This window comes from Pontivivens nitratireducens (genome assembly GCF_011290545.1).
GTDB classification, from domain to species: domain Bacteria; phylum Pseudomonadota; class Alphaproteobacteria; order Rhodobacterales; family Rhodobacteraceae; genus Pontivivens; species Pontivivens nitratireducens.
Genome location: NZ_CP049811.1, coordinates 2136468 through 2250701 on the forward strand (window position 1 = coordinate 2136468; position 114234 = coordinate 2250701).

The 114234-nt window shown below is 62.7% G+C and carries 107 protein-coding genes, 2 tRNA genes and 2 pseudogenes (2 of these 111 running past the window's edge); 52 read left to right on the forward strand and 59 right to left on the reverse strand.

Annotated features, from left to right (window positions below; all coding sequences use genetic code 11):
• The 5 genes in view from lptG to rsmA are tightly spaced (at most 14 nt apart) and all read left to right on the forward strand, a layout consistent with a single transcriptional unit that may run on beyond the window.
• Positions 1 to 69, forward strand: partial view of an LPS export ABC transporter permease LptG gene (gene lptG, locus G8E03_RS10580; protein WP_166191441.1) — the final stretch only. Its footprint begins 1038 nt before the window's first position; the window shows 69 of its 1107 coding nt (coding positions 1039-1107); its start codon lies beyond the left edge, outside the window; it ends in the stop codon at positions 67 to 69.
• Positions 62 to 2188, forward strand: coding sequence for an LPS-assembly protein LptD (locus tag G8E03_RS10585; protein ID WP_166191444.1), 2127 nt, complete (start codon positions 62 to 64; stop codon positions 2186 to 2188). Before lptG ends, G8E03_RS10585 begins: the two co-directional genes overlap by 8 nt.
• A gap of 14 nt (positions 2189 to 2202) precedes the next feature.
• Positions 2203 to 3405 carry a peptidylprolyl isomerase gene (locus tag G8E03_RS10590; protein WP_166191446.1) on the forward strand — a complete coding sequence of 401 codons (1203 nt, stop codon included), beginning with the start codon at positions 2203 to 2205 and terminating at the stop codon, positions 3403 to 3405.
• Positions 3405 to 4355 carry a 4-hydroxythreonine-4-phosphate dehydrogenase PdxA gene (gene pdxA / locus G8E03_RS10595; protein WP_166191449.1) on the forward strand — a complete coding sequence of 317 codons (951 nt, stop codon included), beginning with the start codon at positions 3405 to 3407 and terminating at the stop codon, positions 4353 to 4355. Before G8E03_RS10590 ends, pdxA begins: the two co-directional genes overlap by 1 nt.
• The gene (gene rsmA, locus G8E03_RS10600) at positions 4352 to 5188 is read left to right on the forward strand and encodes a 16S rRNA (adenine(1518)-N(6)/adenine(1519)-N(6))-dimethyltransferase RsmA (RefSeq protein WP_166191452.1); all 837 of its coding nucleotides are present in this window, start codon (positions 4352 to 4354) and stop codon (positions 5186 to 5188) included. The genes pdxA and rsmA overlap by 4 nt, the downstream gene beginning before the upstream one ends.
• Here the strand turns inward: rsmA and G8E03_RS10605 are convergent.
• The 10 genes from G8E03_RS10605 to G8E03_RS10650 form a co-directional block, all read right to left on the reverse strand.
• Positions 5185 to 5751, reverse strand: coding sequence for a DUF4167 domain-containing protein (locus G8E03_RS10605; protein ID WP_166191455.1), 567 nt, complete (start codon positions 5749 to 5751; stop codon positions 5185 to 5187). The genes rsmA and G8E03_RS10605 overlap by 4 nt on opposite strands.
• A gap of 229 nt (positions 5752 to 5980) precedes the next feature.
• Positions 5981 to 6793, reverse strand: coding sequence for a peptide chain release factor N(5)-glutamine methyltransferase (gene prmC / locus G8E03_RS10610; RefSeq protein ID WP_166191458.1), 813 nt, complete (start codon positions 6791 to 6793; stop codon positions 5981 to 5983).
• Entirely contained in the window at positions 6786 to 7847 is a 1062-nt protein-coding gene (prfA, locus tag G8E03_RS10615; RefSeq protein WP_166191461.1) for a peptide chain release factor 1, read from the reverse strand. Before prfA ends, prmC begins: the two co-directional genes overlap by 8 nt.
• Before the next feature lie 38 nt (positions 7848 to 7885).
• Complete coding sequence (locus tag G8E03_RS10620; RefSeq protein WP_166191464.1) at positions 7886 to 8383, reverse strand: DUF1499 domain-containing protein; 498 nt, start codon at positions 8381 to 8383, stop codon at positions 7886 to 7888.
• A gap of 8 nt (positions 8384 to 8391) precedes the next feature.
• A complete protein-coding gene (ispG, locus tag G8E03_RS10625; RefSeq protein ID WP_166191467.1) occupies positions 8392 to 9522 on the reverse strand; it encodes a flavodoxin-dependent (E)-4-hydroxy-3-methylbut-2-enyl-diphosphate synthase in 1131 nt (376 codons plus the stop codon).
• Between the two features lie 76 nt (positions 9523 to 9598).
• Entirely contained in the window at positions 9599 to 10825 is a 1227-nt protein-coding gene (locus G8E03_RS10630; protein ID WP_166191470.1) for a helix-turn-helix domain-containing protein, read from the reverse strand.
• Between the two features lie 258 nt (positions 10826 to 11083).
• Positions 11084 to 11593: a MarR family winged helix-turn-helix transcriptional regulator gene (locus G8E03_RS10635; RefSeq protein WP_166191473.1), complete on the reverse strand. Its 510-nt coding sequence runs from the start codon at positions 11591 to 11593 to the stop codon at positions 11084 to 11086.
• Positions 11594 to 11659: 66 nt separating this feature from the next.
• Entirely contained in the window at positions 11660 to 11920 is a 261-nt protein-coding gene (locus tag G8E03_RS10640; protein WP_166191476.1) for a succinate dehydrogenase assembly factor 2, read from the reverse strand.
• Entirely contained in the window at positions 11917 to 12837 is a 921-nt protein-coding gene (locus G8E03_RS10645) for an ROK family protein (protein ID WP_166191479.1), read from the reverse strand. Before G8E03_RS10645 ends, G8E03_RS10640 begins: the two co-directional genes overlap by 4 nt.
• 87 nt (positions 12838 to 12924) lie before the next feature.
• A complete protein-coding gene (locus G8E03_RS10650) occupies positions 12925 to 13323 on the reverse strand; it encodes a helix-turn-helix domain-containing protein (protein ID WP_166191482.1) in 399 nt (132 codons plus the stop codon).
• Between the two features lie 173 nt (positions 13324 to 13496).
• On the opposite strand from G8E03_RS10650, the gene G8E03_RS10655 reads away from it, so the two are divergent.
• Both G8E03_RS10655 and G8E03_RS10660 read left to right on the forward strand, forming a co-directional pair.
• Positions 13497 to 14699 (forward strand): pyridoxal phosphate-dependent aminotransferase, encoded by a 1203-nt coding sequence (locus G8E03_RS10655; RefSeq protein ID WP_166191485.1) that lies wholly within the window; start codon positions 13497 to 13499, stop codon positions 14697 to 14699.
• Positions 14696 to 15091, forward strand: a complete 396-nt coding sequence (locus G8E03_RS10660) for a hypothetical protein (RefSeq protein ID WP_166191488.1) — start codon at positions 14696 to 14698, stop codon at positions 15089 to 15091. Before G8E03_RS10655 ends, G8E03_RS10660 begins: the two co-directional genes overlap by 4 nt.
• Before the next feature lie 41 nt (positions 15092 to 15132).
• Here the strand turns inward: G8E03_RS10660 and ureG are convergent, their stop codons facing one another.
• The 10 genes from ureG to G8E03_RS10710 form a co-directional block, all read right to left on the reverse strand.
• Positions 15133 to 15744 carry an urease accessory protein UreG gene (gene ureG, locus G8E03_RS10665; protein WP_166191491.1) on the reverse strand — a complete coding sequence of 204 codons (612 nt, stop codon included), beginning with the start codon at positions 15742 to 15744 and terminating at the stop codon, positions 15133 to 15135.
• A 53-nt stretch (positions 15745 to 15797) separates the two neighbouring features.
• Complete coding sequence (locus G8E03_RS10670) at positions 15798 to 16430, reverse strand: urease accessory protein UreF (RefSeq protein WP_166191494.1); 633 nt, start codon at positions 16428 to 16430, stop codon at positions 15798 to 15800.
• Positions 16430 to 16663 (reverse strand): YrhK family protein, encoded by a 234-nt coding sequence (locus tag G8E03_RS10675; RefSeq protein WP_347340496.1) that lies wholly within the window; start codon positions 16661 to 16663, stop codon positions 16430 to 16432. Before G8E03_RS10675 ends, G8E03_RS10670 begins: the two co-directional genes overlap by 1 nt.
• Positions 16664 to 16715: 52 nt before the next feature.
• Complete coding sequence (locus G8E03_RS10680; RefSeq protein WP_166191500.1) at positions 16716 to 17162, reverse strand: urease accessory protein UreE; 447 nt, start codon at positions 17160 to 17162, stop codon at positions 16716 to 16718.
• Entirely contained in the window at positions 17159 to 17677 is a 519-nt protein-coding gene (locus G8E03_RS10685; RefSeq protein ID WP_205793065.1) for a hypothetical protein, read from the reverse strand. The genes G8E03_RS10680 and G8E03_RS10685 overlap by 4 nt, the downstream gene beginning before the upstream one ends.
• A complete protein-coding gene (ureC, locus tag G8E03_RS10690) occupies positions 17674 to 19374 on the reverse strand; it encodes an urease subunit alpha (RefSeq protein WP_166191506.1) in 1701 nt (566 codons plus the stop codon). Before ureC ends, G8E03_RS10685 begins: the two co-directional genes overlap by 4 nt.
• A gap of 170 nt (positions 19375 to 19544) precedes the next feature.
• Positions 19545 to 19850 (reverse strand): urease subunit beta, encoded by a 306-nt coding sequence (locus G8E03_RS10695; RefSeq protein ID WP_166191509.1) that lies wholly within the window; start codon positions 19848 to 19850, stop codon positions 19545 to 19547.
• The gene (locus tag G8E03_RS10700) at positions 19847 to 20002 is read right to left on the reverse strand and encodes a hypothetical protein (RefSeq protein ID WP_166191512.1); all 156 of its coding nucleotides are present in this window, start codon (positions 20000 to 20002) and stop codon (positions 19847 to 19849) included. The genes G8E03_RS10695 and G8E03_RS10700 overlap by 4 nt, the downstream gene beginning before the upstream one ends.
• A 45-nt stretch (positions 20003 to 20047) precedes the next feature.
• On the reverse strand, positions 20048 to 20350 hold the full coding sequence (locus G8E03_RS10705; protein ID WP_166191515.1) for an urease subunit gamma: 303 nt from the start codon (positions 20348 to 20350) through the stop codon (positions 20048 to 20050).
• Positions 20351 to 20357: 7 nt separating this feature from the next.
• Positions 20358 to 21197 (reverse strand): urease accessory protein UreD, encoded by an 840-nt coding sequence (locus G8E03_RS10710; RefSeq protein ID WP_166191518.1) that lies wholly within the window; start codon positions 21195 to 21197, stop codon positions 20358 to 20360.
• 154 nt (positions 21198 to 21351) lie between these two features.
• On the opposite strand from G8E03_RS10710, the gene G8E03_RS10715 reads away from it, so the two are divergent.
• Positions 21352 to 21427: transfer RNA gene (locus G8E03_RS10715), tRNA-Gly, on the forward strand.
• A 53-nt stretch (positions 21428 to 21480) separates the two neighbouring features.
• Here the strand turns inward: G8E03_RS10715 and G8E03_RS10720 are convergent.
• Positions 21481 to 22191: an SDR family NAD(P)-dependent oxidoreductase gene (locus G8E03_RS10720; RefSeq protein WP_166191521.1), complete on the reverse strand. Its 711-nt coding sequence runs from the start codon at positions 22189 to 22191 to the stop codon at positions 21481 to 21483.
• Positions 22192 to 22318: 127 nt separating this feature from the next.
• Here G8E03_RS10720 and G8E03_RS10725 point away from each other — a divergent pair, with 127 nt between their 5' ends.
• Positions 22319 to 23272: a radical SAM protein gene (locus G8E03_RS10725; protein WP_240910332.1), complete on the forward strand. Its 954-nt coding sequence runs from the start codon at positions 22319 to 22321 to the stop codon at positions 23270 to 23272.
• On the forward strand, positions 23227 to 24210 hold the full coding sequence (locus G8E03_RS10730) for a DMT family transporter (protein ID WP_205793067.1): 984 nt from the start codon (positions 23227 to 23229) through the stop codon (positions 24208 to 24210). The genes G8E03_RS10725 and G8E03_RS10730 overlap by 46 nt, the downstream gene beginning before the upstream one ends.
• A gap of 47 nt (positions 24211 to 24257) precedes the next feature.
• Here G8E03_RS10730 and aroB read toward each other — a convergent pair whose 3' ends face one another.
• Together aroB and G8E03_RS10740 are read right to left on the reverse strand one after the other, a co-directional pair.
• On the reverse strand, positions 24258 to 25397 hold the full coding sequence (aroB, locus tag G8E03_RS10735; RefSeq protein ID WP_166191527.1) for a 3-dehydroquinate synthase: 1140 nt from the start codon (positions 25395 to 25397) through the stop codon (positions 24258 to 24260).
• Positions 25394 to 25939, reverse strand: coding sequence for a shikimate kinase (locus G8E03_RS10740; protein WP_166191530.1), 546 nt, complete (start codon positions 25937 to 25939; stop codon positions 25394 to 25396). Before G8E03_RS10740 ends, aroB begins: the two co-directional genes overlap by 4 nt.
• A 145-nt stretch (positions 25940 to 26084) precedes the next feature.
• On the opposite strand from G8E03_RS10740, the gene G8E03_RS10745 reads away from it, so the two are divergent.
• From G8E03_RS10745 to G8E03_RS10765, 5 genes are all read left to right on the forward strand, one after another.
• The gene (locus G8E03_RS10745) at positions 26085 to 26222 is read left to right on the forward strand and encodes a hypothetical protein (RefSeq protein ID WP_166191533.1); all 138 of its coding nucleotides are present in this window, start codon (positions 26085 to 26087) and stop codon (positions 26220 to 26222) included.
• Positions 26219 to 27679 (forward strand): hypothetical protein, encoded by a 1461-nt coding sequence (locus tag G8E03_RS10750; protein WP_166191536.1) that lies wholly within the window; start codon positions 26219 to 26221, stop codon positions 27677 to 27679. The genes G8E03_RS10745 and G8E03_RS10750 overlap by 4 nt, the downstream gene beginning before the upstream one ends.
• Positions 27676 to 28602 (forward strand): site-specific tyrosine recombinase XerD, encoded by a 927-nt coding sequence (locus G8E03_RS10755; RefSeq protein WP_166191539.1) that lies wholly within the window; start codon positions 27676 to 27678, stop codon positions 28600 to 28602. The genes G8E03_RS10750 and G8E03_RS10755 overlap by 4 nt, the downstream gene beginning before the upstream one ends.
• Before the next feature lie 168 nt (positions 28603 to 28770).
• The gene (parE, locus tag G8E03_RS10760) at positions 28771 to 30732 is read left to right on the forward strand and encodes a DNA topoisomerase IV subunit B (RefSeq protein WP_166191542.1); all 1962 of its coding nucleotides are present in this window, start codon (positions 28771 to 28773) and stop codon (positions 30730 to 30732) included.
• A gap of 194 nt (positions 30733 to 30926) precedes the next feature.
• Positions 30927 to 31268 carry a hypothetical protein gene (locus tag G8E03_RS10765; protein WP_166191545.1) on the forward strand — a complete coding sequence of 114 codons (342 nt, stop codon included), beginning with the start codon at positions 30927 to 30929 and terminating at the stop codon, positions 31266 to 31268.
• Positions 31269 to 31270: 2 nt separating this feature from the next.
• Here G8E03_RS10765 and G8E03_RS10770 read toward each other — a convergent pair whose 3' ends face one another.
• Positions 31271 to 33082 (reverse strand): ABC-F family ATP-binding cassette domain-containing protein, encoded by a 1812-nt coding sequence (locus tag G8E03_RS10770; RefSeq protein ID WP_166191548.1) that lies wholly within the window; start codon positions 33080 to 33082, stop codon positions 31271 to 31273.
• 75 nt (positions 33083 to 33157) lie between these two features.
• On the opposite strand from G8E03_RS10770, the gene G8E03_RS10775 reads away from it, so the two are divergent.
• From G8E03_RS10775 to trpE, 3 genes are all read left to right on the forward strand, one after another.
• Positions 33158 to 34342 (forward strand): aminotransferase, encoded by a 1185-nt coding sequence (locus tag G8E03_RS10775; RefSeq protein WP_166194126.1) that lies wholly within the window; start codon positions 33158 to 33160, stop codon positions 34340 to 34342.
• Positions 34343 to 34431: 89 nt separating this feature from the next.
• Entirely contained in the window at positions 34432 to 36291 is a 1860-nt protein-coding gene (locus G8E03_RS10780) for a peptidylprolyl isomerase (RefSeq protein WP_166191551.1), read from the forward strand.
• 3 nt (positions 36292 to 36294) lie between these two features.
• Positions 36295 to 37806, forward strand: coding sequence for an anthranilate synthase component I (gene trpE / locus G8E03_RS10785; RefSeq protein ID WP_166191554.1), 1512 nt, complete (start codon positions 36295 to 36297; stop codon positions 37804 to 37806).
• 75 nt (positions 37807 to 37881) lie between these two features.
• On the opposite strand, the gene G8E03_RS10790 is transcribed toward trpE, so the two are convergent.
• Positions 37882 to 39288 carry a polysaccharide deacteylase family 2 protein gene (locus G8E03_RS10790; protein WP_166191557.1) on the reverse strand — a complete coding sequence of 469 codons (1407 nt, stop codon included), beginning with the start codon at positions 39286 to 39288 and terminating at the stop codon, positions 37882 to 37884.
• A 176-nt stretch (positions 39289 to 39464) separates the two neighbouring features.
• Here G8E03_RS10790 and G8E03_RS10795 point away from each other — a divergent pair, with 176 nt between their 5' ends.
• The 7 genes from G8E03_RS10795 to lexA all read left to right on the forward strand — a co-directional run bounded on the left by G8E03_RS10795 (position 39465) and on the right by lexA (position 45022).
• Positions 39465 to 40061, forward strand: coding sequence for an anthranilate synthase component II (locus G8E03_RS10795; RefSeq protein ID WP_166191560.1), 597 nt, complete (start codon positions 39465 to 39467; stop codon positions 40059 to 40061).
• Positions 40054 to 41067 (forward strand): anthranilate phosphoribosyltransferase, encoded by a 1014-nt coding sequence (trpD, locus tag G8E03_RS10800; RefSeq protein ID WP_166191563.1) that lies wholly within the window; start codon positions 40054 to 40056, stop codon positions 41065 to 41067. Before G8E03_RS10795 ends, trpD begins: the two co-directional genes overlap by 8 nt.
• A gap of 25 nt (positions 41068 to 41092) precedes the next feature.
• Positions 41093 to 41773, forward strand: coding sequence for a uracil-DNA glycosylase (locus G8E03_RS10805; protein WP_166191566.1), 681 nt, complete (start codon positions 41093 to 41095; stop codon positions 41771 to 41773).
• Positions 41770 to 42585 (forward strand): indole-3-glycerol phosphate synthase TrpC, encoded by an 816-nt coding sequence (gene trpC, locus G8E03_RS10810; RefSeq protein WP_166191569.1) that lies wholly within the window; start codon positions 41770 to 41772, stop codon positions 42583 to 42585. Before G8E03_RS10805 ends, trpC begins: the two co-directional genes overlap by 4 nt.
• Complete coding sequence (moaC, locus tag G8E03_RS10815; RefSeq protein ID WP_166191572.1) at positions 42582 to 43049, forward strand: cyclic pyranopterin monophosphate synthase MoaC; 468 nt, start codon at positions 42582 to 42584, stop codon at positions 43047 to 43049. The genes trpC and moaC overlap by 4 nt, the downstream gene beginning before the upstream one ends.
• Positions 43046 to 44215, forward strand: coding sequence for a molybdopterin molybdotransferase MoeA (locus G8E03_RS10820; RefSeq protein WP_166191575.1), 1170 nt, complete (start codon positions 43046 to 43048; stop codon positions 44213 to 44215). Before moaC ends, G8E03_RS10820 begins: the two co-directional genes overlap by 4 nt.
• 120 nt (positions 44216 to 44335) lie before the next feature.
• Positions 44336 to 45022, forward strand: coding sequence for a transcriptional repressor LexA (gene lexA / locus G8E03_RS10825; protein ID WP_166191578.1), 687 nt, complete (start codon positions 44336 to 44338; stop codon positions 45020 to 45022).
• On the opposite strand, the gene G8E03_RS10830 is transcribed toward lexA, so the two are convergent.
• Positions 45016 to 47121, reverse strand: coding sequence for a ComEC/Rec2 family competence protein (locus G8E03_RS10830; protein WP_205793069.1), 2106 nt, complete (start codon positions 47119 to 47121; stop codon positions 45016 to 45018). The genes lexA and G8E03_RS10830 overlap by 7 nt on opposite strands.
• Positions 47122 to 47158: 37 nt before the next feature.
• On the opposite strand from G8E03_RS10830, the gene gltX reads away from it, so the two are divergent.
• Positions 47159 to 48559, forward strand: a complete 1401-nt coding sequence (gene gltX, locus G8E03_RS10835; RefSeq protein ID WP_166191583.1) for a glutamate--tRNA ligase — start codon at positions 47159 to 47161, stop codon at positions 48557 to 48559.
• A 110-nt stretch (positions 48560 to 48669) separates the two neighbouring features.
• Positions 48670 to 49962 (forward strand): citrate synthase, encoded by a 1293-nt coding sequence (gene gltA / locus G8E03_RS10840; RefSeq protein WP_166191586.1) that lies wholly within the window; start codon positions 48670 to 48672, stop codon positions 49960 to 49962.
• 63 nt (positions 49963 to 50025) lie between these two features.
• Here gltA and lpxB read toward each other — a convergent pair whose 3' ends face one another.
• The 12 genes from lpxB to pyrH form a co-directional block, all read right to left on the reverse strand.
• Positions 50026 to 51198 (reverse strand): lipid-A-disaccharide synthase, encoded by a 1173-nt coding sequence (lpxB, locus tag G8E03_RS10845; RefSeq protein ID WP_166191589.1) that lies wholly within the window; start codon positions 51196 to 51198, stop codon positions 50026 to 50028.
• On the reverse strand, positions 51195 to 52016 hold the full coding sequence (locus G8E03_RS10850) for an LpxI family protein (RefSeq protein WP_166191592.1): 822 nt from the start codon (positions 52014 to 52016) through the stop codon (positions 51195 to 51197). Before G8E03_RS10850 ends, lpxB begins: the two co-directional genes overlap by 4 nt.
• On the reverse strand, positions 52013 to 52813 hold the full coding sequence (gene lpxA / locus G8E03_RS10855) for an acyl-ACP--UDP-N-acetylglucosamine O-acyltransferase (RefSeq protein ID WP_166191595.1): 801 nt from the start codon (positions 52811 to 52813) through the stop codon (positions 52013 to 52015). The genes G8E03_RS10850 and lpxA overlap by 4 nt, the downstream gene beginning before the upstream one ends.
• Positions 52813 to 53229, reverse strand: coding sequence for a 3-hydroxyacyl-ACP dehydratase FabZ (fabZ, locus tag G8E03_RS10860; protein WP_430693245.1), 417 nt, complete (start codon positions 53227 to 53229; stop codon positions 52813 to 52815). The genes lpxA and fabZ overlap by 1 nt, the downstream gene beginning before the upstream one ends.
• Positions 53230 to 53322: 93 nt before the next feature.
• Positions 53323 to 53880, reverse strand: coding sequence for an OmpH/Skp family outer membrane protein (locus G8E03_RS10865; RefSeq protein WP_166191601.1), 558 nt, complete (start codon positions 53878 to 53880; stop codon positions 53323 to 53325).
• Positions 53880 to 56228: an outer membrane protein assembly factor BamA gene (bamA, locus tag G8E03_RS10870; protein WP_166191604.1), complete on the reverse strand. Its 2349-nt coding sequence runs from the start codon at positions 56226 to 56228 to the stop codon at positions 53880 to 53882. Before bamA ends, G8E03_RS10865 begins: the two co-directional genes overlap by 1 nt.
• Positions 56229 to 56277: 49 nt before the next feature.
• Entirely contained in the window at positions 56278 to 57612 is a 1335-nt protein-coding gene (rseP, locus tag G8E03_RS10875; RefSeq protein WP_166191607.1) for an RIP metalloprotease RseP, read from the reverse strand.
• Positions 57613 to 57624: 12 nt separating this feature from the next.
• The gene (gene dxr / locus G8E03_RS10880; RefSeq protein WP_166191610.1) at positions 57625 to 58785 is read right to left on the reverse strand and encodes a 1-deoxy-D-xylulose-5-phosphate reductoisomerase; all 1161 of its coding nucleotides are present in this window, start codon (positions 58783 to 58785) and stop codon (positions 57625 to 57627) included.
• Positions 58779 to 59552: a phosphatidate cytidylyltransferase gene (locus tag G8E03_RS10885; protein WP_166191613.1), complete on the reverse strand. Its 774-nt coding sequence runs from the start codon at positions 59550 to 59552 to the stop codon at positions 58779 to 58781. The genes dxr and G8E03_RS10885 overlap by 7 nt, the downstream gene beginning before the upstream one ends.
• 38 nt (positions 59553 to 59590) lie before the next feature.
• A complete protein-coding gene (gene uppS / locus G8E03_RS10890; RefSeq protein WP_166191616.1) occupies positions 59591 to 60316 on the reverse strand; it encodes a polyprenyl diphosphate synthase in 726 nt (241 codons plus the stop codon).
• Positions 60317 to 60380: 64 nt separating this feature from the next.
• Complete coding sequence (frr, locus tag G8E03_RS10895; RefSeq protein ID WP_166191619.1) at positions 60381 to 60944, reverse strand: ribosome recycling factor; 564 nt, start codon at positions 60942 to 60944, stop codon at positions 60381 to 60383.
• A gap of 15 nt (positions 60945 to 60959) precedes the next feature.
• On the reverse strand, positions 60960 to 61688 hold the full coding sequence (pyrH, locus tag G8E03_RS10900) for a UMP kinase (protein ID WP_166191622.1): 729 nt from the start codon (positions 61686 to 61688) through the stop codon (positions 60960 to 60962).
• A 153-nt stretch (positions 61689 to 61841) separates the two neighbouring features.
• On the opposite strand from pyrH, the pseudogene G8E03_RS10905 reads away from it, so the two are divergent.
• Positions 61842 to 63338: pseudogene (locus tag G8E03_RS10905) on the forward strand (Hint domain-containing protein); the annotation flags it as partial.
• 194 nt (positions 63339 to 63532) lie between these two features.
• Here the strand turns inward: G8E03_RS10905 and G8E03_RS17465 are convergent.
• The 3 genes from G8E03_RS17465 to rpsB all read right to left on the reverse strand — a co-directional run bounded on the left by G8E03_RS17465 (position 63533) and on the right by rpsB (position 66472).
• On the reverse strand, positions 63533 to 64195 hold the full coding sequence (locus tag G8E03_RS17465) for a YitT family protein (protein ID WP_240910333.1): 663 nt from the start codon (positions 64193 to 64195) through the stop codon (positions 63533 to 63535).
• Between the two features lie 552 nt (positions 64196 to 64747).
• A complete protein-coding gene (tsf, locus tag G8E03_RS10910) occupies positions 64748 to 65623 on the reverse strand; it encodes a translation elongation factor Ts (protein ID WP_166191627.1) in 876 nt (291 codons plus the stop codon).
• Positions 65624 to 65701: 78 nt separating this feature from the next.
• The gene (gene rpsB, locus G8E03_RS10915) at positions 65702 to 66472 is read right to left on the reverse strand and encodes a 30S ribosomal protein S2 (protein WP_166191630.1); all 771 of its coding nucleotides are present in this window, start codon (positions 66470 to 66472) and stop codon (positions 65702 to 65704) included.
• 936 nt (positions 66473 to 67408) lie between these two features.
• Here rpsB and G8E03_RS10920 point away from each other — a divergent pair.
• From G8E03_RS10920 to miaA, 8 genes and pseudogenes are all read left to right on the forward strand, one after another.
• A pseudogene (locus G8E03_RS10920) lies at positions 67409 to 68749 on the forward strand (IS3 family transposase).
• 100 nt (positions 68750 to 68849) lie between these two features.
• Complete coding sequence (locus tag G8E03_RS10925; RefSeq protein ID WP_166191633.1) at positions 68850 to 70181, forward strand: hypothetical protein; 1332 nt, start codon at positions 68850 to 68852, stop codon at positions 70179 to 70181.
• A gap of 119 nt (positions 70182 to 70300) precedes the next feature.
• The gene (locus G8E03_RS10930) at positions 70301 to 71221 is read left to right on the forward strand and encodes an AEC family transporter (RefSeq protein WP_166191636.1); all 921 of its coding nucleotides are present in this window, start codon (positions 70301 to 70303) and stop codon (positions 71219 to 71221) included.
• A complete protein-coding gene (locus G8E03_RS10935) occupies positions 71218 to 72042 on the forward strand; it encodes a PfkB family carbohydrate kinase (RefSeq protein WP_166191639.1) in 825 nt (274 codons plus the stop codon). Before G8E03_RS10930 ends, G8E03_RS10935 begins: the two co-directional genes overlap by 4 nt.
• Positions 72039 to 72944, forward strand: a complete 906-nt coding sequence (locus tag G8E03_RS10940; RefSeq protein WP_166191642.1) for a pseudouridine-5'-phosphate glycosidase — start codon at positions 72039 to 72041, stop codon at positions 72942 to 72944. The genes G8E03_RS10935 and G8E03_RS10940 overlap by 4 nt, the downstream gene beginning before the upstream one ends.
• 80 nt (positions 72945 to 73024) lie before the next feature.
• Entirely contained in the window at positions 73025 to 73720 is a 696-nt protein-coding gene (gene modB, locus G8E03_RS10945) for a molybdate ABC transporter permease subunit (RefSeq protein WP_185804602.1), read from the forward strand.
• Entirely contained in the window at positions 73717 to 74310 is a 594-nt protein-coding gene (locus tag G8E03_RS10950; RefSeq protein WP_166191645.1) for an ATP-binding cassette domain-containing protein, read from the forward strand. The genes modB and G8E03_RS10950 overlap by 4 nt, the downstream gene beginning before the upstream one ends.
• Positions 74307 to 75224, forward strand: a complete 918-nt coding sequence (miaA, locus tag G8E03_RS10955) for a tRNA (adenosine(37)-N6)-dimethylallyltransferase MiaA (protein WP_166191647.1) — start codon at positions 74307 to 74309, stop codon at positions 75222 to 75224. The genes G8E03_RS10950 and miaA overlap by 4 nt, the downstream gene beginning before the upstream one ends.
• A gap of 4 nt (positions 75225 to 75228) precedes the next feature.
• Here miaA and G8E03_RS10960 read toward each other — a convergent pair whose 3' ends face one another.
• Entirely contained in the window at positions 75229 to 76113 is an 885-nt protein-coding gene (locus G8E03_RS10960) for an MBL fold metallo-hydrolase (RefSeq protein ID WP_166191650.1), read from the reverse strand.
• Positions 76114 to 76163: 50 nt separating this feature from the next.
• Between G8E03_RS10960 and G8E03_RS10965 the strand changes: the two genes are divergently transcribed.
• Positions 76164 to 77501 carry an ATP-binding protein gene (locus G8E03_RS10965; protein ID WP_166191653.1) on the forward strand — a complete coding sequence of 446 codons (1338 nt, stop codon included), beginning with the start codon at positions 76164 to 76166 and terminating at the stop codon, positions 77499 to 77501.
• Positions 77502 to 77504: 3 nt separating this feature from the next.
• Here the strand turns inward: G8E03_RS10965 and G8E03_RS10970 are convergent, their stop codons facing one another.
• The 4 genes from G8E03_RS10970 to G8E03_RS10985 form a co-directional block, all read right to left on the reverse strand.
• Positions 77505 to 78596 carry a sensor histidine kinase gene (locus tag G8E03_RS10970; protein ID WP_166191656.1) on the reverse strand — a complete coding sequence of 364 codons (1092 nt, stop codon included), beginning with the start codon at positions 78594 to 78596 and terminating at the stop codon, positions 77505 to 77507.
• A gap of 231 nt (positions 78597 to 78827) precedes the next feature.
• Positions 78828 to 82457: a vitamin B12-dependent ribonucleotide reductase gene (locus tag G8E03_RS10975; protein ID WP_166191659.1), complete on the reverse strand. Its 3630-nt coding sequence runs from the start codon at positions 82455 to 82457 to the stop codon at positions 78828 to 78830.
• A 531-nt stretch (positions 82458 to 82988) separates the two neighbouring features.
• Positions 82989 to 83978 (reverse strand): aldose epimerase family protein, encoded by a 990-nt coding sequence (locus G8E03_RS10980; RefSeq protein ID WP_166191662.1) that lies wholly within the window; start codon positions 83976 to 83978, stop codon positions 82989 to 82991.
• 32 nt (positions 83979 to 84010) lie between these two features.
• Entirely contained in the window at positions 84011 to 85021 is a 1011-nt protein-coding gene (locus tag G8E03_RS10985; RefSeq protein ID WP_166191665.1) for an Ldh family oxidoreductase, read from the reverse strand.
• 186 nt (positions 85022 to 85207) lie between these two features.
• On the opposite strand from G8E03_RS10985, the gene G8E03_RS10990 reads away from it, so the two are divergent.
• From G8E03_RS10990 to G8E03_RS11000, 3 genes are all read left to right on the forward strand, one after another.
• Positions 85208 to 86359 carry a trans-sulfuration enzyme family protein gene (locus G8E03_RS10990; RefSeq protein WP_166191668.1) on the forward strand — a complete coding sequence of 384 codons (1152 nt, stop codon included), beginning with the start codon at positions 85208 to 85210 and terminating at the stop codon, positions 86357 to 86359.
• Positions 86356 to 87534, forward strand: a complete 1179-nt coding sequence (locus tag G8E03_RS10995; protein WP_347340497.1) for a cytochrome P450 — start codon at positions 86356 to 86358, stop codon at positions 87532 to 87534. The genes G8E03_RS10990 and G8E03_RS10995 overlap by 4 nt, the downstream gene beginning before the upstream one ends.
• Before the next feature lie 69 nt (positions 87535 to 87603).
• Positions 87604 to 89247 carry an ABC transporter substrate-binding protein gene (locus G8E03_RS11000; protein ID WP_166191671.1) on the forward strand — a complete coding sequence of 548 codons (1644 nt, stop codon included), beginning with the start codon at positions 87604 to 87606 and terminating at the stop codon, positions 89245 to 89247.
• 7 nt (positions 89248 to 89254) lie between these two features.
• Here G8E03_RS11000 and G8E03_RS11005 read toward each other — a convergent pair whose 3' ends face one another.
• Together G8E03_RS11005 and G8E03_RS11010 are read right to left on the reverse strand one after the other, a co-directional pair.
• Positions 89255 to 89983: an RlmE family RNA methyltransferase gene (locus tag G8E03_RS11005; protein WP_166191674.1), complete on the reverse strand. Its 729-nt coding sequence runs from the start codon at positions 89981 to 89983 to the stop codon at positions 89255 to 89257.
• Positions 89983 to 91119 (reverse strand): Ppx/GppA phosphatase family protein, encoded by a 1137-nt coding sequence (locus G8E03_RS11010; protein WP_166191677.1) that lies wholly within the window; start codon positions 91117 to 91119, stop codon positions 89983 to 89985. Before G8E03_RS11010 ends, G8E03_RS11005 begins: the two co-directional genes overlap by 1 nt.
• A gap of 131 nt (positions 91120 to 91250) precedes the next feature.
• On the opposite strand from G8E03_RS11010, the gene G8E03_RS11015 reads away from it, so the two are divergent.
• Entirely contained in the window at positions 91251 to 92927 is a 1677-nt protein-coding gene (locus tag G8E03_RS11015; RefSeq protein WP_166191680.1) for a mechanosensitive ion channel family protein, read from the forward strand.
• 57 nt (positions 92928 to 92984) lie between these two features.
• On the opposite strand, the gene metF is transcribed toward G8E03_RS11015, so the two are convergent.
• Positions 92985 to 93860 (reverse strand): methylenetetrahydrofolate reductase [NAD(P)H], encoded by an 876-nt coding sequence (gene metF / locus G8E03_RS11020; protein WP_166194135.1) that lies wholly within the window; start codon positions 93858 to 93860, stop codon positions 92985 to 92987.
• A gap of 203 nt (positions 93861 to 94063) precedes the next feature.
• Here metF and G8E03_RS11025 point away from each other — a divergent pair, with 203 nt between their 5' ends.
• The 3 genes from G8E03_RS11025 to G8E03_RS11035 are packed head-to-tail and all read left to right on the forward strand — an operon-like array spanning position 94064 to position 96281.
• Positions 94064 to 94360: a virulence factor gene (locus tag G8E03_RS11025; protein WP_166194138.1), complete on the forward strand. Its 297-nt coding sequence runs from the start codon at positions 94064 to 94066 to the stop codon at positions 94358 to 94360.
• A gap of 24 nt (positions 94361 to 94384) precedes the next feature.
• Positions 94385 to 95305 carry a methylenetetrahydrofolate reductase gene (locus G8E03_RS11030; protein WP_166191684.1) on the forward strand — a complete coding sequence of 307 codons (921 nt, stop codon included), beginning with the start codon at positions 94385 to 94387 and terminating at the stop codon, positions 95303 to 95305.
• Positions 95306 to 95324: 19 nt separating this feature from the next.
• Positions 95325 to 96281 (forward strand): methyltetrahydrofolate cobalamin methyltransferase, encoded by a 957-nt coding sequence (locus tag G8E03_RS11035; RefSeq protein ID WP_166191687.1) that lies wholly within the window; start codon positions 95325 to 95327, stop codon positions 96279 to 96281.
• A gap of 3 nt (positions 96282 to 96284) precedes the next feature.
• Here the strand turns inward: G8E03_RS11035 and G8E03_RS11040 are convergent, their stop codons facing one another.
• Positions 96285 to 97178 carry a transglutaminase-like domain-containing protein gene (locus G8E03_RS11040; RefSeq protein ID WP_166191690.1) on the reverse strand — a complete coding sequence of 298 codons (894 nt, stop codon included), beginning with the start codon at positions 97176 to 97178 and terminating at the stop codon, positions 96285 to 96287.
• A gap of 151 nt (positions 97179 to 97329) precedes the next feature.
• Positions 97330 to 98703, reverse strand: coding sequence for an NAD-dependent succinate-semialdehyde dehydrogenase (locus tag G8E03_RS11045; protein ID WP_166191693.1), 1374 nt, complete (start codon positions 98701 to 98703; stop codon positions 97330 to 97332).
• 209 nt (positions 98704 to 98912) lie between these two features.
• On the opposite strand from G8E03_RS11045, the gene G8E03_RS11050 reads away from it, so the two are divergent.
• Positions 98913 to 100952: an ASKHA domain-containing protein gene (locus G8E03_RS11050; RefSeq protein ID WP_166191696.1), complete on the forward strand. Its 2040-nt coding sequence runs from the start codon at positions 98913 to 98915 to the stop codon at positions 100950 to 100952.
• A 142-nt stretch (positions 100953 to 101094) separates the two neighbouring features.
• Here G8E03_RS11050 and G8E03_RS11055 read toward each other — a convergent pair whose 3' ends face one another.
• Genes G8E03_RS11055 through G8E03_RS11085 form a run of 7 tightly spaced genes read right to left on the reverse strand, consistent with a single transcriptional unit; the run spans position 101095 to position 107786 of the window.
• Positions 101095 to 102255, reverse strand: a complete 1161-nt coding sequence (locus tag G8E03_RS11055) for an ABC transporter substrate-binding protein (protein ID WP_166191699.1) — start codon at positions 102253 to 102255, stop codon at positions 101095 to 101097.
• Positions 102256 to 102303: 48 nt separating this feature from the next.
• On the reverse strand, positions 102304 to 104106 hold the full coding sequence (locus G8E03_RS11060; RefSeq protein ID WP_166191702.1) for an AMP-dependent synthetase/ligase: 1803 nt from the start codon (positions 104104 to 104106) through the stop codon (positions 102304 to 102306).
• A complete protein-coding gene (locus G8E03_RS11065; RefSeq protein WP_166191705.1) occupies positions 104103 to 104273 on the reverse strand; it encodes a hypothetical protein in 171 nt (56 codons plus the stop codon). Before G8E03_RS11065 ends, G8E03_RS11060 begins: the two co-directional genes overlap by 4 nt.
• The gene (locus G8E03_RS11070; RefSeq protein WP_166191707.1) at positions 104264 to 105049 is read right to left on the reverse strand and encodes an ABC transporter ATP-binding protein; all 786 of its coding nucleotides are present in this window, start codon (positions 105047 to 105049) and stop codon (positions 104264 to 104266) included. Before G8E03_RS11070 ends, G8E03_RS11065 begins: the two co-directional genes overlap by 10 nt.
• Positions 105046 to 105810 carry an ABC transporter ATP-binding protein gene (locus G8E03_RS11075; RefSeq protein ID WP_166191710.1) on the reverse strand — a complete coding sequence of 255 codons (765 nt, stop codon included), beginning with the start codon at positions 105808 to 105810 and terminating at the stop codon, positions 105046 to 105048. The genes G8E03_RS11070 and G8E03_RS11075 overlap by 4 nt, the downstream gene beginning before the upstream one ends.
• Positions 105807 to 106904 (reverse strand): branched-chain amino acid ABC transporter permease, encoded by a 1098-nt coding sequence (locus tag G8E03_RS11080; protein ID WP_166191713.1) that lies wholly within the window; start codon positions 106902 to 106904, stop codon positions 105807 to 105809. The genes G8E03_RS11075 and G8E03_RS11080 overlap by 4 nt, the downstream gene beginning before the upstream one ends.
• Positions 106905 to 106907: 3 nt before the next feature.
• On the reverse strand, positions 106908 to 107786 hold the full coding sequence (locus tag G8E03_RS11085; RefSeq protein ID WP_166191716.1) for a branched-chain amino acid ABC transporter permease: 879 nt from the start codon (positions 107784 to 107786) through the stop codon (positions 106908 to 106910).
• A gap of 334 nt (positions 107787 to 108120) precedes the next feature.
• Here G8E03_RS11085 and edd point away from each other — a divergent pair, with 334 nt between their 5' ends.
• The 3 genes from edd (at position 108121) to G8E03_RS11100 (ending at position 111206) form a co-directional block, all read left to right on the forward strand.
• A complete protein-coding gene (edd, locus tag G8E03_RS11090) occupies positions 108121 to 109944 on the forward strand; it encodes a phosphogluconate dehydratase (RefSeq protein WP_166191719.1) in 1824 nt (607 codons plus the stop codon).
• 64 nt (positions 109945 to 110008) lie between these two features.
• Positions 110009 to 110644 carry a bifunctional 4-hydroxy-2-oxoglutarate aldolase/2-dehydro-3-deoxy-phosphogluconate aldolase gene (eda, locus tag G8E03_RS11095; protein WP_166191724.1) on the forward strand — a complete coding sequence of 212 codons (636 nt, stop codon included), beginning with the start codon at positions 110009 to 110011 and terminating at the stop codon, positions 110642 to 110644.
• Between the two features lie 88 nt (positions 110645 to 110732).
• Entirely contained in the window at positions 110733 to 111206 is a 474-nt protein-coding gene (locus G8E03_RS11100; RefSeq protein WP_166191729.1) for a hypothetical protein, read from the forward strand.
• A gap of 100 nt (positions 111207 to 111306) precedes the next feature.
• Here G8E03_RS11100 and G8E03_RS11105 read toward each other — a convergent pair.
• A tRNA-Ile gene (locus G8E03_RS11105) sits at positions 111307 to 111383 on the reverse strand.
• A gap of 108 nt (positions 111384 to 111491) precedes the next feature.
• Between G8E03_RS11105 and G8E03_RS11110 the strand changes: the two genes are divergently transcribed.
• The 4 genes from G8E03_RS11110 to gap all read left to right on the forward strand — a co-directional run.
• A complete protein-coding gene (locus G8E03_RS11110; RefSeq protein ID WP_166191732.1) occupies positions 111492 to 111917 on the forward strand; it encodes an ABZJ_00895 family protein in 426 nt (141 codons plus the stop codon).
• Between the two features lie 57 nt (positions 111918 to 111974).
• Positions 111975 to 113003 carry a phosphoribosylformylglycinamidine cyclo-ligase gene (gene purM, locus G8E03_RS11115; RefSeq protein WP_166191735.1) on the forward strand — a complete coding sequence of 343 codons (1029 nt, stop codon included), beginning with the start codon at positions 111975 to 111977 and terminating at the stop codon, positions 113001 to 113003.
• A complete protein-coding gene (gene purN / locus G8E03_RS11120) occupies positions 113000 to 113596 on the forward strand; it encodes a phosphoribosylglycinamide formyltransferase (RefSeq protein ID WP_205793071.1) in 597 nt (198 codons plus the stop codon). Before purM ends, purN begins: the two co-directional genes overlap by 4 nt.
• 90 nt (positions 113597 to 113686) lie before the next feature.
• On the forward strand, positions 113687 to 114234 hold the 5' portion of the coding sequence (gene gap / locus G8E03_RS11125) for a type I glyceraldehyde-3-phosphate dehydrogenase (RefSeq protein ID WP_166191738.1). Its footprint extends 448 nt past the window's final position; the window shows 548 of its 996 coding nt (coding positions 1-548); its start codon is at positions 113687 to 113689; the stop codon falls past the right edge of the window.

Genomic DNA, 114234 nt, shown 5'->3' on the forward strand with positions numbered 1-114234 from the left:
GCGTGGGTTCCCCCCATCGCGGCACTGTTGCTCGCGACGAGCCTTCTGCTACACCTTGAGGATGGATAGCCTGCCCCTATTTTTTCGAACTCTTGCGCTCGTCCTAACGATCGCCCTGCCCGCCGCCGCGCCAGCCCTTGCGCAGCAGAACGACCGTGTCGCACTGGTGGCCGATCGGATCAGCATCGACTCCAATACCGGCGCCCTGATCGCGGAGGGTGACGTGACGATCATTCGCGGCGACACCGTGCTGCAAACGGACCGTCTGATCTATGATGAGACTGACGGCGCGGTCAGTGTTCCCGGCACGCTGACGATCCAGCAGGCCGACGGCGCGGTGCTTCATGCAGATTACGCGGACCTGGATGGTGGATTGCAATCCGGCATCATCGCCGGCGCCCGGGCGCTGATCGACAACCAATTGCAGATCGCCGCCACCTCCGCGCAGCAGATCGATGGGCGACTTACCGTGCTCAACCGCGTGGTCGCGTCCAGCTGTACGATTTGTGAGGAAAACCCCGTTCCGATCTGGTCAATCCGGGCAGAGCGGGTCGTGCGCGATGCGGACGCGCTTCAGTTTCACTATGAAAACGCGGTGTTCGAGCTGTTCGGGGTTCCCGTACTCTACTTGCCGTATTTTCGGCATCCCGAACCCTCCGTTGATCGCGCCAGCGGGTTTCTCAGCCCCGAAATCATCAGTTCAGGCAATTTCGGGTTCGCGGTCAAACTGCCCTATTTCTTTGTCATCGACGACAGCCGCGATGCGACCATCACGCCCTTCCTGACATCCGAGGATGGTCTGCTGGTCGAGGCTGAATATCGGCAACGATTCGAGCGTGGCGCGCTGGAGCTTAGTGGTGTGTCCACGCTGGACACGGACACTTCCGGCGATCAGCGCGGCTATCTCAGCGCGCTGGGGTATTACGATCTGGGCAATGACGTCATCGCGCGGATCGATGCCACGGCCCTGTCGGACGATGCCTTCCTCGATGAATTCAACTATTCCGACACGGACTTGGTGACCTCGGAATTGTCACTGGAGAAATTCGAAAGAAGCGCGTTTTGGACCCTTTCGACGATCTATTTCGAAACATTGCGTACTAACCAGACCCAGGACACCGTGCCGTTCATCCTGCCCGCGGTCGAATACCGCCGCTCCTTCGATCTGGGCGGAACGCGGGCGGAGGTGAACGCCGATATCCTGTCCTTCACGCGCGAGGTAGGGCGCGACATGTCTCGCGCCACCGTTGGCGCGGGTCTGGACCGTACGATCGTCACGTCCCCCGGCCTGGTGCTGCGCGGCTTCGCGGACATATCCGGCGATCTGTATTCGGTGCGTAACGATCCGATCAGGGGCGATGTGGACGAGGTGCGCACGCGCTCCACCGCCGGGCTGGAGTTTCGGATGCCCTTCGTGCGCCGCACGCCGGAACTGACCCAGATCATCGAACCGATCCTGCAACTGGTGCACGGGGCCCAAAGCGGCAATATCGGTGATATCCCCAACGAGGACAGCGTGCTGGTGGAATTCGACGAGACCAGCCTGTTCTCCACCAACCGGTTCCCGGGTGAGGATCGTTTCGAAACCGACTTCTACGCAAATCTCGGCCTGCGATATGAAAGCATCACACCCTCGGGCCGCAACATCACTGCCACCGTGGGGCGTGTGTTCCGCTCGGAGCCGCTGGACAGTTTCCCCACTGGCAGCGGGCTTGAGGGCAAGAAATCCGACTACGTTCTGGCGGCGGGTTATGACGTGACCGATCGGCTGTCTATCTCCGCCAGCGCGCTGGCGGACAACGATCTGAGCCTGACCCGGACCGAGCTGGAGGTCGATTATGCCGACGATGATCTGAGTCTGGAGACCACTTATGTCTTTCTCGAAGCGGACACCACCACCCCTGTTGATCGGGCCGAACTGCTGGTCGATGTTGGATATCGCCTCAATGACAATTGGTTTGGAGAGATCGGCTTCCGCCGCGACCTGAGGAACGACGACTTCATTTCCGCCGACGCTGCACTGAGTTGGGGGAACGAATGCGCGACATTCGAGTTTTCCGTCTCGCGCAGTTTCACGACGTCCAATAATGTGGACCCATCGACCGAGTTCGGCCTGACCTTGCGGTTGGCCGGCCTCGGCACGCAGGGCGACGCGGCACAACGCCGCTTGCGGTCCTGCGGTATATGAGTTGGAGATTCAATGTGACCCGATTTTTGAGCTTGCTTATCGCTGTCGTGCTGATCGCGATGCCCCTCAGCGCACAGAACACGCCCTTCGCGCCAGCGATCATCGTGAACGAAGACATGATCACCTACTACGATCTGGCACAACGCCGCGCACTGTATCAGGCCTATGGGTTGAGTGGAGAGGCGCTTGAGGATCGGGTGGTAGAGGATCTGACCCAGGAGGCCCTGATGCGGCAGGAAGCCCGGCGTGCCGGGATTCAGGTCCCGCGTGAGGCTGTGGATAGCGCATTTGCCAGCTACGCCGCCGCGCGCAATTCCAATCCCGATGCCTTCGTCACCGCCTTGCAGCGCAGCGGAATCGATCCGTCCACTGTGATCAACCAGATCGAGGCTCAACTGGGGTGGCAAAACGCCATGCAGGCCCGGTTCCGCAACCGGGCGATCCCCGATCAGGACGATCTGGAGGAAGCGGTGCTGCTCAACGCCACAGGCTCCACGCGGGAGGTTCTGCTGGCCGAGATCGCAATCCCCTTCGCAGAACGGGGCGAGGCCCGCACCCGCGAGCTGATCCTGCAACTTGCGAGCGACCTACAGAACGGTGGCGATTTCGGAGCCGCCGCTCGCCAGTACAGCCGTGCCGCGACCCGCAACAATGGTGGTGAGATCGGCTGGATCGCCGTCACCGACCTGCCCCCCGCCATGCGGGCCGAGGTCGATCTGATCGACGTCGGTGACGTAAGCCGCCCCATCCCGATCACGCGCGGCGTTTCCCTGCTGACCGTGAAGGGAGAGCGTCAGACCGCAGTGCAGGACAATGGCGCGGTGTCCCTGACCTATGGCCGTGCGACCTTCCCCCTGTCGCAGGGTGAGGACGCGGCCCGAAACGCGGCGCTTGCAGCGCGTGAAAATATTGACACCTGTGCCGATATACGCGACGGATCTTTCGGCGCGGGCAGCGGCGTCTTTGGTCCCGCTCCCCTGTCCAGCGTCGAGCCTGCGCTCTTCTCGGTTATCGCGACGGCTCAGACGGGTAGCGTCAGCCAACCCGTGCGCACCGGCGACAGCCTCTCGATCATCGTGCTGTGTTCGCGTCAGGTGAACCTCGACGAGGAAACGCGCCGGCAGGTGGAGGACAGCATCTTCTCCGACCGCATCGGGGCCTATGCCGACGGATACATGCAGGAACTGCTGCGCGATGCCGTGATCGAGATCCGCTGATGCTGGCATTGACGCTGGGCGATCCTGCCGGGATCGGGCCGGAAATTGCCGCCGCGGCACATGCTCGCGGCGGCCACCCTTTCGTGGCGATCGGCAGTGCGACCGTGCTGCGCAACTTCGCTGACGTGGCGGTGGTGGAGACAGTCGCTCAAGCACGTGAGGTCAATGGCCCCATTCCCGTGCTGGACATTCCGACCAGCGTCGAAGTGGTCTTCGGCACCCCCGATCCGCGAAATGCCGCGGGGGTCATCCGCTCCATAGAATTGGGCGCGGATCTCGCTCGGAGCGGTCAGGTTTCCGCCCTCGTCACGGCCCCCATATCCAAGAAGGTCCTGAAGGATGGCGGCGGGTTCGCCTATCCCGGCCATACGGAATTCCTTGCGCATCTATCCGGCACGGCGCGCCCGGTCATGATGCTGGCCGGTCCCGATTTGCGCGTGGTTCCGGTGACGATCCATATCCCACTGGCCGACGTTCCGGCGGCGCTGACGCCTGCCTTGCTGGAGCAAACCATTCGCGTCACCCATGCCGGTTTGATCCGCGATTTTGCCATTCCCTCCCCCCGGATTGCCATCGCGGGCCTGAATCCCCACGCGGGCGAAGGCGGTGTGATGGGCCGGCAGGAGATCGAGGTGATCATGCCGGTTCTGAACCACTTGCGCGCGGAAGGCCTGAACCTGACCGATCCCCTGCCCGCCGACACCATGTTTCATGCCGCCGCCCGTGCGCATTATGACGTGGCCATCTGCATGTATCACGATCAGGCTCTGATCCCGTTGAAAACGTTGAGCTTCGACGACGGCGTGAACGTCACGCTGGGTCTGCCCTTCGTGCGCACGTCACCGGACCATGGCACGGCGTTCGATATCGCGGGAAAGGGTGTCGCGCGACCGGACAGCCTGCTTGCCGCGATCGCCATGGCCACCGATATGGTGGAGCGGCGTCGATGAGCCTTGCCGACCTGCCCCCCCTTCGCGATGTCATCGACACCCACGAGCTGAGGGCCAAAAAGGCGCTGGGTCAGAACTTCCTGCTGGACCTGAATCTGACCGGGAAAATCGCGCGTCAGGCGGGCGATCTGACGCAATGCGACGTGCTGGAAATCGGTCCCGGCCCAGGCGGCCTGACCCGTGCGCTGCTGGTCGAAGGCGCGCGCAAGGTCGTTGCGATCGAACGCGACCCACGATGTTTGCCCGCATTAGCCGAGATTTCTGCCGCTGCCCCCGGTCGCCTGACCGTCTTGCAGGGGGACGCGCTGGCCATCAATCCCGCGCAACATCTGACCGCGCCGATCCGGATCGTTGCCAATCTGCCCTATAATGTCGGCACGGAATTGCTCGTGCGGTGGCTGACACCGCAGGAGTGGCCCCCCTTCTGGCAGAGCCTGACATTGATGTTTCAAAAGGAAGTTGCGGAGCGGATCGTCGCAAAACCGGGCAGCAAGGCCTATGGCAGGCTTGCCATTCTGGCGCAATGGCGCTGCGACGCGCGGATCGCAATGCACTTGCCACCGCAGGCCTTCACGCCCGCGCCCAAGGTTTCCTCCGCTGTTGTGCATCTGACACGGCTGGAGCAGCCCCGTTATCCCGCAGAGGCGCGCGTGCTCAGCGATATCGTCGCCCGCGCGTTCAATCAGCGGCGCAAAATGTTGCGGGCCAGCCTGCGTGGGCTGACGCCTGATCTGGAGGATGTGCTGACATCCGTTGGGATCTCCCCCACCCAGCGGGCGGAGGAAATCGGTCTCGAACAGTTCTGCGCCCTAGCGCGAGCGGTCAGAGGTTAAGCCTCGGCTGCGGTGGTGTCTGGCGTGCTATCGGGCTGCGTCTCATCCCCGCCACCGGATCGGTTCGAGCGGCGCGACCGCGTGCGGCGCGGTTTGGGGGCGTCTTCCTCGGGTGTGTCCACCAGATTGCTATCCTCACCCTTTGTCGGGGCTTCGGGCTCGCTCTCGGGCTGATCCGCCTCACGTTTCTGACGCTCGGCTTGCTCGGCCTCCCGTTGGGCCGCCGCGCGTTCCGCCTGTTCCGCCTCACGCTGCTGGCGTTCGGCCTGTTCGGCCTCTCGCTTGGCGTTCTGGGCGTCGATCTGGCGCTGTGCTTCGGCCATCAATCGGGCGTAGTGTTCGGAATGTTGCAGGAAGTTTTCCGCATTCACCCGATCGCCAGACAATTGCGCGTCGCGCGCCAATGTCTGATATTTCTCGACGATCTGGGCCGGGGTGCCACGCACCTTACCCTCGGGGCCGGAACTGTCGAACACACGGTTCGTCATGTTGCCCACGTTCTTGTTGTTATTGTTGTTGCCACGGTTGTTCTTGCGCGAGCGGTTTTTGTTCGGTTGTCTCATCTTGTCCGATTTCTGCCGCTTGAGGTCTGGCCTGTCGCGGTCTTTCTGATGCTTCCGTCCGGGCGGCTTGCCCGTCTTGCATAAGCGGCTAACGCTGATCGAAGCTACGTACCCAATCTCGCAGGAAAAATACTCACCACGATGGGACACCTCTTATTATCGAACCTTCGCACCGCAATTCAAGGGGCAAAGCTGCCTATTGTACAAATTTTGACCATATTTCCGGTTATCAGGGCCGTACGCGCAAGACCCGGGCCTTTCCATTGAGGTCACGGAACAGATCGACCCGGGCTGGGCTGAACAGTTCAGCCGCGCTTTCCCCCTGATCGAAGCCGATCTCGAACAGGGCCACACCACCCTCCGCCAAATAATCGCGATAGGTCCGGGCCAACGCGCGATAGGCGTCAAGCCCGTCACCGCCCGGTGTCAGCGCGACGTGCGGTTCATGTTCCACGACTTCTGGCGCCAGATCCGCCATCGCGGCGGCGGTGATGTATGGCGGGTTGCAAACGATCAGATCGAACAGCCCCGAGACCTGAGCGAACCAGTCGGATCGGACAGCTTCCCAACGGCCCGGTGCGTGGACCGTCAGGTTCCGGCGCGCGACGTCCAGCGCCGCAGACGATATGTCAGTCGCGGTGCCCGTCGCCTCGGGAAACTCGGCCAGCAAGGTCGCGAGGATCGCACCGCTTCCGGTCCCAAGATCGAGGATGCGACGCGGACGCGCGCCCTGCAATGCCACCTCGATCAGCGTTTCAGTATCCGGACGCGGGTCGAGCACATCAGATGTAACGACGAATTTCCGGCCCCAGAATTCCCGGTAGCCCAGGATATGCGATACCGGCTCACGTGCTTCGCGCCGCGAAATATCCCGGTCGAACTGCTCCGCTACCGTTGTGGAAACCTCGTCGCGCATCATTCCGGCCAGCGACCCGGCGACATGCCGTGACAGCAATCGCCGCGCATCGCCTGCGGGATCGTCGATCCCTGCATGACGCAAACGCTCGACCGCGCTGCGAAGGAGCGTCGCGATGTCAGGCACGTTCGCTCATCGCCGCCAGGCGTTCCGCCTCATCCGCTGCGGTCAAGGCGTCGATGATCTCCGTCAAATCGCCCTGCATGACCTGATCCAGCTTGTAGAGAGTCAGATTGATCCTGTGATCCGTCAAACGCCCCTGCGGGAAGTTGTAGGTGCGAATCCGCTCCGACCGGTCGCCGGACCCGACCTGCCCGCGGCGGTCGGCCGCCCGCTCCGCATCCACAGCCGCGCGTTGCTGATCGTAAAGCCGTGTGCGCAGGACCTGCATCGCCTTGGCGCGGTTGGTATGCTGCGATTTCTCGGACGAGGTGACGACGATCCCCGAAGGGATATGCGTGATACGCACGGCGCTGTCCGTCGTGTTGACGTGCTGCCCGCCGGAGCCGCTGGCCCGCATGGTGTCGATCCGGATATCCTCCGCCCGAATCTCGACATCCACATCCTGCGCCTCCGGCAGAACGGCAACCGTCGCTGCGGAGGTATGTATGCGGCCGCCGCTCTCGGTGCTTGGCACCCGCTGAACCCGATGCACGCCGCTCTCGAACTTCAGGCGCGCAAAGACGTTGGTGCCGGTGATGTTGGCGACGATTTCCTTATACCCGCCCAGCTCCGTCGGGGCCTGTTCGACCACATCGACCTTCCAGCCGTTATCCTCGCAATATCGCTGATACATTCGGAACAGATCGGCGGCGAACAGCGCGGCCTCGTCACCGCCTGTACCCGCACGGATTTCCAGAATTGCAGGGCGGGCGTCGGCGGCATCCTTCGGCAACAATGCACGCTGCACACGGGCCTCGACCTCGGGCAAGGCGGCCTGCAAAGTGCCGAGCTCCTCCTCAGCAAGGGCACGCATTTCCGGATCGTCGCGCATCTCCTGCGCGGCGGCGATATCATCGAGCAAGGCGCGATAGCTGCGCGCCTGCTCCACCACGGGCCGCAATTCGGCATATTCCTGCGCGGTGGCCACCATATCGGCGCCGCTCAACCCGCTGGACATCTTTGCTTCGAGATAGTCGAAACGGCCCAGAATGTCGTCGATCTTGTCAGAAGGTATCATGCCGCGATCTGCCCCCGCCCACGGTCCGGGGTCAAGCCCTACTCCACCTCGAACGAGGACAATGACGACAGCCAACGCTCCACCCGGTTCGCATTCACGCCCAGATCGGAATGGCCGTAGCGAGAGCGGGAGAAGATGGCGACCGTCGATTGCCCGTTTCCAAGGTCGAGGAACAAGACCGAAATGTAGTCGGGAAATCGCATGACCTCCGATTGCTGAACATAGGTCATCCAGCCGGTTTCAGGCGTACCGGCGATCCGTTCCGTCCGGGGCTGGCGCAGCACGAACTCGTCGAACGCTTGCGAGATCAGGGCGGGATTGGCATCGTAGATCGGGGATTCGCGGTCGATACGCTCCTGCGTGACCGGCTCGTAGCCTTCGATCACAGGAACCATGCGATAGGAATTCGGCGTGTCGGGCGTGGGGGCGGTCAGCGGATCGACATGCCACACAGCAGGATCGTGCGACACGTTGCGAATCATGTAGACGCCACCCACCCCGATGACGACAACGCCGACTGCGATCCAGAATATCACCTTGCCGATCACTCCGCGGCCTCGCGCGCGGCGTCGCGTTCGGCCTCGATCTGGACTGCGCGCTTTTCCACCAGTTCAACGATATGGTCGATCATCCCGGCGTTCCCCTGCTTGTGATCCTGCTTGCCCGCCATGTAGACCATACCCGCGCCATTCCCACCGCCGGTAAATCCGACATCGGTCATCAGCGCCTCACCCGGTCCGTTCACGACACAGCCGATGATGCTCAGGCTCATGGGCGTTTTGACATGCTCCAACCGTTGCTCCAGTTCCGCGACGGTGGCGATCACGTCGAAGCCCTGCCGCGCGCAGGAGGGGCAGGAAATGATGTTCACACCCCGATGCCGCAGCCCCAGGGATTTGAGGATCTCGAAACCCGCCTTGATCTCCTCGACCGGATCGGCCGAAAGGCTGACACGGATTGTGTCACCGATCCCGGCCCAGAGCAGATTTCCCATACCGATCGCGGATTTCACGGTGCCCGCGTAATGTGAGCCTGCCTCGGTAATGCCCAGATGCAACGGCGCATCTGTCGCTTCGGCAATGGCCATGTAAGCGGCGGAGGCGAGGAAAACATCGGAAGCCTTCACACTGATCTTGAACTCGTGAAAATCGTTGTCCTGCAACAGCTTGATATGATCCAGCCCGCTCTCGACCATGGCATCCGGGCACGGCTCACCGTATTTTTCCAGCAAGTGCCGTTCCAGACTGCCGGCGTTGACGCCGATGCGCATGGAGCACCCGTGGTCCTTCGCGGCCTTGATCACTTCGCGCACCCGTTCGGGAGAGCCGATATTGCCGGGATTGATCCGCAGACAGGCCGCACCGGCCTCCGCTGCCTCGATGGCGCGTTTGTAATGAAAATGGATGTCCGCGACGATGGGAACCGGGCTTTCCCGAACGATTTCATGCAGGGCGGCCGTGCTGGCCTCATCCGGGCAGGAGACCCGCACGATATCCGCCCCGGCCTCCGCACAGGCCAGAACCTGCGCGATGGTCGCCTTGGCGTCATGGGTCAGCGTGTTGGTCATGGTTTGCACGCTGATCGGCGCATCGCCGCCGACAGGCACGGATCCAACATGGATTTTGCGGCTGACACGCCGGTCGATATTGCGCCATGGGCGGATATGATTTTGCATCTGATGGGCCCTGATCAGCTTTGGTTCGATCTGAACATAAGTATGTCGGGCGCACATGTCACCCGCAGCAGCGGCGCTAGTCGGTGGCGCGGGCCGTACGCTCCGCCGTGCTGATCAACGCACCTTGCAATGCGGCGCTTTGCTCCGCCGTAGGTTCCGCGAGAGACCACACCTGCGGAATGTCCTCGGCCAGCAGGGAAACCTGCTTGGCGACGCGCGGACCATTCCCCAAAGGCCCGAACAGCTGATCCCCGACGGACAGGAAAACCGAGCCGGAGTTGCCGGCACGCAGCTCCGGCGAGTCTACACCCTCGGGCACGACGTAACTCTCACCCGCGGCCAGAATGGTTTCGAACAAGGTCGCGCCGTCCGCCTGACTGACGCGGATCCACGCTGCCTGCGATGCGATCACGGAAACGATCGGCGGCACCGGGGGCATTTCGACTGAGGCCAGCAGTTCCGCAGCACTCGGCGGCAGCGCGTCCATATTCGCGGCCACGACGGTTTCCTGCTCGGGAACGAGGTCGTTGGTGATGCGGTTGGCGAAGCTTCCGACCTGCTCCGGATCGATGGAGGCGATGGGTCCGTCGCGTGGGGCCATTACCGGGACCAGAGGTTCGGGACGGTACAAACGCTCCAACGCCGCATCCCGCTCCACCGTGGAGGTCGCGGCACGTGTTGTGATGTCGCTTTCATCTGGGGTTACGGTCGCTAGGGTCACACCCTCATCCGCTACGACCGGGGTTTGCGAAACGGGAGCCAGTTCGACCCGCTGAACCTCCTGCAGGACCCGCCATCCGCCATAGCCGACCCCACCCAGCAGCCCCGCCATCACGAGCAGCGACAGCGTGCCGCCCAGCAGAGCACGAAAGTCGAAACCGGATTCAGCGACTGGGCCAGACAGCTTGCCACGCGACAGCGGATCGTTCTTCAGATCGACCTTGTGCGAGACAACTCTAGATTGTGCAGTCGCGCCAGCCCGCCCCTGGACATGGCGCCCTTGGATATCGGCATTCACACCGTTGAAGCCGGAATGAAAACAAAACCGCTGATAGATTTCCTCAGGCGCTAGGCCCAGATAGCGGGCATAGCTGCGAACATACCCCGCGACGAATCCGCGATTTGGGAATACCTCCAGATCGCAATTCTCGATCGCCGCGATATAGGCAGCCTTTATCCTCAGCTCTCGCTGTACATCCAGAAGCGACTTTCCCTTCGTCGCGCGTTCACCGCGCAACTGATCGCCCAGAGTTACCTCATAGGAGTCGAAACCTGAAAGAGTGCCGTCCGTGTCCCACGCCACATCTATGCCCAATCTGCCTTGGCCCGCATTGGTATGCAAACCTGTCCCATATCCCAACGCTTTGCGCGCTTTGGTTGTACAAATACGTTAGCAGAATGACACGTTACGCAGAACCGCTTTTATGCAGGAATTGAGGCATGACAAGGATAAAACGCCTCCAAACCTTCGGATTTCACCGCGCGACCGTCTGATATGAGCGATATATCGCCTAAAAGGAGGTTGGCGGGACTCGACGGGCGCTAGGCCAGTCAATGCGACTCAATAAATGTAGCGAATCTGCTCGGTCCAATATGCCTCGACCCCGCGTAAGTCGGAATTGATATCGTCGATCCGGCCCTCAGGCAGGACACCACGGCGTACGATACCCTCCGCATGACGCTCAAACAGGCCGGAGACGAGGTTACGCACTTCGATCCCCCGGTCGGTCAGGCGAACGCGGACGGCACGGCGATCCGCGATACAACGTTCGTGATGCATGTAGCCTGCATCCACCAGCTTCTTGAGGTTGTACGAAACGTTCGACCCCTGATAGTAGCCCCTGCTCTTCAACTCACCTGCGGTTAGCACGTTTGCCCCGACATTGAACAACAGCAGCGCCTGTACTGAGTTGATGTCGATGACCTGCAAACGCTCGAACTCATCCTTGATGACATCCAGCAGCAGCCGATGCAGACGCTCCACCATCGACAGGGTTTCGAGATATGACGCCAGAAAATCGTCGAGATTCCGTTCGTCGGGGTTGGGCAGAGACTCCGCCAGATCGCTCATCACCATTTCTTGACTACCTTATCGTACTGCTCGCACCAAGGTAGCCCGCCATTCGTTACGAAGGTTTTAACGAAACTGGCGTCCCTCCATTATGGTGGAGATCATCTCCACGTGCCGGGGGGGTGTGTCCTCACGCCCCGAAAACCACGAATACAGGTCGTGATCGCTTTCCTCGAGCAGCTCCTCGTAATCGTCGATGCGTGCGACCGGCAGCGCGGCCAGATCGGCGTCGGCATAGGGGCCGAGGATCAGGTCCATTTCCTTGGTTCCGCGACGCCACGATCTGATCCGCAGTCGCTTCAGTCTGTTTTCATGTGTTTCGGTCATAGAAAAGCCTCTCCTCTGGCGATGCGTGCGGCGCCCCGCACACCGGAACTGTCGCCAAAGATCGCGCGGCGCACGACGACGTTCGTATGTGTAGAATAGACGTGCGGGCGCATCAGCTCGGGCAGCTCCTCCGCCAGTCCGGGAAGGTTCGAAACCCCGCCGCCCAGCACGATCACGTCAGGGTCCAGCACGTTGACCACGCCGGCCAGGGCGCGGGCAAGTCTGCGACGGTGACGCAAAAGAGCCGATTCAGCCTGTGCCTCCCCCTCCTGCGCACGGGCGAGGATTTCCTGCACGCGCGGGCCCGTACCGACCGGGATTGCGCAATCGCGCGCATAATCCGCTTCCAGCCCCGGTCCCGACAGCCACTGCTCCACACATCCGCGCCGACCACAGAAACATTCGGGGCCGGGAAATTCCTCGACATCGCCGATGGGCAGCGGCGAATGGCCCCACTCGCCCGCCATGCCGGATGCCCCTTCGATCATGTTTCCGTCGATCACCAGCCCGCCCCCGACGCCGGTTCCCAGAATCGCGCCGAAGACGATCTTCGCTCCGCGCCCGGCTCCGTCGATCGCCTCGGACAGAACAAAGCAGTTCGCATCGTTCGCGACCCGCACGACGCAACCCATCAGCCCTTGCAGGTCGGACGCAAGCTCCTGTCCGATCAGCCATGTGGAATTGCCGTTGAATACCTTGCCATCGGCGCCGACCGCGCCCGGAATGCCGATGCCCACAGGCTCCGCGTGCAGACCCGACAGCTCCTTCACCTCAGCCACGATCCGGGCGATGGCGGTGAGGGAGCCGGCATAGTCGTGCCGCGGCGTGGCAATACGCCTGCGGGACAGTTCCTGCCCGTCGGGCGCGATGGCGATCGCCTCGATCTTCGTCCCGCCGTAATCCACACCGATGGGCATGAGAGTCCCCAATCCTGCTAAAGCGCTTTGAGAGGCTATATCACAAAGCCACTCGACACTGGCAAGCGCCGATCATTGCCCAAGCCATTAGCCCAGGATCGCGCGCAAGCGTTTCTCCACCACGCCGAGCTGGTCTGTCAGCCTGGCCTGCTGACCGCGAATGCGGCGCATTTCAGCCATCAGCGCCAGTGCATCCGCCGTATCGGAATCCTCGTCGGTGATGATCACGGGGCCGTCGCCCTGCCCGCTCAACAACCATTTGATGCTGACCCCTAGAAGCCCGGCGAGCGTGGTGACGCGGTTCGCGCGCGGCTCCGAACGGTCATCCTCCCAATTGGCGATGGTGCTGGCCTTCACGCCCAGCTTTCGGGCCAGTTGCGCCTGCTCCAACCCCAGATTTTCGCGCGCAGCGGCCAGCCGGTCACCGAAGGTTGCCATGTCTTCGTGAAAATAGTTGTCCGTTCCGCCCAACTCTTGATCGTGCATGTCTGTTTCCTCTCGTCCGGTCTTGCCGCAGCTTAGAGCGCCCGAACCATTTGTCGCCCCCAGAATTCAGCTTGGGTTTAAGTGGCTTCGGTTTCGCGGCCGAGGATGCGATCCTTGATCTGGGTGGCGCAATGCGTCAGGTGTTTGACGTATTGAATTCAAAGGAGCAGAGAATGCCATTCCTCGCCGACAGCCTGTCCCGTGTGAAGCCTTCTCCCACGATCGCAGTGACAACCCGCGCGGCCGAGTTGAAGGCTGAGGGTCGTGATGTCATCGGCCTCAGCGCCGGGGAGCCGGACTTCGACACCCCCGAAAACATCCGCGACGCCGCCAAGGCCGCGATAGACGCGGGCAAGACACGCTATACCGCCCCCGACGGCATACCTGAACTGAAACAGGCGATCTGTGACAAGTTTCGCCGGGAAAACGGCCTGAGCTATCAGCCGAACCAGATCAGCGTCGGCGCAGGGGGCAAACAAACGCTCTATAATGCGCTGGTCGCCACGCTGAACGAAGGCGATGAGGTGCTGATTCCCGCGCCCTACTGGGTCAGCTATCCCGACATGGTGCTGCTCGCCGGGGGCAACCCGGTGATCGTCGAAGGCTCCGCCGATCAGGGGTTTCGCGTCACGCCTGAACAGCTAGAGGCCGCGATCACCCCCCGGACGAAGTGGTTCATCTTCAACTCCCCCTCGAACCCGTCGGGCGCGGGGTATAGCCGCGAACAGCTAAAGGCGCTGACCGATGTGCTGCTGCGCCATCCGCATGTCTGGATCATGTCCGATGACATGTACGAACATATCGCCTTTGACGGTTTCGAATTCTGCACGCCCGCCGAGGTGGAACCGAAACTCTATGACCGGACGTTGACCTGCAATGGCGTGTCCAAGGCCTACGCTATGACCGGCTGGCGCATCGGCTATGCAGCCGGCGCTGTCGAATTGATCGCGGCAATGCGCAAGATTCAAAGCCAATCGACCTCGAACCCCTGTTCGATCAGCCAGTGGGCCGCGGTGGAGGCGTTGAACGGCCCGCAGGATTACATCGCGATGAGTCGCGACGCATTCCAACGCCGCCGCGATCTGGTGGTGCGGATGCTGAATGCGTGCGACGGAATCCACTGCCCGACCCCCGATGGGGCCTTCTACGTCTATCCGACCATAGACGGGTGCATCGGCAAGACCGCGCCGTCAGGCAAGGTTCTGGAAACAGACGAGGACTTCGCGACAGAGCTGCTCGACAGCGAGGGCGTGGCTGTGGTCTTCGGTGGGGCGTTCGGCTTGTCGCCCGCCTTTCGCGTCAGCTATGCGGCGGCCGATGATACACTTGTCGAGGCCTGCACTCGTATCGCGCGGTTCTGCGAGGCCCTGAAATGAGCAACTCAGACCTGCATTTTCGCACCCGGGACAACGGCGCGGCGGTCTTCCGCGTTGACACCGAAAACCGGCAGCGGCGGCTCGACCTGCGGCAGCTTGCCGTCATCAACATCCGGTCCGGTGAGATCAAGCCGCACGGCCAGCAGATCCCCAGTGACGCGGAAATTGAGCAGATGAATGCGTGGATCGAAGCGCGCCGCGCCGATCTGCTCTCGCGTGAGCGTGACGACATCGAGCGTCTGATCGACCAGATGAATTTCGCCGCGCAATGGTTCCAGTCCCGCGCGGAACCCGCCGATGTCGAGGCCGTCGCCAACCGCTTGCTGCTGGCGATGCACGATCTGCGCTCCACCCTCGTCAAGAAGCAGATGGACGGCGAGGAGAAGGACTGAGGCATCCCGGCGCACAAAGCTCCGTGAAGAAGGCCCCGGCGCTATAGCCCGCCGGTGGTTTCGATGAACCTGACGATATCCGCCACGCCATCGCCGGATTTCACATTGGTGAAAACGGTCGGGCGGGTGCCGCGCTGGATTTCGGCATCGCGGGCCATCACTTCCAGTGACGCGCCCACATGCGGGGCCAGGTCGATCTTGTTGATGACCAGCAGATCCGCCCGCGTGATGCCCGGCCCGCCCTTGCGTGGGATCTTGTCCCCGGCGCAGACGTCGATGACATAGATCGTGATGTCGGCCAGCTCGGGTGAGAATGTAGCCGACAGGTTGTCGCCGCCGCTTTCGATCAGCACCAGATCGAGGTCGGGAAACTTGCCCACCATCGTGTCGATGGCGTTGAGATTGATCGAACAATCCTCGCGAATGGCGGTGTGCGGACAGCCCCCGGTCTCCACCCCTAGGATGCGTTCCAACGGCAGCGCCTGCGCGCGCATCAGGAATTCGGCGTCCTCACGTGTGTAAATGTCGTTGGTGATCGCCGCGACGGAATAGGTGCCTGCCATCGCCTTGCACAGCTGTTCCATCAACGCGGTCTTGCCGGCTCCGACAGGACCGCCCAATCCCACGCGCAGCGGTCCGTTCTTCGATTTCATGTTATTGCTCCTCGTGAATTATGTGTCTTAATGAATTGTTTTATAATGATTTCTCAGGATCGAAACATCCGCGAATATTGCGTCTCGTGGTGGATCGAGGCCATGTCAGCCCGGATCATCGCGCCCCCGATATCATCCAAATCGGCGGTGCACGCGGCTTCGGCTGTTTCGCGGCAAGGATCGGCGAACGAAGATATCACGCGTTGTCCATCGGTTTGCCCCAGCGGCACGGCGCGAACTGCCGCGCTGACCAGATTGGCGATGAAGGCCTGAAGGTATAGCGTCAGCGTCAGGTCCAGCGCCACACCTTCTCTCGCCGCCGCAAGGCCCAGAGCGACGGGATAGGCGCAGGGTGCATCACCGCCGCCCAGAACCGCTGCATTCACCCGCGCGAAGGCCATGCCCTGGTCCATCGTCTCCGCATAACGTTCGCGCGACGGGGCCAAAGCCGCAGCCAATTCAGCTACCTCATCGGCGCGCTCGGGGTGATTGTAGGCGTTGGCCAGCAGGACCGCGTCGCTCCAGCCGGAGCCATTGCGAAGGACGCCGGACAGCCAGGCCTCAAGCCCTGCCGCATCCAGAATCTCACCATCGTCGATCAGCCGGTCCAGGCCGTGCGACCAAGCGAACGCGCCGGACGGATAGCCGGGGGACAACCATTGATGCAGCAGCTGGACGTCGCGCATCATTCCCTCTCGAACCGCTTGGCCAGATCGTCGACATCACCCATGCTGGCCAGCTTGATCTCACGCATCACCTTGATCGACGGGCTGACGAAAAACATGATGGAGCCGAGCAGGAAGAACCACGTGCCCACGGTTTGCGTCGAATCAGAAAAGAACAGGATCGAGCCGATCACAAAGGATATCGCCGCCAGAAAATCAGCAATCGTGATTGCGATTTCATAGAGCGCATGCATTCGCCTGTGATCAGCCGAGGCGTTACGGCGGTTCTTTTCAAATATCATCTCGTCAATGCTCGTGGCTATGGGTGCGGCCCTGACCGTAGGCGCCGCCTTCAGGGGTAAAGGGTCCGTCGCGGAACGTGACCGTGCAGCCCAGATGTTCGAGCATGTGCCCGATCACTTTGTCCGCGCGCAATACCAGCCGATCGTCGAGGATCTGACACGTCAAATGCCGGTTGCCCACATGCCAGGCCACGCGCGGCAGGTTCGCCGGATCGGCCGGAACCGCCTCCATCAATGGCTCATCGGCGGCGACGATGCGGATTGTCCGTCCATCGTCGAGCACAAGACTGTCACCGGGCCGCATGTCCTGCGCCTCCGCCAGATCGAGCAGGAAGGACAGGCCATTATCCGAACACATCGCCATCCGCCGCCGATACCGGTCGTCATAGGCGAGGGTCAGCGTGTCGGCAGGTGTGTCATGGGAGTGGGTGAGGTGGGTGGCGCGGGTCATTCGTTTTCTCGTTTGGAAGCAGTTATGGTGATAGCGCGTCCGTCGATCTGTAGTTGTTCGACAGCACGGAGTAGCGGTTCGGGATCTAAGATATCGTACTGTCCAGTTTGAACATAGCGACTGTAACTGGGCTCTGCGTGCCAAGCCGCAAGCCAATCAAAAAGGTCTTCGAACTCGTCTTCAGGAAGACCTGACGCAGCCCTTATCTTTATCCAAATGGCTGGCCACGACAAAGTCGACTCCAAAGCTGAAATCAGCTTTCGAAGCTTATGGCCCAAGTTCCGGTGGGCAAGCTCGGTCACTGTTTTTCCATCCGCACGCAAAAGTGCTTTCAAACCCAGCTCCCAAGATTGTCCGAGCAGTAGCCAGGTCGCCTTGGGATGTGGCACTTTCTGAACGACCCAACTTGTCTCAACCAGCAGCGCTCGTGCTGCGCGTGAAAACTCCCCCGAGGCTAATAGCATCGCTGATGCGGGACTACGCTCGCTCGCTTCTGGCTCTTGAAGACGTTTCAAAACATAAAATACCGCTGAGCCATCGGCAGAATCTCGGCGGGTTCGCAGGTCAGCAATTCTCCATCCGCGCGCACCTCGTATGTTTCCGGGTGGACCTCGATATCGGGGCAATAATCGTTCAGGACCATCGCCGCCTTGCCGATGCCGCTGCGGGTGTTTTCGACTGCCACGGTGCCCTTGCGCAGTCCCAGATGGTCCAGCTCCGCCGCCGCGCTGACGAAATGCACCGAGGCTGCCTCCTGCGCGCGCCCCAGCGCGCCGAACATCGGGCGGGAATAGACCGGCTGCGGCGTCGGGATCGAGGCGTTCGGATCGCCCATCTGCGCCATTGCGATGGTGCCGCCGATCAGCACCATTTCGGGCTTCACGCCAAAGAAGGCGGGGGACCACAGCACCAGGTCGGCGCGCTTGCCCTCCTCGACCGAGCCGATTTCGCGACTGATGCCGTGGGCGATCGCGGGGTTGATGGTGTATTTCGCGATATAGCGACGGACACGCATGTTGTCATTCTCGCCCGTCTCCTCAGGCAAGCGACCGCGCTGTTTGCGCATCTTGTCCGCCGTCTGCCATGTGCGGATGGCGACCTCTCCCACCCGGCCCATGGCCTGCGAATCCGATGCGATGATCGAGAACGCGCCCATGTCGTGCAGGATATCCTCCGCCGCGATGGTCTCTCGCCTGATGCGGCTTTCGGCAAAGGCGACGTCCTCGGGAATGCTCTTGTCCAGGTGATGGCAGACCATCAGCATGTCCAGATGTTCCTCCAAAGTGTTTACCGTATAGGGCCGCGTCGGATTGGTGGAGGACGGGATGACGTTCGCATTGCCGCAGACCTTGATGATGTCGGGCGCATGGCCGCCGCCGGCCCCTTCGGTATGGAAGGCATGAATCGTGCGGCCCTTGATGGCGGCGAGGGTATTCTCGACAAAGCCGCTCTCGTTCAGGGTGTCGGTGTGGATCATCACCTGCACATCCATGTCGTCGGCCACGCTCAGACAGGTGTCGATGGCCTGCGGGGTGGTGCCCCAATCCTCGTGCAGCTTCAGGGCGCAGGCCCCGGCCCTGACCATTTCGACCAGCGCATCAGGGCGGGCGGCATTGCCCTTGCCCGCCAGCCCGAAGTTCATCGGCAATCCGTCGAGCGCCTGCAACATCCGCCCGATATGCCACGGGCCGGGGGTGCAGGTGGTGGCAAGCGTCCCGTGTGCGGGCCCCGTGCCGCCGCCCAGCATCGTCGTGATCCCGGAATGCAGCGCATCCTCAACCTGCTGTGGACAGATGAAGTGGATATGGCTGTCGAAACCGCCCGCGGTCAGGATGCGCCCCTCACCGGCGATAATCTCCGTTCCCGGCCCGATGACGATGTCCACGCCGTCCTGCGTGTCGGGATTTCCCGCCTTGCCGATCCGGGAAATACGTCCCTCGCGCAGGCCGACATCGGCCTTGTAGATACCGGTATGATCGACGATCAGCGCATTGGTAATGACCGTGTCGGCAGACCCCTCGGCCCGGGTTGCCTGCGACTGCCCCATGCCATCGCGGATCACCTTACCGCCTCCGAATTTCACTTCCTCACCGTAGGTTGTCAGGTCTTTCTCAACCTCGATGATAAGGTCGGTATCGGCCAGTCGCACCCTGTCGCCAGTGGTGGGACCGTACATGTCGGTATAAGCGGCGCGGGAAATGCGGGTGGGCATGGGAATATCCTCTCAGATAGCCGGACTTGCAACAGTCCCAGCGGCTAGGGGCTGGCGTTGGCGGTACAAGCGCTGAACAGACAGCGTGACACTACGCCGAAGATCGCGGGGCAAGATACCGCCGGCCTGCGCAGCGTGCGGCGAGCTTGCGCAATCGAGAGCCAGTGCCATTACAGCGCCCCCATGACTTTTCCATTGAAACCAAAGACCTTGCGCGCGCCGCCATAGGGCACCAGCGCCACATCGCGCGATTGCCCCGGCTCGAAGCGGACGGCCGTGCCCGCAGCGATGTCCAGCCGCAGGCCCCGCGCCGCGTCCCGGTCGAATTCCAGCGCGGCGTTGGTCTCGGCGAAATGGTAATGGCTGCCGACTTGCACGGGCCTGTCGCCGGTATTGGCGACGGTCAGGTTGACAACGGCGCGCGCCGCGTTCAACTCGATCTCACCAGACGCAGGCAGGATTTCCCCCGGGATCATCGACGGAGCCACGCGAGGCCGGCGGCAATCGCGATGACGGCCAGACCCGCGATCAGCCCCTCCGCCCCGTGCGGATGGGCATGAACGACCGAGCCCCCATGTGCCAAAGCGGCACCGGGCAGGCTCGCGAGTATCAGGACGATGGATTTCATTGCGGTCTCCTTCACTTTCTCAAAATATCCTCGCCGAAGGCGGCGCTACCGGATGGGCTGGTGCACTGTCACCAGCTTGGTGCCGTCAGGGAATGTCGCCTCGACCTGAACGTCATGGATCATCTCGGCGATGCCCTCCATGCACATGTCACGGGTAACGACGCTGGCGCCTGCCTCCATCAGATCCGCGACCGAGCGGCCGTCCCGCGCCCCCTCGACCACGAAATCGGTGATCAGGGCGATGGCCTCAGGGTGGTTGAGCTTCACGCCCCGTTCCAATCGACCGCGCGCGACCATCGCGGCCAGACTGATCAGCAGCTTGTCTTTCTCTCGGGGGGTCAGGTTCATTTCGTCCTCACATATTCCAGACCCTTGGCAGGGGTGCGCCCCGCAGCCAGGTCAAAATCTCGATCAAGGCGGCCTTTAGCGGGCGGTAGTCCGCCGCATGCAGGCGAACGATCAACTGGCCGTTCCACGTGCTTGCCCCGCACGTTACGGTTTGAGGCAGGCGCGTGCGCAGCGGTTCCAACCTGTCGGCGGCATCCGGTGCGCTCAGAATGATCGTGGCGACGGCCCGGATGTCGCGCAAGGTGGCGGGGCCGGACAATACTTCGCGCAGATCACCGCTCAGACGGAAGGCCTCTGCCTGAACCAGTTTGCCATCGCGCCGGATGCGCCAGTGATCGGCGAAATGTGCATGGGTCAGCGTTTCCCCCATCGCGGCACGGCCCAGCACCAGCGCCTCGACCCCCAGAAAGGTCGCGTCGCCTGACAGGTCGATTTCGATCCGCCGGTCAACCGCGCAGCGTTCGAACAGGATCGTTTCCATTGGCAGCCAGTGCAGCGTCGCCCCGGCAGCGGCGGTCAGCACGGTCTCGATTCGTCCGCGACCACCACTGGCGCGATACAGACGCTCCGCCGCCTGCGTCGTTCCGGTGGCCGAAGCGCCCTGCCCGACCGACAATTCCCAGCGGAAGCGGTCGCCGCCCGTGACCCCGCCGCAAGTGTTTACGAAAACCGCCTCCGGCATTGCGCCATGGGTGCGCGGCAACATCACCTTGCCCGATCCCTGCTGACGCAAGGCTGTCAGCCGTCCCTCTGGTCCGAAGCCCACTCGCGCAAGACCGCGCGCCCGCTGGTGCGGCACGATCGGACTGTCGGGCGGACTGTCGGCAAGGTGGCGGAGCTGTTGCATTGCACAATATAAAGCAGGCGCGCGCCGAACTGGCAACGCCTTATGCACCTTTCGCGGCACTGTGCAGAAATCAGGCGGTGAGACGCAGAGGCGCGTCATGTGCAGGAACGCTTGACGCCCGGACGGACGTGTCGTAGCCCATCTGCACTGGAACGCGGGTGTAGCTCAGTTGGTAGAGCATCAGCTTCCCAAGCTGAGGGTCGCCGGTTCGAGCCCGGTCGCCCGCTCCAGTAAACCACCCTTACAACTCCATTCTTGTGGACGCGGTGCCTGCTGGTGCGGATCACAATCTGTGCCACAGCCTCTCCGGCATACGCTCGATGACCCAGGCGACGTATCGCCAACGGCGGGTGACCACGATGCGGCTGCGTCGAGCCTTCATTCCAGACAGGATCTGGCGTACGGCCTTGTCCACCGGTTGCAGCCACGGCACCTTGCCTTGCACGATGGCGGTATCGACATAGCCGGGCTGCACGTCGGTCACGGTGATGTTGCTGCCCTTGCGGACCGCATATTTCCGCAACCCCTCGGCATAGCGAGCCTGATAGGCCTTCGACGCGTTGTAAGCCGGCGCCGCCCGATCCCCCCGGCGCGACGCGATCGAGGAGATGATGACCAGGTGTCCCGCCCCCTGACCCAGAAAGTACCGCATCGCGGCGAGGGCCAGATGCGTGAAACCGATCACATTCACGTCGATCGTCTCCACCTCCGGCAGTGTATCGAGCGCCTTGTTGAACTTGCCGACACCGGAGGACAGGACGATCGTGTCCACACCGCCCATGCGCGTGATCAGATCGGCCAGCCCGGCCTCGGCCGCCTCGGGGTCGGTCACATCCATGCGCTGCACCTCGACCTTGCCGGGATGCGCGCCGGCGAGCGATTCCAGCCGGTCGATCCGGCGGCCTGTAATGCCGACGTGCCAGCCTTCGGCCAGCATCTGACGTGCCATTTCCTCACCAATTCCACTGGTCGCGCCGATTATGATTGCCCGCATCGCCCCTTCGCTCCACATTAAGATGGACCTTCCACATCAAGTTGTGATCCAGACTGTCTGGCAAATGGGCGCTGTTCAAGCTAGGTCATACAAGCCAGATCCGGTGAAACAGGTGAGGAACTGATCTTTGAATACGCATATCGCCGCGCCGCTGGCCCCCACGAAATTTTCCGATCCCGACATTACGGCCAAGGGCGAAACCCGTGCCGAAGTGGCGCTGATGAAGGCGGAGACGTTGTGGTTCAACACCGGGACGCTGTGCAATATCGAGTGTGTGAACTGCTACATCGAAAGCTCCCCCACGAACGACCGTCTGGAATATATCACCGCGGATGAGGTGAGCGCCTATCTGGACCAGATCGTCGAGCGCAAGTGGTCCGTGCACGAGATCGCCTTCACCGGGGGTGAGCCATTCATGAACCCCCAGATAATCGAGATGACGCGCCGCGCGCTCTCCGCCGGGTTCGAGGTTCTGATCCTGACCAACGCCATGCGCCCGATGATGCGCCCCCGCGTTCAGGAGGGGTTGCGCGAACTGCGCGATGCCTATCCCGGCAAGCTGACCATGCGGATCTCGCTCGATCATTTCCGGGCGGAGATGCATGATGAGGAGCGGGGCAAAGGTGCCTATGCCGTGACGCTGGACGGCATGCGCTGGCTGCGTGACGAAGGCTTCGCGATGGCCGTCGCCGGTCGCACCCTGTGGGGCGATAGCGAAGCGGACAGTCGCGCCGGCTATGCCGCTCTGTTCGATGTGGAACGCTTCCCCATCGACGCGACGGATCCCGGTCGGACCGTGCTGTTTCCCGAAATGGACGCGCAGGCTGACGTGCCGGAGATCACGACCTCCTGCTGGCGTATCCTGAACAAATCCCCACACGATGTGATGTGTTCGTCCAGCCGCATGGTGGTCAAGCGCAAGGGCGCGGACAGCCCTGCCGTACTGGCCTGTACGCTGCTGCCCTATTCGCCGGAATTCGAGTTGGGTACGACTTTGGAGGAAGCGGAACGTCCGGTAAAACTGAACCATCCGCATTGTGCGAAGTTCTGCGTGCTGGGCGGGGCCAGCTGCTCGGTTTGACCGTCTCGTATCCCACCAATATCGCGCCGAAGCCGCCGCGCAGGGTCAACGAGACCGTTCTCGCCTGGGCTGCGGTCGCGGTGACGATGATGATCTGGGCCAGCTTCCTGATCGTCACACGGGCGGCGGCGACGGCGCAGCTTGGCCCGGTGGATGTGGGGTTGCTGCGCTTCGTTCCGGCCGCACTGCTGTTCGCCCCGATCTGGCTGCGCCGCTCACCCCTGCCCCCGGGGGCGAGGCCAATCGAGATTGTCACCATCGCCCTGACCGGCGGATTCGCCTTTGTCTTCCTGCTCAGTTGGGGAATGCGCTACGCACCGGTTGCGGACAGCGGCGTCTTCGCGCCGTCGATGCTTCCGTTTCATGTGGCGGTGCTGTCGTTCTTTCTGCTGGGGGAGCGGTTCTCTCGGATGCGGATCGCGGGGTTTGTGATGATCCTCGCGGGCGCATTGGGCATCGGGGGATGGGACATCGTGCACAATGCGGACGCCGGGGCGTGGCCGGGGCATCTGCTGTTCTCGCTCGCTGCGATTTTGTGGGCCTGCTATACCGTCGCGTACAAACGCAGCAACATCAAACCGGTGGATGCGGCGGCGATGATCTGTTTCTGGTCGTCGCTGGCGTTCTTGCTGTTGTTGCTGGTGATGCCCAGCCGCATTCCGGCTACCCCGCCCTCGACCTTGGCGTTGCAGGTGGTGATGCAGGGTGTGCTCAGCGGGTTCGTATCCACGATGACCTATGGCTACGCGCTGTCGCGGATCGCGCCCAGCAAGGTCGCCGCCTGCGCGGCGCTGGTTCCGGTCATGGCGGCGGTTGGCGGTTGGGTGTTTCTGGGGGAACAGCTGGGCCCCGCCAAGGCATTTGGCATCGGGGTCGTGGCCACCGGAGTTCTGCTGGCCTCGGGCGCGGTTCGTGCACGGCAGCGCACCGCCGGATAATATCTGGCGGATTTCTCTCGATCCGGGATGCGTGGGTTGTCTGACAGCTAGACGGCCCGCGCCGCCAGTTCCTCAACCAGCAGGGAGCGCACGACCGCCATATCGACACCATTTGCCACAAAGGCCTCACCTATTGCGCGTGCCAGAATGAAGGTCACCTGACCGTCACGGACCTTCTTGTCCTGTGCCATCAGGTCAATCAGACCGTCCGCGTCCGGCAGATCGCCCGGAATGTCCGACAGGGTGGTCTTCATCCCCATTGTGCGCAGATGCGCGGCCACCCGGCTGGGATCCTCCTGCGCGCACAGGCCCAACCGGGCCGATAACTGGAACGCCAATGCACAGCCGATCGCCACGCCTTCGCCATGCAGCAAGCGGTCGGAATAGCCGGTCGCGGCCTCCAGCGCGTGGCCGAAGGTATGGCCAAGGTTGAGCAAGGCACGCTCGCCCCGCTCCTCCTCATCTCGCGCGACGATCCCGGCCTTCATCTCACACGACCTGCGCACGGCATATGCGCGTGCGGTAACATCGCCCCGCGCCATCGCGGGGGCATTCCGCTCCAACCAGTCAAAGAAACCGGCATCGCCCAGCAGTCCGTATTTCACCACCTCGCCATAGCCGGCGAGGAAATCGCGCGGCGGCAGCGTTCCCAACAAATCCATGTCCGCAATGACCAGACGTGGCTGGTGAAAGGCACCGATCAGGTTCTTGCCCCGCACGGAATTGATGCCGGTCTTGCCGCCAACCGCGCTGTCCACCTGCGCCAGCAGGCTGGTAGGCACCTGAACGAAGCCGACGCCCCGCCGCAGGATCGACGCGGCAAAGCCCGCCAGATCGCCAATCACCCCGCCGCCGAACGCCAGAACCAGATCGTCGCGCTCCACCTTGCGTTCCAGCAGCCATTCGACGGTGCGTTCCAGATTCGCCCAGTTCTTCGTCGTCTCACCCGGGGGCAGGATCAACGCCTCGCTTTCGATCTCCGCGCCAGTCAGCGCGGCTTGCAAGGCGTCGAGATGCAGGGCCGCGACCCGCTCCTCCGTCACGATCGAAATGCGCGGGCGGGGGAGCAGCGCGCCAATCCGCTGCGCCGCGTCGGCCAACAGACCGGGACCAATGACGATATCGTAACTGCGCGCGCCCAGACCCACATTAACAACCTCTGTCGAAGAATTGATAACATTGTTCATTTTTCTTGCTCCTGCTCTATGGCGCGCAGGATGCGGTCCACCATCGTCTCATGATTTGCGCCTGCTGTGGACAGCACGCGCACGTCCGCCTGCTCATAGAGCGGATAGCGTTGCGCGATCAGCCGTTCCAGCACCTGATTTGCGTCCTGCCCGTCCAGCAGGGGCCGTCCAGGCTTGCCAGCGACCCGCGCGTGCAGCGTGTTCAGCTTCGCGTCCAGCCAAACGGACAGTGCATCCTTTTCGATGGCGGCGCGGGTCTGCGCGTTCATCCAGGCACCGCCGCCGGTGGCGATAACCTTGGGCGCGCCGGTCAACAGCCGCGCGATCACCCGCCGCTCACCGTCGCGGAACGCGCCCTCTCCCAGCGTGGCGAAGATCGAAGGGATGTCCTGGCCCGCAGCTTCCTCGATTTCATGGTCGGAATCCACGAAGGGCCTGCCCAACCGCGCGGCCAGTCGCTTGCCCACGCTGGTCTTGCCCGCACCCATCAGACCGATCAACACGATCGAGCGTCCGGGCGCCGGGTCCACGACTTCGTTCATCACGCTGACCCCCTCTACTATACTACCTCGACCGGCCGGGCCTGCTGGACCCTGCCGCGCCATCGCGTTAGCATCTGTCAAAAATGAGGCGTCCGGGCAAGGCACAACGCGAAGTCCGGGCATGTTGCACACAGGCGGGGGCCCCATGGGCAAAGTCATTTTCTACCTTATCGTACTGCTATTGCTGATCGTCGCGGGATTCGCGGTCTATTCCGTGATCGTACCGCCCGCCGCGCCCACTGCGCCGGTGGAACTTCAAATCGACCTGCAAGACGGATCGTGACGATGCGCGTCGGCGCGGTCGCTGCGATCGTCGGATCGCTCATCCTGGCTCTGCCGCTGATGGCGCAGGAAGCCGTGCCTCAGACCGGGGCGGGTGTGGATCAACAGATCCTGCCTGAGATCGACGGCACCGCGCTGGGTCTGCTGCCGTCGCGGGCCACGGGGCTTCCGACGGATCTGTGGTCATCCAGCACCTCGTCGCGTGTGGTGCGCGATATTCGTGCCGTCAAGGGCACCGGAACCCCCAGCGCCCGCGCCTTGTTCGAGCGTCTGCTGCTGGCCGAGGCGATCCCGCCTGAGGGGGACACCGGCGACGTGCTCGCCGCGCGGATCGAAGCGTTGCTCGAACTTGGCAGCCTGGACGCGGCGGAGGCGATGCTGGCCCGCGCGCCCGTAACTGCCAGCGATGCGGAGATCGTGGCCCTGGCGCTGGATGTCGCGGCCCTGACCAACCGGTCCGCGCCGGCCTGCGCACGCCTTGCCGCGCGCCCCGGCCTTTCGCCGGGTCTGGCCCATACCATCTGGTGCAAGGCCCGGCATGGGGAGTGGCCGCTGGCGAAACTGACACTGGATACCGCCGTGGCGCTGGACCAGTTCGATCCCGTAATGGCCGATCACCTGCATTGGTTTCTCGACAGTGAGGCATTTCCCCCCACGACCGAACTGCCGCTGCCCGAGCCGATGACCGCCCTTGCCTTCGCCCTGCGCGAAAGTACGGGACAGGTCCGCGCCCCCGGTCCGCTGCCTTTGGCCTGGATGGATGGTGATCTGACGGGGAACCGAACCTTGCGGGCGCGCATGGCCGCGGCGGAGGCGCTGGCCCGGGGCGGAGTCCTGCCGCCCTCGGTGTTGTTCTCCGCCTACCGGGCGGGTTCTCCGGCAGCTTCGGGGGGCATCTGGGGCCGCGCGCAGGCCGTCCAGGATTTCGACGCGGCGCTGCGCTCGAACAACACTGAAACCGTGCTCACCGCCCTGCATGAGATGGACAGCCTGCTTGCCCCGCTTGGCCTGCGGGCCGCGGCGGCGCGGGAATACGGCTCCGCTCTGGGTGCAATTCCGGTGGGCGAGGCTGACGATCTGGTTGCCCAATACATGCTGCTGGACGGACGCAGCGCGGGTGCGCGCGCGTGGATGCCGGATCCCGCCCCCTATGCCGACCGCGTGGCCTATGCGATTCAGATGACGCCGCCCGCGCCCATGCCGGACGAACCGCCGCGCCACGATCGCGACATCCTCTCCCGCGCGATCTACGATGCGTTTGACACAGCCATCGAGGATCCCATCGCCCCCGGCGCCATCGGCAGTCGGCTGCTCGACGCGCTGCGCATTCTGGACGCGGGCACCATGGTCGAGACGGACGACCTGCGCCGCGCGCTGATTCTGCTGCGCCGGGCCGGGCAGGACCGTTTGGCCCGTGCCATCGCGGTCGAGACGTTGTTCCTCGGGGATCGGGGATGAGCCATACCGGCACAGCCGAAGGTTGGCTTCGCGCCTTTCTCGATACGATCCGGGCGGAGCAGGACGCCGCGACCAATACCCTGTCCGCCTATACCCGCGACATCCGCCTGTTCATGGATTTTCAGAAGGATCGCGCCCCGGTCGAGGAGGCCACCCGCGCCGATATCGAAGCCTTCCTGAGCGCGCTGGACTCCCAGGGCATGGCCACCGCCACCCGTGCCCGCAGGCTCAGCGCGCTGCGGCAGTTCTACCGCTTCGCCTTTGTCGAGGGGTATCGCAGCGATGATCCGGCCGCCCTGATCCGGGGGCCAGCCAAGGCAAAGCGGGTTCCCGACTCCCTGACCATGGCGGAGGTGGACGCCCTGCTCGCCGCCGCGCCACGGGTCGGGCGCACCGAAACCGACCGCTTGCGCAATACCTGCCTGATGCAAATGCTCTACGCCACGGGTCTGCGTGTCAGCGAACTGGTCAGCCTGCCGGTCGCCGCGGCGCGCGGTCGCCCGCGCATGATCCTGATCCGGGGCAAAGGCGGGCGCGACCGCATGGTCCCCCTCTCGGCAGATGCGCATGACGCCCTTGCCGCATGGTTGACCGAACACGACCGGATCGAGGAGGCCCGCCCCCGTGGCAAGCCCCCCGCCCGGTTTCTGTTCCCCTCACGCGGGAAATCCGGCCATCTGACCCGCGTGAGCTTTTTCCTGACGCTCAAGCAGATCGCCGCGCAGGCCGGCCTCAACCCTGAGAAGGTCAGCCCGCACAAACTGCGCCACGCCTTCGCCACGCACCTGTTGCAAGGAGGCGCCGATCTGCGGGCGATCCAGATGCTGCTGGGCCACGCCGACATTTCCACGACCGAAATCTACACCCACGTACTGGACGAACGACTGCGGGCCCTGGTGTTGGAGAAACATCCGCTGGCTTGATGGAATGGCAAACTTGACGGAATGGCAAACCGGGCCCGTGGCGGCCCCGAATTCGCGGCAGAGCAGACACTCGCCCGACCTGTCGTGAAACCACGCAGGCCCCCTTACCCCCGCCCCCCACATCTGGTCTAATAGGGGCGAGCACAACACCAGACTCGGGGACCACCCTTGCCAAACGATCTATTCAAAGACGCTGCCGAGCAAAGCTACAACGCCTCCTCCATCGAAGTGCTGGAGGGGTTGGAACCGGTGCGCAAACGCCCCGGCATGTATATCGGCGGCACGGATGAGCGGGCCTTGCACCATCTGGTGGCAGAGGTGCTCGACAATTCGATGGACGAAGCCGTCGCCGGTCACGCCACAAGGATCGAGGTGGAATTGAACGCCGATCATTCCGTCACCATCCGTGATAACGGTCGCGGCATTCCCATCGACCCGCATCCCCGTTTTCCCGACAAATCCGCGCTGGAGGTGATCCTGTGCACCCTGCACGCGGGGGGTAAATTCTCGGGCAAGGCGTACCAGACCTCGGGCGGTCTGCACGGCGTCGGCATTTCGGTGGTCAACGCGCTGTCCGATCACGTCCGGGTCGAGGTTGCCCGCAACAAGGAGCTTTACGCGCAGGATTTCTCACGCGGGATTCCGCAGGGTCCGGTGGCCAAGGTCGGTGCCGCCCCCAACCGGCGCGGCACCACCGTGACCTTCCATCCCGACGCGGAAATCTTCGGCACCGCCGCCCGCTTCAAACCCGCCCGATTGCTCAAGATGGTGCGGTCCAAGGCGTACCTGTTCTCAGGCGTCGAGATCCGCTGGAAAACCGCGGTTCAGGCTGACGGCGTCCCCGCCGAGGCGACGTTCAAGTTTCCCGGCGGCTTGGCGGACTACCTCAAGGAAATCCTTGAAGGTGTTGTGACCTATGCGGAAAAACCCTTCGCAGGCAAGGTGGATTTCGGCGAGCGTTTCAACCTGCCCGGCTCCGTTGAGTGGGCAATCCACTGGACCCCGGCGCGGGACGCCTTCATGTCGTCCTACTGCAACACTGTTCCCACGCCTGAGGGCGGCACGCATGTCAGCGGCTTCTGGAATGCGCTGACCAAGGGCATCCGCGCCTATGGCGAACTTGCCCAGAACCGCAAGGCAGCGCAGATCACCCGTGACGATGTGATGGCCGGGGCGTCCTCCCTGATCTCCGTCTTCATCGCGGAGCCGGAATTTGTCGGCCAGACCAAGGACCGCCTCGCCACGACCGATGCACAACGGCTGGTCGAAACCGCGATCCGCGATCGTTTCGACACCTGGCTGGCCGCCGATCCCAAATCGGCTAGCGCGATCCTCGACTACCTCGTGCTCAAGGCCGAGGAGCGTCTGCGCCGCCGGGCGGAGAAGGAGACCGCACGCAAGACCGCGACCAAGAAACTGCGCCTGCCGGGCAAGCTGGTGGATTGCTCCACCGCCACGCGTGAGGGGACCGAGCTGTTTCTGGTGGAGGGCGACAGCGCCGGCGGATCCGCCAAGATGGCCCGCAATCGCAAGACGCAGGCCCTGCTGCCGCTGCGGGGCAAGATCCTCAACGTGCTCGGCGCTGCCTCGGCCAAGCTGAGCTCGAATCAGGAAATCAACGATCTGGGTCAGGCGCTCGGCACCGGCATGGGCACCAAGTTCCGGCTGGACGATCTGCGCTACGACAAGATCATCATAATGACCGACGCGGACGTGGACGGCGCGCATATCGCGGCGCTGCTGATGACGTTCTTCTTCACCCAAATGCGGCCCTTGATCGACGCCGGGCACCTCTACCTCGCCGCACCTCCGCTCTACCGGCTGAAACAGGGCGCGATCAGCGTTTACGCGCATGACGATGCAGAAAAGGACGCCCTGCTGGCCAAGGGTCTGGGTGGCCGCGGCAAGATCGACATCTCACGCTTCAAGGGTCTGGGGGAGATGGACGCAAAGGACCTCAAGGAAACCACGATGGACCCGACCAAGCGCACCCTGATCAAGGTCACGGTGGACGAGGACGCCCCCGGCGAAACCGGCGGTCTGGTCGAGCGCCTGATGGGCAAGAAACCGGAATTGAGGTTTCAATACATTCAGGAGAACGCTAGGTTTGTTGAGGATGTAGATGTCTAGAAGCCCGTTTGGCATGGCAACTCAGGAGCACGCCAGATTTCGGGGCGGGTGCAAAGCGATCTAGGAGAGAGTTCGACCTCGCCCTTCTATGGCGGCCGTGGATGGATTGTGATTTTCTGAACTTAATCGCGGTTGATCCATCGCTCCCACCTTATCCTGCATCAGGCAGAATCACTTAATTAGGAATGTCCGCCATGAACAAGATTTTTGCGTTGCCCCTCCTCCTCCTCGCCGCCTGCACCGCCCCCGGCAACGAAGCCACCTTCGACCGTGGCCCCCTGATCTCCGAGGCGCAGCCGACCTTGGCCGAGGACACGACGATCACCGTCACCGCGTCCGCGCGCAACGGCATCCTGACCGGGGAGAGATGTCATGCCATGGTGTCGGGCGAGCGGGTTTTCTTCTCCACCCCGGGGGAGTTGACCGCGCCCGATGGCGTGATCACCGATCTTCGCTGCACCGCGCGCGGCACGACCCTGGTCCATGACGGCCCCGTCGCCGGGACCACCTCGCAGGTCGCGTTCGTCTTTAACTGAGGTCAGCCCTCGGAAAGCTCCAACCAGGTCTCCTCGACCTTTGCCAGCTTCTCCTGCCGTTGCATCAGCCCCGCCGTCGCCTTGTCGAACTTGGCGGGGGATTTCGCGTAAAGGTCGGGATCGGCGAGGAAGGTTTCCAGTTTCGCGATCTCCGCCTGAAGGGTTTCCATCTCCGCCTCCAGCGCCGCGATCTTCACCGGGTTTCCGGCGGGCGCGGTGGTGGATTTCGGTGGCGCTTGAGTGGTTTGCTGCGCTGCCCCGCCGCCGCTTGGCTGGCGCACCGCAGTCGTCTCGTCTTCGCCGGTATCGCCGCCTTGTGCTGCAATATCGGACCAGCCGCCAGCATAGATCGTGGTGCGTCCGCCGCCTTGCATCAGAACCGTCGTGGTCGCCACCCGGTCCAGAAAATCGCGGTCGTGGGACACCAGGATAACCGTGCCATCGTAATCGGTTACAAGCTCCTGCAACAGATCCAGCGTCTCCACGTCCAGATCGTTGGTCGGCTCATCGAGGATCAGCAGATTGCTCTCACGCGCCATCAGCTTGGCCAACAGCAGACGCGCCTTCTCCCCCCCGGACAGGGCGCGGACGGGCGATCTGACCTGTTGATCGTCAAACAGGAAATCCTTGAGGTAGCCGACGACATGTCGGGCCACACCTCGCACCATCACCTGATCCGAACGGCCGGAGACCCCCAGCAGCGGATCCCCCGCAAGGCTTTCCCAAAGGCTCGCATCCGGGTCCAGCGCCGCGCGATTCTGATCGAACACCACGGCGTCCAGACCGGTGCCGATATTGATGGTGCCGGAGTCGGGATTTTCCTGACCGATCAACAGCTTGAGAAGCGATGTTTTCCCAGCGCCGTTCGGGCCCACCAGTGCCAGACGCTCCCCGCGCATCACCCGGATCGAAAAATCCTCGACGATCACAGTGTCACCGAACACCTTCGTGACATCGGTGGCCTCGACAACCAGACGGCCGGATTTCGATCCAGCCTTGAACCCCATCGCGGCCGTGCCCTGCCGTCGAATCTGGCTCGACCGTTCGTCGCGCAGTTCGCCAAGACGCCGCACACGCCCTTGATTTCGTTTGCGTCTTGCCGAAATACCCTCGACCGCCCAACGGGCCTCCTCCTTGATGAGGCGGTTGAGTTTGTGGCGCTGCATGTCCTCCTCCTCGAAGGTCTTGTCGCGCCAATCCTCAAAGGCTTCGAAGCCGCTTTCCAGGCGTCGCACCACGCCCCGGTCAACCCACAGGGTCGCGCGGGTCAGTTCGCGCAGGAACGTCCTGTCGTGTGAGATCATGACGAATGCCGACCGCGTGGCCTTCAGATGTTCCTCAAGCCAACCGATCGCCTGAATGTCGAGGTGGTTGGTCGGTTCGTCCAGCAGCATCAGATCGGGTTCGGCGGCAAGCAGTTTTGCCAGCGCGGCCCGGCGCCGCTCCCCCCCCGATGCCTGCGCCGGATCACGCTCCAGCGCCAGTTTCAGGCCCTCGGCAGCGGCGTAGACCTTCCATTCCATGCCAAGCTCCAACCCCTCCATCGCGAAATCGCCCAGCGTGTCGTAGCCGGTGAAATCAGGGTCCTGATCCATATAGCTGACCTGCATTCCGGGCCGCAGGAACCGCTGACCGGCATCGGGTTCGATCATGCCTGCCATGATCTTCATCAGCGTGGATTTGCCGGAGCCGTTGCGCCCGACCAGACAGACGCGGTCGCCCGGCTGCACGATCAATGCGGCTTGCGTGAACAGGGGATCGCCGCCGAAGGTCAGCGCGATGTCGGAGAGGGTGAGGATCGGAGGTTGTGCCATGCGCCCCACTTGGAGGGGTGGGCGGTGCGCGTCAAGTGGCTTGCATCGCAGACAGCCGCGCGGCACCGTCCGCGCATGAACACGATCACCGCGAACCCGCACGTCACCGCCACCTTCTCCCCTCCTGTCATGCGGGCGCGCGAATGGATCGCGGGGCGCACATTTCCGCCCGACCGTCCATTGCTGAATCTCAGCCAGGCGGCACCGACGGCTCCGCCCCCGGCGCAGATGAGGCAGGCAATGGCCGAGATCATCATGAATGATCCGGGGGCGCATCTTTATGGTCCCGTCCTGGGTTTGCCGGAATTGCGTGAAGCGGTCGCGGAGCGGTGGTCACAAGATTACGGCGGGCGGATCGTATCCGATCAGGTTGCCATCACCTCGGGCTGCAATCAGGCGTTTTGCGCGGCGGTCGCGTCATTGGCGCGGCAAGGCGACAACGTGATTCTGCCAACCCCGTGGTATTTCAATCATCGGATGTGGCTGGAGATGAGCGGGATCGAGACCCGCGCCCTGCCCGTGCGCGACCGCATGTTCCCCGATGTGGCGGAGGCGGAGCGTCTGATTGATGCCCACACGCGCGCCATCGTTTTGGTCACGCCGAACAACCCCACGGGGGCGGAATATCCCGCCGGTCTGATGCGGGCGTTCCTGGAACTGGCGAGACGGCATGGCCTTGCCCTGATCGTGGATGAGACATATCGCGACTTCCATTCCAGCGACGCCAGCCCGCACGACCTGTTCACCGATCCAGATTGGCACGACACGCTGATTCACCTATATTCCTTCTCCAAGGCCTTCCGGTTGACGGGTCACCGTGTCGGCGCGGTGACGGCAGGTGCAGGCCTTATGGTGCAGATCGAGAAATTCCTCGACACCGTCACGATCTGCGCCAATCAACTGGGCCAGCGGGCCGCGCTTTACGGTTTGCGTCACATGAGTGACTGGTTGCGCGGCGAACGTTCGGAGATCCTGTCGCGCAAGGCTCTGATCGACGGGCTGATTGACACGCTGGACGGGTGGGAGCGTCTGGGTTCAGGCGCTTATTTCGCCTATCTGCGCCACCCCTACGACATGACGTCCGATCAGTTGACGCAGCGGTTGGTGGCGGAACAATCGCTGTTGGTATTGCCGGGGACGATGTTCGCGCCCGAGGGCACCGATGGCTTTGCCGAGGCGACCCTGCGCGTGGCATTCGCAAATGCCGGTGAAGAGGGGCTGCGGCAGATGGCACACCGGCTCGCCGCGTTCACCCCCTGAGGGCAATCTGAGATCGGCGGCTCGCTTGCGCATCGCCAGCCCATCCCATATCACTTCGCAAACTTCTTACCGACAAGGGTCGCGACACCATGCTCAGCACCATGCGCTCGAAAAAATCCGGCATTTTCGGTTGGATCATCATCGCCCTTCTGATCCTGGGGCTGGGTGCGTTCGGTTTTACCGATATCCTCACCGGGGGCAGCGCCTCCAGCGTGGCGCGGGTGGGCAAGACCGACATCACCGTGACCGAGTATCGGCTGGCGTTCGAAAATCGTGTCAACGCGATTCAGCAGCAATACGGCCTGCGGCTCGACGCGCAGACGGCGCAGGCGCAGGGCGTCGATCAGCAGGTTCTGGGGGAATTGCTGCGCGCCGCCGCCTTGAAGGATGAGGCAACGCGGCTGGGCCTGTCCATGCCGGATCAGGTCGTGCAGCGCGCCCTGCTCGAAACGCCCGGTCTGGGCGGCACATCGGGGGAGTTCGATGCCGCTAACTATCAATTCTTCCTCAACCAGCGTGGTCTGAACGCGCAGCGGTTCGAGCAGATCATCCGCGATTCCGAAACGGTCGCCCTGCTGGGCGAGGTGATCGCTGACGGCGCGGTGTTGCCGCCGGTCGCGGCGGACGCCCTGCTCAGCTATCTGGGGGAGGAGCGCAGCGTGAACTGGGTGCTGGTTCCCGCGCAGCCCATGACCCTCGACCTGGCCGGGGACGATGCCTTGCAAGCCTATCTGGACGAGAACGCCGATCGGTTCCGCACACCGGAACAACGCGCCATCACCTACGCCTATCTGACGCCGCAAATGCTGGCCGCAGACATGGATTTCGATGAGGAGGCCCTGCGCGCCGAATATGAGCGGGACATTCAGGAGTTTCAGGCGCCCCAGCGCCGTATCGTGGATCGTCTGGCATTTTCCGACGAAGCCGCAGCGCAAACCGCGCTTGAGGCGATCGAGAGCGGTCAGACGACACTCGGCGATCAGGCGGTGGAGCGGGGATTGCAGCGCGGCGACATCTCGCTCGGCCTGATCAGCGAAACCCAGCTTGCCCGTTCCGCCCGCGCGGCGGTCTTCGGACCGGATGCGACCGGCATCGTCGGCCCTGTCACGACCGATCTGGGCCCGACCCTGTTTTCGATCAACGCGATCATCCCGGCCAGCGAAACCGCCTTCGCGGATGCGCGCGACGACCTGCGGCAGCGTCTGGCCCTCGCCGAGGCGGAGGAGATCGTGATCTCCGAAAGCTTGCGGGTCGAGGAACTGATTGCGGGGGGCGCCACGCTCGAACAGATCGCAGAGGAAAGCGCCTATGCCCTGGGCACCGCCACCGTCACACAGGACCAATCCGCCGAACTGCCGTCCGAGGTGATCGAAGAAGCCTTCGCCAGCGATATCGGCGCGGATCGTGACCAGATCGAGGCGGGCGACCTGTCGTTCTATGCCGTGCGCGTGGATGAGGTTATCGCTCCCGCCCTGCCCCCACTGGCCGAGATTCGCACCGATGTAGCCGATGCTTGGCGCGCCGACGCGGCCCGCGATGCGGCGATGGAGCGGGCGCAGGAGCTGCAAACCGCGCTTTCCGACGGCCTGACCCTCAGCACACTGGCACAGCGCGAGGAGCTTGAATTGCAAACGGATGAGGGGCTGACGCGCGACGCGGAGAACGGCTTCCTCAGCCCCGAGGCCACCGCCGCTGTGTTCGAGGCGGAGCAAGGCACGGCGATGATTTTCGAGGATGAAGCGGGGGCGATCCTCCTCACCCTCACGGACGTGACGCCCTACGAGCTGGAGGATGAAAACGCCCAGACACTTCGCAACCTGTTCACCGATCAGACCCGCGTCGATGTCGAACGGGACATGATCGGATATTTCGCCAACGCCATCGCGGATGAGCGCGGCATCGTCGTCAATCAGGCCGTGCTCGATCAAATCGTGCAAAGTCTGCGCTGAGCCATGCATCTGCTCCCCGAACTTTCCGATTTCACCGCCGCGTTCGAGGCTGGTCGCAATCAGGTCGTGTGGACCAGACTGGTCGCGGATCTGGACACTCCGGTCAGCGTGATGCTCAAGATTGCGGGCGCGCGGCGCGACAGCTTCATGCTGGAATCCGTTACCGGGGGCGAAAACAGGGGGCGCTATTCTGTCATCGGGCTGAAACCTGATCTGATCTGGCGCTGTCGCGGGCCGCAGGCGGAAATCAACCGCAATGCCCGCTTCGACGCGGACGCCTTCGTTTCTGATCAGGCCGAACCTTTGGACAGCCTGCGGGCGCTGCTGGCGGAATGCCGTGTGGATCTGCCACAGGATCTGCCGCCGATGGCCGCAGGTCTGTTCGGATATCTGGGCTACGACATGGTTCGCCATGTGGAGCATCTGCCCGACGTCAATCCGGATCCACTGGACCTGCCCGACGCGGTGATGATGCGCCCCAGCGTCGTGGCCATCGTCGATGCGGTCAAGGACGAGGTAATCGTCGTCTCGCCTGTATGGGCCGGTTCCGGGCAGAGCGCCCGCGCCGCGCACGCGCAGGCGGCGGAACGGGTGATGGATGTCGTTGCCGACCTGGACCGCGCGCCCACTGGCGCCCGGCGAGAGGTCGTCGGCACCTCCGAAATGCCTGAGCCTGTCTCCAACACTACGCGTGAGGGCTACGCCGCCATGGTGGAGAAGGCCAAGGATTACATCCGCGCGGGCGACATCTTTCAGGTCGTTCCCTCGCAGCGCTGGTCACTGCCGTTCGAGGAATCGCCCTTCGCGCTGTATCGCTCGCTGCGCCGCACGAATCCCTCGCCCTACATGTTTTATTTCGATTTCGGCGGGTTTCAGGTTATTGGCGCCAGCCCCGAGATTCTGGTGCAGGTCCGGGCGGGAAAGGTAACGATCCGGCCCATCGCAGGCACACGCAAGCGGGGTGCAACGCCCGAGGCGGATCTGGCGTTGGAGCGTGAGTTGCTGGCTGATCCCAAGGAACGGGCGGAACACCTCATGCTGCTCGATCTGGGGCGCAACGATGTGGGGCGCGTGGCCCGAATCGGCACGGTCAAGCCGACGGAAACCTTCATCATCGAACGCTATTCCCATGTCATGCATATCGTCAGCAATGTGGAGGGACGCCTGCGCGACGGTGTCGATGCGCTCGACGCTTTGCTGGCCGGTTTGCCCGCAGGTACGGTCTCCGGCGCGCCCAAGGTTCGAGCCATGCAGATCATTGATGAGCTGGAGACGGAAAAACGCGGTGTCTATGGCGGTGGCGTCGGCTATTTTTCCGCCGATGGCGAAATGGACATCTGCATCGCCCTGCGCACCGCCGTGCTAAAGGACAGCACGCTTTATGTTCAGGCCGGTGGCGGTGTCGTCTACGACAGCGATCCGGAGGCTGAATATCAGGAAACGGTCAACAAGGCCGGTGCCCTGATGGCCGCCGCCCACGACGCGATTTCTCAGGCGCGGCGGGGCAACGGCTAGGCGCGCAACGCGGGGCTAGTCGCCTTCCTCAGCTACTCGTCTAATGCTCAGGCCAGCGCTGGATCGCTCCCCGGTTCAGCGACTGTCCTCGAACCGTTCCAGCAGGGGCGTGACCGGTGACAGGGAGACCGCGCGGCTGGCGGGTGAAAATGCCCAGGTCACGATGCTGGTGATCGTCTCGGAATTGCCCTGCCCGATCAGCATCGCACCGCCGCTGCTGCGTGCTTCCAGCGCAACGCGTTGCAGTCCGTTGACCATCGTGGCACCCCCCAACGAACTGTCGAGTCTGCGATCCACGGTTGCGCTGGGAACGCCGGCGGCGGCAGCCAGACGATCCGCCTGATTGAAGCCCCGCCCGGCCTGCGTCACCATCACGTGCCCGCTCAGCACCAGATAATCGAGGGCGGCGCGGGTCACGCGGCTGTCGGAACTCATCGCGCCCCCCTCGGCATCGATCACACCGATGGCTTCAGGCACAGCCATGAAAACCCCGGCGAGGGTTTCGGCCACACCCTGATCGTCCATCTCACCCATTGCGGTAGCTATATCCTGCGGGATCATTGCCAGAACCTCGAACCCGGCGGCACGAAACGCGCGGGACCGTTCGACCGCGTCCGGCGCGTTGGCCGGGATCGCGACGGTCAACGGCAGGCTGAGCGCGTCGATGGTTTCCTGCGGAAAATCACCGGTCCCCCCATCGATCAGGACGACCGAGATCAGCGGCTGACCCTCAGGAACAAGGAAATTCGACGCGAAGATCCGGCGCGGCGCTTCCTCGGGCGGGACAGGGGCACTGACGAGCTCTGCTTCAGGCAGGATGCTGACAGGGGCGGCGACAACAGGTGCGGGGGCAGGCTCTGCCTGCGGAATCGCATCCGCTGACGAACCGCCGACTTCGGGTTGAATGCCCGTGACGCGGGGCCGGGTCAGCGATCCATCCGCATTCATGCGGGGCAAGTTCGCCGTGGGGGCATCCGCGCCCGGTGCGGCCGCAGGCTCCAACCCCGGGCCCGGCGCATTGATCCCCGCGCGGGGCCGTGCCGGCGCGGTTACCACGCTCAACCGCGCGGTTTGCGTTTCGGGTGCGTTCAGGCCCGCCCCGCCCTGTGGCGTGGTGAAGCCGTCGGAGGGGGCAGTGGCGACCGGTGCGCCGCTTCGCGCACCCTCATTTGCATCGGGCGCAGGGGCAAGAGCCACACTGCCCGGATTGACTTGCGGGTCCACCGCCGGGGCACTGGATGGCACGACCGGTTCAGAGGTCCGGGGCCGCGTCGCCTCCAACTGACGGGTCACCGGCCCGGTATTGGTCTGTCCTTCGAGCGTCGGCAGCCGGGGCGGCAGCGGGATTTCATCTATCTGCTGCACCTTATCGAGCGTGGGCGGAGGAAAGGCGACCGCCGCGCCGACAAACGCCGCCACACTCAGGACGAGACCGCCGATAAATCCGCCGAAAAACCCTGATCCATCGCGTCGTGCCGCCATGTCGCTCTCCCTCAATCGCTTTGCCGCGCCAGTGATCCCTTGACCCCGGCATGGACTTCCCCGCATTTATACCGCGCACAGGCAGGTGTAACAGCATGAATGTGCGAACCTATCAGGTCGCAGGGCGGATTGGGCCCCGCGCAACCAGAAAAAACGGGCAAGGAAACGGGCCGGATATGCTGCTTCTGATCGATAATTATGACAGCTTCACCTACAATCTTGTCCATTATGTGGGCGAGTTGGGCGTCGATGTTCGGGTCGAGCGGAATGACGCCCTGAACGTGCAACAGGCGATGGCGCTGCGCCCCTCGGCCATCCTGCTTAGCCCCGGTCCATGTGACCCCGATCAGGCCGGAATTTGCCTGGCGCTGGTGGCGGCGGCTGCGGAAACGCGCACGCCGCTGATGGGTGTGTGTCTGGGGCACCAGGCCATCGGGCAGCATTTCGGCGGCAAGGTCGTGCGCGCCGATGACATCATGCACGGAAAGGTCGATACCATCCGCCACACCGGACGCGGGCCGTTCGCCGATATCGACGGGCCCTTTCAGGCGACCCGCTATCATTCCCTGACGGTGGCGCGGGATTCGATTCCCGATTGTCTGGAAATCACCGCGGATGTCGCTGATGGAACCGTGATGGGGTTGAGCCATCGTGAGCTGCCGATCCACGGCGTACAGTTCCACCCCGAATCCATAGCCTCCGAACATGGTCACCGTATGCTGCGGACCTTCCTCGACCTGGCCCCTGAATTGAAAGCGCCCGCGCATGTCTGAACGCCTCAAACCGCTGATCGCCGCCGCCGTCGATCGCCCCCTGACCCGTGCCGAGGCGGAGGAAGCATTCGACGTGCTGATGACGGGTGAGGCCACCGCCCATCAGATCGGCGGGTTTCTGATGACCCTGCGCACGCGGGGCGAGGTGGTGGACGAATACGCCGCCGCAGCCACGGTGATGCGGGCGAAATGTGCCGCCGTCAGGGCGCCCGAGGGCGCGATGGATATTGTGGGAACCGGCGGCGACGGCAAGGGTACGCTGAACATCTCCACCGCCACGGCCTTTGTTGTTGCGGGGGCCGGGGTCGTGGTGGCAAAGCATGGCAACCGCAACCTGTCGTCGAAATCCGGGGCGGCGGATGCGCTTGGCCAGATGGGCATCGACGTGATGGTCGGCGTGGATGTGGTGGAGCGGGCGCTGAACGAAGTCGGCATCGCCTTCATGATGGCCCCCATGCACCACCCCGCCAATCGCCATGTGATGCCCGCCCGGCAGGAGCTCGGCACACGCACGATTTTCAACATTCTGGGTCCTTTGACCAATCCGGCTGGCGTCAAGCGGCAACTGACAGGCGCGTTTTCACGTGAGCTGATCCGTCCGATGGCGGAAACGTTGCAGGCTCTCGGCTCGGACCGGGCGTGGCTGGTCCATGGCTCGGACGGCACGGATGAACTGAGCGTTGCGGGGCTCAGTTGGGTTGCCGCCCTCGAAGATGGCGTCGTGACCGAGCTTGAGGTCCACCCCGAGGATGCCGGCCTGCCCGTGCACCCGTTCGAGGATCTGATGGGCGGCGATCCGGCGGACAACGCGGTCGCGCTTCGCGCTCTGCTCGATGGTCAGCACAGTGCCTATCGTGATGCGGTCCTGCTCAACGCCGCCGCCGCACTTCTGGTCGCGGGCAAGGTGGACGATCTGAAGGACGGTGTCGGCATAGCACGTGAAAGCATCGACAGCGGTGCCGCGCGCGCAAAGGTCGAGGCATTGGCGAAGGCCACGCAAGCCTGAACCGCAAGTGGTCGAGGTCCCCGAAATGCAGATACCTCAGGCATGGTCGCATCTTTCGTTCTTCGACGCGCATTACCCCGCGATCGCGCGGCACCTGGCCGGACAGGAGCACGTCCTGCCCCCGGAACCGCTGCGCTTCGCCGCGCTGGACGCCGTGCGACCCGAGGATGTCCACGTCGTTATCCTGGGTCAGGACCCCTATCCCACGGCAGGTCACGGCAACGGGCTGGCCTTTTCCGTCAATGCGGAAATCTCGCCATTACCCCGCTCCTTAGGTAATATTTTCAAGGAGATGCAGGACGATATCAACGCGACGCCCGCCACCGGCGATCTGTCCCACTGGGCCGCGCAGGGGGTCTTGCTGCTCAACACCGCGTTGAGCGTACGTGAGGGCGAGGCCGGGTCGCACGCGCGTCTGGGATGGGATCGTCTGGTGGTGGAGGTTCTGGCCGAGGTCTCGACCCGCCCAACGGCGTTCGTCCTGTGGGGACGGCATGCACAGGGTTTGCGCGGCCATATCGCGCCAGCCGATCACCTGATGATCGAGACGGCGCACCCCTCGCCCCTGTCTGCCCGACGCGGGTTTTTCGGGTCACGTCCCTTTAGCCGGGTGAACACCTGGCTGAAGGCGCGCGGTGCGTCCCCCATCGACTGGGCCGGACAGGCTTTTCAAGCTGCACGCCCCGGCGTAAAGGTGACCCCATGACCAATGTTCTGGACCGTATCAAAGCCTACAAGCTCGACGAGATCGCCGCGCGAAAGGCCCGCTGCCCGCAGGGTGAAATCGAGGCTCTCGCCCGGCAGGCATCGCCGGTTCGCGACTTTGCAGGTGCGATACAGGCCCGCATCGCGCAGGGCGATTATGCCCTTATCGCAGAGGTAAAGAAGGCCAGCCCGTCGAAGGGGTTGATCCGTGAGGATTTTCAGCCCGCCGCGCTGGCCGCCGCATATCAGGCGGGGGGGGCGACCTGCCTCAGCGTTCTGACGGATGCGCCCAGTTTTCAGGGGCATGAGGATTTCCTCATCGCGGCACGCGCTGCTGTCGATCTGCCAGTGCTGCGCAAGGATTTCATGTACGATCCGTGGCAAGTGGCGGAGGCCCGCAGCCTCGGCGCCGATTGCATCCTCATCATCATGGCCAGCGTATCCGACGCGCAGGCGGAGGAGTTGGAAGCCGCCGCCGAGGCGTGGAACATGTCCGCCCTGATCGAGGTGCACGACGCGCCGGAACTGGAGCGCGCACTCGCCTTACGCTCCCCCCTGATGGGCATAAACAACCGCAATCTCAAGACGTTCGAGACGTCTCTTGAGACGACGCGCGATCTGGCGGCGCAGGTTCCGGAGGACCGGATTCTGGTTTCCGAAAGCGGCATGTCCACGGCGGGGGATCTCGCGACCCTGTCCGGTTACGGCGCGCGCGCCTTCCTGATCGGGGAAAGCCTGATGCGCCAGCAGGATGTCGAGGTCGCGACCCGAACCCTGCTTTCGAACCCGGTGCGGATGGGGGCCACGACATGAGCCTGACACATTTCGACGCCAAGGGTGACGCCCATATGGTTGACGTGACGGACAAGGAGGTCACCACCCGCACCGCCACCGCGCGCGGTTCGGTCGTGATGTCCGAGGAAACCCGCGCATTGGTCCGGGACGGCACAGCCAAGAAGGGCGACGTTCTGGCCGTCGCACGGCTTGCCGGGATCATGGCGGCCAAGAAGACCGCCGACCTGATCCCGCTCTGCCACCCCCTCCCCCTGTCCAAGGTCTCGCTCGACCTCGACCTGTCCGCATCGGGCGTCGAAATTTCAGCGACTGTGCGCACATCCGGACGCACCGGGGTGGAGATGGAGGCGTTGAGCGCCGTCACCGTCGCCGCGCTGACCGTCTATGACATGCTCAAGGCGGTGCAAAAGGACATGCAGATCACCGATATCCGACTGACCTACAAGGATGGCGGCAAGTCCGGCCGGTTCGAGGCGGAATGATCCCAGTTCAAGAGGCATTGCAGCGTATCCGCGCACTGATCACAACGATGCCGGTGGAGGATGTGTTTCTGCGCGACAGCACGAACCGCATTCTGGCGCACCCGGTCGCGGCACGACGCACGCAGCCGCCCTTCGCGGCTTCGGCGATGGATGGCTATGCGGTGCGGGATGTCGATACAGCGGTCGGCGCTACGCTCCGAGTCATCGGCGAATCTCAGGCGGGTCGCGGTTATGCCGGGGATCTGCCGCCGGGCTGCGCGGTACGCATCTTCACCGGCGCACCCGTTCCCGAGGGGGCTGAACGGGTCGTCATTCAGGAGGATGTCAGCCGATCCGGCGACCACATCACGATCAATCAGACCGGGGACGGGCGCAACATTCGCCCCGCAGGCGGCGATTTCACCGAGGGCGATCGCGTGCAACCCGGCCGGATCACCCCGGCGCGCCTCGCCCTCTTGGCCGCGATGAACGTTCCTGAGGTCCCCGTCTATCGACGCCCGGTGATCGGACTGATCGCGACGGGCGACGAACTGGTTGTACCGGGTGAGGTTCCCGGCCCGGATCAGATCGTCAGCTCCAACATCTACGCCGTCGCCGCCATCGTCGAGGCCGCGGGCGGCATCGCGCGAATCCTTCCCATCGCACCCGATACGACTGACGGTCTGCGTGAAGTTCTGGATTTGGCCAGCGCCGCCGACATGATCGTCACATTGGGCGGCGCATCAGTGGGCGATCACGATCTGGTCGCTCAGGTCGCGGGTGAGGCGGGTCTGGCGCTGGATTTCTACAAGGTTGCCATGCGCCCTGGCAAACCGCTGATGGCGGGGCGTCTGGGACAGGCGGTGATGATCGGCCTGCCGGGCAATCCCGTGTCCGCCTTTGTATGCGCGCAGATTTTCCTGCGCCCCGCGCTCGACCTGATGCTGGGCGGCAATGGCGATGCCCTGCCGCGAACGAAGCGCCCCCTCGCCGAAGCAGTCGGCCCGAATGGGAACCGGGAACACTACATGCGCGCCGTGCGTGTCGGTGAAAAAGTGCGCATATTCCAACGGCAGGACAGCGCATTGCTGAGCGTTCTGGACGCCGCCGACACATTGGTCGTGCGCCCGCCCAACGATCCGCCGCGTGAAATTGGTGATATGGTAGCGACAATCCATCTGGATTGAGACGCGCGGCCGTTGACACAAAACGAGAACTTTTATAGAACCACTGGGAACGATCGCTTTTGATCGTCGCATGGTCCTGTGAACCTGGATGCGGCGAACGCGATGACAGGGAGTTTTATGATGCTGACGCGCAAGCAGCTCGATCTGCTCAACTTCATCCATGCCCGTGTCCAGAAGGACGGCGTTTCCCCCTCTTTCGATGAGATGAAGGAGGCGCTGGATCTTCGCTCCAAATCCGGAATTCACAGGCTGATTACAGCGCTGGAGGAACGGGGCTTCATCCGCCGCCTCGCCCATCGTGCCAGGGCGATTGAAATCGTCCGTATGCCCGACAGCGCGGAACCCTCCGGCTTCCGCCCCACCGCCATTCCCGGCGGGTTGAGCGACATGCCCCCCGCCGCGTTGAAGGTGCGGGCGGGCGACTCGATCGAGTTGCAGGTGATGGGCCGGATCGCGGCCGGTACGCCGATCGAGGCGATTCAGCAGGTCGCCAGCCACGTTTCCGTCCCCGGCGGCATGATCCAGCGCGGCGGTCGCCACTATGCGCTGGAGGTCAAGGGCGATTCGATGAAGGACGCCGGCATCAACGACGGCGATATCGTCGTGATTCAGGAACAGGACGATGCGAACAACGGTGACATCGTCGTTGCGCTGGTCGAGGATCAGGAGGCGACGCTGAAACGTCTGCGCAAGCGCGGCAGTGCGGTGGCCTTGGAGGCCGCGAACCCTGCCTATGAGACGCGCGTATATCGCGATGATCAGGTAAAGGTGCAGGGGCGTCTCGTCGGGCTGATCCGCACCTACTGACCGGTTGCGGTCCAGGGCCGCGCCGCCTCATGCCCTGCCACCGTTGCAAGGTCGTAGCCGTCATCGCTCAGCCAGTAGGCAACCCCTTTCGTTGCGCGCAGCGGATCGCGACGCCACACCTGCCCGCATGTTTGCGTGGACGGCGGCAAGGGCAAATCGGGCGACCATGCTGTCGCGATCAGGATCGTGCGATCATCGCATTCCGGCAGATCGGCGGGCCAGCGGCTGCGGCTCGATATCTGGATTAACTGCCACCCGTTTGTCAGGTCCACCTTTTGCCAGCCCTGCCCGCTCTGCGCTGTCCACCTTCGCGCAGCCTCCGCCTGTGACGCATCATCGCCATCATCCGCCAGCCAGCTGCGAGCCGCGAAGCTGTTGCCGGACGCGCGACTGAGTGCGCGATCATCCTCGGTCATCACCCCGATCAAGCGACCACTGGCGGTGATCAGGACCTCGGGCCGTTCACTTTCGAACCATAACCACGCGGCGAGACTGAACAGAATCACCCCCACCCATCGCCCCGCTCCGCGCCAGAGGATCGACCATATGCCGCCCAAGCTAATCATCGGCAGGACGTACCACGGCCCTGCCTTGATACCTCGGGTCGCACCGTCCAGCCCTGCCACCCAATGGGCGACACCCAGAACAGTCTCGATTCCGAATGCCATCACCAAAAGGGCGACTGCCTCCATCCCGACCAGTGCGAGGCACCCCGCCAGAACTCCCGCCGGCATGATGACCGCGCCCATCAGAGGCACGGCCATCAGGTTCGCGATCAGCCCCAGTTGCGACACCTGATTGAAATGGAACGCGCCCAGGGGTGCTGTCGCCAGACCCGCAACGCTGGTCGTGATGAGCAGCGCGATGCCAGCGCGATACCGGCTGACCCAGCCCTTTCCTTCGTCCCTCCACCAGGTGAACCCGCGCAAGGCCTCGAACACCGCCACCAATGCAGCGGTCGCCGCGAATGAGAGCTGAAATCCGGCTTGCAACAGGCTCTCCGGTCTGACCAGCAGGATCAACATTGCCGCAAGGGCCACACCGCGCAGGGTAAAGGCGGGCCGGTCCAGCAGAACCGCCGTCAGGACCACCGCGACCATGACGAACGCCCGTTGCGTAGGGACCGAGGCGCCGGACAGCACCAAGTAGCCTGCCCCGGCAATCAGCGCCGCCACGGCCCCCCATTTCTTGATGGGATATCGCACAGCCAGACCGGGGATCAGAGCCAACCCACGACGCACCACCGCAAACACAAACGCGGTCAGCAGCCCCATGTGCAGGCCGGAGATCGCCAGCAGATGTGCCAGATTGGATGCTCTGAGATCACGCAAGACCTCCTGATCCACGGTGGACCGATCCCCTGTCAGGATCGCCGCCGCGAAACCTGCCGCAGGTTCGCGCATTTCGGCCCGGATCCCATCCGCAAGCGCCATGCGCGCTCGAAAAATTGGTGCGCTCGGCCCGTCCTCCAACACCATCGCCGGTAATTCGGTATAGCCCACGGCGCTGAGCCGTTCGAACCATGCAAGCCGCCTGAAATCGAACCCACCGGGTGAGACCGGCCCGCCCGGCGGTCCGATGCGCGCCGTCAGCATCACCGTGCGTCCAGCAATCGCAGGCGGCAAGCCCGCCGCCCCGGTGAGCGAAATGCGCACCCGTGCGACCGGGGGTCCGCCATACAGGATCACCTCATCAAGCAAGACGCGCGGATTGCCCGACGCGGAGCGGCCTATATTGATCACCCGCCCCGATATCGTGCCGTAGAAATCGCGCTCCAACACCGGATGGCTGACGATCTGCGTCCTCAACGTTGCGTTGACGAACCCAAGGCACGGAATGGCGATGATGAAAGCAAGCGCCCCCGCGCTCAAACCGCCCCGATATCCCAGCAAACACAACCCCGCTCCTATCAGGACCAGCATGGCGTGCCAGATTGTCGGTTCGGACGGCCACGCGAAATAGATACCTATGCCGATACCGAACAGCACAGGCACCCACAGGACCAACTGGCGACGTTGCGGTTCGAGGGCTTCATCCAGCCATGTCAGAGCCGAGCGCCTTGTCGGCGGGAGCGCGATTGCATTAAACACGGGGAGCATCTTCGACCCCGTATGGTTACCGGAAAGTTAACACCTCATGAACACCCCTGTCGTCACGCGCTTCGCCCCATCGCCCACGGGCTTCCTGCATATCGGCGGCGCACGCACGGCGCTGTTCAACTGGCTGTTTGCGCGCGCAAATGGCGGCAAGTTTCTGCTGCGCATCGAGGATACGGACCGTGCCCGCTCCACCCCCGAAGCGACGGAGGCTATTTTCAACGGCTTGAAATGGCTGGGGCTGGATTGGGATGATGAGGCGGTCAGCCAGGCCGCCCGCATGGACCGCCATGCCGAGGTGGCGCACCAGATGCTGGAAAATGGCAGCGCTTATAAATGTTTCGCCACGCAGGAGGAGATAGCGGCCTTTCGTGACGCGGCGAAGGAGGCCGGCACCTCGACCGTCTACCGCTCCCCCTGGCGGGACGCGACAGACCTGCCGGATGCGCCCTATGTCGTGCGGCTCAAGGCACCGCGCGAGGGCGAAATCGTTGTCGAGGATGCGGTTCAGGGCCGCGTCGCGTGGAAAAGCGAAACGCTGGACGATCTGATCCTGCTGCGGTCGGACGGAACGCCGACCTATATGCTGGCCGTGGTGGTGGACGATCACGACATGGGCGTGACGCATGTGATCCGGGGCGATGACCACCTGACCAATGCCGCGCGGCAGGTGCTGATCCTGGATGCGATGGGCTGGCCGCGCCCGGTCTACGCGCATATCCCGCTGATCCATGGTGAGGACGGGGCGAAATTCTCGAAGCGTCACGGTGCGCCCGGCGTCGAGGATTACCGCGACATGGGCTATCCGGCCGAGGCGATGCGCAATTACCTCGCACGGTTGAGCTGGAGCCACGGCGACGATGAGTTCTTCACGACTGCGCAGGCGATCGAGTGGTTCGGGCTGGATGCGATTTCCAAGGGGGCAGCGCGATTCGACTTCAAAAAGCTCGACAACCTGTCCGGTCAGCACATCCGCGCGATGGATGACGCGGACCTGACGCAACTGCTAACGGACTATATGGCGCTGCAACAAATGCCCGTTCCCGGCCCCGAAATCCGTGAAAGCCTGACCCAGGCAATGCCTGCCCTGAAAGAGAGGGCGAAGAAACTGCCCGATCTTATTGAAATGGGTCACTATCTTCTGACCTCACGGCCTATCGAGATGGATGCCAAGGCGGCCTCTCAGATCGATGATGTATCCCGTGGTATGCTGGAAAGATTGACTGAGCGGTTGCGGAATGTTACTTGGACGCACACTGATCTGGAGGCTACGATCAAGGCCTTCGCCGGGGAAGAAGAGCTCAAGCTGGGCAAAGTCATGCAACCGATGCGCTCGGCTCTGACTGGTCGCTCCACCTCTCCCAGTATATTCGATGTGCTCGTCCATCTGGGGCGGGAGGAGAGCCTGGCGCGGATCGACGACGTGCTCGCTGCCGGTTGAGGTACGGGCCATCGGGGTGCCGATGTGATTCGGCCCAGGGGGATCGCTCCCCCGGACATATAGAACACCGAGGCGGGGCCTTTGCCTGCCCGTAGGACAGGGACGTACGAATGACCGACAACAAGACCGCTAAACTCAACGTCAACGGCAAGGATCTCGAACTTGGCGTAATGAGCCCGACCCTCGGGCCGGATGTCGTGGATATCTCCAAGCTGTATGCTCAGGCCGACGTGTTCACCTTCGATCCGGGCTTCACCTCCACCGCGTCGTGCGAAAGCGCGATCACCTTCATTGACGGTGACAAGGGTGAGTTGCTGCACCGGGGTTATCCCATCGACCAGCTGGCGGCAAAATCACATTACCTCGAGGTGTGCTACCTGCTGCTCTACGGTGAGCTGCCGACGGCGCAACAGCTTGAGGATTTCACCAACCGCGTGACGAACCACACCATGCTGCATGAGCAGATGACGCACTTCTTCCGTGGCTTCCGGCGCGATGCGCACCCCATGGCCATCGTGTGCGGCGTCGTTGGCGCGATGTCGGCATTCTATCACGATTCCACCGATGTGAACGATCCGTGGCAGCGTGAGGTCGCGTCGATTCGCATGATCGCGAAACTGCCGACGATCACCGCCTGGGCCTACAAGTATTCGGTAGGACAGCCCTTCGTTTACCCCGACAACACGCTGGATTACGCCTCGAACTTCCTGCGCATGTGCTTCGCGGTTCCGGCGGAGGAATATGTCGTCGATCCGATCCTGGCGCGCGCAATGGATCGCATCTTTACCCTGCACGCGGATCACGAGCAAAATGCCTCGACCTCCACCGTGCGCCTTGCAGGGTCGTCTGGCGCCAACCCGTTCGCCTGCATCGCCGCGGGTGTTGCGTGTCTGTGGGGGCCCGCTCATGGCGGCGCGAACGAGGCCGCTCTGAACATGCTGCGCGAAGTCGGTTCGGTGGATCGTATCCCCGAGTTCATCGCAAGGGCGAAAGACAAGGACGATCCCTTCCGTCTGATGGGCTTCGGCCACCGGGTCTACAAGAACTTCGACCCACGTGCCAAGGTGATGAAGGAGAGCGCGGACGAGGTGCTCGCTCTGCTCGGCGTCGAGAATAACCCGACGCTTCAGGTCGCCAAGGAACTGGAGAAGATCGCGCTGGAGGATCCGTATTTCGTAGATCGGAAACTCTATCCCAACGTTGATTTCTATTCCGGCATCATCCTTGACGCGATGGGCTTCCCCACTTCCATGTTTACCCCGATCTTCGCACTGTCGCGGACCGTGGGCTGGATCTCTCAGTGGAAGGAAATGATCGCCGACGAGAAGCAGAAAATCGGCCGTCCGCGCCAGCTTTACACCGGCGCGACACATCGCGATTACATCAACGTCGAAAACCGCTGATATTTCGGGGCGTCCTTCGGGGCGCCCCTTTTCCATTGCGGCATGCAGCCTCCGCGACCGGTGCTACGACGTCAGCCGCTCCACCGCTGCCACGACGGAACGCGCCGCGCGAATACCAGGTTCATCCTCGGCTGTGCCGAGCATAGCCATCGCCTGCACCAAATCACTGCGCTGCGCCGCCGCGACTGCGGGGTCGTCCAAAATGGGGCGCAATGCCGCTGCAATATTTTGCGGCGTGCAGTTCTCCAGCAAGACCTCAGGCACTGCTGCGCGCTGCAGCAATACGTTGACGAGGTTGACATATTTCGTCTTCACCATCCGTTTGACGATGAACGAACTGATCGGGGACATACGGTAGGCAATCACCGAAGGGCACCCCGCCATCGCCAATTCCAGCCCCACGGTGCCAGATGCAGCCAGCGCCGCATCGGCCATATGAAACAAGGCCCGTTTGCGTGCCTGTGCATCTGCCGGGGCATGTCCGTGCGGGTTCAGTATTGTCGCGCGGAAGGGCCAGTTTTCGACCTCCTCCACGACTTGATCGTGAACATGGGCGACCGTCGGCACGACGACATGCACGTCGTTATGGCTAAGCAAGCCCAACGTTGCCCCGAATGGAGCCGCCAGACGGCTAACCTCACCACGGCGCGAACCGGGCAAAACCGCCAGAATGCGTATTCCGTTCGCGATGCCCAACTCTTGACGCAAAGCCTCCATCTGCGCGGGGGACGGTTGCGGCTCGGCCACGACGGGGTGGCCGACGAAATCGCAGGTCATTCCGGCGGCGCGCATGTAAGGCGGCTCGAAGGGCAGCAAGGCCAGCACGTGATCGACATATCGCGCCATCTTCGCGGCGCGGCGCGGCCGCCAGACCCAGACCGAGGGCGCGACATAGTGAATGACCGGCAAGGCGCGGTCCTCACGCACCTTGGCCGCCACGCGCAGGCAAAAATCCGGGCTGTCGATGGTGATAAGCGCATCCGGGCTCAGATCGAGCACGGCCTGAGCCGCCTCGTCACGCCGCTTGAACAGACTGCGCAGTCGCGGCAAAACCTCGATCAGGCCCATCACGCTCAACTCTTCCATCGGGAACAGGCTGTCCAACCCCTCCGCCTGCATCAGCGGGCCGCCGATGCCGTGAAACTCGACGTGGGGAACCACTGTTTTCAGGCCAGCCATCAGCGCCGCGCCCAGCTTGTCGCCCGATGGTTCACCCGCGATCAGGAATACCTTCATGGTTTGATCCATATGAAAAGTCCCGCCTCATCCGCCGCCGCAACGGTCGCGTCACGGTCCAGAATCAGGACGCCATTCGCCTCGATCACGATGCCATCCAGACCAGCGCGGACAGCATTTTCAACCGTTTGTGGGCCAATTGCAGGCATGTCAATCGCGCGGTCCTGTCCCTGTTTGAGCCGTTTGACCAGAACCCCACCGTGATCCGAGCGGACCTGGCCAATCATCTCCAGCATGTGATCCGTGCCGAACAGCGTCTCGATGCCCAAGGTAAGTCCCCGGTGCACCACCGCCCCCTGCCCGACATCATGTGCGGCCAGCGCGGCCAGTATCGCCTCAGCCTTCGCCACGTCGGAGGCGTTGTCGGCGCTCGGCTTCGCACGGGTTGGCACATCCTCAGCCCAGGTCAGTGGAACGATCTGGTCCGCGCCGATCAGGATCAGGCCCTCTGCCTCCAACAGACCACGAACGGTGCGCAGTAGCGCGTCGTCCCCTTTGCGCAAGGCGGGTAGCAATTTTGGCAGCCAGGTCAATGCCTTGCCGTCGAGCTTGAGCGGATTGACCACGGGCCTTTCCACGCCGCCGGCCATCGTGACATGCGTACATCCGGCCGTGGCGAGGGCATTCAGGATGCGCCGGACGGCGGTAATCGCCTGAATCTCATGCGGATGGTCGTGAACCCAATCCCCGACAAAGCCGTCCAGACCGACGATCATGTAAGGCAGCCCTGCCTGCGCCCGCGCCTCCGCCACCAGTCGCGGCAATGCTCCGCGCCCGGCGATGATTCCCAGCGGCGTCGCCGGGCCGGGCCCAGTCACGGCGTGGCAACAGAGCGCGCGTGCTCCGACAGAATGAAGCCTGTGATCTGCTGAACCAGCTCGTTGTCCGGGTGATCATCGGCGGTTCGTCGTGCCCGCTCATGCAGAGTTCCCGTGCCATCGACGAATATCGCCTGATAGGCGGCCCGCAGGGCATGAAGTCGCGCCCGCTCCACACCCCGTCGTTTCAAACCGGTGATGTTCAGGCCAGCCAAGCTTCCCCGATTGCCCACGATGGAGCCGTAGGGGATCACGTCCTTCGTAACCATCGAGACGGCGCCGATCATCGCGCCCTGTCCGATATGAACGAACTGATGCACGCCGGACTGACCGCCGACGATAACGTTGTCCTCCAGCACGCAATGCCCTGCGATTGCAGCGTTGTTGGCGAGAACGATCCGATTGCCCAGATTGCAGTCATGGCCGACATGCGTGCCCAGCATCATCAGGTTGTCGTCCCCGAGGATGGTTATGCCGGTGCCACCCGAGGTGCCCGGATTGATCGAGGTCGACTCGCGGATCATGTTGCGTTTGCCGATCCGAATCCTGGTCCGCTCACCCGAGAATTTCAGATCCTGCGGCTGATGCCCGATCGACGCGAAGGGCCAGACGCGCGTCTCATCCCCGATCTCGGTCAGTCCGGCCACCACGACGTGCGAGAACAGATGCACACGCTCGCCCAGCACCACCTCGGGCCCGATCACACAAAATGGACCGATCACACATTGTGAGCCGATGGTTGCGCCCTCCTCGATGATCGAGGTGGGATGAATCGTGGCGTCGGGGGCAATGGCCATCAGCCTTCCTCGGGAGGAACGATCATCGCGGCAAAGACGCATTCCGTCGCGATCTCACCGTTGACGCGGGCCTCACCCTTGAATTTCCAGACCTTGCCCCGCCCGCGGATCGTGGTGACCTGCAACTCCAGCACGTCGCCCGGCACGACCTTGCGGCGAAAACGACACTCATCCACCGTCATGAAATAGACCAGCGCATTCTTGTCGATCAAACCCAGAGAGGCGGAGACGAGTACGGCCGAGGTTTGCGCCAGCGCCTCGATCTGAAGCACGCCGGGCATGACGGCCTCCTGCGGGAAATGGCCCTCGAAATGCGGTTCGTTGGCGGTTACGTTCTTGATGCCGATGGCGAATTTTCCCTCAACCATATCGCGCACAGCGTCTATCAGAAGGAACGGATAACGGTGCGGAATCATCCGCTTGATCTCCGCCAGATCGGCGGTGGGCTTGAACGGGTTGGTCTGCTCAGTCACCGGTATGTTCCTTTTCGACATGGGATGGTGAAAGGATTATTCGGCAGGTTGCTCAGGGTCAACCGATGGGCTGTCCGATCGACTGTCGAGACGGCGGATCACCTCCTGCGTGATATTCAGGCGCGCATCGGCGAGGATGACGCTGCGCAGGTCAATGACGGCGGCGCCGCCGATCTCATTGAGTATTTCGGCATAGATCGGGTTCAGGCCCTCGATGAAAGCACGCTCACGCGCCTCGATCTCCTCGATCAGGTCCTCCGCCTTCGCGTCCTGTTCAGAACGTGCGGCGCGCACCCTTCTGTCGAAATCCTCCGCGAGTTCGGCAAACGCTTCGCGGGTCAGCAGCGGTCGCCGGGCAGCAAGCTCCAATTCATCCTTCTCGAACTGTTCCGATACCGCGTCCGCCTCGGCCTGCAAGGCGACACGCTGGGCGTGATTGAGGGCCAGCACCTCCCGACCCGCCTCGGATTGCTCCAACACGGCGCGGGGATCCACTACCAGGATCTGCGGCGGTATGCGTAGCTGCTCCTGCGCTGCGACGCCGCCCACCGGCAGCGCCAGAAACAACGCGAGGATCAGCGCATGTAAGCGCATCAGAAGCGACGACCGCCTGTCAGACGGAACGTCTCCTCGTCATCGCCTTCGACAGTCTTGACAGCGTTGGCGTAGTCGATACGGAGCGCGCCGATGGGGCTGTCCCAGAACAACGAAACGCCGACCGCTGCCCGCACTTCCGCACTGTCGTCGATGGTATACGTGCCGCGTGTGTCGGTGAATGTCGTATCGTTCAGGCCCCATAACGACCCGGCGTTGGCAAAGACGCCGCCGAACAATCCGACTTCCTCGGGCAAGCCAAGCGGGAACGAAGCCTGCGCCCGAACGACGGCATAATAATTGCCGCCGAGCGCGGAATCGACCGAAGTGGCACCCGTGGTGTCGAGATCACGCGGACCGAAACCACCGGACTGGAAACCACGGAAGTTGGCACCGCCGAGGAAGAACCGGTCCGTAATGCGCGAGCCATCGGAGTCGGATGCCAGTGCGCCGACCTCACCCTCGATGAACGTGACGATATCGTCGTTGCGGAAGCTTTGATAGTACCGCCCCGTCGCTGTCGCCTTGAGATATTGCGCATCGCCGCCCAGTCCCGCCAGATCGCCGGTGAAGGTCAGAACATAGCCATCCGTCGGAGCCGCGGTGCTGTTACGCCGATCATAGCGATAGGTAAATCCGATGGAGGAGGTCAGCGCCGACCCCTCATCCGCTATGATTGCGGGGGAAACATCGACAGAATCGTTTGCCTCGATCTCATCCTGCGAAATTCGATAGCGCAGCTGCAACGTGCCGTTGTCGCTGACGGGGAAGGTCACGCGCGGATCGAACCCGATATTCGTCTCATCGAAATTCGACGTGTCGCGATCGACCTCGCGGAAATAGAGATCAAACCCTGCGGCGACCTCCCGATCCAGAAAGCGCGGCTCGGTGAACGCCAGGCTATAGACGCTCTCATCCGTTCCGGTCGAGAATTCGATGGCGGCATACTGACCCCGGCCAAGGAAGTTGTTTTCCGAGAGCGCGACCGATCCCCCTACACCCGAGGCGGAAGAATATGCCAGACCGAAATTCACGGAACCGGTCAGGCGTTCCTCGACCACGGTTTCAATCACGGCGCGATCAGGGGCGGAGCCTTCCTGAACTTCCACCGACACGTCACCGAAATAGCCGGTGCCGCGCAGACGGTCGGCTGTCTCACGCACGGAGGAGGCGTTGAAGGCATCCCCTTCGATCAGATCGAATTCGCGCCGGATCACACGGTCCAGCGTCGCGGTGTTGCCGCTGATGTCGATCCGCTCGACGAAGACACGGTCGCCGTCCACGATCTCGAACGCGACGTCCACGGTCCGCTCCTCGACATTCTGGCGCACACGCGGAACGACATTGGCGAAGGCGAAGCCCATTTGGCCGGTGATCTCAAGAATATTCTCGATGGCGTCGTCCACCACACGCTGGTCGAAGCCGTCCCCGGGCCGCGCCGGAATGGTGCCGTCGAAATCCGCCGCTTCCAGTCCGTCCACCAGTGGATCGACGAACAGCTCGCCAAAGGTATAGCGCGGCCCCTCCGTCACGGTATAGGTCAGGAAGAATCCCTGCCGGTCCGCGGACAGTTCGACGACGGAGCTTTCCACCTCGAATTCCGCGAAGCCATTCTCCAAATAGAACTGGCGCAGCAATTCCTCATCCAGGCGGACCTTGCCGGGGTCGTAGGTGTCGTTGCTGAAGAATTGCGACAGCAGACCGGCCTCGCGGCTGACGATCACATCCTGCAAATCACCGTCCGAGAAGACCTCGTTGCCGACGAAGGTGATCCGCTCGATCTCGGTCACGTCGCCTTCGAAAATCTCGAACACCACATCCACGCGGTTGTCCGGCCGCTCGATGATGACGGGGTTGACCTGCGCGCCGAACCGCCCGACGGAACGGTAGATGTCGATGATGATCGCGGCGTCTGCCTCGACCGCGGCACGGTTATAGGCCAGACGCGGGCGGATCTCGATGTTCTGGTTCAACATCTCATCGCTGATGATGTCGTTGCCCTCGAACGCGATCACGTTGATCGACGGGTTTTCCACGACGACGATCCGCAGGGAGTTTCCTTCGACCAGAATCTGCGCGTCCTCGAACAATCCCGTGGCATAGAGCGCCTGAACCGCCGCGTTCAGGCGGGCGGGGGTCACCGTTTCGCCGGGGTCCAGATCGGTATAGACGCGCACAGTCTCCGCCTCGATCCTGCGGTTGCCCTCGACCTGCACATCCGACAGCACGAAGCTGCCCGGTATCTGCTGCGCCGCCACGGGGGCCGCGAACAGGGCTGCGCTCGCAACGCAGGCAAGAAGAGCGGCGCGCGTGCCCCGCATAACGATCTTCGTGGTGATGGAGCGCATGTGACCCGCCTCTTTGTCAGGTGTGTTCTGCTTTGCGGCGTCGATGCGCCTACAAACGTGTAATGTCGTTATACGTCGCGAAAAGCATCAGGGACAACACCATAGCGAGGCCGAGCGCCATCGCGAAATCGACCCACTTACCGCTCGGCACACGACCCGTGACCGCCTCGATCGCATAGAAAACAAGGTGCCCGCCGTCCAGGACCGGAATCGGGAACAGGTTCATCAACCCGATCGCTGTAGAAATCAATGCGATCAACATGATGAAATTCGTCAGACCCTGGCCCGCAGTCTCACCCGAAACCTGGGCGATTCCCACCGGGCCCTGCAAATTGGTCGGGCTGACATTGCCCGAAATCATCTGGCCGATCCCGTCAAAGGTGCCGGTCACGATACTGACAGTCCGGTCCACCGCGAGGGTCACAGCCTCCACCGGACCTGCCGCACGGACCTGCGGTTGCAGATAGGTGGAGACACTGACCCCGATGATGACCTGCCGTGCGAACGATCCGTCGGGCTGCGGCACGTCTTCCTCCGTCGGGATCATCTCCAACGTCAGGGTTTGCGCATCGCGGCGCAGCACTATCTCCAGCGGTTCGCCCTCGGACCCCTGCACGATTTCCTGAAGCCGGGTAATGTCGGGCAGATCCTGTCCGTCCGCCGTCAACAGCAGATCGCCCGCGCGGATACCGGCCCGACTGGCCGCCGAAAGCGGACGCACACCGGCCACATAGGGGGGGCGCAGGTTCGCCACGTCCAGCGACAGGTCCTGCCCGTCGCGTATGACATCCAGTTCCACCGGGGCCGTGCTCTCACTGACGGCCCGAGCCAGATCACCGAAGGTCGCAACCGGCTCACCATTCACCGCCGTTACCAGATCGCCCTGCATCAGCGGCGTTTCCCCCGCGACGGAGGCCGGAATCTCTCCGATCCGGGCCTCATCGACAGCCACGCCCGACCAGAAGATCAGACCGACATAGATCACGATGGTCAGGATGAAGTTCGCTACCGGGCCCGCCAGCACGGTCAGAGCCCGTTTCCACAATGCGGCCCCGGGAAAACTGCGCGCTAGCGTCGCCGCGTCCATCCCCTCGACCGAATTGCGGTCCGGTCTGCTGGAACCGTCCGCATCCCCCAGAAACTTGACATAACCGCCCAGCGGCAGCGCACCAATCCGCCAGCGTGTGCCGCGACTGTCTGTCCGGGCATACAGCTCCTTGCCGAAGCCCAGACTGAACACCTCGGCATGGATGCCGCACCAGCGGCCGACAATGTAATGCCCGAATTCATGGATGAACACGACGATGCCGATGACCACGACGAAGGGCAGAACCGTCGCCAGAAAGCCACCGATCAGGGGGATGTTCGAAATAAGCTCGATCATGAAACGCCGTCCTCAACTGATCTGTTCACGCACGTGGCTCCGCGCGGCTGCGTCCATCTCCAACACGGAGGACAGATCGCCCGGCTCACCCTCGCAAGGTAAGGCATCCAGTGCCCCCTCAACAAGATCAGCCATAGATAGAAATCCGACGCGCCGCGCAAGGAAACCGTGCATCGCCTCCTCCTTCGCCGCGTTCAGGACGGTGCCCGCCAGCCCGCCCGCCGCCAGCACACGTTCGGCCAGGCGCAGAGCGGGAAAACGGTCCGGGTCGGGGGCCGCAAAATCGAGCGTTGCCAGCTTCGCGAAATCCACGCGCTCCACCGGCAGGTCGGGCCGGTCGGGATAGTTCAGCGCATATCCGATGGCCCCGCGCATGTCGGGCGGACCCATCTGCGCCATGATCGACCCATCGGTGAACCCCACCATCGAATGTACGATGGATTGACGGTGCACCAACACCTCGATCTGATGAGCCTGCAAATCGAAAAGGTATTTCGCCTCAATCAGTTCCAGGGCCTTGTTAAACATGCTGGCGGAGTCGATGGAGATTGCCGCCCCCATGTCCCAGTTGGGATGCGCCATCGCCTCTTCGGGCGTTACGTCCTGCATCTGGTCGCGGGTAAAATCGCGGAACGGCCCGCCTGAGGCGGTGATGATCACCCGCTCGACCTCGGCCAGACGCTCCCCCCGCAGGCACTGGAAAATGGCGCTATGCTCACTGTCCGCGGGCAGCAGAGTGGTGCGCGCTCGGGCGCATTCATCCAGCAGCAGACGCCCGGCACAGACGAGGCTTTCCTTGTTGGCCAGCGCCAGCGTGCCGCCATTCGCCGCGGCCCGCATGGTGGGGGCCAGTCCCGCCGCGCCAACAATCGCGCTCATGGTCCAGTCCGCAGGCTCCGCCGCGGCGTCCAGCAACGCTTCCGGTCCTGCTTCGGCCCGCACGTCACTGCCGGCCAGCGCGTCGCGCAAGTCGCCCAGTCGCGCGGGATCCGCCGTGACCGCAACCTTCGCGCGCAACCGCCGAGCCGCTTGCGCGAGACCGGCGATATTGCGCGCGCCGGTCAGGGCCACAACCTCGAACCGCTCTGCCCCACCTGCCCGATCCAGCAGATCGAGAGTGCTGGTGCCGATGGACCCTGTCGCCCCCAGGACGCTGATCCGCCTTTTTACCACAGGAAAATGCTCTGCCCGCGCACGAAGCTGACCGCCGCCACGACCAGCGCGGCCGCCATCAATCCGTCCAGACGGTCCAGGATACCGCCATGTCCGGGCATCAGACGGCTGGAATCCTTGACGCCGAAGAACCGCTTGGCCGAGCTTTCGATCAGATCGCCGCCGACCGCCACCAGGGCCACCAGCGCGGACATCAAGGCGACCTCCGCCGGATAGCTCAACCCTACCGCCAGCGCGAAAATCAATCCAATCAACTGGGCGCACACGACGCTGCCAATCAAGCCGGCCCAGGTCTTCTTGGGGCTGACGCGGGGCCACAGCTTCGGGCCACCGAACACGCGTCCGCCGAAATAGCCGCCGACATCGACCGCGATCACCACGAGGACCAGCCACAGCACAGCGAGGAAGCCGAACCGGAAATCGTTGCGCAGCGCCTCGATACAGATCATCGCGGCGCCGATATACAGGGTTCCAGTCACGACGAAGCGCAGGCTTGCCCGCTCCAACACCGCACCGATTGCGGTTCCGATGGCCAGAACAGCAAAACCGGCGACGGGCATCCACAGATCCGCCACGATAACGGCAAGGGCGGCGGCGGCGATCATCAGCACGCCGGGCGCTCGCAATCCCTGCCCCTGACCGACAACCATTTCACGCCATTCCCAAACCATCGCACCGGTTCCGATGGCCAGCAGAGACGCGCTCCACAACCCGCCGAACAAAAAGACGAGCAGTGCCACCACTGCCAGCACGAGAGCGGAGATCAATCGAACCCGAAGGTCCGCGAATTTGGAAGATGACGTACTCAAACGTTACCGCCCTGTGCCTCAACCGCGCCGAAACGGCGTTCCCGCGTTCCGAACTCATCGAGAAGTTGACCGAATATCGCGGCGGTAAAATCCGGCCAGCATTCGGGAATGAAAGCATATTCCGCATATGCCGCCTGCCATGGCAGAAAATTCGAAGTGCGGTATTCCCCGCTGGTGCGGATCACGAGTTCAGGATCCTCGATCTCACCAGTATCCAGCGCGGCGGCGAAGCTGTCTTGTGTGATCTGCTCGATCGCCATATCGCCGCTCGAAACCGACGCAGCGATCTTTTGGGTGGCGCGAACGATCTCATCCCGGCCACCGTAGTTCAGCGCGATCTGAAGCGTCAGGACATCGTTATCCGCAGTTCGCGCCTCCAACCCCCGCATCATCGCCTGAATGTCAGAGGCGAGAGCGGAACGTTCCCCGATGAAGCGGACGCGCACGCCATTCTGTTCCAGAGCGACCGCCTCCATGCGAAGATAGATGCGAAACAACCGCATCAGGGCGGCAACCTCAATCACCGGACGTTTCCAGTTCTCCGTGGAAAACGCATAGAGCGTAAGCGTCGTCACCTCCAGCTCGGGACAGGCGGATACGATCTCACGCACCCGCTGGACGCCCTTCTTGTGACCCGCAACCCGAGGCAAGCCCCGCCGGACAGCCCAACGACCGTTGCCATCCATGATGATGGCCACATTGCGAGGTCTCTTGCTGGTCATGTCGGTCCTCCGACGGAGTTCGGGATGGGAAGTCGGGTCAGCACGGCCTTACATCTGCGTAGCCTTACACCTGCATGATCTCTTCCTGCTTGCTTTCCAGCGCGGCGTCGATCTTGGCGATATGTGACTTTGTGATGTCCTCGATCTCATCGGAATAGACCTTCTGATCATCCTCGGGCATGCCGTTGGCCTTGCCCTTCTTGATCTGATCCATTCCGTCGCGGCGCACGTTGCGTACGGCGACGCGGGCATTCTCGGCATAGGTGCCCGCAACCTTGGCCAAATCCCGGCGGCGCTCCTCGTTCAACTCGGGGATCGGCAAACGCAGTGTCGTACCATCCATCACCGGGTTGATGCCGATGCCCGCATTGCGGATCGCCTTGTCCACCGCGCCGACCAGCGACTTGTCCCAGACGTTGACTGTCACCATGCGCGGCTCTGGCACGTTGATCGTGGCCACCTGATTGATCGGTGTCATCGCGCCATAGGCATCCACCTGCACCACGTCGAGCATGGAGGCAGACGCGCGTCCGGTGCGCAAGCTGGCGAAGTCGCCGCGCAGGCTGGTCAACGCACCGTCCATGCGTTTCGTAAGTGCATCAATGTCGATATCGATCTCGTCGGACATCGGTATTCCCCTGTCTTATTCCGTCACCATGGTGAATTTTCCCTGTCCGCTCAAGACCCCGGCCAATCCGCCGGGTGCTGCGAGGGAAAATACCACGATGGGCAACTTGTTGTCGCGGGCCAGTGCGATGGCGCTGGCATCCATTACCTTGAGGTTCTTGGCCAGAACCTCATCATAGCTCACTTTTTCGTAACGCACGGCGTCGGGATTCGTTTTCGGATCGCTGTCATAAATGCCATCGACCTGCGTCCCCTTGAAAATCGCCTGACATTTCATCTCGTTCGCACGCAGGGTCGCGGCGGTGTCCGTGGTGAAATAGGGATTGCCTGTACCAGCCGCAAAAATGCAGACCCGCTTCTTTTCCAGATGTCGCACGGCACGGCGGCGAATATAGGGTTCGCACACCTGATCCATCGGAATGGCTGAGATGACGCGGGTGTTGACCTTCAACGCCTCCAGCGCAGACTGCATCGCCAGCGCGTTCATCACCGTGGCCAGCATCCCCATATAGTCTGCGGTCGTCCGCTCCATCCCCTGCGCGGAGCCTTGCAACCCGCGAAAGATGTTGCCGCCGCCAATCACCATGCAGACCTCGACACCCAGCCGGTGCAACTCCTCCACCTGACGGGCAACACGTTCAACCGTGGGGGGGTGCAGACCGAACCCCTGATCGCCCATCAGCGCCTCGCCCGAAATCTTCAGCATGACGCGCGCGTAATTGGGGGTCGGTGCCGTATCGGGCATTCAATTCTCCTGATGTTCGGTTCGCGCGGACACTGCCCCGAAACGCGCCTGCAATCAATCGTTAAACACTTTATCACGCAGCAGGTGTTATCGGGAATATGACATGCTAAAAGGTCCGAAGACACGCGATCAGCGTGCAGGGACAGGTCCAGCATGGCGAATTTATACGCATTGTCAGCCTATACTCGGACGAGTATCGGGAACGGAGGCAGCAACGTCAGAAATGGCGATGTCGTCACCCTGTCCGGTCCCCCTGATGTCGAGTTTGTGGTCAGTGATCTGGACTCCAGTGTCCAGTTCAATAGGTCCTTCGATGCGTATATTGACAATTCTTTCAAAACAACGCGGTTCCGCGATACATTCACGCTACGCAATACCAATGGCATCGATACGACCGACTATGTATTCTACGAATTCCGCGACGGTTCCACCCGCTACTATGTCTTCGAGGGTGACAGCCCCCCGGCCGGTCATACATACGAGGTCAGCAACGCCAGCAATCCGTCCTCCGTCACCTATACCGATCTGGACAGCCATGATGAAACGGTAACGGGTCTGGATGGCGTTACATCCGGCAACGACACCATAACCGCGGGCGATGGCAACGATGATGTCAGCGGTGAGGGTGGTAATGACAGCATCCTCGGCGGCGCGGGAAACGACACTCTGAACGGAAATGCCGGCGACGATACACTGATCGGGGGAGATGGCAACGACAGCCTGAGCGGACAGGAAGACGACGATTCCCTCAGCGGTGGCGCGGGTGCCGACATGTTGCTGGGCGGCAGCGGCAACGACACGCTGTTCGGTGGCACTGGCAACGATACGTTGTTCGGTGACGGCGGCGGCGATCTGATCTTTGGTGGCGATGGGAATGACGTCATCATCGGGGGTAGCGGTGCGGATACGCTGGCAGGTGATCAGGGGAATGACAGCCTGACGGGCGGTGCGGACAACGACTCCCTGTCCGGCGGCGGTGGGAATGACACATTAAACGGCGGCGCCGGCACTGACACTTTGACCGGCGGTGACGGCTTCGACATCTTCGTGGCGGACGGAACGGCCGATACCATTACCGATTTCAATTTCGCCACCGGCGGCGACATCGACGATGACGACCCGACCAATAACGATTTCGTCGACCTGACCGAGTTCTACACTCAGCTATCGGACCTTCGCGACGATCAGAACGATGACGGCATCTTGCAAGGTGCAGGCGGACTGGTCATTTCCGGCATCTCCGGTGACGATCTGACAACGGACAATACCGGTGTGATCTGCTTCGCCGCGAGTACGCTGATCTCCACCCCGACGGGCCTGCGGCGGGTCGATGAACTGAAAGCCGGCGATTTACTCTGCACGGCGGATCGCGGCTTGCAGCCTATACGCTGGGTTGCGTCGCGCCATGTCAGCGCAAAGGAAATCGCGGATGATCCCTCCATGCGCCCCGTGCGCATTCGGGCCCATGCCCTGGGTCGCGGGATGCCTGATCGGACACTGATCGTATCTCCACAGCACAGGATACTCGTGCCGACGCCTGCCCCCTGGTTCGACAAGCGTGAAATGCTGGTCCCCGCTTGTACGTTGATAGACGGATTTGCGGTGGATTGGGCCCCTGCCGACGACGGCGTTACCTATGTGCATTTCCTGTTTGACCAACACGAACTGGTGCTTGCGGCCGGAACCTGGTCGGAGAGCTTCCACCCTGGCCCGGTGGCCATGAGCACTCTGGACGATCCGACGAGAACCGAGTTGATGCGCCTGTTCCCCAACATTCGGATGGAGGGAGGCGACACCGCATATGTACGCGAGGTGCCGATCGGCGCCGATCGCAGATTGATCGTTCAGCGCGCTATGTACCGGTCCAGGCGATGGTTCACCGTCAGAAACAGGTTCAGGACCAACGCCCCCAGCAACGACCACGCCATTGCCCCCCACGGCAAGACGAACATGCCAACCGCGAATATGCCGAGATCCAGGACCAACTGAGTCAGGCCCGGCCGCCATCCCATGCGGTCCTGAAGGTAGAGCGCCAGAATTCCGATGCCGCCCAGACTGGCGCGGTGCCGGAAAAGTCCCAACAGACCGAAGCCGACCAGAACACCCCCCGCAACTGCGGCATATCCCGGATGCAGATCGACCATCGTGACCCACCTGCCCTGTAGTGAAACCAGAACCGACAGACCAGTAATTGCCCCGAACGTCTTGATCGTGAACGCCCAGCCCATACGCAGGATTGCCAGCAGATAGAACGGCAAGTTCAGGAGCCAGAACAAAATTCCCGTATCCCATCCCGTTGCGTAGGACAGAACCAGCGCCAGCCCCGCCATGCCCGACGTGACCAGGCCAGCGGTCTGATACAGTGCCAGCCCCAGTGCCGTAACAACGACCCCCGCGCCAATGCCCTGAATATCCTCCAACCAGGAATGGACGGTCGCCGTCCCCTCCCAGTGAGCGTAGCGCCGTGCCAGTTGGCCAGCTTCGTTGTTGCGGTGCAGCATTGTCATTCCACCAAGTTGCGCAGATTCTCATTCACGTCAAGTCTTCTGACCTAATAACGCGAAGACGAACAATAGGGGGGCTGTAATGCGGCCCGCGCCACTGATCCCCTTGAATCGACGGGCTGCATGGGCTGAAAAACGGAACCGAACGGACCGAGACCGAGACCGAGACCGAGACCGACAATCATGTCGAGGATTTGAAGATGAAATGGTGCCGTATCGTATCCAAGCGGATTTTCGGAGGCACTGCGCTGGCCGCAATTATCGCATCGACGATGTCGGTTTCACGATTCACGCTGACGGACGGATCACCGGTTTTTCGGCGGACTCACCCTGTCGGGCCACTGGCACTGGACCGAGGTCATGTTCTGCTGCTAGGCGAGCTTGGCTAATGAAGAGCTGGCTTTGGACCGGGAAATCATCGAGATCAGCAAAGACAACATGCGCTATCGTGGCGACGATGACGCTGGGAAACCGCGTGTCGCGGGCCGCCAGCCGTAACGCAAAACGCCGCCCGGTATACCCGGACGGCGCAAAGTATCAGAAAGTCGGGCGGGATCAGCCGCCCATGGTTTTCGCGACTTCCGCAGCGAAATCCTCTTCTTCCTTCTCAATACCTTCGCCGACTTCGACGCGGGCATAGGCGACGATCTCGACGCCTGCATCCTTCGCGGCCTGCGCGACGGTCACGTCAGGGTTCATCACGAATTTCTGGTTCAGCAGCGTGACTTCCTCGAAGTACTTCTTCATGCGGCCAACGATCATCTTCTCGATCACGGCCTCCGGCTTGCCGGATTCGCGGGCCTGATCGGTCAGGACCTGCTTTTCACGCTCAACCAGCGCCTGATCCAGATCGCTCTCGGACAGCGAGGCGGGGTTGGTGGCTGCGACGTGCATCGCGACCTGCTTGCCGAACGCGGCGTTGTCCCCCTTGAAGGCGACGACGACGCCGATCTTGCCCATGCCTTCGACGATGGCGCCGTGCACGTAGGACGCGACGCTCTCACCCTCGACCTTCGCCATGCGGCGCAGGGACATGTTCTCACCAATCGTGGCAACCTTGGCGGTGATCGCGTCGGTGACGGACTTGCCGCCCATATCCGCGGCGGCCAGTTCCTCGGTGGAGTTCACGCCCATCGCGACGTCGGCCACGTCACCGACCATTTTCTGGAAATCGCCGTTGCGTGCCACGAAATCGGTCTCGGAGTTCACCTCGACCGCGACGGCGACGCCGCCCTCGGATTTGACGGCGACCAGACCCTCTGCCGCGATACGGCCGGATTTCTTGGCAGCCTTGGCCAGACCCTTGGTCCGCAGCCAGTCCACAGCGGCTTCCATGTTGCCGTCGTTCTCGGTCAGGGCCTTTTTCGCATCCATCATGCCTGCGCCAGTCGTGTCGCGCAGTTCCTTCACCATTGCAGCGGTGATTGCCATGTTATCTCTCCTGAAAAACTCGGTCGCGCTCCCGTCAGGCGGAAGCGCGTTTCAGTTGGTACGTCATGCGCGGGGCGATCAGCCCTCTGCGCCGGCCTCTGCCAGGGCGTCTTCGCCCATCGCTTCTTCCATCTCGCCCAGATCAACACCGGCCGCGCCCAGCTGATCGGCCATACCGTCCAGCGCCGCGCGGGCGATCAGGTCGCAATACAGCGCGATCGCACGGGCCGCATCGTCGTTGCCGGGGATCGGATAGTCGATGCCCTCGGGGTTGGAGTTGGAATCCAGAACCGCGATGACGGGGATGCCCAGCTTGCGTGCTTCGGCGATGGCCAGCGCTTCCTTGTTGGTGTCCACGACGAAGATGATGTCGGGAACGCCGCCCATGTCGCGGATGCCGCCCAGGGATGCGGTCAGCTTGTTCTGCTCCCGGTCGAGTTGCAGGCGCTCTTTCTTGGTGTAGCCCGCACCTTCGCTGCTCAACTGCTCATCCAGCGTCTTCATGCGCTGGATCGAGTTGGAAACGGTTTTCCAGTTGGTCAGCGTGCCACCCAGCCAGCGGTGGTTCATGTAGTACTGCGCGCAACGCTCAGCCGCATCCGCGACGGGCTTTTGCGCCTGACGCTTGGTGCCGACGAACAGAACACGGCCACCCTTGGCGACAGTCTGCTGCACGGCCTGCAGCGCGGCGTCGAGCAGGGGAACGGTCTGTGTCAGATCGATGATGTGGATGCCATTGCGATCACCGTAGATATACTCACCCATACGGGGGTTCCAGCGGTGCTTCTGGTGGCCGAAATGTACGCCAGCTTCCAACAGCTGACGAAGCGTGAACTCGGGAAGAGCCATCGTCGTTTTCCTTTTCCGGTTTCGCCTCGGCGGGGGAGAGGGCGTTTTGCCCAACCGGTGGACCGTGCGGAATTTCTCCCCGACCGGCCCGTCCCCGCCTGCGGTTTCAGTGGGGTGCCTTTAGACCGCTTTCCCGCGGAAGGCAAGTGCCGGTCTGTCCTCACCTACCGGGGCACGGCCCCGGACCCCTGGATATTTCGGGACAGAAGATAACGGACGGTGGCGCGCGTCATCTTGTGTCTTCAAATATCCCCGCCGGTGTAAGGGGACACCAATATCTGCATTGAACCCGGAAGTCTCAGGGAGAATGCGGAAGATCGCGGATGGCTAGTGAAATAAGGGTAATTACGGCTTCAGGTGGCCTGTCCGGGGTCGGTGGGCAAATTTGCAGTGTGATGGGTAAAGTGGTGCTGTGAGCGCGATCTGCAGTGCCTGACTGCAGTGTGGTGGATATCGTTTCAAGAACGTTTTGAAATGGTTTCAAGGCCAATAAAAACTGGGTTTAACGCTGTTTCAACATCGGAGACCAGTGGTGGGAACGGTCATAATTCCCACCCAAAACAGAGGCTGGAACTGGGACGCTGATCGAAAAGTTCAGTCCACACGTCCCAGTTCGGGCTTTAGGTAAATAATACAGCTAGTTGGCCGATTTCGGTGGCAATGAAGAGCATACTTAACTGGGACGCGATTCATACGCAGTTGTAATAAAATTGGGTCATGACCAACACTGGCAAATCAGCATCATTCTTCAAGTTTGTGCCAGTGCGCTCGGCTTGCTTGCCAAAAATATCGCAATGCTTCTGTGCTTCGGCATCGGCGTCCGCCGGGCTCCCGAGGCCCCCATCCAAGTTTGTCTGACGTCAGCACCCATGGCACAGATTTGTGGATTTGAATAAGGAAGGATTTCTGGTTCATCTTATCGATTAGGAGATCGAGATGACAAAGAAACCCCAGACGTCGAAAGACGCCGCCGAAAAGGTGGTTAAGAACATCCGCCGCAAGACGCGGCAAACCTATTCATCTGAAGAAAAGATCCGCATTGTATTGGCAGGCCTGCGCGGCGAGGAAAGCATCTCGGTGCTATGCCGCAGGGAGGGTATTGCTGAAAGCCTGTATTATAGCTGGTCGAAGGAATTTCTCGAAGCTGGCAAGCGCCGGTTATCTGGCGACACGGCGCGACAGGCCACATCGCCTGAGGTAAAGGATTTGCGTTCTGAGGCTTTGGCCCTGAAAGAATGCGTCGCTGATCTGACCCTTGAAAACCGTCTGCTCAAAAAAAGCATGACAGGGGCTGGGGAGTTCGCGGAATGAGGTACCCTGCATCTGAGAAGCTTGAGATTATCCGCACCGTTGAGGGGTCACATCTGCCAGTCAAGCAGACCCTCGACATGCTGGGTATCCCACGCACAACATTCTATCGATGGTATGATCTCTATGTCGACTTTGGCCTGGATGGGCTGGCTGATAGGTCCCCACGCCCAGGATCGGTCTGGAACCGCATTCCTAATGTCCGTCGTGATGACCTGATTGGAACATGAGGCCCTGACCACACGGGAACTTGCCGTCAAATACACCGATGAGAAGCGGTATTTTATCTCTGAGTCATCGGCTTACCGTATTTTGAAAGCGGCTGATCTAATCACCGCACCGGACTACGTGGTGATCAAGGCCGCTGATGAGTTCACAGACAAAACGACGGCAATCAACGAGATGTGGCAGACTGACTTCACCTACTTCAAGATCATTGGCTGGGGTTGGTATTATCTCAGCACGATCCTGGACGATTACAGCCGCTACATCATCGCCTGGAAGCTCTGCACAAATATGCGGGCCGAAGATGTGACAGACACGATTGAACTGGCTCTGACAGCATCAGGCTGCGACCAGGCCATTGTGCGGCACAAGCCACGTCTGCTCAGCGACAACGGCTCATGCTACATCTCAGCCGATCTGGCCAAGTGGTTGGAGGATCAGAAAATGACGCATGTCCGCGGCGCGCCATTCCACCCGCAGACCCAAGGCAAGATCGAACGCTGGCACCAGACCATGAAGAACAGGGTTCTGCTCGAGAACTACTACCTACCCGGTGATCTCGAACGCCAAATAGGGGCCTTCGTCGATTACTACAACAACCAACGCTACCACGAGAGCCTAAACAACGTCACACCGGCCGACGTCTACTTCGGGCGAGACAAAGCCATTCTAAGGGAAAGGGCAAAGATCAAGAAACAGACAATCCGACAACGCCGCTTGCAACATCAAAAACAAGCAGCATAATCAATCATACAAACGAGCCAGAGCCTCCAATGCTCAAGCCGCTCTGATGTCCCATTTTATATGACGACGGACACCTTATTCAAATCCACAAATCTGTGCCATGGGTGCTGACGTCAGACAAGGCAATGGCCGGACCGTCGAAACTAGAAAAATCGATGATCTTGTCGGTGGTGGTAATTTCCAGACCAGCGAAGGATCAGATCTAAGGATGCACTTAATCCTATCATCGACCTATCTGGATGAGCGTACAGCGGAGAGCAGAACTGCATTCACAATTCCTGAAAATGACCTCGCGGAAATCTCGCGCACAGTCGTTGATTTCGTTCGAGCGGAAGTCTTTGCAGATCAATTTGAAAGTTGGGAAGCCGACCGTCGCCAAGCGTTCAATAGCTTCTTAGCTGACCAGCCAATTTTTGCATTCCAAGATCCCGACGAACTGTTTGAAAAGAGCATTCCGCATAATGCATCTAGCCCGGAAGCATTCGTGCGATCGCTTTCCGTGCTGCGCATGCGACGGGAAAATGAGCGGGAAAAACAGCTTAGCGAACTCGTTGGTACCGTAGTCACCGGCGACAGGCTTCCAGAGAATTTTTCTGAACTGGTAGCGACGGCAGCAAGGGGTATTCAAGCAAACGAGCTCACGTCACTCGCACATCACGCAGCGCGTCGGAAAGTGGTGCTGGAGCTTCTTGATCGTATGATAAGACGGGTCCGTGATACGGAGGAGGGAACGCCAGCATCAAATCATTTAGAGAACACGCTGCATACCCTGCTCGCCCCTATGCGAACTATGGGAACTGATCCAGCAGATATTGTAAGGTCGAGCCACGATCTCTGGATACTCGATGAACGCCTAACATACACTGCTGGATTTTCTTCAGATCAACAGCTCCGTAAAACTGTGAGCAACTCCCCATCGAGTGACCGCCCAGACATCCTGCTGTGGAATACTGGCTTTGGTTTAGCGCCGATTGAAGAGCCGTATGGGAATGGCGACGTCGATGATATTGAACCGCTCTCGCGTGTGTTCATAGTGGAATTGAAGCGGCCGGGGCGGACCAAGTATGGCTCTGCGGATCTTATTGAATCTCAGATAATGAAGTATGTTGCTCAGATTAGAGGAGGTAGGATCGAGGGCTTCGGCCGCCGATCTATCCGAATAAGCAACGATTGCCAATTCTACGGATTAGCTATCGCAGACTTCACCCCCCAACTATTAGAAAATGAGTTGGATCGATGGGAGCCCATCGACAATGGCACCGGACGTCGAAGGTCCTTTGCAACGCAGAATACCGTTATCGATGTAATCGAATGGAGTTCTGCATTGAAGTCAGCTCGCGAGCGGAACCGCGCACTCCTTTCTATGGCTGGCCTTAAGCTTCGAGCGAACGCAGCCTTCGACAAACCTGCACCTAGCCTGTCGGATGGCTAGTGTTGCAAATTAAGATGTCCCGAAGTGCAAAAGTCGGTGACCCGCTACAGCCGGAGGCTCCCACGCTTGCAACCCCGCACCGATCCCTTAAACCGGGGGCAGACCTGACAGGACGTGACATGCTCCCCATATTCTTGAAGATCTTGCCCTTCTTTCTGTTGATCGGGCTGGGCTACATCTCCGCCGCGACTAGATTTTTCAGCAAGGAAGCCGCGGTTGCCCTGACCAAGTTCGTCTTCTGGTTCGCGCTCAGCGCGATGCTGTTCAATTTCACCGCGACGCTGGAGTTCTCGCAGATCGCGAACGTGCCGTTTCTGCTGTGCTATCTGGCGGCATCTATCCTCGTTTACGTCCTTGCGACGGGCGTCGCCCTGTTGCGCGGCAATACGGCCTCCGTCGCCGCGATCGAGGCGCAATGCGCGGTCATCGGCAATGTCGGTTTCCTTGGCATTCCGATGCTGGTGGGCCTGTTCGGACCACGGGCCGCGGCCCCGGTCCTGATGGTGCTCAGCGTCGATCTGCTGATCTTCGGCAGCCTCGTCGTCGCCGTGATAACCGGCAGCCGGGGAAAGCTGGAGCCCGCAATCGTGTTGACCATCGGCAAGGGGTTGCTGACCAACCCGATGGTAATGTCCATCGCTGCCGGTCTGCTGTGGTCGCTCGCCGATCTGCCCATGCCCGTGCCGATGGGGGAGTTCATGACAATCCTCGGTGCGGCGGCTACCCCTGCCGCCCTGTTCGCCATCGGTGCCAGTCTGGCGGGAAAGTCAGCCGAGCGGCCCAGCGTGGCGCTTTGGCTATCGTCGCTCAAGCTGGTGCTGCATCCGCTGCTGGTTGCGATCTTCGCGTTGTACCTGTTCGATCTGGAACCGTTTTTGTCCGCGATGATGATCGCCACCTCCGCCATGCCGGTTGCCGGCAATATCTATATCATCGCGCAACACTATGATGTCGCACCGCAAAGGGCCTCTTCCGCCATCCTGTTTTCCACGATCCTGTCGGTCCTCACCTTGACGGCGGTTCTGGGATGGGTGGGATGATGCTGCTATGTGCGGGTTCGGTTCACTGGGACATCATCGCCCGCGCCGACAGGGCTGTCGGTCGGGGCGACGACGTGCCCGGCACGGTGCGGCGGCGCCCAGGGGGCGTGGCGGGAAATATCGCACGCCACCTAACGCGGCTGGGTCGGCCTGTGGCGCTGGCCGGATGTATCGGGCGCGATCCGGCGGGTGAAGAGCTGTGCGCGATCCTGCGCACAATGGGGATCGACCTGCGCGTGCACCGCAGTGAAGCGACCGACAGCTACCTTGCCATAGAGCAGGCGGATGGCGATCTTGTCGCCGCTGTCGCTGACACTGCCGCGCTGACCCAGCATGCCGCGCAAGTGATTGCCACGATCAATGCCTGCGACGGCCCTGTCGTGGTGGATGGCAATCTGCCGTCCGATGCGCTGGCGACCCTGACGCATCGCGACATGTATCTCGTCCCCGCAAGTCCGGTCCGTGCGGCCGGTCTCGCCCCATTGATCGCGCGGGGGGCGGTTCCCCTGCTGAACCGTGCCGAAGCGATGGCACTGACTGGGTGCGAAGGTGAGACCGCGCAGCTTGCGGCCCAGCTAGTCGAGATGGGCGCACGCATGGCCCTGGTGACGGACGGTCCCAAACCGGCTGGGCTGGCGACATCGCAGTGCAGGATCAGCCGCGACCCGCCCCCTATTACGGTGACAGCCGGCGTGACGGGTGCGGGCGACGCCACCGTTGCGGGGTTCATGCATGCGCATCTGTCTGGCGCTTCCCCCGGTGACGCGCTAGAAGCCGCCCTCGCCTGTGCCGCCGACCATTTGCAAGGACTCACCCCATGACCCTTCCGCTGACCTTTTCCACCGAAGTTTCCGCCGCCCGTGCGGCAGGCAGACCCATCGTGGCACTGGAATCGACCATCATCACACACGGAATGCCGTGGCCGCAGAACCGCGACACCGCGCTTGCGGTCGAAAAGACGGTGCGCGATGCAGGGGCAACCCCGGCGACAATCGCCATTATCGACCGGCAGATCCGCATCGGGCTGGAGGCGGAGACGCTCGACACGCTCGCGCAGACCAAGGACGTGATGAAGTTGTCCCGTGCCGATCTGGCCGCTGCCCTCGCGACGGGTGCGACCGGCGCGACGACTGTCGCTGCAACGATGATCTGCGCTCATCTGGCCGGGATCGAGGTTTTTGCCACCGGCGGCATCGGCGGCGTGCATCGCGGGGCGGAGGACACCTTCGATATCTCCGCCGACTTGCGTGAGCTGTCCGAAACCCCGGTCACGGTCGTGGCGGCCGGGGCGAAAGCGATCCTGGACGTGCCCAAGACGCTCGAAGTGCTCGAAACCCTCGGCGTGCCGGTTATCGGTTATCGCACTGACACTCTGCCTGCCTTCTGGTCGGCGCAATCGTCCCACCCGATCCCGCTGCGAATGGACGATGTCGCACAGATCGCAGCGGCCCAGAGGATGCGCGGCACGCTCGGCCTGCCGGGCGGACAACTGGTCGCAAACCCGATCCCCGTGGCGGAGGAGATCGCAAAAGCCACCATCGACCCGATCATAGAGCGCGCATTGCAGGAAGCGACTGCGCAGGGCATCGCGGCCAAGCAGGTGACACCCTTCCTGTTGCAAAGAATTTTCGAGCTGACCGATGGCGCGTCCCTGACCGCGAACATCGCGCTGGTGCACAACAATGCCCGGCTCGCCGCCGCCATCGCCGCGGAACTGATCTGATTTCCCGTCGGCCCGCATCCGTTCGGTCATACGACCTTCGGCGGCTGGACCAACGCCGCGCGCCGCGCTAGGGCAAGATCATGACGCTTTCACCCGCAGAATGGCAGGCCTTCGCGCTGTCGCTACAGGTCGCCGCCGGGGCGACCGCCGTCGGTCTGCCGCTGGCTTATCTGGCGGCGTGGACATTGGCGCGGCGGCATTTCTGGGGCAAGGGTCTGGTGAAGGCGGCAATCCAGTTGCCCTTGGTCCTGCCGCCCGTCGTTGTGGGGTATCTGCTGTTACAGGTCTTCGGTCGCAATGGGCCGGTCGGGGCACCGCTTGCCGCGCTCGGCATCACGCTGCCGTTCACCACTTTGGCCGCCGGGATCGCGGCGGGTGTCATGGCCTTTCCGCTGATGGTCCGCGCCTGTCGCCTGTCGATCGAGGCGCTCGACCCGAAATTGGAGGACGCCGCCCGAATTCACGGCGCGGGGGCGGTTCGGCGGTTTCTGACCTTATCGCTACCCCTCTCCCTGCCCGGTCTTCTGGCCGGTGCAACGCTGGGCTTCGCCCGCGGATTTGGAGAATTCGGGGCCACCATCGTCTTTGCCGCCAACATTCCCGGTGAAACCCGCACCCTGCCCATCGCGATCTATTCAGCACTGCAGTCCCCGAATGGTGATGCCGCCGCAGCCCGCATGGTCACGGTATCGGTCATTGCGGCGCTTGGGGCGTTCTTGCTGAGCGAATGGCTGGAACGGCGCACCCGCGCCCGATTGTCGGGACGCTCGAAATGAGTGGGTTGAGCATCCGTGCCACCATCGCCCGCACCGGTTTCGAACTGCGCGTGGACATTGCGTCCGACGCCCGTATCACGGTTCTGCACGGACCCTCCGGCGCGGGAAAGACGCTGACCCTGCACGCGGTTGCCGGCCTGATACCCTGCCCCGACGCACGGATCGTGCTGGAGGGGCGGGACCTTTCGTCGCTGCCCCCGCAACGGCGCAACCTGTCCATGGCCTTTCAGGAACCGCGCTTGTTTCCGCATCTCAGCGTGAGGCGCAACATCCTTTACGCCTGCCGCGAAACAGGCGGGCTGGCCGAGCTGGCGGATGCGCTGGACATCACGAATCTGCTCGACCGGCGCCCAGCGGATCTGTCGGGGGGTCAGGCGCAGCGGGTGTCGCTCGCACGGGCGCTGCTGCGCGACAGCGACCTGACGCTGCTGGACGAACCGTTCACCGGGCTGGACGCCTCACGCAAGGACGCCGCCATCACTCTTTTGTCACAGCTGCGGCGGCGCATCCTGATGGTCAGTCACGATCCCGGCGACGCCGCGCGTCTGAACGCACAGGTCGTGCATGTGGCAAACGGAATCGCGCAATGAAACCGATCCTGATCGCCGGCCCCACCGCGTCGGGAAAGTCGAGCCTCGCGCTCGACCTCGCGCAGCGTACTGATGCCACGATCATCAATGCCGATGCTTTGCAGGTCTACGGCAACTGGCGCATCCTGACCGCGCGCCCCGATCCGGCTGAGACCGCACGCGCCCCGCACCGGCTGTACGGTCATGTCGCCCCGGACGTTCCCTATTCCACCGGCCACTGGCTGCGCGAAGTCCGTGAGGTGCTCGCCGCAACGCCCCGTGCCATCATCGTGGGCGGCACCGGTCTGAATTTCACGGCACTGACGCAAGGACTGGTCGACATACCGCCCGTGCCGCAGGAAATCCGCTTGCAGGCCAATGCGTTAACGGCCGAAGCCTTACGCGCCGATCTCGCCGTCCGCGATCCCCGGACATTCGCCGCGATCGACACCGCCAATCCGATGCGCGTCCAACGTGCATGGGAAGTTCTGATGGCAACCGGCCGTGGCCTCTCGGCCTGGCAGGACCTGACGCCGCCACCGCTGTTACCGCTCTCATCGGTACAGCCCATCGTTTTGCGCCCGGACATCGCCTGGCTGAACGACCGCATTGCGAGACGCTTTGACATGATGCTGGACCAGGGTGCCTTGGATGAGGTCCGCGCTGCCCTGCCCGACTGGGATCCGTCGCGCCCCTCGGCCAAGGCCATCGGTGCGCCCGAACTGATCGCGTATCTGCGCGGTGAGTTGACGCTGGACGATGCCCGCGAACGCGCCGTGATCGCCAGTCGCCAATATGCGAAACGTCAGCGCACGTGGTTTCGCAATCGGATGAAGGATTGGCAGAGCCTGCCCCTCAACGAAACGACCGACATGAACGCCGTGGTCCAGCGGTTGCTGGCCGATGCCCCCGGCGAGGATATTGGACGAAAGTGAAGGTTCAGCCGAGGGCCCAGTCCACGTCCGCGCCGGGCAGGCCATCGCAGACCACCAAGCCTCGGCCATGCAGATCGATCAGATGGGCGAAGACGTTGCGCGCGGCGGCGGGCAGCAATCTGGGATCGACATCGGTGTAGATCGCCGCCGTCAGCGTCGAGATTTCGGCCGGACCTGCCGCCAGTGCCGCGAGTATCTGCGCCTCGCGCCCTTCACGATGGGCCAGAAGATCCGCGATGCGACCTTCTGCATCGCGAACCGCCTCACCGTGGCCGGGATGCAGAACGAGTCTATCGCAACGGCCCTGCATCTTGCGCAGAGAGTCCATGAAAGCTGTCAGATCGCCATCGGGCGGCGACACCAGAGTCGTGGCCCATTCCATGACATGATCGCCAGAGAATCCCGCCTGACCCTCATGCCAAACGAAACACAGATGGTTGGCCATATGACCGGGCGTGTGCCATGCTTCCAACGCCCAATCGCCGCCGTGCAACACGTCGCCATCTGCCAGAACCTCATCCGGGACGAAACTGTCATCGACCCCCTCACCCCCGCCCAGATGCGCCCCGGCCTGTGCCAGTGCGACCATGGTGTCGCTGCGACCTGCCTTGGCATCGCCGAAACCGTAGACTGGCACACTCAGTTCGTCGCCCATCCTGCGCGCCAGGGGGGTGTGGTCCAGATGTGCGTGGGTAACCAGGATGTGCGAAATCCGCTCGCCCGGTTGCAGGGCCGCCATGATTGCCGCCCGGTGCACAGACATATCCGGGCCCGGATCGATCAGAGCCACCTCGCCGCTGCCGACCAGATATGTCTGTGTGCCGGTATAGGTCATCGGCCCGCCATTCGGGGCGCTGATCCGCCGCACATTGTCTTGAACGTAATTCATGACTGTCCCTCGCGCTTGCACGTCCGGGGCGCAGTGCCTACCCCTATCACATGATCAGTTTTAAATGGCTCAAACGTTACATGCCGCGCAACCTGTTTTCGCGCACCCTGCTGATCCTGTTCGTGCCGGTGATCGGAATTCAGCTGGTCGCCTCCACCCTTTTTATCAGCCGTCACGTGGAGGGCGTGACCCAGCAGATGGCCCGTTCCGTTGGGAGTGAGCTGAACTACGCGATATCCCTGCTGGAGGAAGCCCCCACCCGCGTACAACGCGAAAGGCAACTGGATACGGTCAGCGGGCTGCTGAACCTTACGCTGTTTCTGGAGGAATCGGGATTCGAGCCGGGCACCCAGCTAGGGCTGTTCGATATTTCGGGTCAGGCCGCGTATGATGCGCTTCGCACGACGTTGGAACGCCCGATCCACCTCGACACGACATCGCTGGACAAGATCATGCTGGTGCAGGTCGCGACCGAAGTCGGCACCCTTACGGCCTTTCTGCCCAGCCGTCGGATGGTTGCCTCGAACCCGCACTTGCTGCTGACCTGGACGATCTTCGCCTCGGCGGTTCTGGCCACGATCTCTGCTCTGTTCCTGCGCAATCAGATCCGCCCGATCAAGGAACTTGCCCGCGTTTCCGAAGCGTTCGGCAAGGGCCGGTCCGAGGCATTTCGCCCCCGTGGTGCCGAGGAAGTGCGCCGCGCGGGGGGAGCGTTCCTGTCGATGCGCAACCGGCTGGAGCGCCAGATTGAACAGCGCACATCCATGCTGTCAGGTGTGAGTCACGACCTGCGCACACCGCTCACACGGCTGCGTCTGGGGTTGAGCCTGGCCGAACCCGGCCCCGATACTGACGCCATGATACAGGACGTGACGGAGATGGAGCGGATGCTGGACGGGTTCCTCGCCTTCGCCCGAGGTGAAGGGATGGAGGAGACCAGCGCCGTCGATCCGGCCGAGATCGCCCGCACGATGGTCGCGAACCTGCGGCGCGATGGCGCGCGCATTACCTCGCTGATCGAATCGGACACGCCCGATGAGCCGACGGTGGATCTGCGGCCCATCGCGATTTCGCGCGCACTGCAAAATCTGCTGATGAATGCGACGCGCTATGGGGATCGGGTGCGGTTGACCATGCGGCTGACACGGTTGAGCCTGGAATATATCGTCGAGGATGATGGCCCCGGTATCGATGAGGATCAACGCGAACAGGCCCTGCGTCCGTTTTCGCGTCTCGATGCGGCACGCAATCAGAATGACGAGAGTGGCTCGGTCGGGCTGGGTCTTGCGATTGCCGCAGATGTCTCACGCAGCCATGGGGGCGCCTTGCGGCTGGACAGATCCAACGATCTGGGTGGGCTTCTGGCGGCCTTACGGATTCCACGCTGAGGCCTAGGCAGTCACTTTTGCCATGATCGCATCCTGTGATTTCAGCGAATGCACCGGGATCGTGAGGATCAACCGCAATCCGTCCGGGTGGAACAGGCGCGTCAGTTCCGCGTCCAGCGTTTGGGCGGCCTGTGCCAGCAGGATCGTGCCATAGCCATCCAGACCGGATTTCGGGTGCAGACGCGGTGCGCGCGATGGCATGGTTTCGCACCAGGTCAGAACCGCGTCGCCATTCGCCTGACATTGCAACGATACGCTTAACCTTGCGCCCTCATCGCTCAAACCGCCGTACTTCGTGGCGTTGGTTGTCAGCTCGTATAGCAGCATCGCCAGGCTCGCCCCCGCCTGGACGGAGACCGTGACCTGCGATTGCAGCGAAAGCTCGGGGTGCAGCGACTCCCATGGGGCCAGGGCGGTTCGGATCAGATCCGCGATGACAACATCGCCACGATCCCCCGCCCCTGTGCCTGATACGCCCAGCGAGTGAGCCTTGCCGAGCGCCCTGATCTGTCCGCGCAACGTTTCCTTCATCTCCTCTGGCGTCTCGCAGCGCCGTGCCGCCATGCCGGTGAGTGCGGACACCATCGCGAAGGCGTTCTTGACCCGATGTTCCATCTCCATCGCAAGGGCCTTCAGCGCCTGCTCTTGTTCTTTGCGTTCAGTCACGTCCCAGTTCACGCCCAACATGCGCAGGGCTGCCCCCGTCGGATCCCGCTCTACGATCCGGCCGCGCCCGCCGACCCAGCGGATCTCTCCCCCGTTTTTGATGACGCGCCATTCCATATGATAATCCACACGATCCGCGATGGCGCGATCGACCTCCATTTCGATGGCCGGCACGTCGTCGGGATGGATGCGAGTGAAGAAATCCTCGATGCTGTAGCTCTTGTGCCCGGGGGGGAGTCCGAAGTCATGCGCCAGACGCGCATCGCAATACACCAGACCTGCCGGAATATCCCATTCGAAGCTTCCCATGTCACCGCCGATCAGGGCCAGTTGCGCCCTGATCGCGTCCGATGCAGGACCGCTATACGTGGCGACGTCATGCTGACCGCTTTCCGCCGGGCTGTTCGCATATCGCCACTCATTAGTCATCGTATCCTCCACTCGGTATTCATACGTACCGGGCGGAGGTGATTTCTTTCAACCCATTGAATATACGGCATTTTAGATATTCGGGGAGTAATCAGTCGTTAACCAGAAAAATGGGGCGCCCAAGGGCACCCCAGTCTCGCTGTTCAGGCTCTTTGCGGTTATTGACTGCCCGGTTTCTCACCCGCGGCCTGACGCGTGGAGGGCGGGACTATGACCCCGCCCCCTGTTCGATCAGCTACAGCCAGACGTGCCGCCGCAGGTGTTGCACTTCATGCAGGTGCCGTTGCGCACCAGGGTGAAGTTGCCGCACTCGCCGCACGGATCGCCCTCGTAGCCCTGCATCTTCGCCTTGGTCCGCGCATCCATCGTCATTCCGGCCGTGGTGGAGGCCTGCGCCTGCTGAACCGGGGTCACGGCCAAGTCGGTCAGACCGCCCGACAGCACGGTCAGATCATGCGGCAGACGTTTGCGCAGATAGCCGGTCGAGGAGATCTGGCGGATCATGTCCATCGAATGCTGGGTTGCTTCCTCATCGGGGGTGCGGACGTTGCTCGCCCCTTCCTCGACACCGCGGCCGAGATCGGACATCACCTCGCCCTCGGGCTTGACATGCGCCAGATCGGTTCGGTCCAGATAGGACACGGCCAGTTCGCGGAAGATGTAGTCCAGAATCGACGTCGCGTTCTTGATGCTGTCATTGCCCTGAACCATGCCCGCAGGTTCGAACCGGGTGAAGGTGAACGCCTCGACGTATTCCTCCAGCGGCACGCCGTATTGCAGGCCGACGCTGATCGCGATGGCGAAGTTGTTCATCATCGCGCGGAAGGCGGCGCCCTCCTTGTGCATGTCGATGAAGATCTCGCCCAGCTTGCCGTCCTGGTATTCACCAGTGCGCAGATAGACCTTGTGACCGCCGACGATGGCCTTCTGGGTGTAGCCCTTGCGCCGCTCGGGCAGCTTGCTGCGGCCCTTGGCGACTTCGCGGTAGATGACCTTCTCGACCAGTTTCTCGGCCAGGATGGTCGCCTTCTCGCCCGCCGGAGCCTCGATCAGGGCCTCCTCCAGCTCGTCGTCGTCCTCGTCGATCAGCGCGGCGGACAGCGGCTGCGACAGTTTCGAGCCGTCACGGTAGAGCGCGTTCGCCTTGACGCCCAGCGAGTGAGACAGATCGTAAGCCGCCAGACAATCCTCGATCGTCGCATCGTTGGGCATGTTGATCGTCTTGGAGATCGCGCCCGAGATGAAGCTTTGCGCCGCCGCCATCATGTGGATGTGGCTGTCCACGCTCAGATAGCGTTTGCCGATCTTGCCGCAGGGATTGGCGCAGTCGAAGATCGCGTAGTGCTCCTCACGCAGATGTGGCGCGCCCTCCAGCGTCATGGTGCCGCAAACGTGGTTGTTCGCCGCCTCGATCTGACCCTTGCTGAAGCCCAGATGCCGCAGCAAATCGAAGGTGGGATCGTTCAGCTTCGTCTCGGGGATGCCCAGCGTGCCGGTGCAGAAATCCACGCCGAGCGTCCACTGGTTGAACACGAACCGGATGTCGAAGGCGGTGGCCAGTGCGGCCTCGACCTTGGCGATTTCCGCCTCACCGAAACCGTGCCCGATCAGCGCCGTGTGGTTGATCGCCGGCGCGTTGCCGATGGAGCCATGGCCCACCGCGTAGCTAACGATCTCCTCGATCTGGGCGGAGCCGTAGCCCTGCTTGGCCAATGCCGCCGGAACCGACTGGTTGATGATCTTGAAGTAGCCGCCACCGGCCAGCTTCTTGAACTTCACCAGCGCGAAGTCAGGCTCGATGCCAGTGGTGTCGCAATCCATGACCAGACCGATGGTGCCGGTCGGCGCGATCACGCTGACCTGCGCATTGCGGTAGCCGGATTTCTCACCCTCGGCCAGCGCCTCATCCCAGGCGGCGTGCGCCATGTTGATCAGGCGGCCATCGGGGCAGTTGGCGTGGTCCAGCGGCACCGGCGCGACGGCCAGCCCCTCGTAGCCCGTGCTTTCGCCATAGGCGGCGCGGCGGTGGTTGCGGATGACGCGCAGCATGTGATCGGCATTCTTGGCATAACCGGGGAACGGCCCCTGCTCACCCGCCATCTCGGCCGAGGTGGCATAGCTGACGCCGGTCATGATCGCGGTCAGCGCGCCACACAGGGCGCGGCCCTCATCGCTGTCATAGGAATGGCCCATGTTCATCAGCAGGCCGCCGATATTGGCATAACCCAGACCCAGCGTGCGGAACTCATAGGACCGCTTCGCGATCGCCTCGGACGGGAACTGCGCCATCAGCACGGAGATTTCCAGCGTAACCGTCCACAGACGGGTGGCATGGACATAACCGTCCACGTCGAACTCACCATCGTGCAGGAACGTCAGCAGGTTCATGGACGCGAGGTTGCACGCCGTATCGTCGAGGAACATGTATTCCGAGCACGGATTGGAGCCGCGAATTTCACCGTCCGCCGGGCAGGTATGCCAGGCGTTGACCGTATCGTGGAACTGGATGCCCGGATCGGCGCAGGCCCACGCGGCGTGGCCGATCTGGTCCCACAATTCGCGTGCGTTCACGGTTTTCGCGACTTTGCCATCGGTGCGGCGCAGCAGCTCCCACGGTTGATCCTTCTTGACCGCTTCGAGGAAGCTGTCCGTCACCCGCACCGAGTTGTTGGAGTTCTGGCCCGCAACGGTGTTGTACGCCTCGGAATCCCAATCGGTGTCGTATGTGGGGAACTCGATCGCGGTATAGCCCTGCTTCGCGTAATCCAGCACCCGCTTGACGTAAGTCTCGGGGATGGCGGTCTTTTTTGCGCCCTTGATGGCGGCCTTCAGAGCGGGGTTCACCTTGGGGTCGAAGGCGTCTGCCTCCTTGCCGTCCCACTGACGGATCGCCTCGAAGATGTCGTTCAGCTTCGCCTCATGCATCTTGGAGCCGGCGACGAGCGAGGCGACCTTTTGCTCCTCGACAACCTTCCAGTTGATAAAAGCCTCGATATCGGGGTGATCCATGTCGCAGATCACCATCTTCGCCGCGCGGCGCGTGGTGCCGCCCGACTTGATCGCGCCCGCGGCCCGGTCCCCGATCTTGAGGAAGGACATCAGGCCGGATGACTTGCCGCCACCGCCCAGCGGCTCGTTGAAACCGCGCAAGCTGGAGAAGTTCGTGCCCGTGCCCGATCCGTACTTGAACAGCCGCGCCTCCCGCGTCCACAGGTCCATGATGCCGCCCTCATTGACCAGATCGTCAGTGACGGACTGGATGAAGCAGGCATGGGGCTGCGGGTGCTCATACGCGGTTTTGGACCGGACCAGCTTGCCGCTCTCGAAATCGACATAGAAGTGGCCTTGCGACGGGCCGTCGATGCCATAGGCCCAGTGCAGGCCGGTGTTGAACCATTGCGGGGAGTTCGGGGCCGACATCTGCGCCGCCAGCATGAAGCGCATTTCATCGAAATAGGATTTCGCGTCCGCCTCGGTCGAGAAGTAGCCGCCCTTCCAACCCCAATAGGCCCATGTGCCCGCCAGACGGTCAAATACCTGCTTGGCTGAGGTTTCACCGCCGAAACGCTCGCCCTCCGGCATCTCGGCCAGGGCCTTTTCGTCCGGGATGCTGCGCCACAGAAATTCGGGAACGCCCTTTTCCTTCACCGGCTTCAGCGCGGCGGGCACGCCCGCCTTGCGGAAATATTTCTGCGCCAGAACGTCGGACGCGACCTGCGACCAGCCGTTGGGAACCTCGACACCTTCGAGCGCGAACACAACCGATCCGTCCGGGTTGCGGATTTCAGAGGTTGTCGTGCGGAACTCCAACGCTGCGTAGGCATCCTTGGAGGCTTTGGTAAAGCGGCGATCGATCTTCATGATACTATCCTCGTGGCGGCAGGATGGCGCACGGAAGCTTCCGCTGTCGCGGAAAGGGGCGGCGCCGGCCATCCCTGATCGGTGTCTGTGAACTGTATGATGGGTCGGTTGATGATGCCTGCGCCGCATCTTGTGTCCGCCCGTCTTCGATACACAACATGAAGTCTGCGCACCCGCATCGTCAACGGATTTTTTGTCATATAAACTAGATATTGCGCTTGATATCGAGCGATCCGCTAGATGCCGCAGGCAGGCTCCGAGTCGCATGGGTTTCATCCCCAAGGGCACCCGATCGCTGATTTGTCCTATATTGATTGCGCTTATGGCGCGTTGCTCGCAGACCGCTCACACCCTGTGGATAGAATCCGTTCAGGTCACGGACCGTGACGAAATTTTTCATGACCTAGCGGCAGGTTCGCCTGCGACATTTCGCTGACGGCGGCGTGGGGACGCGAAGGTTGAGGAACATCCTGACAGTGCGTTCCTTACCAAATCCTTCGCGATCCCTTCTCAGCCGGGAAAACCACCCGTTCAGCCCTTGGCGATATCGACCTCCAGAACCTGTCTGTACGGGCGTTGCGGCGAATACAGGATCGAGGGCCATTGCGGATTGTTGAGGCTATCGGGGAAATGCTGCGGCTCCACCGCGAATCCTTGATAGCCTTCGGTCATCAGCCCGTCATGATGGGGCGCATCGAATCGGAAATGCCATGTGTTGAAGATTTGCAGCCCCGGCTGGTCCGTCCACATCTGCATGGTGACGCCATTTTCGGGGTTGCGCAGGACACAGCATGGCACCGCGAAGGGGCGTCCCTCGCTCAACACCAGATTGGTGTCGATGCCCTTCTCATCCGGGTCCGCCTGGCGTGAGCTTCTAGGGGTCCGAAAATCGTGTTGCGTGCCCTCCACCGGGTCGATCCGGCCATAGGGCAGCAAGGTTTCGTCCGTCGGAGTGTAGGCCTCCGCCGCCGCGTGGAACACCAGATCGCGCACGCCCTCCGCCCCGAGGGTGTAGTAATTATGCTGGGCCAGGTTGATCGGCGTCTCCCGATCGGGAACACCCTCCATGACCATCCGCAGTTTCGTGCCGGTCAGGGTCATCTCGAAGGTGAAATCCACCGCGCCCGGATAGCCCATATGCCCGTCTGGAGAATGATGCGACAGATGCAGAGCGGTCGGGCCGTTCGCCTCCATCCGCCACAGGCTCAGGCCCAGCCCCTCCGGCCCGCCATGCAGGTGATGCGGCGGCGTCTCGACGGTCAGATGGTATTCCTCACCGTTCATGCTGAACCTGCCAAAGCCTGTCCGGTTGGCCACCCGCCCGGCGACCGTTCCGTGGGCTCGCGCGTGGGCAAGGTGATCCGCAAGCGTCGGAAATCCCAGCACCATGGCACGATCCACACCGGCGATGCGCCAATCGCGGATCGCCGCGCCCAGGCTCATGACGCTGATCTGCGCCGCGCCACTGTCGAGGACATGCTCATATACGTCCTGCCCGTCCACCTGACCGATAACCTGCATGAATGTCCCCTTTCCGTTCGCTTTCCGACAGATCACCCCTGCCCGGCGATTGCACGTATTTTCGACAGCAAGGTGCTGTCCACCTCGACCCCGTCGCGCGCTGCGGCCTCACGCGCGGCCAGCCTGCGCGATCCGGGCAAGCGCGCACCTTCCATCTGATCATACAGCATGGCTAGGGCCGCGATCCGGTCGTCGAACGCCCCGCCGGAGATCGGACCAGGGTCGAGCGCGATGACCACCTGTCCCAGATCGGGCGCGGCGCCCTCGGCATTCAGCAGGGAGGACGCCTCCGCCCCCAGTGCCGCCCCGACCAGGCAGGCGGACATGACCTCGACCATCAGGGCCAGCGCCGCGCCCTTCGCACCGCCCATCGGGGCGACGGTGCCGGCCAGTGCGGCCACGGGATCGGTTGTCGGTTGGCCGTCGGGGTCCAGCGCCCACCCCTGGGGGATGCTCTTCTGTCCGGCCTCCCGCGCGGCAAGGATCTTGCCCCGCGCCACCGTCGTCGTCGCCATGTCGATGACCAGCGGCGCCCCGGCCATCGGTGCGGCAAAGGCGATGGGATTGGTGCCAAGCATCGGTTTCGCGGCCCCCCACGGGGCCATAGACCGGGGCGCGTTGCCATAGACGAAGGCGATCAGCCCCTGCCGTGCCAGCGCCTCGCAATGATGCCCCGCGACCCCGAAATGATGCGAGCGGCGCACCGCGACCACCGCGATTCCTTGCGCGCCCGTGCGCAAGGTCAATTCCGGCAGGGCCAGATCGAAGGCGGGATAGGCGAAGCCGTGTCGGGCATCCACCCGGAACACGCCCGGTTTTACGTCCTCGATCACCGGGGTGACATGGCCGCGAACCTTGCCCACCGCCGCCTGCGCGGCATAGGTAGGAACCCGGCTCAACCCGTGCCCGCGCTGGCCGTCGGCCTCCGCCCGGATCAGTGCGCGCGCGGTGGACGCGGCATTTTCGGGCGATGTGTCCGAGGCGATCAGCGCGGCGGTCGCCAGCGCCTCGGCTTGCATCAAGGTCAGGGTCTCGGTGGTCATGTCAGGCTCCGGCAAGGTGGCTTGCACCCCGTGCGACGCAATCGTCGCGGGGGGTGCGAGCGTCCTCTCTACGCCGAACCGCGCCGCCGCGTCATCCCCAGGCCGCGATACGAGCTGCCGACAGGTGATCCATTGCACGTCGCCCCATGCCACGCGATAAAGTGGCACGACTTTCAGGAGCACACGATGAAACAGCCCACCCAGCTCAACCTTTCGCCAGCCACGCGAGCGGCGCAGGCCCTGCATTTCGTCAACCCCGTGCACGGGGCCGTGGTGCCGGGGATCGAGCCTGCCTCGACCTTCGCGCGCGATGGCGACTATCAGCCCATCGGAAACGCGGTCTATGCCCGTGACGGCGGCCCGACCGTGGATCATGCAGAGGCGATCCTGGCCAATCTGGAGGGGGCCGCCACCTCGATGCTCTTCACCTCTGGCATGAGCGCGATCGTCGCCCTGTTCGAGACGTTGGAGGCAGGCGATCACGTGACCTGCCCCATCGTCGGCTATCACGGCACCATCAACTGGCTGCACCGTCTGGTGGAAAAGCGAGGGATCAAGGCGACGTTCTATGACGCCACTCAGGACGGTGCGCTGGCCGAGGCAATCACCCCCGCCACGAAAATCGTCTGGGTAGAGACGCCGACAAATCCGAACTGGGACGTGACCGACATCGCCGCCGCGGTGGAGCTGGCCCATGCGGTCGGCGCGAAACTGGCGGTCGATTGCACCGTGACGCCGCCCTGTACGACGCAGGCGCTGTCCCTCGGGGCCGATATCGTCTTTCACTCCGCCACCAAGTACATGAACGGCCATTCCGACATTACCGGCGGCGTGCTGTCCTTTGCCCAAAACAGCCCCTTCGTGGATGAGATTCGCGGCCTGCGCACGCTGCAAGGCACCGTCATGGCCGCGTTCGAGGCCTGGTTGCTGATCCGGGGCCTGCGCACGCTTTACCTGCGGTTCGAACGGGCGAGCGAGAGCGCGCTGACCATCGCACAGCATTTCGAGGGGCATCCGAAGCTGGCCGCCGTGCTCTATCCCGGTCTGCCCTCGCATCCCGGCCACGCCATCGCGGCGCGCCAGATGACGAACGGGTTTGGCGGAATGATGTCGCTGATCGCCCGCAGCCGCGCCGCCGCGCAGCATGTTGCGACCCATACGCAGGTGTTTATTCCCGCCACGTCGCTGGGCGGTGTCGAAAGCCTGATCGAGCATCGCATCGCGGTCGAGGGGCCGCATTCCGTGGTGAAGCCGGAGCTGCTGCGCCTGTCCATCGGGATCGAGAGCGTATCGGACCTGATCGCGGATCTGGAGCAGGCATTGGACTCCGCCCCATGAGCCACGATCTGCCGCGCCTGTCGCAATCGCCGCGTGATCCCGCCTTTGTCCAGAACCCCTACCCGTTCTACGACAAACTGCGCGCCGCCGGTCCGCTGGTGGTATGGGACGAGTTGTCGATGCCCGTCGCCGCCGGTCATGCAGAGGTCAACGCCCTGCTGCGCGACCGCCGCTTTGGTCGTGAGAACCCCTTCCCGATGGAACCTGAACCGCATGTCGCCCCGTTCTACGAGATCGACCGCCTGTCCCTGCTGGACCGTGAGCCGCCCGAACATACCCGCCTGCGACGGCTGATAACCCGCGCCTTCACGCCGCGCACGGTTGAGGCTATGATACCAGATATACAAAGCCTTTCCAATAGCTTGCTGGACGATCTTGAACCCGGTGACGACTTGCTGGCGAAGTTTTGCGAGCGGCTGCCCGTCATCGTGATCTGTCGTCTGCTGGGCGTGCCCGAGGATCGCGCCGACGACCTGCTGCGCTGGTCGCACGACATGGTGGCGATGTACCAGATTCGCCGCGACCGTAGGATCGAGGATACCGCCGTTGCGTCCACCCAAGCCTTCCGCGCATTTCTGGAAACCTATCTGGCCGAGCGCCGCGCCGCCCCGCGCGACGACCTGATCAGCGCCCTGATCGCAGCGGAGGAAGATGGTGAAAAACTCTCCGCCTATGAACTGATCGCCACCTGTATCCTGCTGTTGAACGCGGGGCATGAGGCGACGGTGCACGCGCTGGGAAACGGCATCCGCACGCTGGTTCAGACAGGTCAGTGGCACGCACATGACCCGGCCAAACTGACCGAGGAAATCCTGCGCCACGATCCGCCGCTGCACCTGTTCTCACGCTATGCGATGCAGGATGTCGAGGTCTTCGGACATTCCTTTGCCAAGGGGGAACAGGTCGGGCTGCTGCTGGCGGCGGCCAATCGGGATCCTGCGGTCTGGACCGATCCCGCCCGCTTCGATCCGACGCGCGAACCGGGGCCGCAACTGGCGCTTGGCGCGGGGCTGCATTTCTGTATCGGCGGACCGCTGGCGCGGCTGGAAATCTCCATTGCGCTGCCGATCCTGATCGACCGCCTGCCGGAACTTGAACTTGCCGAAACGGCGGTCTTCGCGGACCGTTGGCACTTTCACGGCCTTGAACGTCTGCCAGTCACCTTCCGCACGTAGCGCCTTGCCCGTTTGAGGCCTATATGGGCCATGCTAGGATTTCGCAGAACCGGCCGAAAGGGAATCGCGATGCACGTCCGATCACAGGCTGCCCTGCACCCCCGCGCGGTAGAGCTTGCCAGACAGACCCGCGCCGGAACCCTGTCCCGGCGGGAGTTTCTGGCGATGGCAACCGCCTTGGGTGTATCGGGAACGGCGGCCTATGGCCTGATCGGCGCGACCCCAGCCGCCGCGCAGGAGCGACCGGGCCGCATGGGCGGCACCCTGCGCGTGTCGATGAACGTCATGCCGCTGGACGATCCGCGCCTGTTCGACTGGCCGGACAAGGGCAACCTCGCCCGTCAGATGCTCGAAACACTGGTGCGCTACGACCGTGACCTGACCTTCCGCCCGATGCTGTTGCAGCGGTGGGAGGCAAACGCCGACGCGACCGTCTATATGCTACACCTGCGCCGCGACGTGCGCTGGTCGGACGGCTCCCCCTTTGACGCGCGCGACGTCGCACACAACATTCGCCGCTGGTGCGAACGGCGGGTGCCCGGAAATTCGATGGCGGCGCGCATGGGCACGCTGATTGACCCAGCGACCGACACGCTGGCCGATGGCGTGATGCAGATCGTGGATGATCACACGATCCGGCTGAACTTGCCTCGCCCCGACATCACGCTGATCCCGGGCATGTCGGATTATCCCGCGATGATTGTGCACCGTTCGTTCGACGGCTCCACCCCGCTGAGTGAGGCGACCATCGGCACCGGCCCCTACCTGATGACCGACCTGCGCCCCGGCCGCGCGGCGGTGTTTCAGAAGCGGGCCGCTGGCGACTACTGGGGACCGGAGGTCTATATCGACCGGATCGAAGTCACGGATTTCGGCACTGACAAGACGCAAGAGGTCGCGGCCTTTGTCGCGGGCGATCTGGACCTCAACGACCAGACCCAATCCGAATTCGTGCAGCAAATGGATGAGGCCGGATTCGTCCGCTCCCGCGTCGACACTGCCGCCACCATCGTGGCGCGGATGAACGTCAATCATCCGCCCTATGACAACCGGACCGTGCGCAACGCGCTGCAACTGGCGGTGAACAACGCTGTCGTGCTGGAATTGGGGCATCATGGTTACGGCATGGTCGCGGAAAACCACCATGTCGGGCCGATGCACCCCGAATATGCGCAGCTGCCGCCGATCACCTCGAACCCGGCCCGCGCCCGCGCGATGCTGGTGCAGGCGGGTCATCTGGACACGACGTTCGAGCTGATCTCGACCGATGGCGACTGGCGCACGATGACCTCAGACGCGATTGCCGCGCAGTTGCTGGATGCGGGGATCAAGGTCAAACGCACGATCATCTCCAACTCGGCCTTTGCCCGGAACTGGACGAATTATCCGTTTTCCACGACGGATTGGATACATCGACCGCTGGGGGTGCAGAACCTGGCGCTCGGCTATCGCACGGGTGAAGCGTGGAACGAGACGGGCTATTCCGATCCCGCATTCGACGAACTGTTGAACGCTGCCCTCGCGATACCGCAAGCGGACCGCCGCCGTCTGCTGATGGCCGAGATCGAGCGGACATTGCAGGCCTCCGGCGTTATCATCCAGCCCTACTGGCGCTCGATCTTCACCCACAGCACATCGCGCGTGCGCAATTACGGTGCCCACCCGTTGATGGAGATGTACCTCAACGAAACATGGTTGGCCGAAGAGGCATGATCCCGGCTCAACCCTCGGCGCGGCCCTTGAACCCGGTGGCGATGACGAACTTTTCCGAACTGTCGGATCGTGACGACGGCGGTTTGACGTGCATCGTCTTGGTGAAGTTCTTTTTCAGCATGTTGAGCAGGTCGTTTTCCGCCCCACCCTGCAAGACCTTGGCGACGAAGGTTCCGCCCTCGTCCAGAACGTCGATGGCAAAATAGGCTGCGGCCTCACACAATCCGATGATGCGCAGGTGGTCGGTCTGCTTGTGACCCGAGGAGCTGGCCGCCATGTCCGACATCACGACATCGGCCTGACCGCCCAGCCAGCCCTTGACCTTCGCGTCCGCGTCCTCCTCCAAGAAATCGAGGACGTGAATTTCCGCGCCCGGGATTGGATCGACCACCTGCAGGTCGATGCCCAGCACCGTGCCTTGCAATTTCGACTTTCGATCGGCCAGCGCGTTCACCCGCCGCACCGCGACCTGGGTCCAGCCGCCCGGCGCACAGCCCAGATCGACGACCCGCGCCCCCGGCACCAGGAAACGGAACTTGTCGTCCAGTTCCAGTATCTTGTAGGCCGCGCGCCCGCGATAGCCGTCGCGGCGTGCCGCGATGACATAGGGGTCGTTCAACTGCCGCTCCAGCCAGAGCTTCGAGCTGATCTTGCGGCCCTTGGCGGTCTTTACCTTGACGTGCAGGTCGCGTGTTCCGCGCCCCGACGTATTGCCACCCGGCTTTTTCGTGGGCATCAGCCCTCCTCCTGCGTCAGAACGCCGTCGGCGCTCATCATCGCGTATAGCATTCCCTCGCGCAGACCCCTGTCCGCCACGCTCAATCGGTCGGTGGGCCAGATGCGCAGCAGCGTCTGAAGGATGGCGGAACCGGAAATCACCAGATCCGCCCGGTCCAGACCGATGCCCAGCTTACCGATGCGATTCTGGAACCCCTGCCCCAGAAATCCGTCGATCACGGTGTTTATCTCGTCACCTGTCAGGCTCATCCCGTCAACGACGGTTCTGTCATATCGGGTCAGGCCCAGATGCGCCGCGCCCACTGTCGTCACCGTGCCCGAAGTACCTATCATCTGAAAACCCAGCAGATAGTCGGGAAGTTCCGCATCGATGTAGGGCGTGAACTCGGCCATCTGCTCCTCGAAATACCAGCTCATCAATGCGAAGCGGGATCGGCGATCCTCGACATCGGAAAACCGCTCATGCAGTGTCGCCACGCCCAGCGGCACGGAAATCCAGTCCACCACGCGCAGGCCACCGATGGCCGATGCCACGTCGTTGCCACGTTTGCGCGCCAGTTTCAGTTTCATGATCGCGGCGCGCCGCTCCCCCGGCGGAACGTCACCGATATCCAGCCAGACCAGTTCGGTGGACCCGCCACCGATATCTATGACCAGAACCTGCGACGCGGCAGGATCAACCAGAGGGGCGCAGGAAACGACGGCGAGGCGCGCTTCCTCCGCCGGATCAATCAGTTCCAGCTTCAGCCCGGTCTGCCGCGTCACCTGCTTCAGGAAGTCGTCACCGTTGCTGGCTCGGCGGCAAGCCTCCGTCGCGACCAGCCGGAACCGCTTCACGCCGTGGCGGCGCAATTTCGTGGCGCAGACCTGCAACGCACCCAGGGTTCGCCCGATGTCGGCCTGCGACAAGGCGCCTGTCCGCTCCAGCTCCTTGCCCAGCTTCACCGACTTTGAAAACGCATCCACGATCCGAAAGCTGCTATCCTGCGGGGCGGCGATCAGCATCCGGCACGAATTGGTGCCCAGATCGAGTGCTGCATATAGCGGACGATCCTGCACGGTCGTGCGCCCCGGTCGATCCAAGCCTCTGCCGCGCGCGCTCTTGCGGTTATGGGATTGGCCTTGCGCGCGCATGTGGGGAGGTGCTCCTTTACTGGTGCCTCACACAATACGCCGGACACTTTCTTGATTTATCGTTTCACTGCTGCACCTGCAAGGCAAGCCCGCCCTGCTGTCACGCTTCCTTCACCGATCCGGGATCAAATATGCATCTTGCACGTTTCCTCTCAGCCCTTTCCTTGCTTCTGGCCCTCGCCGTTCCGGCACTGCCCCAGTCGGAGGATGCCAGCGACCGGTGGTATATCGTCGAGGATGTAAATGCCGGGCTGGACGCACCCGACGCGCTGGACAGGTCCACGCCGCGCGACATGCTCGCCGCCTTCGTCGATCTGACCGAGGCGGGGCGCGCTGATCTGGCCATGCACATGCTCGACCTGTCGCGCCTGCCGGCGGAGAATCGCGCGGCCTTGGGCGAAATCCGTGCAATGCAGTTGTCGGAGGTGCTGTTCCGTCAGGTATGGCTGCGCTGGTCGTCAATCTCCTCGCGTCCCGATGCGATGATCGAGGAGGGCGCGAACTCCAATCCGATGACGGGAAAACCCCGGCGCAACATCTCTCTGGAAATCCTCGAAGTCGGTGGCAGGACCGTCGATATCCGCATCTATCGGGTCAAGACCGAGGAAGGCGATCCCGTATGGCTGTTCACGCCCCAGACGGTCGAGGCAATTCCCCGCCTTTATGAGGCATACGGCCCGCGCTGGTTCGAGGAATACCTGCCCCAAACACTGCGCCAACGGCTTGGCGGATTGCGGATATGGGAATGGCTCGGGTTCCCGCTGATTGCCGGCATGGCGGTGCTGGGCGGATATATCGTCTACCGGATCGTCGGTCATGTCTCCACGATTTTCGGATGGACCCCGGCGAAATGGTTGCTGTCGCGAGCTGCGATGCCGCTGGGCATCGTCGCGGGGGCGGGACTGGCGCAGACGCTTCTGGCCACGACGATCTCATTCTCCGGCCCGATCTCCTCACTCGTGTCACCGGCGCTGATTATCGCGATGGTCGTCGGCGTCGCCATGGCGGCCCTGCGCGCCATCGACGCCGTGCTGGACAAGGTGACGGAGCGTTATGTCGGCGATATCGACGATGCGCAGAGCAAGGATGAGCGGCAGCTCTACACCTCGATCTACGCGGTGCGACGCATCGTGTTGCTGATCACGGTGGCCATCGGCATCGGGCTGGTGCTGTCGGAGCTGAACCTGTTCGCCTCACTGGGGCTGTCGCTTCTGGCCTCCGCCGGGGTGTTGACGGTGATCCTGGGCATCGCCGGTCAGACGGTGCTGGGCAACATCCTCGCCTCGTTGCAAATCGCGCTGGCCAAGCCGGTGCGCATCGGTGATGCCGTGCTGTACGAGGGCAACTGGGCCTATGTCGAGGCGATCTTCTACACCTACATACGTCTGCGCACCTGGGATGAGCGGCGGCTAATCGTCCCTGTGAAGTACTTCATTTCGCAACCGTTTGAGAACTGGTCAATGCAGGACGCGCGCATGGTGCGGACCTTTACCTTGCGCCTGGATCATGTGGCCGATGTCGATGTGCTGCGCGACAAGTTCGATGAGATTGCCCGCGCGGACGAGGACGTGACCGAACCGGGACAGATCAAGACCCTTGTTCTGGGTCATGGTGAAAACGGGATGGAGGTCACGTTCTACGCCATGGCGCCCAACCCCTCCGCCGCGTGGGGAATGCACGCCCGTCTGAGGGAGGCAATGCTGGCCTACATTCGCGACGAACATCCAGAGTGGTGGCCGCGTGAGCGTGTCCGCGATGTCAGCGAGAATTCCAGTAAGAACGGCGCATCGACGCAGGCCTTCGACTGAACTGCGGGCGCAAATGTCCCCGCAATGCAATGCGGGGATATCTGCGCTGGTATTGACTTAGGCCGTGCCGCCGACGACGCCTTGCATTGCCACCGGCTCGATCCCCAGCGCGGTGCAGATATCGAAGGTCAGGTCGGGATTGTTCAGCGTGTAGAAATGCAGGTGCTCGACACCGTTCGCCATCATCTCGGAGCATTGCTCCGCCGCGATGGACACGCTGAGCAGATGGCTTTCCTCTTCGGTCTGCACATTGCCGAAGGCCGCTTCCATCCACGCGGGAACGGTCGCGGCGCAACGGCCCGCGAAATTCTTCATCTTGGCGAAATTCTCGACCGGCAGGATGCCCGGAACGATGGGCGCGGTAATCCCGGCCTTCGCCGCCGCATCGCGAAAGCGGAAGAACGTCTCCGTATCAAAACAGAACTGCGTGATCGCATCGGTGGCGCCCGCGTCCAGCTTGCGCTTCAGGTTCTCGATATCGGCATCCGGGCTCTGCGCCTCGGGATGCTTTTCGGGATAAGCCGCGACGGAGATTTCGTCGAACCCTTCGTCGCGCAGGGCGCTGACCAGTTCGGCGGCGGAAACGAAGCCTTCGGGATGGGGCTCGAACTTCTCCGCCCCCTTGGGCGCGTCCCCGCGCAGCGCGACGATCCGGCGCACGCCCTGTTTGGCGAAATCGCGCGCCACGTCCAGTGTTTCGGCACGGCTGGCACCGACACAGGTCAGGTGGCCCGCCACATCCAGCCGGGCGCGTTCACGGATCGTGGCTATGGCCGCACGGGTGCGCGCGCGCGTGGTCCCACCCGCACCATAGGTGACGGAAACGAATTTCGGCCCCAACGGCGCCAGACGCTCGACACTCGTCCACAACCTCAGATTTGCCGCAGGCGACATCGGGGGAAAGAACTCGAATGACAGGGTCGGACGCATGATAATTATTCCCGTGAACACGTGTTGCCCTCTGACCTAGGGCACTATATGCGACGCAACAAGATGAAAATGCGACCCGCGCCGGAGCCGTGGCCCGTTTCGACCGCCATCATGTCGGAAAAGGCGCATTCAACGTCGCGCCGATGCGCACCGTCGCCCCGCCGACCGCTATCACGGTTGAACAGATCAGAGATGAGGACGCCCCCATGCCCGATGTGACCATAGTTTACTGGCGTGACATTCCCGCGCAAGTCATTGTGGGCAAGGGTCGTCGCGCCGCGAAAGTGCAACTGCCCGAACGGTTCGAGCAGGCCATTGACCGCGCCGCGATGAAGGACGGTGCCGCAGGCAGTGACGATTACCTCGCTGGCTTTCGCAAGGCCGATCCCTACCCGCTCGATGGCGATCAGGCCGATATCGCGGCGGCCGAGGCATCGCGCCTCGACGCCGAATATGACAAGGCCCGCCTCATCACTCTGATCGAAAACGGTGGCAAGGCCTGAGCGCCTTTTTCGGCGGAGACGACTATGAGCAACATCCTGTCCTTCATGCGGCGCAAGCCCGAGACGCCTGTCAATCCTTCGGTGGCGGCGCTGCTCGACGGGTTCTCGATCGAGGTGATGCCCCGCACGGCGCAGAAGATCGACGATTTCCGCGCCATCCTGCCCCCCGCCACCCGCGTCTATGTCGCCCATATCGACGGCACCCCGATCGAGGATATGGTCGCCACCGCCGCACGTCTGGTGGATGAGGGCTTCACCGCTATGCCGCACTTCCCCGCGCGGATCATTGCGGACCGGGCCATGCTGGCCGACTGGATCACGCGCTACGCCGATGCCGGCGTGCACCAGGCGCTGTTGCTGGCCGGTGGTGTCGAGGCCCCGCGCGGCGATTTCCACTGCTCGATGGACCTGATGGAAACCGGGCTGTTCGACGCGGCGGGATTCGACCGCCTGCATGTCGGCGGCCATCCCGAGGGCAACAAGGACATCGACCCCGACGGCTCCGACGCCAAACTCATGGACGCGCTGCGTTGGAAACAGGCGTTTTCCGAGCGGACGGATGCGCGCATGGCAATCGCCACGCAATTCTGCTTCGAGGCGCAACCGGTCATCGACTGGGCCGACCGCCTGCAGGGTGAGGGCATCGACCTGCCGATCCATATCGGTGTGGCGGGCCCGGCCAAGCTGCAAACCCTCATCAAATTTTCCCTCGCCTGCGGCGTCGGTCCGTCACTGCGGGTGCTGCAACGCCGCGCCGCCGACCTGACCAAGCTGGTCCTGCCCTTCACCCCGGATGAGATCCTCACCGATCTGGCCGTTCATAAGGCGGCAAATCCGGGTTTCGGGATCGAAAGCGTGCATCTCTTCCCGCTCGGTGGCATTACAAGGACTGCCGAGTACACTCAGATGCACGGCCAACCGACCGCGCATACCGCAACTGCCTGACTTCAAGGAACGTTTTCAAATGACCAGAACCATTGTCGAATCGAAGACCAAGACCGCGATCATCGGCTTCGATCAGCCGTTCTGCGTCATCGGGGAACGGATAAACCCTACAGGCCGCAAGAAGCTGGCGGCGGAGCTGGAGCTGGACGATTTCTCCACCGTTGAACGCGATGCGTTGGAGCAGGTCGCCTGCGGGGCCACCATGCTCGACATCAATTCGGGTGCCGTATTCACCAACAAGATGGCGTCCGATCCCCGCTATGCCGACAACAATTTCGTCGAGCCGCTGCTGATGCCCGAACTGATCCGTCGTGTTCAGGCGCTGGTGGATGTGCCCCTGTGCATCGACAGCTCTGTCCCCGGCGCGCTTGAGGCCGGGTTGGAGGCGTGCGAGGGCCGCCCCCTTCTCAACTCCGTCACCGGTGAGGAGGAACGGCTGGAACTGGTTCTGCCGCTGGTCAAGAAATACAATGTGCCCGTCGTCGCCATCTCGAACGACGATACCGGTATTTCCGAGGATCCCGACGTCCGCTTCGCCGTGGCGAAGAAAATCGTCGAGCGTGCCGCCGATTTCGGCATTCCCGCCCACGACATCGTTGTCGATCCGCTGGTGATGCCTATCGGCGCGATGGCCACGGCAGGGCTTCAGGTCTTCTCCCTCGTGCGGCGTCTGCGCGACGAGCTGGGCGTGAACACCACCTGCGGCGCGTCGAATGTCAGCTTCGGCCTGCCCAACCGGCACGGTCTGGGCGCGGCCTTCCTGCCGATGGCCATCGCGTCGGGCATGACCTCCGCCATCATGAACCCCGTCCGCCCGCAGGAGATGGAGGCGATCCGCGCCGCCAACTTCCTGATGAACAACGATCCCAATGGGGCCGAATGGATCCGTGCCAACAAGCCCAAGCTGGCCGAGGGTGAGGTTGAGGCCGGCGCACGGGGCCGGCGCACGGGTGGGCGGCGGCGGCGGCCCGCGTAACGCTCAGGCCACCCTGCCCGAGGATGGATAGACCAGCGGCGCGCCTTGCGGGCGCGTCTGCAACATCGCTAGGACTTCTGCATCACTCGGCGCGCCCTGAACCTCATCGGTCCAGACCCGGAAATAGGTCAGCTTATGCTCCCCGAACGAGGTGATCATCGCCACGTCCGCAGCATCGCAACCGCGTACCATCGGCACCCGCCCGATGCGCGGCGTGTTATAGCGCGCGTCCAGCGTCAGCCAGCGCCCGCCCAGATAAACCTCGAACCAGGCGCAGAAATCGCCCGCGCCCTGATAGGGCACGCCGATATCGCCCAGATACCCACTGACATATCGCGCGGGAATGTTCATCGCGCGGCACAGTGCAATCGCGAGATGCGCGAAATCGCGGCAAACGCCCGTCCGCTCCCGATACACGTCCGAGGCCGTCTTGTTCGTCCGCCCGAACTGATAACCAAACGCGATGTGATTGTGCACGAAATCGGTGATCGCCTGCACCCGCGCCCATCCCTGCGGGTAGCCGGAGAAATTCTCCCACGCGGCGGCGGTCAGGTTGTCGCTGTCGCAATAGCGGCTGGGCACCAGATAACTCAGCACCTCATGCGGCAGGTTCTGCACGTCGATCTGCCAGGCGGTGGGATCGACCTCGTCGGGTACGCCTGAAACCTCGATCACGGAATCGGACCACAAGCGCGTCGTGCCACCCTGCGCCACGATGCGGGTGATCCGATTATTGAAGCGGTCGTAATAGACCTCCGACGGGGTGAACGGCTCCACCCGCACGGTATCGTGGCCGATCACCCGGTTCGTCAATTCACCGTGAGTGGACAGCGCCAGCAGCATCGGCACCTGAGGGGCGCTTTCCACGTCGATTTCAAATCCTACACGGATCAGCATGACGACAACCTTTCATCGGATGTACGGTAAGTTAATGATTCATATGGGGCGGCTTGCCCCGAAGGGGAGGCCAACACCAAACATGCCCCAGATATGCGAAGAGGCGCGCCCGGACGGGAGCGCGCCTCTCCTTCGTCGCGGCCCGGCTACCTCACATAAGCGAGATACCCTTGACGTTGACGAACTCCTTCATGCCAAAGCCGCCATGTTCGCGGCCATAGCCTGAATCCTTCACGCCGCCGAACGGCATGTCCGGCTGGGCGAGGCCGAAGCCATTGATGAACACCATCCCGGTGTCGAACTTCCTGGCCAATTCGATCGCCCGGTCCTGATTGCCCGAGAAAATCGCGCCCCCCAGACCGAACCGGCTGTCATTGGCGATGCGCATCGCGTCATTCTCGTCCTTCGCATGGATCAAGGCGGCAACGGGGCCGAACAACTCATCATCATAGGCGGGCTGCCCGGGGCGGACATCCTCCAGCACCGTTGCGGGATAGAAATAGCCCGGACCGTCGGGAACCTCACCACCACAGGCGATACTGGCACCGCCCGCGACGGAGCGTTCCACCTGTTCGTGCAGATCGTCGCGCAAATCCTTGCGCGCCATCGGGCCGATGCGGGCCTCATCCCCCATCGGATCGCCGTATTGGACGGCCTGCATCGCCTCGACGAAGGCCTCGCGGAACCGGTCATAAATCGCATCGACCACGATGAACCGCTTCGCCGCGACGCAAGTCTCACCGTTGTTATAGACCCGGCCCAGAACGCATTGCGTCACCGCCTTCGAGATATCGGCATCCTCCAACACGATATAGGCGTCGTTGGAGCCAAGCTCCAGCACTGTCTTTTTCAACGCCCGGCCGGCGCGTTCCGCAATGGTGCGGCCAGCGGCGGGGCTGCCGGTCAGGGTGACACCGCGCACCAGATCATGCTCAATCACATCGTTGGACTGATCGTGGCTGATCCTGAGCACGGTAAACAGATCATCGGGCAAACCGCCCGCGCGGTAGATCTCGGCGATCATCTCACCCGATCCGGTGACGTTCGCGGCATGTTTCAGCAGCACAGAGTTGCCCGCCATCAGATTTGCGATGGAATAGCGTACCACCTGATAGCACGGGAAGTTCCACGGCTGGATGCCGTAGATCACGCCGATCGGGGCGTATTGCACGATCCCCTTGCCACCCGATACCAGATCGCGGCGTTCGTCGGCCAGCGCCTCGGGCCCCTGCTCCGCCGTCCAGTCGCAGATACCGGCGCACAACTCGATTTCATCGCGACATTGCGAGACCAGCTTGCCCATTTCCGCCGTCATCAACTCCGCCAGTTCATCCTTGCGCGCGCGCAGGGCACCGCCAATAGCACGGATCACCTCGGCCCGTTCGGCCACCGGACGATCCCTCCATGCCTCGAACGCGGTGTGACAGGCGGCGATGGCGGCGTTGACCTCGTCCCCGGTCATCATGTCGTAACGGGACAGTTCCGCGCCGGTCGCAGGATTGATCGTCGTAATCGTCTGGGTCATGAAATGTCCTTTTCCTTAATAGCTGCTGAACGAACGCCCCGGCCCGCGCGCCGTTCCAAAACCCGGCGATCACATCGCTGTGGCCCGCGACGAAGAGCGCGTTCTGTCGTGGAGCGAATGTCGCGTTTCCCCAACTGTGCGACGGCTTGCGCCTTTCCCCTGAACCGCGCCTGTCATAACAAGGCAGCAACACAGTAAAGGCGTGCGATATGTCCAGAACCGACCCCCTCGTGATTTTCACCCCCTCCGGCAAGCGGGGCACCTTTCCCACCGGCACCCGCGTTCTGGACGCGGCCCGCCAGCTGGGCGTCGATCTGGACAGCGTTTGCGGCGGGCGTGGCATCTGCTCCAAATGTCAGGTGGCCCCGTCCTTCGGTGATTTCTCGAAACACGGCATCACGTCCAGCCCGGGCGCGCTCAGCGAATGGAACTCGGTCGAGGAACGCTACAAGTCGATCCGCGGCATGATCGACGGACGGCGGCTTGGCTGTCAGGCGTTGATCGAGGGGGACGTGGTGATCGACGTTCCGCCCGAGAGCCAGGTCCACAAACAGGTCGTGCGCAAATCCGCCGATACCCGCGACATCGTGCTCGACCCCGCCACCCGGCTTTACTACGTCGAGGTGGACGCGCCGGACATGCACGAACCCTCCGGCGATCTGGAGCGTCTGTCCAAGGCCTTGGCCGAACAGTGGGATCTGCCGGGCACCACCTGCGACCTGCGGATCATGCAGCAGCTGCAACCGGCCCTGCGCAAGGGCGATTGGAAGGTCACGGTCGCCGTCTATCAGGGCAACGGTCCGGATGAGGCGCGCATCGTCCATGTCTGGCCCGGCTATTATGAGGGGACGCTATACGGCGTTGCCATCGACCTCGGCTCGACCACCATCGCGGCGCATCTGTGCGACCTGCGCACGGGCAAGGTGCTCGCCTCCTCGGGCATCATGAACCCGCAGATCCGATTTGGTGAGGATCTGATGAGCCGCGTCAGCTATTCCATGATGAATCCCGGTGGCGCGGTCGAGATGACCAAGGCCGTGCGCACCGCGCTGCAAGCTCTCATCAACACCGTAGCGGAGGAGGCGGCGATAGACCCCGCCCTGATCTTCGAGGCGGTCTTCGTGGCCAATCCGGTCATGCACCATCTGCTACTGGGCATCGACCCGGTGGAGCTGGGCCAGGCGCCCTTCGCGCTGGCCACGTCGGACAGCATGAGCCTGTTGGCCACCGAACTGGACCTCAACGTGCACCCCTCTGCACGAGTCTATATCCTGCCCTGCATTGCGGGCCATGTCGGGGCCGACGCCGCCGCCGTCGCATTGTCCGAGGCACCGCACCGATCCGAAGATCTGGTCCTGATCGTGGATGTCGGCACGAATGCCGAGATCCTGCTGGGCAACACGCAAAAGGTCCTCGCCTGTTCCTCCCCCACCGGCCCCGCTTTCGAGGGGGCGCAGATCTCGTCCGGCCAGCGCGCCGCCCCCGGCGCCATCGAGCGGGTGGAGATCGACAAGGTGAACAAGGAACCGCGCTTTCGCGTTATCGGATCGGACAAATGGTCCGACGAGGATGGCTTCATGGCCGAGGCGGGCACCATCACCGGCATCTGCGGCTCCGGCATTATCGAGGCGATCGCAGAGATGCGCATGGCGGGCCTCGTCGATCCCGGCGGCCTGATCGGATCCGCCGCGCAAACGGGAACTAAACGCTGCGTGGCCAACGGCCGCACCCACGAATACGTGCTGTTCGAGGGCGACGGCACCTCCCCCCGCATCACCGTCACCAATGGCGACATCCGCGCGATCCAGTTGGCCAAGGCCGCGCTCTACGCCGGGGCCCGCCTGCTGATGGATCAGATGGGCGTGGACGAGGTGGACCGCGTCGTCCTCGCCGGGGCGTTTGGGGCCCACATCTCCCCCAAGCACGCGATGGTGCTGGGCATGATCCCCGATTGCGACGTTGAAAAAGTCACGAGCGCCGGCAACGCCGCCGGCACCGGCGCGCGCATCGCCCTGCTCAACGTCTCCGCCCGGCGCGAGGTCGAAGCCAATGTTCGCAAGATCGTGAAGGTCGAAACCGCCGTCGAACCAAGGTTCCAGGAACACTTCGTCGCCGCCAGCAACATCCCCCACGCGACGGAGCCTTATACGAAACTGCGCAAGATAGCCCCGCTACCGGACGTGAGCTTCAACACGAACGGCGAAGATGGGGGGAGAAGGCGGCGGCGCAGATCCGCCAAGGCGAATTAGACGCTTCATTCTGGATCCGCTGAAAAGCCAGCCTTGGCTTTGAGAGCATCGGGGCCGATCTCGCCCGCTGCCTTCCAATAGGTGAGGCCAGAAACGCCAACGGCCCGCAAATAGGCGGGCCGTTGCAGTCATTGGGTGTGGATCAGTCAGATTCGACGGAATCCACCGTGACCCAGGCACCGTTCTGGATTTGCGAGATGTAGATCTCCTCCGACCCCGCGTGGTCGCCTGGACCCATCTGCATACGGTTGCCCGCGATCGCATCGTCGTAGTCCAGCGATTCCATCCCGGCTGTGAAGCTTTCCAGCGTCAGGTCAGGCCCCGCAGCCTTCAGTGCGTTTACCAGGCCGAGCGCGGCGGATTGGCCCAGCAAGGCGCCGGTTCCGGGGAACTCGCCCGTCCGCTCGGTCATCACCTCGACCCATTCCGCGACCTCGGGATTGTCGATCCGCGATTCCAGATCCTGCCAGCCCGCGCCCGCGTACAAACCATCCGTCACGCCGCCCGGAACCTTCGCTATGGCCGTGTGAAACCCGGCGGAGGAGGTCAGGAACCGAACGTCGTCCCAGCCCATCTGCTTCGCAGTCGCCACCACGGTAATCGTTGGCCGGATTGTCAGTGCCAGCGTGACCAATTCGCATCCTGCCTCACGCAAGCGCGCCAGCGCCCCGGTGAAGTCGCTTTCGTCGGGGCGGTGGGTGGTCTCAGCGGTGTATTCGACACCACGCGCCTCGGCCTCATCCACCGTAGCCTCATGAATTTCCTCACCGAAATCCGAGGGGATATACATCGAGCACAGCTTCTCAAGCCCCTGATCCTCAACAAGGAACCCCGTCGCGGCCCGCACGCCATCATAGTAGGAGGCGGTCGCGACATAGCGCAGCTCCTCCGGCCCCTCGATCATCTGCCGTGCTGCGGTCAGCGGAAATACCGATGGCACGCCCGCCGGATCCATCACGCGAAACGCCGCGAGGTTGTGCGGTGTGCCGAGGCTGAGCAGGATGGCAAAGACGTCATCGCGGTTCACCAGCTTGTTCGCGGCCTGCGCGGCGCGTGGCACCTGATAGCCGTGATCCTCGACCACATAGCGTATCTGACGTCCGTGGATGCCGCCCGCCTCGTTGACCTCCTCAAACACCTGATGCGCCGCCTCGACCGCCGGAACGGAGAAGGCCGCAAAACCGCCGGACAGATCCTGAAACGCCCCGATGACGATTTCGTCGTCGGTTACGCCACGGGTCTGCGCATGGCCCCCTGTTGCGATCATCGTCGTGGCCGCAAGGGCCGCTAATACCTTGTTCATTCTGGTTTCCTCCCATGGAAATGCGGGTTTTCCCGTCATTTTTCTAACTTAATACATCTGGTCGATCAGCGCCGCGTGTTTCTTCTCAACAAAGCCGCGTTTGAGTTTCATCGTCGGCGTCAACTCGTCATCCTCCGCCGTCAGCAGGATGTCGATCAGGCGGAAATACTTGATCTGCTCGACCTGCGCGAAGTGGGTGTTCACCTCACGCACCACACCGTCGATCAGGTCCACGACCTGAGGCGCCCGCGTCAAGGACGCGAAATCCGAGAACGGGATCTGATGGTCCTGCGCGTATTTCTCGACGTTTTCCTGGTCGATCATGATTAGCACCGTCAGGTATTTGCGCCGATCCCCGATCACCACCGCGTCGGAGATGAAGGGACTGAACTTCAATCGACTTTCGATCTCCGCCGGGGTGATGTTCTTGCCACCGGCGGTGATGATGATGTCCTTGACCCGGCCGGTGATGGTGATGGCCCCGTCATCGCCGATACGCCCCACATCCCCGGTATAGAGCCAGCCATCGCGGATATCCTCCGCTGTTTTCTCGGGCTTTCTCCAGTATCCCTTGAAGACATTCGGCCCCTTCAGGCAGATTTCGCCATTCTCCGCAATGCGCAACTCGGTGGCGGGCAAGGCGCATCCGATGGTGCCGATACGGTTGTCACCGATCACGTTGACCGAGGCCACACCCGAGGTTTCGGTCATGCCGTACCCCTCTAGCAAGGTCACGCCGAGCGCGCCGTACCAGCGGATCAGATCGGGGGAGATGGGCGCCGCCCCGGTGTTGGAGCGGCGGTTACGATCAAATCCGATCATCTGTCGAATATTGCGCAGCACCAGAAAGTCCCAGACCGCGTGCATCGCGCCGCCCTTGCCCTCCAGCTTCGCAGCACCGCTGGCCATCGCGCGATCAAAGGCCCAGCGACCGAAAGGTGTCGCCTCGGACCGCATGATCAGCACACGGGAATAGATCTTCTCCCACAACCGCGGAACGGCGGTGAAAACATGTGGGGAGACCTCACGCAAATTGTCAAAGACGGTATCGGGGCTTTCGGCGAAATTCACGGTGGACCCCACGGCGATGGGAAATTCGACCGAGACGATCCGCTCCAACACATGGCACAGCGGCAGGAAGCAAAGCTGCTCATCCTTGGGATCCACCCTCAGCACCTGCTGGCCGGCCCACATCTGATACAACATGTTGGAGTGGGAGATCATCGCCCCCTTGGGCGGGCCCGTCGTACCCGATGTGTAGATCAGCATCCGGGTGTCTTCGGGTTGAGACGCGTTGATTTCGATCCGAAAACGTTCCGCAGCGTCAGGTGCCTTCTCACCAATCTCGTACAGGTCTGACAGGAACATCACCTTTGGGTGAGAAAAGTCGCGCAACCCCTTGGGATCGAATACGATAACCTTGACAATAGTTGGAACGCGGTCCTGCACTTCAAGGTATTTGTCCAACTGCTCGTCATTCTCGACGAACAGGAATGCGGAACCGGAATCGTTGATGAGGTATTCCAACTGGCCTGCACTGTCGGTGGTGTAGACACCGCTGGGAATGCCCCCGGCGGCGCTGATTGCCAGATCGCAATACAGCCACTCCTTGTTGTCCTCGCTGAGGATGGACACAGGCGTGCCGCGCGTCAGGCCAAGTTCGATCAGGCCCATGCCGATCGCCTGCGACCGGTCGTACCAGTCTGACCAGCTATAGGCCTGCCAGATGCCGAAATCCTTCTCGCGATGGGCAGTCGCGTCGCCGCGTTCCGCGCATTTCGCGGCCCAGAGTTTGACGACAGTATCGGCGCCATCAATGAGAATGGGTTTGGGGAGCGAAAGCTGATTCACTTCTCGTCCTCTTCTTCGTTGCGATGCACCAGGTACAGGATTACGGCCAGCACGAATGTCACGATGGATGCGGCGATCTGCACGGCCTGCGTCTCACCCGCGACGGAGGCATAGAAGGACAGGACAATCAGCCCGATCAGCGCCCTCTGACGCCAGCTTACCGCCATGTCTTTTTCCTCTTCCACCGTTTCTGATCGCGCTGGTTCGTGCCGTGCCCGCCGCCGAGGTAGAATTCCTGGATATCCTCGGATGCCAGCAAAACACGCGCGTCGTTGGCCATGACAATCCGACCGATTTCGAGCACATAGCCATAATCAGCGGTGTTCAGCGCGATCTGGGCGTTCTGCTCGACCAGCAGCATGGTGACGCCCTGCTCCTCGTTCAATCGGCGGATGATGCCGAAGATTTCCTGCACCAGCAGCGGCGACAGACCCAGCGAGGGTTCATCCAGCAGCATCAGCTTCGGGCGTGCCATCAGGCCCCGCCCGATGGCCAGCATCTGCTGCTGCCCACCAGATAGCGTACCGGCCTGTTGCGCGCGGCGTTCCTTGAGGATCGGGAAGTACTGATAGCACATCTCGATATCGGCCCCGATCTCACGGTCGCGGCGGGTATAGGCCCCCAGTTTCAGGTTTTCCTCAACACTGAGGAACGGAAACACCTCGCGCCCCTCGGGGACATGGGCCAGACCGCGCCGCACCATCTGGTCCGGCTCCTGCCCGTCCACCCGCTCCCCCAGAAACGAGACGGTGCCCTTCTCCGGGTCCAGCGCGCCCGAGACGGTTTTCATCAACGTTGTCTTGCCCGCGCCGTTCGCGCCCAGGATGGTGACGATCTTGCCCTTCGGCACGTCGATCGACACGCCGCGCAGGGCCATGATCGGGCCATAGAACGTCTCCACATTGCGGACTTCCATGACGTTTTCAGGTGTTTGCACGCTCATGCCGCTGTTCCCAGATAGGCTTCGATCACGCGCGGATCGGATTGCACCTCGGCCGAGGTTCCCAGCGCCAGCGGCTTTCCCTCCACCACGGCCAGAACCCGGTCCGACACGGCGGAGACGAGGCTCATGTCATGTTCGACCATCAGGACCGTCAGGCCGAGGTCCTTTTTCATATCCTCGATCCAGAACGCCATGTCGTTCGTCTCCTCCACGCTGAGGCCGGAGGCCGGTTCGTCGAGCAGGATCAGGCGCGGCTCGCAGGCCAGCGCGCGGGCGATCTCAACCACCTTGCGCACACCGTAGGGCAGACCCGCGATCATCTTGTCGCGATAGGCAGCAAGGTCGAGGAAATCTATGATCTCCTCCACCGCGCGCCGGGCCTCACGCTCATTCGAGCGGGTGCGCGGCAGATGCAGCACGTCCTCCACCCATGTCGCCTTACGCTTGGTATGAGCGCCGACCAGCAGGTTTTGCAGCACCGTGGAATGATCGAACAACTCGATGTTCTGAAAGGTCCGCGCGATGCCCAGTTCCGCAATATGGTGCGCGGGGGTGGCGGTGATATCCTCCCCATCGAAGACGATCTTGCCATGGGTTGGCTGATAGAACCGGCTGATAAGGTTGAAGATGGTGGATTTCCCGGCACCGTTCGGCCCGACGATGGTGAACACCTCACCCGCCTGCACATCGAAGGACACGCCGTCCACGGCCTTTACCCCACCGAAGTGGATCGCCAGATCGGTTACACTCAAAAGGCTCATCGCAACCGCTCCGTCTTGAGATAGGATTTCGAGCGGCGGAACATGTCGCGCCGGGCCAGCGGGAACAGCTGCCACTGCGTCTTGACCTTCATGTAAAAGCCGTACAGCCCCAGCGGCTCGTAGATCACCATGCCGATGATGATGACCGCGAACACCATGGTGTCGAGACCCGGATAGGCCGAGATATCCAGCCCCACCGTCCCTTGCAGGAAGTCGCGCAGGATCGACAGACCCTGCGGCAGCAGCCCCACGACAATGGCCCCGAAGAACGCGCCGTGGATCGACCCCAGCCCGCCGATCACCACCAGAAGCAGCAGGTTGATCGACAGCAGGACCAGAAAGCTCTCGTAGTTCACGACCTGAACGAAATGCGCGTAGAGCGCACCCGCAATCCCAGTGACGCCGCAGGACAGGCCGAATGCCAGCGCCTTGGTCCGCGTCACGTTCACCCCCAGCGCGCGGGCAGATACCTCACTGTCGCGCACCGCCAGAAACGAGCGCCCGGTCGCGGAGCGCAGAAGGTTGACGTAGCCCAGCGTGACCAGCACCACCAGAGCAAGGCACATCCAGTAGAACAGGTTCGGCGTGCCGTAGCGGTCCACCATGGTCCCGAAGAACTCGATCGGCGGTGCGAACACGCCCACGACGCCGCCGGTATAAGGCTCGGCTATGATCGCGATATCCTCGACGATAATGCTGAGCGCGAGGGTCGCAATCGCCAGATAGATGCCCGACAGACGCAGGATCGGCAGCGCCACGATGGCACCGACCACACCGGTAAAGATCGCGGACAGCGGCAGCGCGATCAGGAACGGCATTCCCTGATCCATGAACCACAGATTGCTGAATGCACCGATAGCCATGAATGCCGCGTGACCCAGGCTGATCTGCCCGGTATGACCGGCCAGAACCATCAGGCCCATCCCCGCGATGCAATAGATCAGAACCAGAGTGACTTCACCCAGGAAATAGCCGGAGACCAGCGCAGGCAGCGCGATCATGATCGCCAGCAGCACCGCGTATTTCGCCATGCGCCGCCAATCCTCGAACAGGCGGATATCCTCGTCGTAGGAGCGTTTGAAATGAACCCGCATGACTTACACCTTTTTCTGCGCGATTTGTGCGAACAGTCCACCGGGGCGCAGGATCAGCACGAGCAGCATCAGCGCATAGGGCGCGATCTGGGAATAGCCCGATGGGGCGTAGCGTGCCGCGAACTGTTCGATCACGCCGATCAGCAGACCGCCCAGCAAGGCACCGGGCAAGCTGCCGAACCCGCCGATCACAGCCGCCGCGAATGCCTTGATCCCGAACAGCAACCCCACCGAAGGCTCCACCGCGCCCTTGGCCGCGAACAACACGCCCGCGATGGCGGATACGACGCCGGACAGGCCCCAGACGATGGAGTTCACGCGCTTCACCGGGATGCCCATATAATAAGCCGCCATCTGGTTTTGCGATGACGCCTGCATCGCCACGCCCAGACGTGTGCGGCCAAAGAACAGCCACAACACGAAGGTCAGCCCGCAGGTCGCCAGAATGATCAGCAGGTCCGCGACCGCCAGCGTCAGACCGCCCAGCGACAGGATTTCCCCAGCGAAGGGCGTCTCCAGCGACACCGGATCATAGCCCCAGATCGTTCCCGCGACGAAGCGCAGCACGAAGCCGAGGGCGATGGTCAGGACCACCATGGCGAATTGCGGTTGGCCGAAAATGGCGCGCAGCACGAACCGGTCCAGCGCATAGGCGATCAGACCCAGACACAGCGACGCGGCCACCAGTCCCAGCAGGAACGGCAGGTCGCCCCGGTCCTCGTTGATGAACGCGATGCCCAGAAACGCGCCGAACATCAGCATATCGCCCTGCGCGAAGTTCACGGCCTCGGACGCTTTGTAGATCAATACGAAACCGAGCGCGACCAGACCGTAGATACAGCCGTTCGCAACACCGCCGATAAGCAGTTGCAGCGCATCCATCCTGCGCGATCCTCCCATGTTGGGGCCCGGTCGTTAATCGCCGTGGCCTCCGTGACCTGAGCATGACAAAGAGGCTTTCGTTTGCAAGAGGGTATCGCGCACTTTTGTTTCGTTACGTTAGGGAAACTCTGTCTGACCTACAGCGCCCCAACACGTGCAAGTCCTACGAAACGCACGCCATTCCCTGCCATCCACAACCCTCGCAATGCGGGCGCGGAGCATTCGCCCAATATCAGGGCATTCGCCCTTACGCTTGTGGGTTTGCCATGTGCGCACTATGCTTACCCCAAGTCACTTCGGCAAAGTGTCGAGTGTCAGAGCACAGGAGATCCACATGTCGGTTCGTGCAGAAATTCAAGCAGTAACAGACCGGATCGTCGAACGGTCCAAGCCCCTTCGCGAACCCTATCTGGACCGAATGCGGCGGGCCGTCGATCAGGGGCCGAATCGAACTGCGCTGTCGTGCGGAAACATGGCGCACGTAACCGCCGGATGCGGACCGCAGGACAAGGAATCCCTCAGCTTCACGCCCGTGGCGAATATCGGCATCATCACCGCCTATAACGACATGCTGTCGGCGCATAAACCCTATGAAACCTATCCCGAGCTGATCCGGCAGACCGCCCGTGCGGCGGGCGGTGCGGCGCAGGTCGCGGGCGGGGTGCCTGCGATGTGCGACGGCGTCACGCAGGGGCAGCCGGGCATGGAGTTGTCGCTGTTCTCACGCGATGTGATCGCGCTGGCCGCCGGGGTCGGGCTCAGCCACAATGCGTTCGACGCCGCGATGTTCCTGGGCATCTGCGACAAGATCGTGCCGGGTCTGGTGATCGCCGCCGCGACGTTCGGGCATATCCCGTCGGTCTTCGTGCCCGCGGGGCCGATGCCGTCAGGTCTTCCCAATGATGAGAAGGCCGCCGTGCGCCAGCAATTCGCCAAGGGTGAGGTTGGTCGGGACGAATTGATGAAGGCGGAGATGGCCTCCTACCACTCGCCGGGCACCTGCACCTTCTACGGCACGGCAAACACCAACCAGATGCTGATGGAGTTCATGGGCCTGCACCTGCCCGGCGCCTCCTTCGTCAATCCCGATACCGACCTGCGCGAGGCCCTGACCACCGCCGCCACCAAGCGGGCGTTGCAGATCACCGCAGGCGGCAACGCGTTCACGCCGGTGGGCGAGGTGCTGAACGAAAAGGCATTCGTCAACGGCATGGTCGGGCTGAACGCCACCGGCGGCTCCACAAATCTGATCCTGCATATGGTTGCCATGGCACGCGCGGCGGGCATCGCCATCACGTGGGAGGACATGAGCGACATCTCCTCCGTCACGCCCTCAATGGCAAAGGTCTATCCCAACGGTCTGGCCGATGTGAACCAGTTCCACGCGGCGGGGGGCCTGCAATACATGATCCGTGAGCTGCTGTCCGAGGGGCTGGTCCACGACGACGTGCTGACCATCGTCGGACGCGGTCTGCACCATTACACCAAGGAACCCACAATCCAGAGCGGTGAGATCGAGTGGGTGGAGGCACCGGAGAAATCCGGCAATGACATGATCCTGCGCCCCGTTTCCGCCCCGTTCCAGAAAACCGGTGGACTGACCCTACTGCGCGGCAACCTCGGCACCGCTGTCATCAAAACCTCCGCCGTGAAGCCGGAGCGCCGGGTGGTTGAGGCCCCTGCCCGCATCTTCCACTCGCAGGAGGAGGTGAAGACCGCCTTTCAGGCCGGGGAACTGAACCGGGACGTGATCGTTGTGGTGCGTTTTCAGGGCCCGAAGGCGAACGGAATGCCCGAGCTTCACTCCCTCACCCCGCCGCTGGGCGTCTTGCAGGACAAGGGGTTCAAGGTCGCCCTCGTCACCGATGGCCGCATGTCCGGCGCATCGGGCAAGGTGCCCGCCGCCATTCACCTCAGCCCCGAGGCCGCCGATGGCGGTGCCATCGCCCGGCTGCGCGACGGTGACATTCTGCGCGTCGATGGTGAGGCCGGAACGCTGGAGGTGATCGGCGTTGATCTGGATACGCGTGAGGTCGTGACCGCCGATCTGACCGGCAATTCCTTCGGCATCGGGCGGGAGTTGTTCGAGACGTTCCGCCAGAATGTCGGCCGTGCCGCTGGCGGCGCCAGCGTCCTGCACCCCGAACCCGTCGCATGATGTCGTTCCCGCCGGTGCCCCCGGCGGGAAAATCGCAAGACTTCCGAAAGCGCAAGGAAACACAATGACCCTGTCCACCTACGATCTCGCCTGTTCCGCTCCGATGATCCCGGTGATCGTCATCGAGGATATCGCCCATGCCGTTCCACTGGCGCAGGCGCTGGTGGCTGGCGGCATCAAGGTGCTGGAGGTGACGCTGCGCACCCCCGTGGCACTGGACGCGATCCGCGAGATTATCGCCAATGTTCCAGACGCTATCGTCGGCGCGGGCACGCTGCGCACCCCGGCGGATGTCGATGCCTGTCTGAAGGCCGGCTGCACCTTCGGCGTATCCCCCGGCGCGCCCGATGCGCTGATGCAGGCCGTCGCCACGAACAAGTTCCCCTTCCTGCCCGGCTGCGCCACCCCGACCGAGGCGATGAGGCTCGCCGATCAGGGGCATGAGGTGGTCAAGTTCTTCCCGGCTTCGGCGGCCGGCGGCGCGCCGATGCTCAAGGCGCTGTCCAGCCCGCTACCGAACGTGAAGTTCTGCCCCACCGGCGGTGTCAGCCTCGACAATGCGAAGGATTATCTGGACCTGCCCAATGTCGTTACCGTGGGCGGCAGTTGGGTCGCCCCCGTGCATCACATGATCGCCGGGGATTGGGACGCGATCGAGCAGATTGCGCGCAATACGGCGGCGACACTGGGGAATCGCTGACACCAGATGCCAGCCCCCGCACCTGGGGGCTTGGCTCATCGGAGGCGGGGCGATAGGGTCATACTCGATGCAACAGCCGGGATTGCCCATGCGGATCGCTTTCTTCCTTCCCCTGACATTGATGATCGCATGTACGCCCCCCGGTCAGGACCGGTCGGATCCGCGCCGCCTCTCCGCTCATGTCAGCCCGCGTGCGGGATGTGGCGTTCCCACATTGGCGGGTGGTGAGGCCGGCATCGGCTATGCCGGAATTCCCGCCACCCAATCGGCGCTGCTGGGACGCTGGGTCGATGGCGTGTGGGACGATACCGGGGCCTGCCACGCCCTGACCGTCGAACAGATCGCCACCGATGGCAGCGTCACCGCGACATTCGCCACCGGGGCCAGCGCGGTGGCCCCGCCGACCGCGCGGCGTGTGACGGGGCATGTGGATGCGGAGGGGGTGCTGGAACTGGAACTGCCCGATGGCAGTCGTGCGATCTACGCGCTGGACGGCGCGATTCTGCGCGGTGCTCATTTCAGGAACGAAGTGATGCGCCCCGTTGCCCTGGCCCGGGGATAGACGCTCGAAATCGGAATGCGACGCGGTTCGGCCCAAACTATCCCACGCGGCAAACACGTGGACCAAAAAACCTCAACATTTCAATGGCGAAAAAGCTGCATGGTAGGCCCGGCAGGACTTGAACCCGCAACCAAAGCGTTATGAGCGCTCTGCTCTAACCAGTTGAGCTACAGGCCCCCGCAGCGGTCCGACGGATACCAGACCGGGCACGGGCGTCAAGCATGATCGCGTCGTTGAGCCTGCCCACCAGCCGGGCTAAGGTCCCTCGAACCCGAAGGAGAGCCGATGTCCACCACCCCCCGCACCCCCTATCTGGGGACCTACATGATCTGGCTGCTGGTCGGCGTGATCGGCTGTATCGTTGTGCTGAACGCGCTGAGTCTGATCTTCGGCGTGGCGGTGGGCGGAGGTGCGATGGCCGCGATACCGCCAATGCTCGCAGCCATGAAGGTGGGTGAGAAGTGGGCAAGGGAGCGCGGCGTCGTTCCCCCAGCGGATCAGGCATGGCGCTGGTCGATCGTTGCCGCCATCGCCGCCCTGGCGTTCGAGATATTGGCCACTTTGCTGTATCTGGCCAGCATGGGCGGGCCCGTGACGTGGAGCTTAGCGGCGATCCTGGCCATGGGGCTGGCCCTGTTCACCATCGTGGTCATTTTCATCAATCGCTACTTCCTGGTCCTGTACGCAAAGCGGGTATTGAAGGTGAAGTGATGGACAGCCCCCGCCGCCGCCGCTAAACGGTCGCCAAGCAATCTGAGCGAGGGCGCCATGAGCAAACTGACCTATGCCGCAGCCGGTGTGGATATCGATGCGGGCAATGCGCTCGTCGACCGGATCAAGCCTGCGGCGAAGTCCACGGACCGCGCGGGCGTAATGGCCGGTCTGGGCGGTTTCGGCGGTCTGTTCGATCTGAAGGCGGCAGGCTACTCCGACCCGGTTCTGGTCGCCGCGACCGACGGTGTCGGCACCAAGCTGCGCATCGCCATAGACACCGGCCATGTGGCGGGCGTGGGCATCGACCTGGTGGCGATGTGTGTCAACGATCTGATCTGTCAGGGCGCGGAGCCGCTGTTCTTCCTTGATTATTTCGCCACCGGCAAGCTGAACGTCGAGGAAGCCGCGCAAGTGGTTCAGGGCATCGCAGAGGGCTGCCGCCTGTCGGGTTGTGCGCTGATCGGCGGTGAGACGGCGGAAATGCCGGGCATGTATCATGACGGCGATTTCGACCTTGCGGGCTTCAGCGTCGGCGCGATGGAGCGTGGCACCGCCCTGCCCGCCGGTGTCGGTGTCGGTAACGTGCTGCTGGGTCTGGAATCGTCAGGCGTGCATTCCAACGGCTACAGTCTGGTGCGCCGGATTGTGGCGGATGCGGGCCTGGGCTGGGACGCACCGTTCGGTGACGGAACGCTGGGTGAGGCCTTGCTGACGCCCACGCGCCTTTACGTAAAGCAGGCTCTGTCCGCGATCCGCGAGGGCGGCGTTCACGCGCTGGCTCACATTACCGGCGGCGGTCTGACGGAAAACCTGCCGCGCGCCCTGCCAAAGGATTGCGGCGTGCGGGTGAACCTCGACGCAATCACCCTGCCCCCGATTCTGGATTGGCTGATATCCAAGGCCGATCTGGATCAGGCAGAGGCCCTGAAAACCTTTAACTGCGGTGTCGGCATGGTCCTGATTGTGGCGGAGGGCGCGGTAGAGAATGTCACCGCCGCGCTGGAGGATCACGGCGAAAACGTCCTGCATCTGGGGGAGGTCGTCGCGGGTGAGGGTGTCTCCTATACCGGATCGCTGCGGTGAAACGTGTTGCTATCCTGATCAGCGGCGGCGGCTCGAACATGCTGCGCCTTCTGGACGGAATGCGTGACGGGGCGATCGACGCGCAACCGGTCCTCGTCCTGTCCAACAAGGTTGACGCCGGCGGCATCGCCAAGGCCGCCGCGCGCGATGTTCCCACGAAGGTCCTTCCGCATGTCGATTACGCCAAGCGCGAGGATTTCGACGCGGCGCTACACGATGCCCTGATCGACGCGCGGCCCGACATCATCTGCCTTGCCGGTTTCATGCGCATTCTGACGCCGGGCTTCACGGCAAAGTGGGAGGGTCGGATGATCAACATCCACCCCTCGCTCCTGCCGCTGTTCCGGGGGCTTCACACCCACCGTCGCGCCATCGAGGCGGGCGTGGCCGTGCATGGCTGCACCGTTCACGGCGTCACGGCGGAGCTGGACGACGGCCCGATCTACGGTCAGGCCACCGTGCCCGTCACGCCGGACGACACCCCCGAAACACTGGCTGCGAAGGTTCTGGTGCAGGAACACCGACTGTACCCTGCCGTCCTGTCCGAACTGTGCGCCGATCGCGTTCCCCGCCTGTCACTGGGCGCGGTTTGAGCGCCTCGGACTGGACACGGGGCGCGCGACTGGTATCTATCCCCCCAATACCCGCGACGTGGCGTCACGGGACAACATGAGGAGAGTTTCATGGTCAAGGTAGCCATCAACGGCTTCGGTCGCATCGGACGCAACGTATTGCGCGGTATCATCGAGAGCGGACGCACCGATATCGAAGTCGTGGCGATCAACGATCTGGGTCCGGTCGAGACGAACGCCCACCTGTTGCGCTATGACAGCGTGCACGGCCGGTTTCCCGCCACCGTGACCGTGGACGGCGACACCATCGACGTGGGCCGCGGCCCGATCCGGGTGACCGCCATTCGCAACCCCGAGGAACTGCCCTGGTCCGACGTGGATGTGGCGCTGGAATGCACCGGCATCTTCACCGCACGTGACAAGGCGGCGATCCACCTCAAGAACGGCTCGAAGAAGGTCCTGATCTCCGCCCCCGGCGCGAATGCGGACAAGACCATCGTCTACGGTGTAAATCATGAGACGCTGACGGCGGACGATCTGGTCGTCTCGAACGCATCATGCACCACGAACTGCCTCAGCCCCGTCGCGGATGTGTTGAATCAGGCTGTGGGCATCACCAAGGGCTTCATGACCACAATCCACTCCTATACGGGCGACCA

Excerpts from the sequence above, each read along its gene's own strand:
- G8E03_RS10585 (WP_166191444.1), top strand. The coding sequence starts at position 62 with ATGGATAGCCTGCCCCTATTTTTTCGAACTCTTGCGCTCGTCCTAACG.
- pdxA (WP_166191449.1), top strand. The coding sequence starts at position 3,405 with ATGCTGGCATTGACGCTGGGCGATCCTGCCGGGATCGGGCCGGAAATT.
- rsmA (WP_166191452.1), top strand. The coding sequence starts at position 4,352 with ATGAGCCTTGCCGACCTGCCCCCCCTTCGCGATGTCATCGACACCCAC.
- G8E03_RS10605 (WP_166191455.1), bottom strand. The coding sequence starts at position 5,751 with ATGAGACAACCGAACAAAAACCGCTCGCGCAAGAACAACCGTGGCAAC.
- prfA (WP_166191461.1), bottom strand. The coding sequence starts at position 7,847 with ATGATACCTTCTGACAAGATCGACGACATTCTGGGCCGTTTCGACTAT.
- ispG (WP_166191467.1), bottom strand. The coding sequence starts at position 9,522 with ATGCAAAATCATATCCGCCCATGGCGCAATATCGACCGGCGTGTCAGC.
- G8E03_RS10635 (WP_166191473.1), bottom strand. The coding sequence starts at position 11,593 with ATGAGCGATCTGGCGGAGTCTCTGCCCAACCCCGACGAACGGAATCTC.
- G8E03_RS10640 (WP_166191476.1), bottom strand. The coding sequence starts at position 11,920 with ATGACCGAAACACATGAAAACAGACTGAAGCGACTGCGGATCAGATCG.
- G8E03_RS10645 (WP_166191479.1), bottom strand. The coding sequence starts at position 12,837 with ATGCCCATCGGTGTGGATTACGGCGGGACGAAGATCGAGGCGATCGCC.
- G8E03_RS10650 (WP_166191482.1), bottom strand. The coding sequence starts at position 13,323 with ATGCACGATCAAGAGTTGGGCGGAACGGACAACTATTTTCACGAAGAC.
- G8E03_RS10655 (WP_166191485.1), top strand. The coding sequence starts at position 13,497 with ATGCCATTCCTCGCCGACAGCCTGTCCCGTGTGAAGCCTTCTCCCACG.
- G8E03_RS10660 (WP_166191488.1), top strand. The coding sequence starts at position 14,696 with ATGAGCAACTCAGACCTGCATTTTCGCACCCGGGACAACGGCGCGGCG.
- ureG (WP_166191491.1), bottom strand. The coding sequence starts at position 15,744 with ATGAAATCGAAGAACGGACCGCTGCGCGTGGGATTGGGCGGTCCTGTC.
- G8E03_RS10670 (WP_166191494.1), bottom strand. The coding sequence starts at position 16,430 with ATGCGCGACGTCCAGCTGCTGCATCAATGGTTGTCCCCCGGCTATCCG.
- G8E03_RS10675 (WP_347340496.1), bottom strand. The coding sequence starts at position 16,663 with ATGCATGCGCTCTATGAAATCGCAATCACGATTGCTGATTTTCTGGCG.
- G8E03_RS10680 (WP_166191500.1), bottom strand. The coding sequence starts at position 17,162 with ATGACCCGCGCCACCCACCTCACCCACTCCCATGACACACCTGCCGAC.
- ureC (WP_166191506.1), bottom strand. The coding sequence starts at position 19,374 with ATGCCCACCCGCATTTCCCGCGCCGCTTATACCGACATGTACGGTCCC.
- G8E03_RS10695 (WP_166191509.1), bottom strand. The coding sequence starts at position 19,850 with ATGATCCCGGGGGAAATCCTGCCTGCGTCTGGTGAGATCGAGTTGAAC.
- G8E03_RS10700 (WP_166191512.1), bottom strand. The coding sequence starts at position 20,002 with ATGAAATCCATCGTCCTGATACTCGCGAGCCTGCCCGGTGCCGCTTTG.
- G8E03_RS10705 (WP_166191515.1), bottom strand. The coding sequence starts at position 20,350 with ATGAACCTGACCCCCCGAGAGAAAGACAAGCTGCTGATCAGTCTGGCC.
- G8E03_RS10710 (WP_166191518.1), bottom strand. The coding sequence starts at position 21,197 with ATGCAACAGCTCCGCCACCTTGCCGACAGTCCGCCCGACAGTCCGATC.
- G8E03_RS10720 (WP_166191521.1), bottom strand. The coding sequence starts at position 22,191 with ATGCGGGCAATCATAATCGGCGCGACCAGTGGAATTGGTGAGGAAATG.
- aroB (WP_166191527.1), bottom strand. The coding sequence starts at position 25,397 with ATGAACAATGTTATCAATTCTTCGACAGAGGTTGTTAATGTGGGTCTG.
- G8E03_RS10740 (WP_166191530.1), bottom strand. The coding sequence starts at position 25,939 with ATGAACGAAGTCGTGGACCCGGCGCCCGGACGCTCGATCGTGTTGATC.
- G8E03_RS10745 (WP_166191533.1), top strand. The coding sequence starts at position 26,085 with ATGGGCAAAGTCATTTTCTACCTTATCGTACTGCTATTGCTGATCGTC.
- G8E03_RS10755 (WP_166191539.1), top strand. The coding sequence starts at position 27,676 with ATGAGCCATACCGGCACAGCCGAAGGTTGGCTTCGCGCCTTTCTCGAT.
- G8E03_RS10765 (WP_166191545.1), top strand. The coding sequence starts at position 30,927 with ATGAACAAGATTTTTGCGTTGCCCCTCCTCCTCCTCGCCGCCTGCACC.
- G8E03_RS10770 (WP_166191548.1), bottom strand. The coding sequence starts at position 33,082 with ATGGCACAACCTCCGATCCTCACCCTCTCCGACATCGCGCTGACCTTC.
- G8E03_RS10775 (WP_166194126.1), top strand. The coding sequence starts at position 33,158 with ATGAACACGATCACCGCGAACCCGCACGTCACCGCCACCTTCTCCCCT.
- G8E03_RS10780 (WP_166191551.1), top strand. The coding sequence starts at position 34,432 with ATGCTCAGCACCATGCGCTCGAAAAAATCCGGCATTTTCGGTTGGATC.
- trpE (WP_166191554.1), top strand. The coding sequence starts at position 36,295 with ATGCATCTGCTCCCCGAACTTTCCGATTTCACCGCCGCGTTCGAGGCT.
- G8E03_RS10790 (WP_166191557.1), bottom strand. The coding sequence starts at position 39,288 with ATGGCGGCACGACGCGATGGATCAGGGTTTTTCGGCGGATTTATCGGC.
- G8E03_RS10795 (WP_166191560.1), top strand. The coding sequence starts at position 39,465 with ATGCTGCTTCTGATCGATAATTATGACAGCTTCACCTACAATCTTGTC.
- trpD (WP_166191563.1), top strand. The coding sequence starts at position 40,054 with ATGTCTGAACGCCTCAAACCGCTGATCGCCGCCGCCGTCGATCGCCCC.
- G8E03_RS10805 (WP_166191566.1), top strand. The coding sequence starts at position 41,093 with ATGCAGATACCTCAGGCATGGTCGCATCTTTCGTTCTTCGACGCGCAT.
- trpC (WP_166191569.1), top strand. The coding sequence starts at position 41,770 with ATGACCAATGTTCTGGACCGTATCAAAGCCTACAAGCTCGACGAGATC.
- moaC (WP_166191572.1), top strand. The coding sequence starts at position 42,582 with ATGAGCCTGACACATTTCGACGCCAAGGGTGACGCCCATATGGTTGAC.
- G8E03_RS10820 (WP_166191575.1), top strand. The coding sequence starts at position 43,046 with ATGATCCCAGTTCAAGAGGCATTGCAGCGTATCCGCGCACTGATCACA.
- lexA (WP_166191578.1), top strand. The coding sequence starts at position 44,336 with ATGCTGACGCGCAAGCAGCTCGATCTGCTCAACTTCATCCATGCCCGT.
- G8E03_RS10830 (WP_205793069.1), bottom strand. The coding sequence starts at position 47,121 with ATGCTCCCCGTGTTTAATGCAATCGCGCTCCCGCCGACAAGGCGCTCG.
- gltX (WP_166191583.1), top strand. The coding sequence starts at position 47,159 with ATGAACACCCCTGTCGTCACGCGCTTCGCCCCATCGCCCACGGGCTTC.
- gltA (WP_166191586.1), top strand. The coding sequence starts at position 48,670 with ATGACCGACAACAAGACCGCTAAACTCAACGTCAACGGCAAGGATCTC.
- lpxB (WP_166191589.1), bottom strand. The coding sequence starts at position 51,198 with ATGAAGGTATTCCTGATCGCGGGTGAACCATCGGGCGACAAGCTGGGC.
- lpxA (WP_166191595.1), bottom strand. The coding sequence starts at position 52,813 with ATGGCCATTGCCCCCGACGCCACGATTCATCCCACCTCGATCATCGAG.
- fabZ (WP_430693245.1), bottom strand. The coding sequence starts at position 53,229 with ATGATTCCGCACCGTTATCCGTTCCTTCTGATAGACGCTGTGCGCGAT.
- G8E03_RS10865 (WP_166191601.1), bottom strand. The coding sequence starts at position 53,880 with ATGCGCTTACATGCGCTGATCCTCGCGTTGTTTCTGGCGCTGCCGGTG.
- bamA (WP_166191604.1), bottom strand. The coding sequence starts at position 56,228 with ATGCGCTCCATCACCACGAAGATCGTTATGCGGGGCACGCGCGCCGCT.
- rseP (WP_166191607.1), bottom strand. The coding sequence starts at position 57,612 with ATGATCGAGCTTATTTCGAACATCCCCCTGATCGGTGGCTTTCTGGCG.
- uppS (WP_166191616.1), bottom strand. The coding sequence starts at position 60,316 with ATGACCAGCAAGAGACCTCGCAATGTGGCCATCATCATGGATGGCAAC.
- frr (WP_166191619.1), bottom strand. The coding sequence starts at position 60,944 with ATGTCCGACGAGATCGATATCGACATTGATGCACTTACGAAACGCATG.
- pyrH (WP_166191622.1), bottom strand. The coding sequence starts at position 61,688 with ATGCCCGATACGGCACCGACCCCCAATTACGCGCGCGTCATGCTGAAG.
- G8E03_RS17465 (WP_240910333.1), bottom strand. The coding sequence starts at position 64,195 with ATGACAATGCTGCACCGCAACAACGAAGCTGGCCAACTGGCACGGCGC.
- tsf (WP_166191627.1), bottom strand. The coding sequence starts at position 65,623 with ATGGCAATCACCGCTGCAATGGTGAAGGAACTGCGCGACACGACTGGC.
- rpsB (WP_166191630.1), bottom strand. The coding sequence starts at position 66,472 with ATGGCTCTTCCCGAGTTCACGCTTCGTCAGCTGTTGGAAGCTGGCGTA.
- G8E03_RS10925 (WP_166191633.1), top strand. The coding sequence starts at position 68,850 with ATGGGTGCTGACGTCAGACAAGGCAATGGCCGGACCGTCGAAACTAGA.
- G8E03_RS10930 (WP_166191636.1), top strand. The coding sequence starts at position 70,301 with ATGCTCCCCATATTCTTGAAGATCTTGCCCTTCTTTCTGTTGATCGGG.
- G8E03_RS10935 (WP_166191639.1), top strand. The coding sequence starts at position 71,218 with ATGATGCTGCTATGTGCGGGTTCGGTTCACTGGGACATCATCGCCCGC.
- G8E03_RS10940 (WP_166191642.1), top strand. The coding sequence starts at position 72,039 with ATGACCCTTCCGCTGACCTTTTCCACCGAAGTTTCCGCCGCCCGTGCG.
- modB (WP_185804602.1), top strand. The coding sequence starts at position 73,025 with ATGACGCTTTCACCCGCAGAATGGCAGGCCTTCGCGCTGTCGCTACAG.
- G8E03_RS10950 (WP_166191645.1), top strand. The coding sequence starts at position 73,717 with ATGAGTGGGTTGAGCATCCGTGCCACCATCGCCCGCACCGGTTTCGAA.
- miaA (WP_166191647.1), top strand. The coding sequence starts at position 74,307 with ATGAAACCGATCCTGATCGCCGGCCCCACCGCGTCGGGAAAGTCGAGC.
- G8E03_RS10960 (WP_166191650.1), bottom strand. The coding sequence starts at position 76,113 with ATGAATTACGTTCAAGACAATGTGCGGCGGATCAGCGCCCCGAATGGC.
- G8E03_RS10965 (WP_166191653.1), top strand. The coding sequence starts at position 76,164 with ATGATCAGTTTTAAATGGCTCAAACGTTACATGCCGCGCAACCTGTTT.
- G8E03_RS10970 (WP_166191656.1), bottom strand. The coding sequence starts at position 78,596 with ATGACTAATGAGTGGCGATATGCGAACAGCCCGGCGGAAAGCGGTCAG.
- G8E03_RS10975 (WP_166191659.1), bottom strand. The coding sequence starts at position 82,457 with ATGAAGATCGATCGCCGCTTTACCAAAGCCTCCAAGGATGCCTACGCA.
- G8E03_RS10980 (WP_166191662.1), bottom strand. The coding sequence starts at position 83,978 with ATGCAGGTTATCGGTCAGGTGGACGGGCAGGACGTATATGAGCATGTC.
- G8E03_RS10985 (WP_166191665.1), bottom strand. The coding sequence starts at position 85,021 with ATGACCACCGAGACCCTGACCTTGATGCAAGCCGAGGCGCTGGCGACC.
- G8E03_RS10990 (WP_166191668.1), top strand. The coding sequence starts at position 85,208 with ATGAAACAGCCCACCCAGCTCAACCTTTCGCCAGCCACGCGAGCGGCG.
- G8E03_RS10995 (WP_347340497.1), top strand. The coding sequence starts at position 86,356 with ATGAGCCACGATCTGCCGCGCCTGTCGCAATCGCCGCGTGATCCCGCC.
- G8E03_RS11000 (WP_166191671.1), top strand. The coding sequence starts at position 87,604 with ATGCACGTCCGATCACAGGCTGCCCTGCACCCCCGCGCGGTAGAGCTT.
- G8E03_RS11005 (WP_166191674.1), bottom strand. The coding sequence starts at position 89,983 with ATGCCCACGAAAAAGCCGGGTGGCAATACGTCGGGGCGCGGAACACGC.
- G8E03_RS11010 (WP_166191677.1), bottom strand. The coding sequence starts at position 91,119 with ATGCGCGCGCAAGGCCAATCCCATAACCGCAAGAGCGCGCGCGGCAGA.
- G8E03_RS11015 (WP_166191680.1), top strand. The coding sequence starts at position 91,251 with ATGCATCTTGCACGTTTCCTCTCAGCCCTTTCCTTGCTTCTGGCCCTC.
- G8E03_RS11025 (WP_166194138.1), top strand. The coding sequence starts at position 94,064 with ATGCCCGATGTGACCATAGTTTACTGGCGTGACATTCCCGCGCAAGTC.
- G8E03_RS11030 (WP_166191684.1), top strand. The coding sequence starts at position 94,385 with ATGAGCAACATCCTGTCCTTCATGCGGCGCAAGCCCGAGACGCCTGTC.
- G8E03_RS11035 (WP_166191687.1), top strand. The coding sequence starts at position 95,325 with ATGACCAGAACCATTGTCGAATCGAAGACCAAGACCGCGATCATCGGC.
- G8E03_RS11040 (WP_166191690.1), bottom strand. The coding sequence starts at position 97,178 with ATGCTGATCCGTGTAGGATTTGAAATCGACGTGGAAAGCGCCCCTCAG.
- G8E03_RS11045 (WP_166191693.1), bottom strand. The coding sequence starts at position 98,703 with ATGACCCAGACGATTACGACGATCAATCCTGCGACCGGCGCGGAACTG.
- G8E03_RS11050 (WP_166191696.1), top strand. The coding sequence starts at position 98,913 with ATGTCCAGAACCGACCCCCTCGTGATTTTCACCCCCTCCGGCAAGCGG.
- G8E03_RS11055 (WP_166191699.1), bottom strand. The coding sequence starts at position 102,255 with ATGAACAAGGTATTAGCGGCCCTTGCGGCCACGACGATGATCGCAACA.
- G8E03_RS11065 (WP_166191705.1), bottom strand. The coding sequence starts at position 104,273 with ATGGCGGTAAGCTGGCGTCAGAGGGCGCTGATCGGGCTGATTGTCCTG.
- G8E03_RS11070 (WP_166191707.1), bottom strand. The coding sequence starts at position 105,049 with ATGAGCGTGCAAACACCTGAAAACGTCATGGAAGTCCGCAATGTGGAG.
- G8E03_RS11075 (WP_166191710.1), bottom strand. The coding sequence starts at position 105,810 with ATGAGCCTTTTGAGTGTAACCGATCTGGCGATCCACTTCGGTGGGGTA.
- G8E03_RS11080 (WP_166191713.1), bottom strand. The coding sequence starts at position 106,904 with ATGCGGGTTCATTTCAAACGCTCCTACGACGAGGATATCCGCCTGTTC.
- G8E03_RS11085 (WP_166191716.1), bottom strand. The coding sequence starts at position 107,786 with ATGGATGCGCTGCAACTGCTTATCGGCGGTGTTGCGAACGGCTGTATC.
- edd (WP_166191719.1), top strand. The coding sequence starts at position 108,121 with ATGTCGGTTCGTGCAGAAATTCAAGCAGTAACAGACCGGATCGTCGAA.
- eda (WP_166191724.1), top strand. The coding sequence starts at position 110,009 with ATGACCCTGTCCACCTACGATCTCGCCTGTTCCGCTCCGATGATCCCG.
- G8E03_RS11100 (WP_166191729.1), top strand. The coding sequence starts at position 110,733 with ATGCGGATCGCTTTCTTCCTTCCCCTGACATTGATGATCGCATGTACG.
- G8E03_RS11110 (WP_166191732.1), top strand. The coding sequence starts at position 111,492 with ATGTCCACCACCCCCCGCACCCCCTATCTGGGGACCTACATGATCTGG.
- purM (WP_166191735.1), top strand. The coding sequence starts at position 111,975 with ATGAGCAAACTGACCTATGCCGCAGCCGGTGTGGATATCGATGCGGGC.